The organism is Marinicellulosiphila megalodicopiae (assembly GCF_045862395.1).
GTDB classification, from domain to species: domain Bacteria; phylum Pseudomonadota; class Gammaproteobacteria; order Pseudomonadales; family Natronospirillaceae; genus Marinicellulosiphila; species Marinicellulosiphila megalodicopiae.
Window position 1 is genome coordinate 4,037,000 of record NZ_AP023087.1, and the last position, 115,343, is coordinate 4,152,342.

87 protein-coding genes and 1 pseudogene (2 of these 88 running past the window's edge) are annotated in these 115,343 nt (G+C 35.7%); 31 read left to right on the top strand and 57 right to left on the bottom strand.

Going from position 1 to position 115,343, the window contains the following annotated elements:
* Positions 1-971, bottom strand: the 5' end (the start) of a protein-coding gene (locus TYM08_RS17410) for a DUF748 domain-containing protein (RefSeq protein WP_422380420.1). It extends 1,552 nt beyond the left edge of the window; only the first 971 of its 2,523 coding nucleotides appear in the window; its start codon is at positions 969-971; its stop codon lies beyond the left edge, outside the window.
* A gap of 144 nt (positions 972-1,115) precedes the next feature.
* Between TYM08_RS17410 and TYM08_RS17415 the strand changes: the two genes are divergently transcribed.
* Entirely contained in the window at positions 1,116-1,469 is a 354-nt protein-coding gene (locus tag TYM08_RS17415; protein ID WP_422380421.1) for a DoxX family protein, read from the top strand.
* 45 nt (positions 1,470-1,514) lie between these two features.
* On the opposite strand, the gene TYM08_RS17420 is transcribed toward TYM08_RS17415, so the two are convergent.
* Positions 1,515-1,982: a VOC family protein gene (locus TYM08_RS17420; protein ID WP_422380422.1), complete on the bottom strand. Its 468-nt coding sequence runs from the start codon at positions 1,980-1,982 to the stop codon at positions 1,515-1,517.
* Positions 1,983-2,172: 190 nt separating this feature from the next.
* Here TYM08_RS17420 and TYM08_RS17425 point away from each other — a divergent pair, with 190 nt between their 5' ends.
* Positions 2,173-2,937, top strand: a complete 765-nt coding sequence (locus TYM08_RS17425; RefSeq protein ID WP_422380423.1) for a tryptophan-rich sensory protein — start codon at positions 2,173-2,175, stop codon at positions 2,935-2,937.
* Between the two features lie 148 nt (positions 2,938-3,085).
* Here the strand turns inward: TYM08_RS17425 and TYM08_RS17430 are convergent, their stop codons facing one another.
* Entirely contained in the window at positions 3,086-4,543 is a 1,458-nt protein-coding gene (locus TYM08_RS17430; protein WP_422380424.1) for a hypothetical protein, read from the bottom strand.
* A 239-nt stretch (positions 4,544-4,782) separates the two neighbouring features.
* Between TYM08_RS17430 and TYM08_RS17435 the strand changes: the two genes are divergently transcribed.
* Together TYM08_RS17435 and TYM08_RS17440 are read left to right on the top strand one after the other, a co-directional pair.
* Positions 4,783-5,385 (top strand): alpha/beta family hydrolase, encoded by a 603-nt coding sequence (locus tag TYM08_RS17435; RefSeq protein ID WP_422380425.1) that lies wholly within the window; start codon positions 4,783-4,785, stop codon positions 5,383-5,385.
* Positions 5,385-8,177 (top strand): class I adenylate cyclase, encoded by a 2,793-nt coding sequence (locus tag TYM08_RS17440; RefSeq protein WP_422380426.1) that lies wholly within the window; start codon positions 5,385-5,387, stop codon positions 8,175-8,177. Before TYM08_RS17435 ends, TYM08_RS17440 begins: the two co-directional genes overlap by 1 nt.
* A 39-nt stretch (positions 8,178-8,216) precedes the next feature.
* Here TYM08_RS17440 and TYM08_RS17445 read toward each other — a convergent pair whose 3' ends face one another.
* Positions 8,217-8,771, bottom strand: a complete 555-nt coding sequence (locus TYM08_RS17445) for a hypothetical protein (RefSeq protein ID WP_422380427.1) — start codon at positions 8,769-8,771, stop codon at positions 8,217-8,219.
* A 14-nt stretch (positions 8,772-8,785) separates the two neighbouring features.
* Positions 8,786-10,174, bottom strand: coding sequence for a S41 family peptidase (locus TYM08_RS17450; protein ID WP_422380428.1), 1,389 nt, complete (start codon positions 10,172-10,174; stop codon positions 8,786-8,788).
* A 140-nt stretch (positions 10,175-10,314) separates the two neighbouring features.
* Between TYM08_RS17450 and modA the strand changes: the two genes are divergently transcribed.
* From modA to TYM08_RS17465, 3 genes are read left to right on the top strand one after another with little or no spacing between them, the layout of a single operon-like run.
* The gene (modA, locus tag TYM08_RS17455) at positions 10,315-11,046 is read left to right on the top strand and encodes a molybdate ABC transporter substrate-binding protein (RefSeq protein WP_422380429.1); all 732 of its coding nucleotides are present in this window, start codon (positions 10,315-10,317) and stop codon (positions 11,044-11,046) included.
* Positions 11,043-11,729 carry a molybdate ABC transporter permease subunit gene (gene modB, locus TYM08_RS17460; protein ID WP_422380430.1) on the top strand — a complete coding sequence of 229 codons (687 nt, stop codon included), beginning with the start codon at positions 11,043-11,045 and terminating at the stop codon, positions 11,727-11,729. The genes modA and modB overlap by 4 nt, the downstream gene beginning before the upstream one ends.
* Positions 11,729-12,799 carry an ATP-binding cassette domain-containing protein gene (locus TYM08_RS17465; RefSeq protein WP_422380431.1) on the top strand — a complete coding sequence of 357 codons (1,071 nt, stop codon included), beginning with the start codon at positions 11,729-11,731 and terminating at the stop codon, positions 12,797-12,799. Before modB ends, TYM08_RS17465 begins: the two co-directional genes overlap by 1 nt.
* Positions 12,800-12,818: 19 nt before the next feature.
* On the opposite strand, the gene TYM08_RS17470 is transcribed toward TYM08_RS17465, so the two are convergent.
* Entirely contained in the window at positions 12,819-13,730 is a 912-nt protein-coding gene (locus TYM08_RS17470; RefSeq protein WP_422380432.1) for a hypothetical protein, read from the bottom strand.
* Between the two features lie 539 nt (positions 13,731-14,269).
* Here TYM08_RS17470 and TYM08_RS17475 point away from each other — a divergent pair.
* Positions 14,270-15,073, top strand: coding sequence for a Crp/Fnr family transcriptional regulator (locus TYM08_RS17475; RefSeq protein ID WP_422380433.1), 804 nt, complete (start codon positions 14,270-14,272; stop codon positions 15,071-15,073).
* Between the two features lie 479 nt (positions 15,074-15,552).
* On the opposite strand, the gene radA is transcribed toward TYM08_RS17475, so the two are convergent.
* A complete protein-coding gene (gene radA / locus TYM08_RS17480) occupies positions 15,553-16,935 on the bottom strand; it encodes a DNA repair protein RadA (RefSeq protein WP_422380434.1) in 1,383 nt (460 codons plus the stop codon).
* Between the two features lie 78 nt (positions 16,936-17,013).
* A complete protein-coding gene (gene hemE / locus TYM08_RS17485) occupies positions 17,014-18,078 on the bottom strand; it encodes a uroporphyrinogen decarboxylase (RefSeq protein ID WP_422380435.1) in 1,065 nt (354 codons plus the stop codon).
* Between the two features lie 173 nt (positions 18,079-18,251).
* Between hemE and rmuC the strand changes: the two genes are divergently transcribed.
* The gene (rmuC, locus tag TYM08_RS17490) at positions 18,252-19,799 is read left to right on the top strand and encodes a DNA recombination protein RmuC (protein WP_422380436.1); all 1,548 of its coding nucleotides are present in this window, start codon (positions 18,252-18,254) and stop codon (positions 19,797-19,799) included.
* Here the strand turns inward: rmuC and TYM08_RS17495 are convergent.
* Positions 19,786-20,265, bottom strand: coding sequence for a TetR/AcrR family transcriptional regulator (locus tag TYM08_RS17495; protein WP_422380437.1), 480 nt, complete (start codon positions 20,263-20,265; stop codon positions 19,786-19,788). The genes rmuC and TYM08_RS17495 overlap by 14 nt on opposite strands.
* Before the next feature lie 278 nt (positions 20,266-20,543).
* On the opposite strand from TYM08_RS17495, the gene TYM08_RS17500 reads away from it, so the two are divergent.
* The gene (locus TYM08_RS17500) at positions 20,544-20,918 is read left to right on the top strand and encodes a response regulator (RefSeq protein WP_422380438.1); all 375 of its coding nucleotides are present in this window, start codon (positions 20,544-20,546) and stop codon (positions 20,916-20,918) included.
* A 55-nt stretch (positions 20,919-20,973) separates the two neighbouring features.
* Here TYM08_RS17500 and TYM08_RS17505 read toward each other — a convergent pair whose 3' ends face one another.
* The 9 genes from TYM08_RS17505 to TYM08_RS17545 all read right to left on the bottom strand — a co-directional run bounded on the left by TYM08_RS17505 (position 20,974) and on the right by TYM08_RS17545 (position 32,659).
* Complete coding sequence (locus TYM08_RS17505; protein ID WP_422380439.1) at positions 20,974-21,405, bottom strand: hypothetical protein; 432 nt, start codon at positions 21,403-21,405, stop codon at positions 20,974-20,976.
* A 141-nt stretch (positions 21,406-21,546) separates the two neighbouring features.
* Entirely contained in the window at positions 21,547-24,192 is a 2,646-nt protein-coding gene (locus TYM08_RS17510; protein WP_422380440.1) for a molybdopterin-dependent oxidoreductase, read from the bottom strand.
* A gap of 6 nt (positions 24,193-24,198) precedes the next feature.
* The gene (locus tag TYM08_RS17515) at positions 24,199-25,431 is read right to left on the bottom strand and encodes an NAD(P)/FAD-dependent oxidoreductase (protein ID WP_422380441.1); all 1,233 of its coding nucleotides are present in this window, start codon (positions 25,429-25,431) and stop codon (positions 24,199-24,201) included.
* 173 nt (positions 25,432-25,604) lie between these two features.
* A complete protein-coding gene (gene recN, locus TYM08_RS17520) occupies positions 25,605-27,284 on the bottom strand; it encodes a DNA repair protein RecN (protein WP_422380442.1) in 1,680 nt (559 codons plus the stop codon).
* A gap of 185 nt (positions 27,285-27,469) precedes the next feature.
* Positions 27,470-27,874: a hypothetical protein gene (locus tag TYM08_RS17525; RefSeq protein WP_422380443.1), complete on the bottom strand. Its 405-nt coding sequence runs from the start codon at positions 27,872-27,874 to the stop codon at positions 27,470-27,472.
* Between the two features lie 36 nt (positions 27,875-27,910).
* Positions 27,911-28,309 (bottom strand): MAPEG family protein, encoded by a 399-nt coding sequence (locus tag TYM08_RS17530; RefSeq protein WP_422380444.1) that lies wholly within the window; start codon positions 28,307-28,309, stop codon positions 27,911-27,913.
* A gap of 26 nt (positions 28,310-28,335) precedes the next feature.
* Positions 28,336-29,667 carry an O-antigen ligase family protein gene (locus TYM08_RS17535; RefSeq protein WP_422380445.1) on the bottom strand — a complete coding sequence of 444 codons (1,332 nt, stop codon included), beginning with the start codon at positions 29,665-29,667 and terminating at the stop codon, positions 28,336-28,338.
* Positions 29,668-29,728: 61 nt separating this feature from the next.
* Positions 29,729-30,421 carry a hypothetical protein gene (locus TYM08_RS17540; protein ID WP_422380446.1) on the bottom strand — a complete coding sequence of 231 codons (693 nt, stop codon included), beginning with the start codon at positions 30,419-30,421 and terminating at the stop codon, positions 29,729-29,731.
* 219 nt (positions 30,422-30,640) lie between these two features.
* Complete coding sequence (locus tag TYM08_RS17545) at positions 30,641-32,659, bottom strand: EAL domain-containing protein (protein WP_422380447.1); 2,019 nt, start codon at positions 32,657-32,659, stop codon at positions 30,641-30,643.
* A gap of 282 nt (positions 32,660-32,941) precedes the next feature.
* Here TYM08_RS17545 and TYM08_RS17550 point away from each other — a divergent pair, with 282 nt between their 5' ends.
* Complete coding sequence (locus tag TYM08_RS17550; RefSeq protein ID WP_422380448.1) at positions 32,942-34,447, top strand: glycosyl hydrolase; 1,506 nt, start codon at positions 32,942-32,944, stop codon at positions 34,445-34,447.
* Positions 34,448-34,681: 234 nt separating this feature from the next.
* Complete coding sequence (locus TYM08_RS17555; RefSeq protein WP_422380449.1) at positions 34,682-35,143, top strand: DUF2306 domain-containing protein; 462 nt, start codon at positions 34,682-34,684, stop codon at positions 35,141-35,143.
* Between the two features lie 52 nt (positions 35,144-35,195).
* On the opposite strand, the gene TYM08_RS17560 is transcribed toward TYM08_RS17555, so the two are convergent.
* The 9 genes and pseudogenes from TYM08_RS17560 to TYM08_RS17600 form a co-directional block, all read right to left on the bottom strand.
* On the bottom strand, positions 35,196-35,366 hold the full coding sequence (locus TYM08_RS17560; RefSeq protein ID WP_422380450.1) for a pesticin C-terminus-like muramidase: 171 nt from the start codon (positions 35,364-35,366) through the stop codon (positions 35,196-35,198).
* Positions 35,333-35,728, bottom strand: a pseudogene (locus tag TYM08_RS17565) (pesticin C-terminus-like muramidase). Before TYM08_RS17565 ends, TYM08_RS17560 begins: the two are co-directional and overlap by 34 nt.
* A 177-nt stretch (positions 35,729-35,905) precedes the next feature.
* A complete protein-coding gene (locus tag TYM08_RS17570) occupies positions 35,906-36,637 on the bottom strand; it encodes a hypothetical protein (RefSeq protein ID WP_422380451.1) in 732 nt (243 codons plus the stop codon).
* Positions 36,630-37,358 (bottom strand): tyrosine-protein phosphatase, encoded by a 729-nt coding sequence (locus TYM08_RS17575; protein WP_422380452.1) that lies wholly within the window; start codon positions 37,356-37,358, stop codon positions 36,630-36,632. The genes TYM08_RS17570 and TYM08_RS17575 overlap by 8 nt, the downstream gene beginning before the upstream one ends.
* A gap of 2 nt (positions 37,359-37,360) precedes the next feature.
* Positions 37,361-39,538 carry a GumC family protein gene (locus TYM08_RS17580; RefSeq protein ID WP_422380453.1) on the bottom strand — a complete coding sequence of 726 codons (2,178 nt, stop codon included), beginning with the start codon at positions 39,536-39,538 and terminating at the stop codon, positions 37,361-37,363.
* A gap of 3 nt (positions 39,539-39,541) precedes the next feature.
* On the bottom strand, positions 39,542-40,081 hold the full coding sequence (locus TYM08_RS17585) for a polysaccharide biosynthesis/export family protein (RefSeq protein WP_422380454.1): 540 nt from the start codon (positions 40,079-40,081) through the stop codon (positions 39,542-39,544).
* A complete protein-coding gene (locus TYM08_RS17590) occupies positions 40,081-41,250 on the bottom strand; it encodes an outer membrane beta-barrel protein (protein ID WP_422380455.1) in 1,170 nt (389 codons plus the stop codon). The genes TYM08_RS17585 and TYM08_RS17590 overlap by 1 nt, the downstream gene beginning before the upstream one ends.
* Positions 41,251-41,274: 24 nt before the next feature.
* On the bottom strand, positions 41,275-42,696 hold the full coding sequence (locus TYM08_RS17595) for an undecaprenyl-phosphate glucose phosphotransferase (protein ID WP_422380456.1): 1,422 nt from the start codon (positions 42,694-42,696) through the stop codon (positions 41,275-41,277).
* Between the two features lie 919 nt (positions 42,697-43,615).
* Positions 43,616-44,239 (bottom strand): HupE/UreJ family protein, encoded by a 624-nt coding sequence (locus tag TYM08_RS17600; protein WP_422380457.1) that lies wholly within the window; start codon positions 44,237-44,239, stop codon positions 43,616-43,618.
* 298 nt (positions 44,240-44,537) lie between these two features.
* On the opposite strand from TYM08_RS17600, the gene TYM08_RS17605 reads away from it, so the two are divergent.
* Positions 44,538-47,504, top strand: coding sequence for an RICIN domain-containing protein (locus tag TYM08_RS17605; protein WP_422380458.1), 2,967 nt, complete (start codon positions 44,538-44,540; stop codon positions 47,502-47,504).
* 229 nt (positions 47,505-47,733) lie between these two features.
* On the opposite strand, the gene TYM08_RS17610 is transcribed toward TYM08_RS17605, so the two are convergent.
* Together TYM08_RS17610 and TYM08_RS17615 are read right to left on the bottom strand one after the other, a co-directional pair.
* Positions 47,734-48,612: a DNA ligase gene (locus tag TYM08_RS17610; RefSeq protein WP_422380459.1), complete on the bottom strand. Its 879-nt coding sequence runs from the start codon at positions 48,610-48,612 to the stop codon at positions 47,734-47,736.
* Between the two features lie 423 nt (positions 48,613-49,035).
* A complete protein-coding gene (locus TYM08_RS17615) occupies positions 49,036-49,422 on the bottom strand; it encodes a hypothetical protein (protein WP_422380460.1) in 387 nt (128 codons plus the stop codon).
* Between the two features lie 231 nt (positions 49,423-49,653).
* Here TYM08_RS17615 and TYM08_RS17620 point away from each other — a divergent pair, with 231 nt between their 5' ends.
* Entirely contained in the window at positions 49,654-49,935 is a 282-nt protein-coding gene (locus tag TYM08_RS17620) for a DUF2282 domain-containing protein (protein ID WP_422380461.1), read from the top strand.
* 88 nt (positions 49,936-50,023) lie between these two features.
* Positions 50,024-51,004 (top strand): IS1595 family transposase, encoded by a 981-nt coding sequence (locus TYM08_RS17625; RefSeq protein WP_422380462.1) that lies wholly within the window; start codon positions 50,024-50,026, stop codon positions 51,002-51,004.
* Positions 51,005-51,338: 334 nt separating this feature from the next.
* On the opposite strand, the gene TYM08_RS17630 is transcribed toward TYM08_RS17625, so the two are convergent.
* From TYM08_RS17630 to TYM08_RS17670, 9 genes are all read right to left on the bottom strand, one after another.
* Positions 51,339-52,040 (bottom strand): 4'-phosphopantetheinyl transferase family protein, encoded by a 702-nt coding sequence (locus tag TYM08_RS17630; RefSeq protein ID WP_422380463.1) that lies wholly within the window; start codon positions 52,038-52,040, stop codon positions 51,339-51,341.
* A gap of 24 nt (positions 52,041-52,064) precedes the next feature.
* Positions 52,065-52,724 carry an adenylyl-sulfate kinase gene (gene cysC, locus TYM08_RS17635; RefSeq protein WP_422380464.1) on the bottom strand — a complete coding sequence of 220 codons (660 nt, stop codon included), beginning with the start codon at positions 52,722-52,724 and terminating at the stop codon, positions 52,065-52,067.
* On the bottom strand, positions 52,717-56,763 hold the full coding sequence (locus TYM08_RS17640; protein ID WP_422380465.1) for an amino acid adenylation domain-containing protein: 4,047 nt from the start codon (positions 56,761-56,763) through the stop codon (positions 52,717-52,719). Before TYM08_RS17640 ends, cysC begins: the two co-directional genes overlap by 8 nt.
* Positions 56,763-67,919, bottom strand: coding sequence for an amino acid adenylation domain-containing protein (locus TYM08_RS17645; protein WP_422380466.1), 11,157 nt, complete (start codon positions 67,917-67,919; stop codon positions 56,763-56,765). The genes TYM08_RS17640 and TYM08_RS17645 overlap by 1 nt, the downstream gene beginning before the upstream one ends.
* A 34-nt stretch (positions 67,920-67,953) precedes the next feature.
* A complete protein-coding gene (locus tag TYM08_RS17650; RefSeq protein WP_422380467.1) occupies positions 67,954-69,564 on the bottom strand; it encodes an MBL fold metallo-hydrolase in 1,611 nt (536 codons plus the stop codon).
* A gap of 27 nt (positions 69,565-69,591) precedes the next feature.
* Complete coding sequence (locus tag TYM08_RS17655; protein WP_422380468.1) at positions 69,592-70,551, bottom strand: sulfotransferase domain-containing protein; 960 nt, start codon at positions 70,549-70,551, stop codon at positions 69,592-69,594.
* Between the two features lie 24 nt (positions 70,552-70,575).
* The gene (locus TYM08_RS17660) at positions 70,576-72,276 is read right to left on the bottom strand and encodes a cyclic peptide export ABC transporter (protein WP_422380469.1); all 1,701 of its coding nucleotides are present in this window, start codon (positions 72,274-72,276) and stop codon (positions 70,576-70,578) included.
* 54 nt (positions 72,277-72,330) lie between these two features.
* Complete coding sequence (locus tag TYM08_RS17665; RefSeq protein WP_422380470.1) at positions 72,331-74,664, bottom strand: penicillin acylase family protein; 2,334 nt, start codon at positions 74,662-74,664, stop codon at positions 72,331-72,333.
* Between the two features lie 620 nt (positions 74,665-75,284).
* Entirely contained in the window at positions 75,285-75,623 is a 339-nt protein-coding gene (locus TYM08_RS17670; protein ID WP_422380471.1) for a hypothetical protein, read from the bottom strand.
* Between the two features lie 462 nt (positions 75,624-76,085).
* On the opposite strand from TYM08_RS17670, the gene TYM08_RS17675 reads away from it, so the two are divergent.
* Together TYM08_RS17675 and TYM08_RS17680 are read left to right on the top strand one after the other, a co-directional pair.
* Positions 76,086-76,673, top strand: a complete 588-nt coding sequence (locus TYM08_RS17675; protein WP_422380472.1) for a HupE/UreJ family protein — start codon at positions 76,086-76,088, stop codon at positions 76,671-76,673.
* Positions 76,670-77,275: a HupE/UreJ family protein gene (locus TYM08_RS17680; RefSeq protein ID WP_422380473.1), complete on the top strand. Its 606-nt coding sequence runs from the start codon at positions 76,670-76,672 to the stop codon at positions 77,273-77,275. The genes TYM08_RS17675 and TYM08_RS17680 overlap by 4 nt, the downstream gene beginning before the upstream one ends.
* 150 nt (positions 77,276-77,425) lie before the next feature.
* On the opposite strand, the gene TYM08_RS17685 is transcribed toward TYM08_RS17680, so the two are convergent.
* Together TYM08_RS17685 and TYM08_RS17690 are read right to left on the bottom strand one after the other, a co-directional pair.
* Positions 77,426-78,259, bottom strand: coding sequence for a pirin family protein (locus TYM08_RS17685; protein WP_422380474.1), 834 nt, complete (start codon positions 78,257-78,259; stop codon positions 77,426-77,428).
* A gap of 349 nt (positions 78,260-78,608) precedes the next feature.
* Positions 78,609-79,247 carry an NAD(P)H-dependent oxidoreductase gene (locus TYM08_RS17690; RefSeq protein ID WP_422380475.1) on the bottom strand — a complete coding sequence of 213 codons (639 nt, stop codon included), beginning with the start codon at positions 79,245-79,247 and terminating at the stop codon, positions 78,609-78,611.
* Positions 79,248-79,768: 521 nt separating this feature from the next.
* Here TYM08_RS17690 and TYM08_RS17695 point away from each other — a divergent pair.
* Entirely contained in the window at positions 79,769-80,194 is a 426-nt protein-coding gene (locus TYM08_RS17695; RefSeq protein ID WP_422380476.1) for a hypothetical protein, read from the top strand.
* Positions 80,195-80,720: 526 nt separating this feature from the next.
* Positions 80,721-82,067: an IS4 family transposase gene (locus TYM08_RS17700; protein ID WP_422382845.1), complete on the top strand. Its 1,347-nt coding sequence runs from the start codon at positions 80,721-80,723 to the stop codon at positions 82,065-82,067.
* A 180-nt stretch (positions 82,068-82,247) separates the two neighbouring features.
* Here the strand turns inward: TYM08_RS17700 and TYM08_RS17705 are convergent, their stop codons facing one another.
* The 5 genes from TYM08_RS17705 to TYM08_RS17725 form a co-directional block, all read right to left on the bottom strand.
* Positions 82,248-82,766, bottom strand: a complete 519-nt coding sequence (locus tag TYM08_RS17705) for a tetratricopeptide repeat protein (protein WP_422380477.1) — start codon at positions 82,764-82,766, stop codon at positions 82,248-82,250.
* Between the two features lie 553 nt (positions 82,767-83,319).
* Entirely contained in the window at positions 83,320-84,240 is a 921-nt protein-coding gene (locus TYM08_RS17710) for a transposase (protein ID WP_422380478.1), read from the bottom strand.
* Positions 84,241-84,765: 525 nt separating this feature from the next.
* Entirely contained in the window at positions 84,766-86,892 is a 2,127-nt protein-coding gene (locus TYM08_RS17715) for a LemA family protein (protein ID WP_422380479.1), read from the bottom strand.
* Positions 86,893-86,941: 49 nt separating this feature from the next.
* Positions 86,942-87,091: a LemA family protein gene (locus tag TYM08_RS17720; RefSeq protein WP_422380480.1), complete on the bottom strand. Its 150-nt coding sequence runs from the start codon at positions 87,089-87,091 to the stop codon at positions 86,942-86,944.
* The gene (locus TYM08_RS17725; protein ID WP_422380481.1) at positions 87,088-87,225 is read right to left on the bottom strand and encodes a hypothetical protein; all 138 of its coding nucleotides are present in this window, start codon (positions 87,223-87,225) and stop codon (positions 87,088-87,090) included. Before TYM08_RS17725 ends, TYM08_RS17720 begins: the two co-directional genes overlap by 4 nt.
* 117 nt (positions 87,226-87,342) lie before the next feature.
* On the opposite strand from TYM08_RS17725, the gene TYM08_RS17730 reads away from it, so the two are divergent.
* From TYM08_RS17730 to TYM08_RS17740, 3 genes are all read left to right on the top strand, one after another.
* Positions 87,343-87,624, top strand: coding sequence for a DUF1697 domain-containing protein (locus TYM08_RS17730; RefSeq protein ID WP_422380482.1), 282 nt, complete (start codon positions 87,343-87,345; stop codon positions 87,622-87,624).
* 381 nt (positions 87,625-88,005) lie between these two features.
* Complete coding sequence (locus TYM08_RS17735; RefSeq protein ID WP_422380483.1) at positions 88,006-89,853, top strand: beta-ketoacyl synthase; 1,848 nt, start codon at positions 88,006-88,008, stop codon at positions 89,851-89,853.
* Positions 89,854-89,880: 27 nt separating this feature from the next.
* On the top strand, positions 89,881-91,011 hold the full coding sequence (locus TYM08_RS17740) for a cation diffusion facilitator family transporter (protein ID WP_422380484.1): 1,131 nt from the start codon (positions 89,881-89,883) through the stop codon (positions 91,009-91,011).
* A 6-nt stretch (positions 91,012-91,017) separates the two neighbouring features.
* Here TYM08_RS17740 and TYM08_RS17745 read toward each other — a convergent pair whose 3' ends face one another.
* Positions 91,018-91,722: a glycerophosphodiester phosphodiesterase gene (locus tag TYM08_RS17745; RefSeq protein ID WP_422380485.1), complete on the bottom strand. Its 705-nt coding sequence runs from the start codon at positions 91,720-91,722 to the stop codon at positions 91,018-91,020.
* 378 nt (positions 91,723-92,100) lie between these two features.
* Here TYM08_RS17745 and TYM08_RS17750 point away from each other — a divergent pair, with 378 nt between their 5' ends.
* Positions 92,101-92,823, top strand: a complete 723-nt coding sequence (locus TYM08_RS17750; RefSeq protein WP_422380486.1) for a hypothetical protein — start codon at positions 92,101-92,103, stop codon at positions 92,821-92,823.
* 258 nt (positions 92,824-93,081) lie between these two features.
* Here TYM08_RS17750 and TYM08_RS17755 read toward each other — a convergent pair whose 3' ends face one another.
* Complete coding sequence (locus TYM08_RS17755) at positions 93,082-94,329, bottom strand: DedA family protein (RefSeq protein WP_422380487.1); 1,248 nt, start codon at positions 94,327-94,329, stop codon at positions 93,082-93,084.
* Between the two features lie 223 nt (positions 94,330-94,552).
* On the opposite strand from TYM08_RS17755, the gene TYM08_RS17760 reads away from it, so the two are divergent.
* The 6 genes from TYM08_RS17760 to TYM08_RS17785 all read left to right on the top strand — a co-directional run bounded on the left by TYM08_RS17760 (position 94,553) and on the right by TYM08_RS17785 (position 100,016).
* Positions 94,553-95,806, top strand: coding sequence for a glutamate-5-semialdehyde dehydrogenase (locus TYM08_RS17760; RefSeq protein WP_422380488.1), 1,254 nt, complete (start codon positions 94,553-94,555; stop codon positions 95,804-95,806).
* A gap of 5 nt (positions 95,807-95,811) precedes the next feature.
* The gene (gene nadD / locus TYM08_RS17765) at positions 95,812-96,456 is read left to right on the top strand and encodes a nicotinate (nicotinamide) nucleotide adenylyltransferase (protein WP_422380489.1); all 645 of its coding nucleotides are present in this window, start codon (positions 95,812-95,814) and stop codon (positions 96,454-96,456) included.
* Between the two features lie 20 nt (positions 96,457-96,476).
* Positions 96,477-96,845 (top strand): ribosome silencing factor, encoded by a 369-nt coding sequence (rsfS, locus tag TYM08_RS17770; RefSeq protein ID WP_422380490.1) that lies wholly within the window; start codon positions 96,477-96,479, stop codon positions 96,843-96,845.
* Between the two features lie 8 nt (positions 96,846-96,853).
* On the top strand, positions 96,854-97,321 hold the full coding sequence (gene rlmH, locus TYM08_RS17775) for a 23S rRNA (pseudouridine(1915)-N(3))-methyltransferase RlmH (protein ID WP_422380491.1): 468 nt from the start codon (positions 96,854-96,856) through the stop codon (positions 97,319-97,321).
* Positions 97,322-97,493: 172 nt separating this feature from the next.
* The gene (locus TYM08_RS17780) at positions 97,494-99,065 is read left to right on the top strand and encodes a thrombospondin type 3 repeat-containing protein (protein WP_422380492.1); all 1,572 of its coding nucleotides are present in this window, start codon (positions 97,494-97,496) and stop codon (positions 99,063-99,065) included.
* Positions 99,066-99,173: 108 nt separating this feature from the next.
* On the top strand, positions 99,174-100,016 hold the full coding sequence (locus tag TYM08_RS17785) for a histone deacetylase (RefSeq protein ID WP_422380493.1): 843 nt from the start codon (positions 99,174-99,176) through the stop codon (positions 100,014-100,016).
* Positions 100,017-100,026: 10 nt separating this feature from the next.
* Here TYM08_RS17785 and TYM08_RS17790 read toward each other — a convergent pair whose 3' ends face one another.
* Positions 100,027-100,626 carry a hypothetical protein gene (locus TYM08_RS17790; protein WP_422380494.1) on the bottom strand — a complete coding sequence of 200 codons (600 nt, stop codon included), beginning with the start codon at positions 100,624-100,626 and terminating at the stop codon, positions 100,027-100,029.
* A gap of 101 nt (positions 100,627-100,727) precedes the next feature.
* The gene (locus tag TYM08_RS17795; RefSeq protein ID WP_422380495.1) at positions 100,728-101,438 is read right to left on the bottom strand and encodes a DUF3581 family protein; all 711 of its coding nucleotides are present in this window, start codon (positions 101,436-101,438) and stop codon (positions 100,728-100,730) included.
* Positions 101,439-101,609: 171 nt separating this feature from the next.
* Between TYM08_RS17795 and TYM08_RS17800 the strand changes: the two genes are divergently transcribed.
* On the top strand, positions 101,610-101,837 hold the full coding sequence (locus tag TYM08_RS17800) for a hypothetical protein (protein WP_422380496.1): 228 nt from the start codon (positions 101,610-101,612) through the stop codon (positions 101,835-101,837).
* Positions 101,838-101,865: 28 nt separating this feature from the next.
* On the opposite strand, the gene TYM08_RS17805 is transcribed toward TYM08_RS17800, so the two are convergent.
* Positions 101,866-102,141 (bottom strand): hypothetical protein, encoded by a 276-nt coding sequence (locus TYM08_RS17805; protein WP_422380497.1) that lies wholly within the window; start codon positions 102,139-102,141, stop codon positions 101,866-101,868.
* Between the two features lie 728 nt (positions 102,142-102,869).
* Here TYM08_RS17805 and TYM08_RS17810 point away from each other — a divergent pair.
* Positions 102,870-103,319 carry a YHS domain-containing (seleno)protein gene (locus tag TYM08_RS17810; protein ID WP_422380498.1) on the top strand — a complete coding sequence of 150 codons (450 nt, stop codon included), beginning with the start codon at positions 102,870-102,872 and terminating at the stop codon, positions 103,317-103,319.
* A 26-nt stretch (positions 103,320-103,345) separates the two neighbouring features.
* On the opposite strand, the gene TYM08_RS17815 is transcribed toward TYM08_RS17810, so the two are convergent.
* The 7 genes from TYM08_RS17815 to rpoB form a co-directional block, all read right to left on the bottom strand.
* Positions 103,346-103,744: a DUF3465 domain-containing protein gene (locus TYM08_RS17815; RefSeq protein WP_422380499.1), complete on the bottom strand. Its 399-nt coding sequence runs from the start codon at positions 103,742-103,744 to the stop codon at positions 103,346-103,348.
* A 636-nt stretch (positions 103,745-104,380) separates the two neighbouring features.
* Complete coding sequence (gene tuf, locus TYM08_RS17820) at positions 104,381-105,604, bottom strand: elongation factor Tu (protein WP_422380500.1); 1,224 nt, start codon at positions 105,602-105,604, stop codon at positions 104,381-104,383.
* Positions 105,605-105,628: 24 nt separating this feature from the next.
* The gene (fusA, locus tag TYM08_RS17825; RefSeq protein ID WP_422380501.1) at positions 105,629-107,719 is read right to left on the bottom strand and encodes an elongation factor G; all 2,091 of its coding nucleotides are present in this window, start codon (positions 107,717-107,719) and stop codon (positions 105,629-105,631) included.
* 12 nt (positions 107,720-107,731) lie between these two features.
* On the bottom strand, positions 107,732-108,202 hold the full coding sequence (gene rpsG / locus TYM08_RS17830; protein WP_422380502.1) for a 30S ribosomal protein S7: 471 nt from the start codon (positions 108,200-108,202) through the stop codon (positions 107,732-107,734).
* Between the two features lie 94 nt (positions 108,203-108,296).
* Positions 108,297-108,671, bottom strand: a complete 375-nt coding sequence (gene rpsL, locus TYM08_RS17835) for a 30S ribosomal protein S12 (protein WP_422380503.1) — start codon at positions 108,669-108,671, stop codon at positions 108,297-108,299.
* Between the two features lie 110 nt (positions 108,672-108,781).
* Positions 108,782-112,987 (bottom strand): DNA-directed RNA polymerase subunit beta', encoded by a 4,206-nt coding sequence (rpoC, locus tag TYM08_RS17840; RefSeq protein WP_422380504.1) that lies wholly within the window; start codon positions 112,985-112,987, stop codon positions 108,782-108,784.
* A gap of 80 nt (positions 112,988-113,067) precedes the next feature.
* A protein-coding gene (rpoB, locus tag TYM08_RS17845; RefSeq protein WP_422380505.1) for a DNA-directed RNA polymerase subunit beta crosses the window boundary here: on the bottom strand, positions 113,068-115,343 show its 3' portion. Its footprint extends 1,807 nt past the window's final position; 2,276 of the gene's 4,083 nt are visible here — the last part of the coding sequence; its start codon lies off the right edge, out of view — the gene reads right to left on this strand; its stop codon occupies positions 113,068-113,070.

The following is a 115,343-nucleotide window of genomic DNA, read 5'->3' on the forward strand; positions in this document are numbered from 1 at the left end:
ACATTTAAAGTCGATAAAGCCATTTGAACTTGAGCATTCGCCATTACATCAGAGGTTTCAATATTAAATTGTGCTGTTAATTGTGGCACTGTTAACTCAAATGACTTTAAGCTTGCCTCATACAAAACTTCTTGCATGTCTAAATCATTAACGCCTAATTGCAATGAACCCGAGTTAATATTTAATAAGTCACCATCAAGGGTCAGGTTTAATTTTAAATCTGCATTTACTTTTGCATCTAACTTATTGATCTCATCTGGTAATAGATAATTATAAAAGGCAGTATCAAATTCTTTTAACTTAACAACTAGATCCGCTTTTGCAGTTTGTGTTTCAACCGTTACATCTGTATTCATTTCAATTAAAGCACCATCGAATACAGCGTCTAATTCAATGGATGACACCAATACTTGGTTGCGATATTCACTTTGTTTCAGCGCTAATGTATTAATTAAAATGGTATGTGCATGACCTTCGTTTATTAAATCAATATTAATATTTTCTAATAAAATCTCAGGAGCCAAATAACTTAAAGTATCCACAAAACCAGGCTCTGCATTTTCATCATCTGATTCTTCTAATACTTCGCTATCAGTAAAACTATTAATATCTACCCCAGCAACAACTATATTGTCGCCTTGCATCAATACATTTAATTTCATGCCACTTAAATATACGCGTTTGATATGCACTTCTTTTTTGAACAATGCCCAAAAACTATAATATAACTGCAATTGATCTAACTCATATTCAACCTCATCGTCTTGCAATAATGAAAGGGTCTTTATTTTTAGACTTGAATTAAATAAATTCACCCGCACCGTACTGTTTGAGTCCAGCACTACATTGTGTTCAGCCAAAGTATCTGCCGCAAATGTGCGCACCAACCAAGGGGATAACAACCAAACAAGTGCATAACTGAGGATAAAAAATAAAACGATGGATATTAGAGAATTTCTAGCTAATTTCATTAAAGTACTTTCCAAGGTAAGTGAATATCATCGCAAATGAATGCGTAAAAAACGCATTATAACTTTTTCTTTTCGAACAGACAGCCAAGACCGATTAAATGAGCTAAAATACAGTGCAATTTCATTTTTCATAGGGGATACAATATGAATATCGTACTTTGGGTACTACAAGCAATACTGGCTTTTCTTTGTTTATCAGGAGGGGCTTATAAAGTTTTTCAATTTCAAGAATTGCAAAAATCTGTGATATCCATGCAAAAATTACCCAGTACTTTTTGGGTATCCATTGGATTATTTGAGTGCGTGGCAGCTATATTTCTAATTATTCCGATGCTAATTGGCTTTTTACCAATTTTAACTCCAGTTTCAGCACTAGCAATGCTCATTGAATCCATTATTATTACTGTCATTTATATAAAACACCGCGATTTCCCACCTATTTCATTCACCATTTTTATGCTGGTATTAGCGGCGATTATTGCGTTTTTTCGTTTTTAATTGAATTAAAAAGGCAAGTGAATCTTCCCATTGCCTTTTCTTAAATTATTTTGCATTAAATGCTTTTTCTAACGCGGCTATATCAATTTTTTTCATTGTCATCATTTTATTCATCACACGCGCTGAAGCCTCTTTGTTATTGGACCCCAACAAAACAGGTAAGACACTGGGGACAATTTGCCAAGACACCCCAAAACGATCTTTCAACCAAGCACACTGACCTTCGCTTCCACCATCCTTAATTAAATTTGCCCATAATGAATCTGTTTGTTCTTGATTTTGTGTTGTGACACAAATCGATGCAGCTTCAGAATGCTTAAATTGTGCCCCACCATTTAAAGCCTGAAACGAAACCCCATCTAAAGTAAAACTCACCATTACAGCAGGCATACCTTCAACTGGACGCAGTACATTTAAAATTTTGGAATTAGGCAATAACGAGGTATAAAATTCTGCGGCCTGCTCTGCTTGGCCATCAAACCACAAACACATTGCCACACTTGTATTAGTCATGTTTATTCTCCAATGTTAATTCTAATATGCCTTTTCAGGCGATTTAAATAATCAGTTTACTCAATGAGTTATCACCCATCCACTTAGTTTTTAGAACACATAATAGCCAAATGTGTAATTAAACATATCCAAATGAAATTATTTACCGTACAACAGGTTATAACAATTTAAATTTAAAGAGAAAGTAAAAATGAGAAGCATCAACATAAAAGTGATTTGGTTAAGCGCTTTAGTATTTATGATTACGCTAAACACACTTGCCATCGTTTTACCAATTAACGGTATGTCCACACAAATGCTGTCTGATTTGTACCCATCGCCTTTTACACCAGCAGGTTTTACTTTTTCAATTTGGAGTGTCATTTATTCAAGTTTAATTATATTGGCTGTCTATCAATTATTACCTAAAAATTCTAATAATGAATTATTAAAAAAATTAGACCCTATTTTAATTGCCAACTTTGTTTTGAACGGATTGTGGATATTATTATGGCACTATGGAATGTTGTGGTTATCGTTATTGGTCATGGGACTTCTTTTATCCACACTTATAATGGTATACAAACTAAAACGTAATTGCGACACACAATCAAATCCAATTATTCATTTTTCAATAAGCATTTATTTGGGCTGGATCAGTATTGCAACCATTGCAAATATTAGTATTTTGCAAACACATTATGGGATGGATGCCGCTTTGCTTTCAGCAGATATGTGGACACTGATTAAAATTTCCATAGCAACAATATTAGCCATAATATTTTTAATAAAATTTAATGATTTAGTTTACAGCGCGGTAGTGATTTGGGCAGCGTTTGGTATTAGCCAAAACCACGACAGCGATACTGTGATCTATGCTTTATCGATTATGGCAATGGGAGTTGTTTCCGTTTTTTGGTTGATGGGTTTGCTGCGCTTTGCTTTAGAATCATTCAGCAAAATGAGAAATGGTTGAAAGTATTTGATTGAAAACACACAATATAGCAGCACTCAAACATTTATTTATAATTGCCCGATTTGACTAAATAATAAAAACGTCATATTCAACTCATAAAAAAAGCCAACTGATAAAATTCAAGTTGGCTTTTTTGTTTGGTTAGTTATTAGTCAATAGCAATAACTTCACCCGCCATGAAGGTTTCACTCACAGTGGTTGTGGGACCACCTGACGTACAAGGGTGATAGGTTACATCATACTCATCATTAATTGGCCAAGTTTGCTCACACTCTTCTGTCACAATAATTTGTCCATCTAACGTAACACTTCCAGCTTGAACGGTTAATTCATCATTTACTGAAGTTAACTGCGTACCTGAAGTCATATCTAAGTTAAAATCGACATTAGCCGTTGACTCAACATAAGTAACAGTTGTTCCGTCATCAGTTTCATCCGATAAAAAAACATCTGTAAATTCAAGCATTGCATCAAAAGCCGTGGTTAATGAAATGGTTTCATCTGATTCAGTATACTGAGCACTAAAATTTGCTACCATTGCAGAAAGCAATACATCGCCATCTAATGAGAAACTCAACCCAGCTAAGTTCGAATTTGTGATTGTGGCTGTTTCGTTAATTCCGTCGATTAATAAATCAAAATTGGCTCCACCAAAATTAATACTCACATCTTCGCCAGAATCACCTGTAAATTGGCCAATAATAGCATTCATACTAGAAGTAATTTGGATGGTTTCCAACACAGCATCTAATGCAAACGTGCTTAAATTTGAAGTCGCATCGACTGATATAACATTGGTGCTATCACCAATTTGAATCATTTGTGGAATCCAGCTCATCACCGTTGCTTGATCGGCACTTGCAGCAACAGAAATCGCAAACTGACCATCAAAAGTAGCCGGCACCTCAGAAAAATTATCCGTTCCCAATTCAGTGTCAATTGCTAAACCTGCTGCTTTTAATTCACCTAAATCCACTAACATTGCAAGATAATCAGGGGCATATGAAAACTCAAAAGGCTCGTAACCGCTGTAAGTTACGGTAATAATACCTGCAACATTGTTGATCACTTGAATTTGCAACACCACATTATCCAATACAGTTAAACAATCTGTATCACCTGTGTCACATAAATTGTCAGTATTCACACCAACTGAAATTGTGTTGGTTGATAAATCCGCTGTTGCGTTAGCCACATCAAATAAGCCATTGATCGTATCTTCCATCGAATCATTTGCAGCCTTTGCCGACACTGCACTGTTGAGCGCTCTTGACATAATACTGTTTGATTCATTGTTCATTGAACTAGTATCGTCGTCAAACTCCTCGTCAGAGCCAAAAAATGAACCCATAATGGACATGGAACTCATAATTGAAACCGCACTGTCTAAATTAGTTGTGACATTTGCAGCTGGAGCGGCAATGCCACTGCTTAAATTATTCATGCCTTGATTCAAATCTGTCATCGCTTTAATTTCTTGATTAATTGGCGCAATGTTTGAATCGATTTCCACTTTTAGTGATTGGGTATCTTCTTCACAAGACACCGTTAATAAACTTGCTGCTGTTATAGCAACACACAAAGCTGGCAATTTAAATTGACCCATGTTTTTCCCCTTAATTGAATTTCCAAAATAATTTTAAATCCGTACATCTTGATCAGATTTGCACGAACAAGGTAACGATTAAATTGTAATTACACAACACCAAATAATCTGTTAACACACACTCTAATTTCTATTTTAAGATACAAAATGAGCATTTAAGGGCGCTGTACACCAAAGTATTTTAGTTTCATAAATGTTAGTATTTTGTATTTTTGAAACCTATAAGTCATTTTTAAAATATGAGCACCCCATCTTTACTAACCCTTACCCATGGCGCTGGCGCTTCCATTGAGTCATTATTTTTACAATCATTAATTCAAAGCCTAAAATTAAACGCATTTGACGTGAACGCTTTTAATTTTGACTACATGGAAACAATTCTCAAGACTAAAAAACGACGCCCTCCTGAAAAAATGGACAAACTCAAACTTCAGTTTGCCAATAACATTAAACAGGGCACAACTTGTATTGCTGGCAAATCTATGGGAGGCAGAGTGGCAACCATGCTTGCGGCAGATCGGGAATTTGATTATTTGAACATTAAACATGTATTTGTATGGGGGTATCCTTTTTTTGCTCCCAAAAAAGATACTCCAAGAATCCAGCATTTCGACAATATTCAGGCACAGGTTCATATATTTCAAGGCACCAGAGACTGTTTTGGCAAGCCCGAACAAATCGATCCCCTAAAATTACCTTCAAATATTCACATACACTGGATAGATGGGGCGGATCACGATTTTAAAATACTCAAATGCCTAAACAGATCCACACAACAAACCATAGATCACATTACCAAAAAAATGCGCGATATTTTGGAAGAGGCAACTATACTCAATTAATGAGTTCAAAAAACAATATAATCTGCCTTGAGCAAGACATACATACGATTAAGCAACGTTTTTTTCGCGTCAATCAAGGACGCTATCAGCGTTGTCTTGATCAATTATCATTTAAACAACAGTTTATTCTTGAAACTATTTCGCTGCTATTTCATATTAATCACTCATTTTTACCCGGATTTGTGGACGAATCGACCCCCTGTGGATTTCATGGATTCAAACCCACAATTAAACAAGTCGATAGTTTAAAATCCTTTAATCGTAATTTTAACTATTCTCCTAAGTTTGTACACGATGCTGACCTTTGCAGTTTATTTGTTATGGGCAGTTGTGGCAGCATTGCTCAAAATTCCCAAAGTGACTTAGATTTTTGGCTCATTCATAAACAAGATATACCCGCACAACACATTTATAATCTGGAGCAAAAAGCGGAAAAAATAGAGTCCTGGGCAGAAAAGTTTAATTTAGAAGTGCATTTTTTTATTATGAGTGCAGAAGATTTTAAAGCAAAAAAAGTAGGAAAACTCAGCTCTGAACATTCAGGAAGTGCGCAGCATTTATTATTATTAGATGAATTTTACCGCAGTTGTATTTTGATTTGCGGCAGCTACCCTGTTTGGTGGCTAGTACCTTGCGATAAAGAATTAGAATATGAACAATACGTAAAATCGTTAAATGACAAAGGCAGCTTGGGATACCGAGAAACAATTGATCTTGGATCAACGATGCCTCTTGCAATAGAAGAGTTATATGGCGCTAGTGTTTGGCAACTTTGTAAAGCCATTGACTCTCCTTATAAATCAATATTAAAGTCCATACTTTTAGAATATTACGTCCAAGAAAACCATGAATTGATTTTATTAAGTCAAGAATTCAAACAACGCATTCATCAAAACACCATAAATTTAAATCAACTTGACGCGTATTTATTACTTTATGAAATGGTCGAAAACTATTATAAAAGAACAAACCAAACTCAACGGTTATCCATTTTTCGAAAATCTATCTATCTAAAATTAAATTTAAAACTTTCAATTTCTAACTCGAAAGTAAAAAACTGGCGCCGATCGGTTATTTCTGAACTTATTGAAAATTGGCAATGGACTGCGGATGACATAAAAACGTTAGATAATCGAGCCCAGTGGTCCATTCAAAACATTCTAAATGAAAAAAAATCCGTTTTAAATGAGCTTTCATATTGTCATAGATTATTAAGTAAAAAATGTCATAAACAAAATATTAAATTAAGCGATACTGACTTAAATATATTAAGTCGGAAATTATACTCAGTATTTGACAAAAAAAATGAGAAGATTGACCTAATCAATCCCGGTATTTGTAAAGATGTGACTCATTGCAACACTTATATATATGAAGTAAAAACAAAAAAAACCCAACAAAGCATTTGGTCTGTGTACGAACACCCAATTGATATTAACAGTGAAAAATTGCCCACTCCAATTAAACGCAGCTTTTCATTAGTAGATATTTGGCTTTGGCTGTACATGAACGGATTGTTTATTGATAACAAGCATATTGGTTTTTCAAGCAGTTCTCATCAAATAGACAAACAAAAACAATCCCAACTTTATTTAATATTCAACAATCACATTCAGCCATTTAACAAAAGAAGCAAGCATGAAGAATTTGAAAGTAAATCTTCCATTAAAAATATTACTATTTTAATTAATGCTCTGAATGAACCGCTAGCAGAATTATCACAAAAAGGGCTACTCAAACTTTCACATTTGAATGACAGCTTTAATTTTAGCGCCCAACACGACAATCTAATTGAAACGATCGATATTATTATTCAAAATTCCTGGAATGAAACCTACACCTTTCACTTTGAATCCCAAGAAGCGCTTGCTCAATGTATCAAACACTATTTAAATATCATTACAGACAACCACAATTGGGTACAACCTTCGATTCATGTTGGTTGCAACACACAAAATCAATATATTCAAGAAAGGTTTGAGTCTTTATTTTTACAAATAAGACACTCTTTTTTTCAACAAAACAACAGCCAGTTTATACTAAATATTCGATCATTTTTAACAATCATATCAAAACAAGATGGGAAATATTTTGTTGAGAACTGCAAACATGAAGTGATGTTATTTGATTTTTTAAATAACAATAAAATAAAATCTACTCAGATTTACTTTGAAAAAAAATGCAGTGAAAAACTTTTAACTCCCAAGCTGAATAAACTTCATCAAACAGATTCTATAACAGTTTTTATTGAGCATATATCCAGCCAAATATTGGTTTATATTATTGATGAGTCCGATCATATTTTAAGGTATAAATCTAACCATACTAACTTTACAACATTAATAAAATCATTAGACCAATTCATTTATAATACAAAAAATAATGCCACCCATACATTTACAGAATTTTATAAAATTGAATACAATTTAAAAGAAACACTGATTCACCCTGTACAAGTACCTGACAATGTACTTATGCCACAACCCTTTGATGTTAATATTTTTTTAGACAAAGATGCACATCAAAATTTAATTTACAGCATCAACATTAATGACAAACAATTCCATAGTTTTGATTATGACGAATCTGTATTTTCAAAAGCAGCCGAGTATTTAATTACACTGCGTACAGAAAAAGCCAGTTATTGGATTTATATCAATTCATTAGCGCTAAGTAACACACTTAATAATGCTAATGATTCAACGGTCTATTATTTAAAACATAAATTGAGTATTGAGCAAAGACTAAATCAAGCTATTGAAATTAAAAAATCCTTAAACAGTTTGGAGTAATACAGGTTATTTCTATTCGCTTTATACTTCATATCTCTATTAAAATTTTGATAACGAATCTGAATAAGCAATGGCTAATTCTTCATGTCCTTTTTTATTATTATCAAATATTGTAATGATCTCCATCCAACCTTTTTTATCTAATACCCATAGAGATTCTCTGACTCTTCCTTTTTCATCAGACACACTCCAAAAAAATCCTTTTTCATATTGAGCAGGCTCTGAGACTACAAATTCGAATGTTTGATTTGCTTGATCAAAACTACTTAACGCCATTTTTTGCAGTGCATCTAAAGTAAGATTAGGGCTAGATTGTTGGAATCGTACAGCAAATTTAACACCTGAAACTGATGCGCTATATAACCATAAATCACGCTCTTTAACATTTTCAATATTTGGTTTTTTGATAAAATCTATTTGATATTCTGAATCCCCAATGGATTGTATATAACTGTCTGTTTTTGTCTTTGGCCACTGTGCATACACAAACAAACAAAACGCGACACAAACAAAGTAAAATGTAGGTTGTTTCAATAACGAACACTTTTTAACGGATTCATTAAGCTCTGGTTGCTCTGGCACATCATTTGTCATATTTTTTACTTAAATTATTTTATTAGAATTGAGTTTGAATTTTCATAATCCAAATACGTTGATGATTGAAAGTGTTTGTTAGATTTTTTTAAATTTCTAGATTCTAAAGCCACCGCTTCCATTTGCGTACGGCAACTTCCACCATTTAATATATGCAACGCTTCATCTATTTGAGGGTCATTCACATTTCCCCAATTATACATCAACGTATCTGCTACCACGCAGTCTGGATTAAAACCATTTATATAATTTCCTTCATTGTTTGCATTGGTCATTTGCATAGTAACTGGAAACAGAATACTTCCACAGATAGGAATTTGAGGCATAGCGAAGGGCTTACCACAACTTGCATGATCGCCGATTACCGTTACATTTGCATAAGGAAGCATCATATTAATCACCAATTCAGATGCAGAGCAGCTACCACTATCAATTAGAACAACTACTTCAGACGCGCCAATATCATATGTGTTATCCCAAAAACTAAAAGTACGATTATTAATACTTTGAAGTGAATTAAACTCATAATTTAGCATTGGCAGTTGGGAATGGGAGTTTCTTGCGTTTAATGAACTATTTACAATTGCAGTGGCTAAAGACACCAACCCACCTGAATTTGAACGTAAATCTAAAATTAAATTATCAACATTTTGATCACTAAAATACTCAAATGAATCATACAACTCTTCTGCGCTATATTTGGCAAATGAACGATATGCAAAATATCCTGTCGTTTGACCTGCGTTATCTATGACACTTGAAGTTTCAATCACATTGGTTGTGTAGCTGCCTCGCTCAATAGTTGCTTCATATACACTTGAATCCTCGCTGGAGCGCCAAACAAAATGTAAAGACTGCTTTTCATTATCATATCCAAATAAATACATATGGTAAGCATTCACTACATCTTTATCATCATCATTGTTTTTTAGGAACGTAAATATTTCATTTTTGCTGATTCCATCAATTGACAATATGGCATCGCCTCGTCGTAAGCCTGCTTCATATGCAGGAGAATTTTTTTCCACTACATAAAAAGTTAAACGGTCATCCTCAACATTTCCAGTATCGGATTCTATATAGATTGGTCTAAAACCAAATTTACCTGTGCTTATTCCTTGCCCAAATGACTGATCAAATGCAACCGCGTCTTCGACCCAAAAACTAAAGTCTTCTTTTCCATTTACCTTTAGTGCTTCGACCAAATCTGCAGATGGCAGAACTTGATAATCAGCTGGCACTTGAACGTCTTCATTAAATAGATAATCTGACTCAAAAATTGAAACAATCGCTTCATTTTTATCTTCTAAAGTACAAGATTGTTCTGCAATTTCAGGTTCATCACAAGCAGTGATCAACAAGGCATACACAACAATAAAAACCGATGAATATTTACGATACATAATTTAAACCCTTTAAAACTCGATACAGTATATGTCCTTTTCGATTAGATACTGTGAGAAAGTTGGGTAATTTACATTGTTGTGCAAAAAGAAACAATCTGATTTAAACTAGCTCACTTCTGATTTGGAGCAAAAACCCTGTGCGCTCATTCATATTTTTCACTATATTGTTATTTTGCTGCCAAACGAAACTTCGAGCTGAAAGCTTTGATGTTACTGTTGCTGTGGCTGCAAATTTTGCTGAGCCACTTAAAATTTTGATTAATGACTTTGAACGCGTGCATCCAAAAATCAAAGTAAATATGGTAATTGGCTCCTCTGGTAAATTATTTGCCCAAATCCAGCAAAATGCACCATTTGACCTATTTTTATCTGCCGACCAATCTAAGCCGTTAGCATTAATTGCAAGCGGTCATGCAATAAAAGATTCTCTTCATACTTATGCACAGGGTACGTTAGTGCTTTGGTCATATTCTGAAACACCACTAAATAATGAGTCATTAAAGACCTTTAAAGGTAAGTTAGCGATCGCAAACCCCAAAATTGCACCCTATGGCGAAGCTTCTATGGAAGTGATTCATCACTATGAAAACCCCAATATACAAATCATACAGGCCAATAATGTTCTTGGCGTTTTACAATATGTAAAAAGCCAATCCGTTGAAATGGGGTTGGTTGCACTATCATCTCTTTCTCAATTTCCCCTTACATCTTTAAATATTTGGCATGTAGACTCTGCTTTGTATTCACCGATATTACAAGACATGGTGATATTGAACGACAACCCACACACCCGTATTTTTTGGATCTTTTTACAATCTGAACAAGCAAAAATAGTGAAACATCAATTTGGTTATAAGGACTCGCAATGACAGAAGCTCAATGGATCGCAATTGCATTAACTTTCAAATTATCTGCCACTGTGACATTTTTACTTTTAATTATTAGCACGCCACTGGCATATTGGCTGGCACGTACACACAATCCACTAAAGCCATTCATTAATGCGATTTTTGCCTTACCACTTGTACTGCCTCCAACAGTCATCGGATTTTATTTACTAATCGCCTTTGGCCCAAATGGATTCATAGGACAAATCACTGAACAATTTGGTCTAGGAACTTGGTTATTTAGCTTCACAGGTTTGGTGATCGCATCATGTATTTACTCTTTACCATTTGTATTACAACCCATACAAAACTCCATTGCTGCTCTTGGCAATAATCCATTTGAATTAGCAAGTGTCATGCATTTATCTACTTTGAAAACATTCATTAAAATTGTTGTTCCTCAAGCAAAATTAGGGTTTTTAACCGCTGCTATTCTGGGGTTTGCACATACTGTAGGTGAATTTGGATTAGTATTAATTATTGGAGGGAATATACCTGGGCAAACTCAATTAGTTTCGCTTTTAATTTTTGAACATATCGAAGCATTAGAATATGAACAAGCCCACTTTCTTTCATTGTTTATGCTAATATTTTCATTCATTATTTTATTCGCCTTATATTTATTTAATCAACAAAAAAATATGGTGTGGGGAGGTGTAAAATAATGAAAAAAACTATAAATAATACATTAAAAAATACTATAAAAATTCAAACTAGCCTTGCATCGTTTAATCTTGATATTGAATTTAAAGTAAAACTTGGTATCACCTGTATTATTGGAAATTCAGGGGCGGGTAAAACCACCCTTTTACGTGCAATCGCAGGATTAGACCATAAGAAAAACGACAAGAACAACATCGTTGCTATTAAACAGGTTTGGCAAAACCACAACACATATATTGCTACACATAAAAGGCATATTGCCTTTGCTTTTCAAAGTGATAATTTATTTACACATTTAACCGTCAGTCAAAATATTAATTTAATTCCCTACAAGCAACAAAACCTATTTAAAAAATTAGAAACACTTTTAAAAATCACTGAATTAATGAATAAGTTTCCAGATGCGCTTTCAGGTGGCGAAAAACAAAGAGTCGCATTATTTAAAGCATTAATAATAAAAAGCGACATTATCCTACTAGATGAGCCGTTAAGTGCAGTGGATGCTCATCATAAAAAAGTCATATTAACTGCATTAAATAAACTAAAAACAGAATTAAACATACCAATTCTGTATATTTCTCATAATTATGAGGAAATTACTCATATTGCAGATCAGATTATATGCATTGAAAACGGCAAAAAAATATTTGATAGTCCTTTTTCATCACACATCATTAATCAGTATTTTCAAAGTTCCGAACCTAATAATATTGCGTCAATTTTTGATATGAACGTTGATACAAAAGAGGACAACGATGGACTCATCACACTACGTAATAACTATTTTTCAATTCGCACGACGAAAACTAATCAACTAACAAATGAGGTAAGAGTAAAAATTTTTGCAAAAGACGTCAGTATTTGCACAAAATTACCAACACACACAAGCATCATAAATATTTTAGAAGCACAGATTATTGAATGTACACATTTAGAGAACTCAACATTGATTAATGTTGAAATTAATGGACAACCCATTTATAGCTTAATAAGTTACCATTCGTTTAAGCAGCTGCAATTAACTCATGAAAAAAAAATATGGATTCAAATTAAAGCAATTAGCCTTAATTAAAACCCATATCATCGATAAATTAAATCAACGCTTCCTCTTCCAGTTTCGATGTTGGCACTCTTTCAGGTGCATCTTTTATTAATGTCGCCGCACTTAAAATTGGATACCACTCATAAATAAAATTGAGTTGATTCTTCCAAGCAATAAAATATGCATTTGCAATTTTTTCGATTTTGTTTTCAAGTCTTAGCAATTCATCTTTATGAACTGACTCAAGCGCACTGGCACCTTCGTTTTGATGAAAGTTACGTACTAAAATCTCACCTAAAAGATCATCCCCACTTAACTTACTAATGTTTCGTTCATGATTTACTAATAAAAATTTGACCGCTTTTTGGTACGGTTGCGTAGACAACAATTTCTTAATCGCTGTATATGCTTTGAACTCTTCAGTAACAAGTTCACCAAATTTATGTCGAAATCCCTTTGGATTTTCATTTAAAAATTGGTCTACAAAATCATGGTACGATTGTTCTTCAAACTGTTCCGTTCTATCTAACAAGTTAAAAGCACTATTGAATACGAATTTTTTTTGCTGAAATAACACGCCGCATCGCTCAACGATTGTATTGGTGTGTTTTTCGTATTCATCATAATTTTTTTTACCCAGTTTGTTTGAAAACCCCCTAAACATTAACTCTAGTCGTTTATGAGTCACCTCTATGCGTGTCACAATATCTGGATCAAATAACACGGGTTTTTGCCCGTCTTTTAACTGTGTATTTCCACGTAAAGATGTCACATCTAACAGTGGCCACGCTTTTTGCAAATTAACTTCTTTTTCTTCAAATCCATCTATATTTACAGGTTTGATAAAAGCCGCATCACCTGAGTAGTGATTATACAAAGTACGCAAAGGACTAAAGCAGTAATTTGCTCCATCCATCTGGGTAGATTGTGACTTAAACTTCTTAAATAAATTACCAAACATAACAAATCCCTCGTGAATCGTAATTTGTGACACTCTAATTTCTCAATTAACCCCACGTTAAAGACAAATACTGCTAGAGGAAAAACCTTTTCTACATTATTAAGATATATCAAATTAAAAATATAGGTTCATCTAAAGCTCAACAGTGTGCTTTTTTTCACAACTTAAATGATTAAAATATAACAGACTTCTCGTTTTTCACAGTTTTGTACTACTTTTAAAGGGATTTTTCATAATGTACGATTTTATAAACTATGGTTTTTTATAAAGTGCGGTTATTTATAAAGCTCGGTTATTTATAAAGTGCGGTTATTCAGAAAATACGATTTTCAGTTCGTTTAATGTGAGGCGTTTAACTGTTGCCCTGCGTATATTTTGATTTACTAGTTGAATAATCAGTTTTACAAGCACAACTAACTAAATTAAAGGAATGCAATTCATTTCTTGCGGGTTTAAATTGCTCATTGCTACAATGCATAAGCAATGGATTTATTGGTTTTGATTTTCTTGATCGATTGAATAATTTTTGAGGTGATATTATGTACTTTATTGGAGAGCGTGTTGACGCTTTAGAAAATTTGCAGGAGCGAATTTCACAACTGAGCAACAAATTAGTTACAGGTATCAATCAACCTGCCCGAACAATAAACTTAATTGCAACCGAGTCCATCGATACGCAATTTTTCACCCCAGATGAAATCTGCATTATTCGTCAAGGCATAGTGAAATCCAAACACGAACAAACTGCAATTTTTTATTATGAAAGTGGCGATATTATCGGCCTAAATGAAGCTCACGGTTTACATGAAATGAGTTATTCAAGTGAAGATCCCGTAATTTTAGATGTATATCAAGCAAACGACTTTTTAAGACATGTACTAGCCGATACTCAAACTCAAGCCATTTGGACAAGTTATTTGGTCACATTTAATGCCGCTATCACGTTATTTTTATCTCAATGGGTGAAAGCAAAACAACCGGTAAATGCCGGTTACTTAACTTTTAATAAAGGTGATGAGATCATTACTGAAGGAGATTTAGCCACCGAGGTTTACACGATCATAAAAGGCTCAGCTGAAGTGTATGTAAAAGATACTAAAGTGGGCGCGGTACTGCAGGATGAAATTTTCGGAGCCATGGCAGTATTTACAGGCGAAAGACGCACCGCATCTGTTATTGCTTGTGAAGATGACACGTCTGTCTTAGTTGTGCCAAAGGAAGATTTTATTCATTTAGTACAAGCGCATCCTAAAACAACAATTACGTTAATTGAAAACATGGCCCGACAAATAAAATCACTCAATGAACAGGTTATCGAAAAAACAGATCAGGTAATGATCTAGTTCTCGTCAATTACACATCACAATTCTAAAAAAATGTGACGCAAATCACCTTTAATTACACTAATGGACAATGTCCTACACGATTAACGGTGATTCCCTACTTTTTCCCCCATCCAATTATGAAACAATGCTCCTCGTCGACATGATGTCGATTGCTAGAAACACGGACAGGATAGACGTTTCATATTGCTAGATTTTGCAAAGCGACCAATTAGGAATCAAAAGAATTTTTTTGAAACGCCATGGAAGGCGATGACCAAACAATAACATGGAATCCCAGGATGGGCTAGGTTGATACGGAACCGATGGGGGAATAGTAGTGAGAGGGGATTTGATGCGGAGTCTTCATAAATGGCCAGGGCTGGCCATTACTCTTTTACTCTATTTTTTTATCTTATTTTTAAATCATCTAAATACAGTTTTTAAAAATGCACATCATAATCAAAACACCATCATACACAGATTCAAACACCCAACTATCAATAAGTTTCATCCCAAACTGCATCTAAAGCTTGCTGTAATTTATCCACTGCTATCACTTTGATCCCACTGATTGTTTTTTTAGGCGCATTGGCTTTGGGAACAATTGCTCGAGTAAATCCATGTTTAGCAGCCTCACGAATTCTTTGCTCGCCACTTACAACAGGACGCACCTCCCCACTTAACCCCAACTCCCCCAATACAATCAATTGAGATGAAACCGGCTTATTTCGCAAACTAGAAAGCACAGCGACTAATGAAGCTAAGTCGGCACTGGTTTCATTTATTTTCACACCTCCAACTACATTCAAATATACATCCTGATCACCTGTAAACACGCCACAGTGCCGATTTAAAATGGCAAGCAGCATAGACAAACGCTGATGATCCCAACCCACCACTACACGCTTAGGATTTGGCGAATGCGCATCATCAACCAACGCCTGCAGTTCGATCAACATCGGCCTTGTGCCTTCCCAGATTGTAGTCACAACTGAGCCTGGTGTTTCATCACTTTGCTTATTTAAAAAAATTGAAGAAGGGTTTTTTACTTCTTTTAAACCGGAATCGAGCATGGCAAACACCCCCAATTCATTCACCGCCCCAAAACGATTTTTGATCCCCCTTAAGGTTCTAAAACGTGAATCTGCGGTGCCTTCAAGCATAATCGAGCAATCAATCATGTGCTCTAACACTTTAGGACCTGCAAGTGATCCATCTTTTGTCACATGCCCAACTAAAAATAAAACCGTACCCGTTTGTTTTGCAAAACGAGTGAGGTACGCTGCAGATTCTCTTACTTGCGAAACAGATCCAGGTGCACTTTCAATTTCAGGTGAATGCACAACTTGAATGGAATCCACAACCAAAATAGCAGGTTTCAAGGAAGTAGCTAAATTACAAATTTCTTGCACATTGGTTTCAGAAGCAATTTTTAATTTATCAACAGGTAACCCTAAGCGATTTGCACGCATGGCAACCTGTTGTAAAGATTCTTCTCCGGTTACATATAACGCGCTATGAGTTTGAGCTAGTCGACACAATGTTTGTAAAAGTAACGTTGATTTACCTGCACCAGGTTCACCACCAATTAAAACAGCCGATCCAGGCACTACACCGCCACCAAGCACACGATCAAATTCAGAACTACCACTTGAAAAACGCGGTTGATCTGCCAAGTTTACTTCACCAAGGGTTTGTACATCAGCAACTTGACCTGAAAATCCATTAAAATTTGCATGGCGAGAGGCTGTTCCAGCTGATTCTTTAAATTCCTTAAGGGAATCCCAAGCTTTGCAACTTGAACACTGACCTTGCCATTTTGAATAATCACTACCGCATTCGGTGCAGACAAATTGAGTTTTTACTTTTGCTTTAGCCATATTATTTTATTTTTCATCAGGTATAAAAAAGCCCTTCATTTAAAATATTTAAATGAAGGGCATATCAATCGCTACTTATTATTTATGGTAAGCAGGACTTAATTCAACCACTGCATCAACAAATGCTTTTGCATGATCTGGGTTTGCAAACTGATGAATACCGTGACCCAAGTTAAATACATGGCCCGATCCATTACCATAACTTTTTAAGATTTTAGCCACTTCATCACGAATTCTAGCAGGAGATGCATACAATACAGATGGGTCCATATTCCCTTGCAGCGCTACTTTATCGCCAATTCGTGCACGTGCATTTGCAATATCCGTCGTCCAATCCAACCCTAAAGCATCAGCACCGGACTCAGCCATCACCTCTAACCATTGACCTGCGCCTTTAGTAAACATAATACAAGGCACTTTTCTTCCTCGAGCTTCTTTTTTAAGACCTTTTACAATCTTATTCATGTAAGCCAAGCTAAATTCTTTATAACAATCATGGCTTAACGCACCGCCCCAAGTATCAAAGATTTGTACGGCTTGTGCACCTGCATCAATTTGCGCATTTAAATAATCAATTACACTGTCGGCTAATACATCTAATAATTGATGCATGACATCTGGCGTTGCATACATCATTTCTTTTACATGACGAAAGTCTTTAGATGATCCACCTTCAACCATGTAGGTAGCAAGCGTCCAAGGACTTCCTGAAAAACCGATTAAAGGCACCTTACCGTTCAATTCGTTTGAAATCGTGCTTACTGCATTTGTAACATAACCTAAATCAGAAGCCACATTGACTTTTTGCAATCCCGCTACGTCTTTTTCTGTACGGATTACTTTTTCAAATTTTGGACCTTCGCCGGTTTCAAAATATAAACCTAAACCCATCGCATCAGGAATCGTCAAAATATCAGAGAATAAAATCGCCGCATCTAAATCAAATCGACGAAGTGGTTGCATAGTCACTTCACAGGCAAAATCTGCGTTTTTGCAAAGACTCATAAAATCACCTGCATCTGCGCGTGAAGCACGATATTCAGGTAAGTAACGTCCAGCTTGGCGCATCATCCAAATTGGCGTACGGTCAACAGGTTGTTTTAATAAAGCACGTAAAAAGCGATCGTTTTGTAATTCAGCCAAAATCATTCCCCAAAATTTAAGATTTGGGCATTATACATAAGGATTCTTGGAAAGACACAAACTTGCACACAACTATTGCACGAACCTATAAATTCAACTCAAACATTGATGTAGACACCCATTCAGCCATGCTAGAATGCACTCTCTTTATCAACACCATTCAAAGGCTGTCCATGTCTCTTTTTGAACAATATGCGTCATCAATTTTACCTGTTTGTGCTTTGTTACTTATTTTAGGCTGGGCAATCTGCATTTACCTTTTTATTGCCAACCGCTCCAAACAAACACACATTAGCACCTTAGAAAATCACATCATTGAGCTAAATCAATCCATTTCAACTCATGCAAGCCAAGCCAGCTTTGACCAACAATTATTGCAAAGAAATCTTTCAGATATCAATCAACTAAATACCAAGATACAAAGCCTTCAACAAGAAACGGATTCTCTAAGGCATGCTCAGTCTCAGTTAAAAATACAATTAAGTGCATTACATACAAAAAATATTAATTTAGAAAACACCAATCAATCCGCATTAAAAAGAGAGCAATTATTGTCTGATCGACTTCTTGCCTTACAAGAAAAATATCAAACAACCCACACTCAATTTACAGAATTACAAACCATCCTTACTGAAAAAGAAAATAATTTTGCCGAACAGAAACAACAATTCCTAGAAACTAAATCTCAATTAACATTAGAGTTTGAACAAATCGCCCATAAAATTTTTACGCAAAAAAATCAAGATTTCAATCAAAGCTCCCAACAATCTTTGAACCATTTATTACAACCTTTTAAAGAGCAAATTGATGGATTTCAAAAACGCATTAACGAAGTACATGATCAAACCATAAAAGGGCATACCGCACTCGATTTAGAAATCAAAAAGATTTTAGACATTGGATTACAAATGAGTGCTGAGGCAGATACTTTATCAAAAGCATTAAAAGGTGATAAAAAACTATCAGGTAATTGGGGAGAATTTCAATTAGAAAAAACATTACAAATGGCTGGATTAATGAAGGACGAACATTATCAATCTCAAGCTCACTATAAAACTTCAACTGGCAAGAATCAGTATCCAGATTTTGTTATTCATTTACCTGATAACAAACAGATGATTTTAGATAGCAAAGTGTCTTTAGTCGCTTATGATCAAGCGATCAGTGCCGACACTCGTGAATTGATCAATCTAAGCATGCAATCTCATATAAAAGCGATAAAAAATCACATAGACGATTTATCAAAAAAGGACTATGACAAACTCCCAGAAATAAATAGTCCAAGTTTTGTATTGATGTTTATGCCGATTGAACCTGCTTATATTGAAGCCATGAAATTTGACTCGAGTTTATTTAGTTATGGTTATCAAAAAAATGTAATTTTAGTATCCCACACAACATTAATGCCCATTTTAAGAACCGTAGCAAATTTATGGATGATGCAAAAAGGCAATCAAGAAGCAAAAATGATAAGTGAACGCGCTGCAGACATTTACAATAATGTATGTTTAATTTCAGAAAGACTCAATAAAGTCGGCCAAAATATAGGAACACTGAGTCATAATTTTAATGACACAATCAAAGCGGTTTCTGGAAAACAAGGATTGATTGGAAAGGTTGAAAAGTTCACTCAACTTTCAAGTAAAGCGAATAAATCAATGTCCGAAATCAAACCAATTAATTTAGACATTGATAAAGTTGAGTTAGCTATTGATGAGTAATCAGCAAAGAGCTTTGTTTAATTATGGATTGTTTTTTTGTTTCATCCAAGTTTTGGTGCAGAATATAGATTATTACACCATGAGCAATGGCAATGATTGCCTCAGCTTGATTCACATCTTTATGCAATCGACTTAATATCAAGTCATAATCTGGACTTAAACTGAAGTTAATGGCGTGCTCTTTTTCCATTACAAACGTTGTAAATTCAAGTGGACGATTTAACCAAAACTGAATATACAAATTATAAGCTTCAATTTCAGAATAACTTCTAGAGATATGTTGTTGGGCATTTTCCAACACTCTGTCCCATAAAGCCTGTAAAATTTCAGTTTTATTTTTAAAATAGTAATAAATAGAAGGTGGCGCACACCCTATTTGACTCGCTATTTTTCGCAATGACACCTTGGGCTCATTTGCTAAAATTAATTTTTCGCAAGCATTTAAAATTGCGTCTTTGGAAATCATCGGGTTACTTCACTATTAATATTCAGGAAGGAATAATTTAACAGTGGTCAGCCAGTTACAATATTGTAATTCGGTGTACATTTGTAACAGATAGTAATTGTTAATTTTATTAAGTAGTTTTGTTTTTTTTCTTTTCAGTATGTTAACTTATGCTATCCTTAATAGTAGCATTTGATTTCATCAAGGATAGTAACCGAAGTAAGATGTAACTTATGTAAATTCGCAAGACAACCAAACTCGTTATCTTGTAAAAAATAATAAGAATTTAAGGTTTTGAAATGACAGACATTTTAATAATTGATGACTCACCTACTCAAGCTGCAAGCCAAAAACGAATCTTACAAAGCTATGGATTTAATGTCACTTCAGAAAGTGATGCCACTTCAGGAATATTAGCAGCAAGATCCAGCATGCCCGATTTGATTTTAATGGATATTGTCATGCCAGGAATGAACGGTTTCCAAGCTACGCGCAAATTATCAAAAGACCCATACACTAAAAGCATCCCTGTGATTTTAGTCAGTACAAAAAATCAAAAAATAGATCGTGTTTGGGGTGCCAGACAAGGCGCCAAAGCATATATTGCAAAGCCTGTGGATCCAACAGAATTGATCAATGCAATTAACGAGTGTTTAAATCAAACAACAATTTAATTTTTTAACTCCTTCCTAGACATTCAATTTTCAATGGGACGAGTGAATGCTTAAATTAAGCAGTAAGCTCGCTTTGATGCATTGCCTCTAAATTTGCAAATAATGCCTGCATAGGTGCAAGCAAAGGTTTAAAACTTAAATTTCCGGGTGTTGAATAAAATTGTGAGGTAATTTCAGATAAGCTGAATGACTTATGATTAGGTTGCGACTGAGTTGCAAGCGTTAAAGCATCGGTTGCTTTAATGGGGATTAGTCCTTGAGAAAATAATTCGCTTTTTAAAAAATTCACCTGATTAAAAGTAATATTTCCAACATCAAAATGATTAGCTATCGATTGAAGCAATAAGTGCTGACTTGAGATACTTACACTATCGGTAAGCTTGGTTTCTTTTTCCTTAATTCCTGTTTTTTGTACAGATTCAGCATCAGAAACTCGTTGCCCTGATGTTTGAAAATTTGAATATTGATCAATTGCAGAAAGAAGCATAAGCTGCCATCCAAATAAAATAGTTGAACATGTTATTTGTATTACAAAAAACATGCCTACTATTTTTTATATATAAATCAACAACTTACAATTCTTCATACAAAAGTTTTATAGCTTTATGCAATAGTTTGCCGTATTACATTACGTATTTTGGATGATTTTATCCAGTTCAGGAATGCATGATCCGCAATTGGTTCCACATTTTAAAACACGCCCTAACGCTTCAGATGTTGTGCATCCTTCTTTTATTGCCTGTTTAATTTGATTCTCACCAATCTGAAAACAAGAACAAATAATTGCACCTACATCTACTGCTCCAGATTGATCCTGCCCAGTTAAAACTTGATATCGCTGTACACCTGTAAATGATTCACCTATTTGCTTAGCTGGCCAATTTTTGTCAACCAACCCTGTTTGATCGGGACTGATAAACAATAGCAATTCTAATTTTTCACCTTTGAATCCCGCCAATCGAATATGATCAGTTTGTGCGTCTTTAACTGACACCCAATCTTTAATATGCGCAAATAAATTCTTAACTCGTCGAATGGCAAATTCAGATTCACATAAATCCGCCAGGGTATACATAACCGATTGATGTATTAAATTCTTACACCAATAATCAAATGAGATCTCTACTTCAGAATTACAAAATAACAAACCATGCCATTTCGCCTTAAAAGGACTTACTGTCACCGCTGTTGATTTAAACTGAGGCTGTCCACTTAATTGATCAACAATCGCTGGAACTAAAGAATCGACTCTTGCTGCTGAGGCAAATGCATCACTCCAATGAATCGGAGCAAAAATCATAGACATTTGTTGCTCTTCATCAATTGCAGCCTTTGCCAAAAAGCGGGCGCTGTTGTTATCTAATTGAATAATTTGTTGATCTTGTATATTTAATCTTTGAGCATCACTTGGGTGTATTTGTACAAATGGCTCTGGAGTATGACTATGCAATCGGTTAACACTGCCTGTGCGTGTCATGGTATGCCATTGATCTCTTATGCGCCCTGTATTTAATATCAATTGATCTTTCTTTAAATGATGAATTGGCGATGCAGGTTTAATGGCAATCATTTTTGCCTTGCCGTTATCTGTAAAAAACTTCCCATCACAGAACATTCTTTTTTGCCCATTAGGCAGCTGTTTGGTTACAGGCCACTGAATAGGTTTGAAATTTAAATACTCTTCTTTGCTGATAGTTTCTAAATTAGAAATATCAAACGCGTTATTTTTAGAGCTATTTATTCCTGATAATTTTGCATGCTCTACAAAAATTTCATGGCTATCTTTATAATCAAACGCCTCCCCAAAACCCATTTTTTTCGCAAAGTCACACATAATTTCCCAGTCATGTTTTGCCTGCCCTGGAGGCTCAATAAATCCTTTTTGTAATGAAATTCTTCTTTCAGAGTTGGTAACTGTCCCTTGTTTTTCAGACCATGTTGATGCAGGTAATAATACATCTGCCAGTTTTGCAGTATCTGTATTACTCATACAATCACTGACAACTACTAACTCACACTTTTGCAAAGCTTGTTTAACAAAATCAGCATTAGGCATACTGACAACAGGATTGGTTGCCATAATCCATATTGCTTTAATTTTTCCATCGTTCACTGCATTAAACATATCAATGGCTTTTAAGCCTTGTTTGGATGCCATATTTTGAGCTTGCCAAAAATCACTTACATACTGCACATCACTTTGATTTGCAAAATCCATATGAGCGGCAAGTTGATTGGCTAACCCACCCACTTCTCGACCACCCATTGCATTTGGCTGTCCAGTAATTGAAAAAGGTGTTGCACCAGGCTTTCCAATTTTACCTGTGGCTAAATGGCAATTGATAATGGCATTGCCTTTGTCAGTACCAGTAGCAGATTGATTAATCCCTTGAGAAAAAATAGTCACGACTTTTGGATTTTGAGCAAACCACTCAAATGCCGTCTGAATATCTTTTGCATTCACCTTACAAGCTAATGCAACATCTTCAATATTGGCAGTTTCAACCATAGCAGCACTGATTGCATCATCAAATCCATCGCAATGATTTTGAATAAACACCTCATCTATGTAGTCGTTTTGATAAAGATAGGCAAGTAATCCATTAAAGAAATAAGCATCCGATCCTGATGCAATCGGTAAATGTAAATCTGCCACTTCACAAGTTGCAGTACGACGAGGGTCGATCACAACAATTTTTGTCCCTTTTTGTTTTTGTGCTTTTACTATTCTTTGAAAAATAATTGGATGTGCATAGGCAGCATTTGATCCAACAAAAACAATGACCTCAGCCTCTTCAAAATCTTCGTAGCAACCAGGTACCACATCATTACCAAAAGCACGTTTATGCGCCACTACAGCAGATGACATACACAAACGCGAATTCGTATCAATATTGGCAGAACCCAAAAAGCCTTTCATTAATTTATTGGCAACATAGTAATCTTCAGTTAACAATTGTCCAGAAACATAAAACGCAACCGCATCACTGCCATGTTTATTAATGATTTTTTTAAATTTATCTGATGTAAAAGTAAGTGCTTGATCCCAAGATACTTCTTCACCATGAATTTTAGGTGTCACTAATCGGTTATCATTTACTAAAGTTTCATGTAACGAAGAACCCTTTACACATAATCGCCCTAAGTTTGCCGGATGATCCGCATTACCTTTAACAGTTATTTGATTGTCTTTTTTATTTACACTCACACCACAACCTACACCACAATATGGGCAGGTTGTATTAGCGATAAAATCAGTTGCTATAATACTCATATAAAACTACTTATCTTCTAAATTTAAAGCTTGTTCGCCAAATATTAAATTAGGTAAAAGCTTAGAAATATCTTGTTGTTGCTGCATTAAATCAAAATAAAATGGCCCACTTGATACATCGCCAAATAACACAATACCAATAATTTTATTATCTTGAATGATTAATTTACGATACACCGATTCTTGATCGTCCTGTACGCAAACAGCATAGTTATCTTTTGTTTCAACCTGCCCTGCAGAATATAACTGCACACCAGATACTTTCAATTTAGTGGCAATATCTTGTTGGATAAATGCATTTTTTTCATTTTTAAATAAGCGATACGCCAAGGTTTTTGCTTGGCGCCACAATGGATCGACCAACCCAAATGTTTGGCCATCATGCTCAATGCATTCACCAATTGCACTGATGCAGGGATCACTGGTTTGCATGTAATCGTCTACTTGAATGGCCCGATTACCTTTCAAACCAGCTTGAATGCCAATCTCGCTATTTGGGGTAATTCCCGTTGCAATAATCGCTAAATCAAAAGCTTCAACTTCTTTTGATTTAAATTTAACTGACTGCAACACTTCATCACCTAAAAATGAATCAACCTCATCTTGCAAACGAAACGTGATATTCATTTTTTGCATTATGGATTTAAGCATGTCGCCACTAATTTTATCCAACTGTCGATTAAGCAACCATCCGCTTCTGTGTAATAGCGTTACCTTCACTCCTTGCTGCGCTAAACCATAAGCCGCCTCTAACCCCAACAGTCCACCACCTACAACCAATGCATTTTGACTACATTCACATTGATTCAGTATTTTGTGAGTGTCTTCGATTGTTCTAAAAAAGATAATATTTTTAAGGTGGAGGTTTTGTGCAGGTATTTGACTGGCTCGTGAACCCGTTGCAATCACTAATTGATCATACTCAACGCGCTGATCATTAAACAAAGTAATCACTTTGGACACTGGATTGATGTGTTTAGCGCTCTGACCTAGTATTAGTGAAATTCCATTATTTTGATACCATGCTTCATCTTTTTGAATAATTGAGTCCACAGAGGCAGTTTTGGCCAAAATACTTGAAAGCATGATTCGATTATAACTGCCATATCCTTCGGCACTGATGACGCTGATTCGATATTGATTCGTATGTAATTTCATCATTTCATCTAAAAAACGGCCTGTCACCATGCCATTTCCGATAATAACTAAATGAGGTAATGTGTTGATTTTTGGGGTCATTGGACTGATTTAAATGTCTAAACAAAATAATTAAGCAAATATCAAGCCATTCGTTAAAATCGTACTTTTCCCTTTTAGAATCAACAACCTACATTAAACATTTCAATAAAAACCAATATCTTTTTGATAGATTCGCACCAAAACAAAGCAATAAATTAATACCTTGCTTTGTTTTATTGTAAACTGGCCGAACTTGATTTTAATATTTCATTAGCATGGGCAAGGGTTCGATCTGTAATATCAATACCTCCAATCATTCGCGCAATTTCATGAGTACGTTGCTTTTTATCCAAAGAGCGGATACTCGATATAGTTTGATTAGCCACTTCGGCCTTTTCAACCAACCAATGTTGACTGGCCTGACTTGCCACTTGCGACAAATGCGTTACACATAGTAATTGAGCATGCTTTCCTAACGCACTTAATTGCTTCCCAACCATTTGCGCCGTCGCCCCACTAATACCAATATCAATCTCATCAAAAATCATAGTCGGCACACAACTACGTTGTGCGCATATCACAGCAATCGCTAAACTAATACGTGACAACTCACCACCTGAAGCGCTTTTTTGCAATGCTTTAAAATCTTGCCCTGCATTAATCGCTACTTCAAATTCAATTTGCTCAGTACCAAATTCATTATATTGTTCAGCTGATAGTTTAATTGTTTTACAACGAAATTGTGCACCTGACATATTTAACCAAGATAACTGCTCGCAAATCGCTTCGTTAAATTTAGGAATTGCGACCATTCGAGATTTATTTAATTTTTTGCAAAGCTTCAAATATTGCTCATGCAACTTTAAAACCTTTGGTTTAAGCTGTGTTATTTGCACATCACTGCTATCTAATTGCGCTAATTGCTCGCACAACAAACTATAATGAGATTCAAGCGCATCCGCACTCACACCATGTTTTCGCGCTAAATCATAAATTGTTGATAGTTGCTGCTCTGTCTCTAATAACACCTGTGGGTCGGTTTCTAAATTTTGCGAAAAATGCTCAATATTATTTAAAGATTCATCAATTTGAATTTGCGCACTTTGTAATAACTCAAGAGTGTCTTGTAATTCGGGATACATTTTTAACAAGGGAAGAATTTGACGTTCACATTGAGCAATACCTGCCGCTGGATTAAACGACTCATCATTTAATATGTTTTGCGCAGACTCTAGATGCAGCATTGTGTTTTGAATTTGGCTTTGAGATTTTTGTATCGTTTCTAGTTTTTCGATATGTTCAGGCGATAATTCTAATTCACACATTTCGTCAATTTGATAATTCAAAAGTTGGCGCATAGCATGGTATTCATCGCTATTTTGCAGTAATTCATTGAGCTCATTATTGGCTTTTTTCCACTTATAAAAGGTGTCTTTTACAGAAGCTGCCAAGGAATCATTACCCGCATAATCATCAAGAAGACGCCTATGATTACTTGCCTTTAATAAGCTTTGGTGTTGATGCTGACTATGTATATCAATCAACATAGAACCAATTTCTTTTAGCTGCACCAAAGTAACAGGTTGCCCATTTACAAACGCTTTACTGCGCCCATCCTTTGCAATGGTTCTGCGTAATATGCAATCGAATTGTTCATCTAAATCATGTTCAACCAACCAATTATGAGCGATGGTTTGATTTCTGATATCAAAACTAGCAGACACATCTGCACGCGCCTCGCCATTTCGAACAATACCTTGCTCGGCACGCCCCCCTAAGGTCAAATTTAAAGCATTTAATAAAATCGACTTACCCGCTCCGGTCTCTCCAGTTATAGCAGTCATACCGGACTGAATATCTAGAAAAATCTCCTTAGCCAATACAAAATTACGAATAGATAGTTGAGTTAACATAATCAATCCCACTGGTTAAACAAACAATACAATGCATTTAAGCTGTGTATTTATACAGTATAGTTAAAATTCAAGCAATGGGATTTTTATTTTAAATATGCAGCTCACTTATGAGCATTTGCTACAGGCATAAAAAAACCCAAAAACACGTTGTTTTTGGGTTAATGTTTAATAAATACGCTTTATTAGAAACTTTTACCAACAGTAAAATCTAAACCAAATCCGGTGATGATCCCTTCAGTTTCAAAACCAACACCTTCTGTACTGCCATCATCACAAGCATAAGCATCTTCTAAATAAACGGTTTGACGCAAACCACCACCTAATTTAACGCTCATACCGCTATCCCAACGCCAAGCATAACCACCAAATGCAACGGCATCAAAATTAGACAATGAACAATCGACCGAGCTCACATCGGTTGAAATAGTACCGTAAGTCATTTCAACAGCTGTATAAAAACTGTTTACATCACGGCCATCCATAAAGTATTCGCCACGCGCACCCAAACCAAATAAAGATATCGAGTCAGTACCTAGGGTATATTTCGCCATATTTATTACTGGCCCAACTGTAATATTGTCAGACACACCATCCATCACATCAAGGTCAACATTTACCTACGCCTAAATTAAATAAAAGACATTAACAACGAACATACAACACAAAGCTAAAAGCCCAATTCCAAAGCACATAGATCGCATCAATTTAATATTGAACAAATAACAAACAACATATAAAAATCTTGATATTGAATAAACCAGCGCACTGAAACCCAGCCAATTTGAGTTCACTTGCATCAAAATCCCTACAAACGCTAAAATCAAAAACAACGAAAGTGTTTCATTTAAATTACTTAATGCTCGATGACTTCTAAATAAAAATGACTCATGATTAGGTTCAATTGGAAATCCTGGTTGTTGTTTTTTGATAATTGAAGTTGCATCAAAAATAAAGACATTCAAAAGAAAAATAAATGCAATGACAATTAATGCAACAAACGTTAAAAAATACTCTTGATACATAGTCAAACCTTTTTAAAATATTAAATTTAATTTTTAGATGGAATATAACGCACAATAAAACTCAAACTAATAATCGTTAAAAACAATAATGCATTAGCAGGCGCTTGCAAATTAAAATCAACCGTAATATGTATCAGCATATAGATGATACCCATTGCGCACCCAAATGCGACACCTTGGTATAATTTTGTTTTACGCTGTCGCATAGTTTGAAAGTTTAAGAACAACGCATACAAACAATATAAACCCAACATTATTGTTATGGGCACACCAAACTCAACTGCAAATTGTACATAATCATTATGTGCATGATCATAAAACAAGGAATACTCTTCGGGCTGATAGGACGGAAATACACCATAAAAGCTCCCACCGCCTGTACCTGTCCAAAAATTCTCTTGGATAATTGGCAAACTATCTCGCACTACTTCATCACGAGTTTCAGATGCAAAACTGGTTTCAACAATTCGATCCTTTACTTTTTCTAAACCAAATAACATTCCCACCACAATAATATCAATAATGAATATACTCAATACTATCCACTTTAATGTGATTGGCGGTTTACGATAATAAAAAATAGCAAAAATCGAAACCATAAAAAACGCAACAAAAAATGCTGAGTTCCCCATTCGTGATCGGCTTAAGATCAAACCGATTATCATAATGATAATACCCAAACGCAATATGAATTTTTTACTTAATAACATCTCAAGCAAATCACGTAATAGCGCCTTACCACTTAGTAATTGTTTTTCTGTTTTTAATTCACTTAGCATTAACCCGATTGCCAAACACAAAACCAAACCCAAATAATTAGCAAAATGATTTTGATAAACAAACGACCCTCTTGCTCGATCACCTTCATTAAATCCAAATACAATCGACTCTTGAATACCCAATAAATTAATTGCTGATCCATAAGTAGTTTGAATACAGCCTGCAACCACAACAAATCCTAAAAATAATCTTAGTGTTTTTTGATTATATATATATTGGCAAATCAAAATAATAAAAAAAATAAACCCTAGAGTTTTTAAAAATAATTGTTGGGTTTGATATACATCAGCACTACACACAAATTGAAATACACAAACGGATTGAAGCATCAAAAATCCAGCTAACAAAACAGGGGCGCTAATAACATAAAACGTAAAACGATTTTGAATAATGGTTTGTTTTTTAATGAAACATAAAACTAAATGCAAAAACATCAGACTAAAAATTATTAATTCTAATAAAGACCAAGCCCAAATTCGATTACTACCAAGTGGTATGGGAGACCAAACCATAACCAAACCCAACAACCAGACCATCCAAGTTGAATGCTGCGAACCTGCTATTTGTATACTATTCATAAATGCGTTTTCTTAGGTAAAAAAAAAGAGCCTGCGGCTCTTTTTTTAATAAATTTAAAATTTAATTAGGTGATGCTGTATTTGCACCAGTATTGCTGTTGCTACCAAAATTACTATTTGAAGGTCTTGGTCTTACAGGTGTCGGCGCATTAGTTACAGGTGGTTGAACATTTTGAACCACTACCGGTGCTGGTGCTGGTGCTGGTGCTGGTTGTACTGGTTGCTCAACTGGAATCTCAGGTACTGTTTGATTACCGCCTGCGCCTGCGAATTCTTGTGTAATTGCATTTACTGCATCTGTATCTAAATTATTAGTCAACGCTAGGGCCGTTAATTCATCGTTATCAACAACTCCAGTTTGTGCAGCAGCAGTTAAAATTGCTAATGAAGCGCCTTCACTATCATCATTTGCTATGGCTTCATTGATTATTTCGTTTGAAAATGATGGCGCGCCTTTAATTGCTGCTTTTGCAATAACGGAAGACTCTACGCCTTTTTCTTTTGCAGACTTCATTATACTTTTAATTTGTTCAATATCTGTACCAGCTTCACTTACTGCTTGCTCAATAATTAAATCAGCAGATTCTGGGTTGTCCAGCAATGCTTGATCAACAACAGATTGCAACGTTTCACCATTTGCTAATGCTTGTAAAACTTGTGTACTAAACTCTTCAGCTGATATTGCAGCAATCGCGCTATTTGCACTAAATGCCAAAGCGATTGTTAGTCCCGTAATTTTTAATGTTTTAAACATGGTTATTTCCTCAATGTTTATATTTTGTCAGGTTTCAATGGCGCAAAGTATATACTATGTAAATGTGATGTAGTAGCGATTTTGTGCTTTTTTTAATCAGGTTTATAAGAATATTTTGCAATAGAAAACTAAAAAAATACGACTTAATTTAATGCAACCAAATTGCAATAAAACCTAACACCGATCAATTATTCATATTCTGCAAAACAATCAACTCATTCATTTAAATTGAGATAACCCCTGCAAAGCAAATCCCTGAAAACCATCTAAATTAAAACCACGGCATAATTGTTGACTTTCTTTAGATTCAATGTGAGACGCTATCACTTTTATACCTATGCCATGGCAAATATCAGTCGTACTTTGGATATAAAACTGCGTATCGCTTTGTGCTATATCATCAATAAACGCGCCATCTAATTTCACATAATCGATATTAAGATTTTTAATATATTTAAATGATACAAAACTTGAACCAAACCGCTCAATTACTACAGAAAAATTTAAACGCTTAAGTTCACTGATCAAAATTTTGGCATGCTCTGTAGAAGCCAGCACAGCTGACTCGTTAATTTCAAAAACCAACAAAGGCAATTCATCTTTAAAATGTGACAACAACTCAATTAACCAATCTATAAACTGTAAATCTTGCAAAACAAAATTACTGATATTAATACCATAACGCACCATTTTATTTGGATTAAGCAATAGTTGACTAATAATAAACGTCACCACGGTTCGCTCCAAAGCATTGGCCAAACCAAGGCGTTCTGCCGCTGCAAACACTTCATGCACAGGTACTTGCTCAGCGCCATCAATAAACCGCACAAAGGTTTCCTCATAAAGTGTCTTTTGCTCTCGATCAAAAATAGGCTGTGTGCTGATTTTTAGTAACGCTTTTAATTTCAACGTGTATTGCACAAACATACGCGCATCTATATGAGAAAATCCATCGTCTTTATTATTTAGCCCGAGCACTTCATCTTTTTGTATATATTGATGCAGCAGTTTTTGCCACTGCAAACGAGAACGTGAACTGCTCACCATTTGTTGATGAATTTTAGCAGGGTCGGTCGGTATAAATAATTTTTGCGTCAATCCATTATCTAAATGAGACAAAACAGTCGAGAAAACCTCACCTCTTTTCACATCAACATACACAAAATGCGCAAAACCATTTGGGTAACGACTGCTTTGCTCTACGTTAAAATGTTCTAAAAGTTGCTTTTGAATATTAATGGGCTGACATATTGGATCCAACACCGATACACACAATTCTGAACCAGACAACCTAAACACTACAACTTCTAAAATATTTTTCATTGCAGATTGCACATGCCTTATAGCTTGTTTCACATATTCATCGCCGCCGCCATATCCTTCGGTTTCATTCACTTCTTTTAATGAAGGCAGCGTAATTAAAAACAATAAAAAACGCGAATCATGTTGCTCTCGTAATGCCTGCTGATTTGTAAAATGCTGACTGGCTGAACGACGATTTGGCAAACCAGTTAAGTTATCAATATACGCTTCACGAATCAGGGATTCATTACTAGCCGTGTGCTCCGAAAAACTGCGTCTTATATTATTAGCCATAAAATTAATCGCATGCACCACAGCTGCCAAGTCTCGGCTATAGGGCTTAACTTCATTTAAAACAAACTGTTTTTTTGAAATTCGATTTGCCTGGGTTTCTATCGAGCGTAACGTGCTAGTTATGGCCCTTATAAACAAAAAAGACACCACTAAAACAAACACAAATTGAAGCGCACTGGCCCAAAGTGATTGTTTAAAATGCTGCCACAATGCCCTATATGCTTTACCTGGGTGCGATTGAATGTTTAAAACACCAAATGGCAACCACCCTGAATTAACCTCACTTTGCATAATTGGAGGTGACAATTTTATTACATGTAAAAACCAAAACGGCACACCTTCTAACTCAAATGGATTACTATTTTTAAGGAGCACCTCTCCATCGGACCGTACTAACTCAAGGCTATAATAATACCCACTATCAAACACAGCATTAGACATGGTTTGTGCCACAACCAAACCAGGCTCATCTAAATAAGGTGTGATCGCTAACCCCAAATTATTTGCTGCATCCTGAGCATGTGACGCTAATTGATCATCCAAATAAGATTTCATACTGGTTATGTTATTGGCTAAAGAAGCACAAAAAGAATACAGCACCACCACAAAGGCAAGTAAGTACAGTTGCGAACCGAGTTTCATTTAAGATCCTTTCAAGCCTTCAAATCAGACTTACAAATTAATACAGATATATACAAATTGTAGTCAAAGAACGGATTCTCGCTATTAAACGAAGCAATGACATTAAACCAAAACGCTTACCCAGCCCTAAAAACCAAAAGCGCATGCCATATAAAACATACCCTTAAAGTTATATTGGCGTATATCATTTGTATACAATGTATTTCATGTCTCATTTAATTTTCTTAATTCAATTTAAAATACACTCTAATCCAACCCCTAATCCAACTCTCTCGGTGTTCTATGAAAAAATTCCATCTAACAGTGTTTTCTGTTTTGCAAATGCTACTTGCAAGCTGCATTGTCGACCCAAACGCAAATACAAACACTCAAACTGAAACAACAACACAGTCAATGACTCAAACTGAAACAGCAACACAGTCAATGACTCAAACTGAAACAATGACTGATTCAAATACAGATACAAAAACCGACACTCAAGTAACCATGGACATCATTCCAAATGCCACATCTGAAGGTCGTCCATATTGCCGTAACGCAGAAAGTGACCCTGACGGCGATGGTTGGGGCTGGGAAAACAGCGCATCATGCATTATGTACCAAGGTAACTCTGATCCTGGTGTGGGGAATTTTGATTATTGCGTAGTGGGCGAAGTACAAACCACTTTATGTGCTGCAGATAATGGAAGCTGGGGATTAGAAAATAACAACATATGTTTATCTCAATCCATGTGTCCTGGGATGGGTAATGATATTCAAACTCCTATTAGAGTTGATCTAGTGAACCCCAATGCAAATAATAAAACACAACAAGTGTATGACTATTTACGATCTCAATGGGGCAACCATATGTTATCGGGCATCATGGATTTAACTTGGGATGACAGCGTTGATATGGAGCAACGAGTCATAAACGATACAGGTAAGTCCCCTGCGATTATGGGTTATGATTTCATGAATTATGGTATCGACAATCAATTCTTAGGTGGTTTACAACAAACCGAAGAAGCCATTGCTTTTTGGAATAAAGGGGGGCTCATTTCACTTACTTGGCACTGGCGTGATCCAAATGTTTCAGGTCAAACCATTGGAGAATTTTACACTCAAACTGATTCGAAACCTGAAGGCACTGCATTTGAAATACCCATTTCAAATAATCAATTAGATGTAAACAGCAGTGATTTTGCCAATATCATCAATGATATTGATTTGATCGCAGGTGAACTGCAAAAACTTGAAACGGCCAACGTACCGGTTTTATGGCGCCCATTGCACGAAGCTTCAGGTGGATGGTTTTGGTGGGGTACAGCTAACAGAACAGATGACGTGCCACCTGCTTATGCCCAGATATTAATGTGGCGATATTTATATGACCGTTTAACTAATCATCATGGTTTAAATAACTTAATATGGCAATGGAATGGGCAGTCAGCAGCTTGGTACCCAGGAGATGAATACGTCGATATCACAAGTTACGACGTATACGCTACAGCACAAGATTACAGCTCCCAAATTAGTATCTACAACGAAACGAAAATGTCATCACAAGAAGTAAAAATGGTCGCCATGAGCGAAAACTCCAATATTCCTGACCCAGATAATATGCAAGCAGACAATGCTTGGTGGTTATACTTTTTAGTTTGGAATGACGGTTATTTAAGTGAAGGTGAAGGTATATCTCATGAAAATAATTTCTGGACAGGTGAACATTACAACACCAACGCCCACAAGCAACACATATACAACCATGATTTAGTCATCACACTGGATGAATTGCCTAACTTTTAAACTTCGTTATAAAATGCGTCTCTGAATGATATGGATCATTCAGAGACTGCTTAATCTAAACGCGTTTTATCCAATCACCACACCTCAACACCTCTCCCCCCCCCCCTCAACACCCAGCTATGATTATTTTCAAAAGCCATCCTACAATATACTAACCAAATAAAGAGCCGATTAACTCTTATTTAAATTGGATACAGGTATAATTCGCAAAATTTAATCCTAAAAGGATGTTATATGCTAACTATCGTTCATATTAGTTTTGGATTCAGTGCGTTGATTCTAGGTTTGTTCGTATTATTTATGAAAAAAGGGTCTGTGGTACATCGCTCATTAGGTTTAATGTACTTCGTCTCAATTATTATTTTAAATATAACGTCGTTTTCCATCACAACTAACACGGGCAGTTTGGGGGTTTTTCATCTGCTGGCAATATTAAATTTGGTCACTACCATTACCGCATTTTTTGCCATTTTATATGGATCATTTCGTTTACATTATTATTTAATGGTCTGGTCTTATGTTGGGTTATTATCCGCCACAATTAACCAAATTTTTGCAAGTGTGCCCGCAGCTGCTGCATTATTGGAATCCTTTCCACTGATTAACCTCGGTGTGATTATGTCCATGTTTTTAGCCACGTTTATAATATTACCTATGCTCGAAGACAAGATGGTAAATAAATACAAACCCGACTAAATACAAACCCAACTAAGTACAAACCTAACTAGGTACAAACCCGACTAACACTTTACAATGCGTCTTTTAAATATTTCGCTTCTATTTTTCTTCGACCAGAATATGCATCACCAAAATTTTCTAAATTCTTAATTGCAGAGGTCCAATCTAAAGCAGTGACCTGTTTCCAAAAGTTGGGGGTTTTTGCACTTAATGTTCCGTACTGAAACGCAACTGACGCCACAACTGTGCGACATGCAACAGGCAGGTCACTAAAAGGAGTATCACAATCTTATTCCATTGTTTTTCCAATCGAGACACACTGGTTTTATGGGCGTATTCATTAATAATATTTGCTTGATCATTACTGACTATTAATGGATTTTTAGCTAAAAAATTTGCTGCATCGTGTTTTGTTTTACCGCAATAAATACACAGTTTTTTGGCCAGTAGTGTATCAAACGCTTACTCTATTTCTTTTTGATCGCGTTGCCCAATATCAAATCCAGATGCAATCGACACACCGGACTTACTTGTATCTGGATTTGGCACATAGCCTTTTAACTCAAAACCTTCAAGCTGTTTAATAAAATTAAAATCAATCATTTTGCCTCCTTCATTCTTCTAAATTTTGCAATGACTCTAATTGTTGATCCATCACCGCTTGGCGCTCATCAATTAAGTCACGTAAAAATGTATTTTGAGATTTTAATTGTTCAATATACTGCGCAACCAATAGCACGCGGAAGAAAAAGAAACATCAAATTTAAAAAAGTATAATCGTTAAAAATTAATGAAGCTGCATATATCCTGATTGACTCGTTTTTTTCCAAGAGCATTTAATTTAGAGGGATTATTTTCAAAATAGGAACATAATATTGATAGTTTATTATAAATCAGAGACGAACTTTTTAAAGACTGATAAACCGATTGGTCATTTGAATTAATCAATATTAATGTTGAACTAAGTGTCATTTGTTTATCGCTAAATGAAATATCGTTCCAAAAAGAAAATCCAATTAAAATCACATTTTCATGCACAGATTTTGCAAACGAACCATTACTTAAACCTTGTTTTAAAGCATCAAACGCAGCTTGAGTATCCTGCTTAATAAATGCCAAGCTATATGCATAATCACCATATGCATTTGGCCATTTAGGCCTCATATCAATCGCTTGTTGATACAATAAAATTAATTGATCTGCTTCAGGAGTATAGACCTGATAATACCAGCCTAATTCTTGAATTTTAGCGAAATTCAATAAATAATGCGCATTGTTAGAATCCATTAAATAGGCACGTTGCGCTGCATCAAACGCATCATCAAATCCAGATTGACTAAAACTGTCCTGATCTTTTATCCACTTTGCTATGTAATATTGAGACTTAAAATAAAAAGCATTGGCCATTCCAAATTGATATACCTTAGGAATCAAATATAAGAAAATCAACATAAAAAAAACAATGACAATCTGATTCAACCAAGACTTTGTTTTATTATTCTTTTCAGACATGAAACAAACTCTCAGTAATTAATTTTGGCGTATTAATCGTCAAATCATTCGCAACATTAATGCCCGCTATTTGTGTGACTCTTGCAAATGCTTCATCAAGTTTTGGTGCGCGCTTTAGCATGTTATGACAATCAGAAGCCATAATATTAAACACACCTTCTTTTAACCAACGCTCGCTAATAACCTGCGCATTCTCGCCCATATCACCTAAAAATGCTGCACCGGTGACTTGAAACAAACAGCCTAGTTTTTTAAATTCTTGAATTTTTTCAGGGTGTTTACGCAACGTTTTATTTCTTTCAGGGTGCGCTATCATTGATTTAATATTTTGTTTGGCAAGCCATGAAATTAATTTTTCGGTACCAGCTGGAATATGATCATTAGGTAACTCTAATAACAACACATCAGAACCATCATATTGCCCTAAAAAAGGCAGCGCTTTTTGTTGCGCTAAAATCATAATTTCAGGACAGATATGCACTTCTGCTGCAGATTTTAAAATAATAGGAAGGTTTTGATCTAGAATATGACGCTGCACAATTTCAAAAGCAGCATTTATGCTTTTTATTGAATTTTCAAATCGACCGAATCGAATATGCGGAGTGGCAACCATATGGGTCACACCCTGCTCTATACTTAACGTTAATAAATTATGTGTGTCTTCTAATGTTGATGCACCATCATCAATGCCAGGTAAAATATGACAGTGCAAATCAAACATAATTAACTCTTTTTATCTTTGTATTCAGAATACTGATAATAGCCATAATCTTCAGATGCATTTTTAGTATTAAATTGATTCAACACCACACCTAATAATTTCCCATGAGACTGAGTAATTTGTGCACTTGTGCGTTTAATGGCATTGGTGTTTGTGGCATCGGCTTTTACAACTAAAATCGTAGCGTCACACATTGGCGCTAGTACCAATGCGTCACTTACTGCATGAATCGGTGGCGTATCCAAAATAATTTTATCATAAGTTGTTTTTAACGTTTCTAATAACGTTTTAAACTTTTCAGATGATAATAACTCAAGTGGATTCAAAGGTATTGATCCAGCTGGTAACACATCCACATTACCTTTTAAATTTGTACAAATACAATCTTCCAACGCATCGCTGCCGGCTAAATAATTAGACAGCCCATTTTGATATGCAGGTAAATCAAAACGTTTTGCAATTTTTGGTTTACGTAAATCACAATCAACAATCAATACTTTTTCCATAGATGCAAACGAATACGCTAAGTTCATCGACGTCGAACTTTTACCTTCACTTGGCACCGAAGAGGTGACTTCTAATATTTTAATTGGCTTATCAATGGCTAATAATGAAATAGAGGTGCGAATCGATCGAATCGCTTCAGCATAGAGTTTTTCAGCTTCGTTGAAAAATAAATTAGCCAACTGAGTGTCTGTTAATTTTTTAGGAATTTTAGGAATAAATCCTAACATACGTAATGCTAAGTTGTTTTCAACATCATCACGAGACTTAATTGTATCGTTTAATGCATCAAGTAATAACGCTAACATCACACAAAAACCAAGCGATCCGACAAACGCCATTAACACCAATAATTTTTTATTCGGTTTAACAGGATAATTAGAGCGAATCGCATAATCGGTAAATCGTGCTACTTGAGAATCAAAATCAAAGGTGATATCCATTTCTTTTTGGCGCGATAAGAAATTACCATATAACTGACGATTGGTTTCCACTTCACGTTCAATTTGACGATATTGCGAAGTTAAATTATTAATCTTAGAAAAATTCGCTTTGGCTTTATCAAACTCTTCTTGTAAAACGGTTAAATTAATTTTGGCTGCTTGCGCTTCTTTTTCAATCCCTTCAATTTGTTTAACAATTTGTGAAGTGAAATTTAATCGCACAGACTCTAACTGTGCTTTTGCAATAATATATGTAGGGTGTTTGGGGCCATAAATTTGGCTTAATTCACTAAATTCTTTCTCAGCAATCAACACTTCTTTTTTAGCATTTTGGAACGCAGGATGATTAGAAATAGCAGGTAAACTTTCTAACAAATCAAAATTATCCGATCCATATTGCTCTACAATTTTTAATAAACTATCGGCTTTAATTTTAATGGCACTTGATAATGCAATTTCATCTTTAAGTTTTTGTAATTCTTTAGACTCAAGTGTTGCTATGCCTTCAATATCAATAAGGTCGTGTTTTTTTCTAAAGGCATCTAATTTTTTTTCAGATTCCGTTAAGGTTTGCTCTAACTCAATTAACTGCCCACCGACCCAGGTGCTCGCTTTGGAAGTAATGCCTAATTTTGCCTCTAACTGCGATTTTATATAAGCATTACCCACTGCATTGGCAACATCTCGAGCAAGTTCAGGGTCTTGTGAATTAAAACTAACTTTTACTAACTGAGTTTTACGAACTGGGCTAATAGAAATATTTGCAGCAAAATTAGACACTTGAATTTGATGTTGAGCTTCAATTGATTCAGACGTTTGCTCGATCGTTTCTTGAGGCAAAAATGGGATCAGATTTTTAACTTTTTGTTTTAATGACACTTTGTCAGATTGCTCCAACGTATCTGCAATATTTAATTCGTTAAATACACGCTCAGCAATATTACGTGATTTTAAAATTTCAAACTGTGTTAATAAATATTCAGAATTATTTGAGTTTAATCCATACACTTCATCAATCTGTATTGCTTTGGTTTGTTGAGACTCAATTAATAATGTCGCCGTTGAACGATACTCTGGCGTCATATTCATTGCGGCATACGCTGCAATAATTGTCACTAAAAATGAGACAATTAAAATGCGCCATTTCACTTTATAAACAGTTAGAAATGTTTTTTTTAAATCGATCACTTGTTCTTGCGATTGAGAATCTTTGTTGTGTTCAGAAGACAGCATAGGTTAGAAAAATCTCTGATTAATAATGATCGTGTCGCCAGCACGTATAGGTGTATCAAACGACCCAGCTTGAATAGCCGTCACTTTTGACTCACGGGTGATGAATATTTTTTCTTTGGAACCGCGCTCAGTTAAACCACCTGCCAACGCAATCGCCTGACTTAATGTCATACCCGGTTGATAAGCGTAACCACCAGCTCGATTTACTTGACCATGAATATAAAATGGACGGTACTCAACTACACCAACAAACACATTAGGCTCGACTATATAATCACCTTTTAGGCCGTTATAAATTAACGCTTCAGTTTGTTCTACAGTTAACCCCTGCACAATTAAAGATCCTAAAAATGGATAATTAATGGTCCCGCTATCATTAAGTTGCGTCTCTAAAGTTAAATCATCTTGACCAAAAATCTTAATAATAATTTTATCGCCCTGGCCTAATTTATAACCCAAGTTGGCAGTTTCATTGTCCTGAGAAAAACAAAGCCCAGCAAAAATGCTGAGCCCTGTTAAAATAATTAATCGTAATGCCTGCATTACAACATAACATCCAAACCGATATTCACTAATGTGTCATCAGAATCAAGTACGTTAAGTTCAGAATCTACATGGGTCAATTCAAGTCCAAATGTTAAATCCAATTTTGGCTGCGTGGTTGCAAAACTATAAACTCCGCCCAAATTCAAAACCGTCGTATTATCAACACGATCAATGCCTTCATAATTTTCTAAAGTATGATTTAAAGCAGCACTTGAGCTTAAAACTGAGCTCCACTGGTGGGACCAATTTGCACCAAATGTTGATTCAGTAATAAAGTCTTCAACACCACTTGCATCATTTACAACAAAACCTGTGGTAAAAGCAAACGTTGAATAACTTCTTGGCGCCCAATCTACATTAGCATTCCAAGAAAACCCACTGAAGTCTTCTTTTGCAGAATTAGCAAAATCTTTTTGCGCCAAACCAATACGCACTTCACCAGACAAAAGCTCTGACGCAACAAACTGCACACCTACTTTTGCAGTAGAAGTTAAGCTATCTTGATCGCCAGTTGGATTCGTTTTTTTATAATCCGAATTTTCAAAGGTTAATTCAGCAATATAAGTGGTTTGAGCATCTTGATCGTAATAATACTCAACACCTAAACCCGCCGTGGTTAACTCTAAAAATTCTGCTTCATCTTCAAAGTTTGTGTAAGTTTTATCAGCAACATTAAATAAAGCACGAACACGACTGATGTTATTACTTAGATTGTATTGGTAAAAACCACCCACCGCAGGGGTAATAAAACGTGTTAAGTCACCATCCACTTCAGCAGACAACGTCGCTTCGTGACCAAATTCAATATCAATGGTCGTTTGTAAAAAGCTATTCGCTGAAAACTCAATATTCGCTTCGCCGCCTAAATTAAAATCCACAAAATTATCGTTTTCATCTTCAGAGTACACACCAATTTCTAAATCCGTTGTACCTAAATATTGATTCGCACCATCTAAAAGTTCAGCAGTTAAAGACGGTGTTAATGAAGTGTATAACTCTTCATCACGAGTTGCTGCGTCATTTTTTGCAGTAATATTTAACAGTGGCGTTAAATCAATGCCCGATTCTGTATTGATACTACCAGGCGTTTGTGCCGCAAAGGTAGCAGTTGAAAGTGCTGAACAAAGCCCTAAAACAATGAACGATTTCTTATTGGTGTGTTTCATTTTATTTACCTTCTAAGCGTTTAATTAATATGCGTTTTTATTCACAAACCCTTTAAATAGAGTCAAGAATACAATTTTGATATCTAATACAAGGGACCAATGACGGATATATTCCAAATCATACTTCACTCGCATTTCCATTTTTTCTAATGTGTCAGTTTCGCCGCGCCAACCATTGACCTGAGCAAGCCCAGTAATTCCTGGTCTTACTTTATGACGTAACATATAAAAGTTTACAATTTTTCGATATTCTTCATTGTGCGATACCGCATGAGGCCTTGGGCCCACTACCGACATATCACCTAACAAGACATTAAAAAATTGAGGTAATTCATCAAGGGAGGTTTTACGTAAAAAAGCGCCTACTTTTGTAATACGCGCATCACCTTTAGTGGCTTGTTTCATTTCGGCGCCGTTATCCATGACAGTCATAGATCTAAATTTATACACGCCAATTTGTTTGCCATCTAACCCATAACGATTTTGCTTAAATAGCACAGGCCCTTTTGAGCTTAATTTTACCGCAATTGCGATCATCATTAATATAGGAGAAATAAATAAAATCACACATGCTGAAAATAATAAATCAAATGTACGCTTATAATATTCCTTAATGCCTTTAGTCGGGGACTCAAACACACTGACCGTATCTACATCGCCCACACTACCAATACGCGCGTGCATCAAATTATTTAATAAGAAGTCAGGCACAATTAATACATCACAGGTAGTATCGCCTAACTTAGCAATAATTTGCGCGATGCGTTCTTCCGCCTTAAGTGGCAAACAAATATACAGTTTTGCAATTTTACCTTTACGCGCAAGAGCAATCGCGTCTTCAAAATTACCCAATATTTTGTCCGCTTCGTTTTCTAAAGCATTAGGATTAGTGGCTCCCAAATAACGATCATGGGTGCGCGCATCAAAAAACCCCAAACAATTAAAACCCAATTCATTATTGATTTGCATTTGACGGTATAAATCACGTCCGCTGTTGGTTAATCCGATAATAGCCACGTCTTGCAAACTTAAACCGCGTAATCGGCGCCATACTTTGATTTGACGAGCAGCAATGCGCCAAGAAGCCAGAAATCCCCAAGACAAAGTAAACCAAGACAAAATAATTGCGCGAGAAAAAATCTGACCTTCTTTTAAAATAAACAACAACGTCGCGATCACCAAAAATGTCAAAAATATTGTAAAAGTTAACAGCCAAAGCATTTTTGAAAAACGGCCAATGCGCCAAGAGCGATAGAGCTGAAGGGATTCAGCAAGATAGGTATAAACAAAAAGAGTACTAATCATTAACAAAGCATAATCTTTAGTTAATACCTGATCAGTAACAAATAAAATAGAAAAGAAACAAGCAACCAGAATTAAAGCATCAATAAGGCGATATAAAACAGCGGCGCCACCATCAAAGCTGAATGTAGATTTAAGAAACATTTTGAAATCCTATTGCAAGTAAATGACAGAAAATTGATAAACACGTTCTAGTTCACGTCAAAAACCAGACTTATGCCGCAGATTCTATCATTTGAAGTCGGTAATGCAATACAAAACATAACATTGGCACGATTTTAATGTTCATTTTTGTAAACAACAGTGAACACAGATATTCCGTGGCCTATGCGTCATTTTTTTCTCAAAAAAACGAACAGTGTTAGAGTGTTAAAAAGCGGTTTTTGATCAAAAATAATACAACAACAAAAACGTCAATAAAATGCGTTACAAATCAATAACATACAACAAAAAGAAAAAATTATGTCACGCAACAACAAAAGAATTAAACATATCCTGATCATTTTAATTAAAGGAAAAGTTAAGTGAGCGCTTATTTTGTTAACAAGTAAGGATTTAATGCGAGGATCTTATTTGCAAAAAAATAGGAAGGACAGGAAGTGGATATTAAAGCAGTGTCCGAAACAAATTGCCGATCGTGACATGGGTTATCACTTTTTAAAGCACCACTTTTTAAATCATCACTTTTTAAAGCAAAGCAGGAGTATATTGCTAAGGACACGCAAGCTTTGCTATGACAACACTTAATCTTTAATTCAATTATACAAACAAAACATTTTGTGTTTCCCAGTAACTATCACAGCAAGCAGCTGACTTCGAAAATTGACAACTCTGCACATATTTTAGAACTTTATTTTATTTTATTTTATTTTATTTTTTTGATTCACAATTCAGTATGTCTTGATAGCTGTTGTTGGTACCTTTTTGAGTTGAGTTTAATTAAACACAAACTTACAAAATATTTATTTAAAATCATCATGCTAGATCCTCGATTAGAAAACGGCCTCGGATCGTAATTTAAAAGCTGATTTCGCAACTATCTAAGTTAAGTTTCACTTTATTTTTATAAAAAATAAATCACTAACAAACCGCTAGTAATAGTTAGTGCTGAGATAATCACATTCATTTTTTTGTTAATAAATCGATTTAAACCAATAAAAGTAACAATACCTAAAATATGGATAAGGATCGAGCAGGTGGCAAACCCTAATATGAAAAATTGAGGCTTAAGAAAATATGGCATTTCTTCGCCATGGGCAAATCCATGAGCAATGCCAAATATGCCAACACTTAAATAAACGACACTTAAATAAACAGGATGCGTTTTAAGCTTGGAATTATTCATTAATATAAATACTCCCAAAGCAATAATGGAAATTCTAATGATCCACTCTGTTGGCATTTCAAACAAAAGTATTAATCCAAAATATCCTCCAATGATCATCGACATTACAAAAACAGCAGGAATTAAAATAATGGATTTTTTTGCAATTAACGCACTTAAATATCCCACAGCAAACATAGCAATTAAATGATCGACGCCAAATATGGGATGTAAAAACCCACTTATGAAACCTGTTTTGGTTGTATCAGCTGAGTGGGCAAACAACAATGAAGGGAATAAAAATAAACACACACCCACAGAAATTTTAAAAAAGTTTGTAAAGTAATAGGGATTTAAAATCATAATTTGTCTACTTAGAAAAAAATTAATAGAAATATTAGCGGATTTTTAAGTATAAAAAATACTCGCCGCGTAAATAAAGATCGCTATTTTTGGGATAAGTGTCACCCAGCTCTCAAAAAAGGATGTTCAAACAAAATAACACTTTACTGATTTTTTGTATTAAAACATAATATTTATATAACAAATAAGATACAAATCATAATTTGCTTTATTTGCATTAATACACTGTGCGTGAATTTTTATTCATCATTTAAAGCGGTATGGCTTCTTTTAATTATCAAACTTTAGAGAAATGACAATGAAAATTCAGGCCCTTCTTGCTACGCCGATTATGTTTGCAGCGGTAGCAACCAGTTGTATTCAATCCTCGCCTACTACTGTGGACAACACATCTACTCAATCTAATATTGATGTGGTTAGTACATCAACCCAAACTGACACAGTGCAAACCACTCAGACGCAGTCGGACACACAAAGCGAGACTGCTACGGTAACAAATACCCAGTCAAATACCGATACTCAAACCACTCCAAATGATACTGCAACACAAACCACTGAGGACAATACAAACTCAGAGACTACAAACTCACAAACTGCGACAGCTACCGTTACTCAAACAGAAACTACTAATACTGATGTAGGCACTGTTACTGAGTCTCAAACACAGACACAGACACAGACAGATGTTGTGGTTGATGATTTTGTTGCAGTTAGTGTATTAGATGAAAGTAATTTATATGCGTGTTTTTATGATCATTTAATTGAGGATGCGAGTGTCCATGGACGTGATGCGTTAAATAGCCCCAATGAAATGGGAGCAAGCTTTACATGGCAGGTTGAGTTAGAGGATGTGGATTCTATTAAAGTAGAAGTTGTGTACGCCAATGGCTCTACTGAAGCCAGACCAGGTTTAATTAACTTTGCAGGGCTTTCTGCGTCGCTTAATTTTGATCCAGTTACTGGTAGCTCGACTGATTTATGGGCAAACTGGACAGCACAAACCGTTGAATTTAACCAATCAATGGATTCAGGGGTGTATGCATTTACTATCACTGGACTAGGTGATCTTGGACTGCCTAATATTGATCAAATTATTTTATCCACAAATAATGGGCATGCCGTTATTAGCCAAACGGGTTTGGTGTGTGAATACGCTTATTGTCTGGATGAACCTGCCGCTGGAAATGATTACAGCCTAATTAATGCTCAAACGGGTTTAAGTTGGGACGTTGCAAGTGTCTCCACAGCAGTAGGTGCCAACATTGTTTCTTATGATTTTGTTGATGGTGCCAATCAAAAATTTAATGTGGAAGTAGACGGTCAAATTTATCAATTTAAAGCAACGCACAGTAACTTACCTGTTGGCGTGCGTGATGACAGTAAAATCAACGCTGCACAGTTAGAGCAGTCTGATGACAGTTATGGATTTTATATTCAACGTGATCATGCAAATCAGCCTTATCGACTAATCGCTGCGCACAGTGGTAAAACAGTTGGAATTGCTTCAACAGATTCTGTTGCTGCGGTTTTACAACAAACAGAAGCGCAAACTCAAACTCAACGTTGGTTTTTTAATCCAGTGGGTGGGGGTTGCAATGTGGGTGTGAATTCCCTTGAATTAGCAGACGTGCAAATTAATTCAGCCGTGCCTGCATTAGTGCCTGTTGTGTATACTTATGTCGATCCTGCGAATCATTCCTGCGCCGATTTACCACAAAGTGGTATGTACTATCACATTGAAAACGCATCGACTCAAAAGTCATTTGACATTCCTGCGGCAGGTTCAACGATTGGTACTGGCATTCAATTATGGGGTTATGGCAGTGGTGATCATCAAACGTTCTTATTTGAAGAAGTGGGCGATAACGAATGGGTGATTTCACCTAAACATGCTCAACTCAATTTAGGTATAACAGGTACATCAAGTGATCAATATGCTTATGCAGAGTTAAACAATACAATGACTCGCTGGGTTGTAAAACAAAATGATACGGGCGGCCCATCAAAATTAGTGGCGAAGCATTCTGGTTTTGTTTTAACTTCAGATGGTGGCGATAATGGCGCACCTATTTATCAAGCCTTAGATGTAGATTCAAATGCACAGCGTTGGTTTTTTAACCCAGCATTTACTAACTGTAATACTGTAGGTACCAATAAACCGGCTCAATACGATTTACCCAATGATCCAAATGCTGCCACTTCAGAAAAAATGGGCATGGCATTTATTTCAGGAAATGATGGATTAAGTACAACAACCGGTGGCGCAGGTGGGCAAACTGTGACGGTTACAAGCTGTAGTGATTTAGTGAATTATGCAAAAAGCTCAAGCGCCTATGTGATTCAAATTCCTGCAAATACTTCCATAGATTGTCGCACATCTGCGCGTGCTTTAAATGCATGTCGAGTACAGTGCCCATCGTATAACCAGCCTGAAAAAAGCTATTTACGAGTTCCTGTTGGAGATCAAGTTTGTACGGAGTTGGGCTCATCAAATAACAACCTAGAACAAACTAGTCAAAACGAAACCCGCATAAATGTGGCGTCTAATAAAACCATTATTGGATTGGGAAATTCTAAAATTTACGGCGCATCATTTAACGTATCAAACCAAAAAAATGTAATCTTTAAAAACTTTGCAATAGAAGATATCAATCCTCATTTGGTTGAAGCTGGCGACGGCATAACAGCAAATGATTCGTCCCATGTTTGGATTGACCATGTTAGTTTTAAATTGATCAGCGATGGACATGTGGATATGAATGGTTCGCGAAATATTACATTAAGCTGGAATGAGTTTGATGGCTACAACACCTTTATTTGTGGTGATCAGCATCACTATACAAATTTAGTGCAAAACACCCATGCAACGTTCCATAATAATTTTTATAACCAAACATCAGGGCGTAATCCAAAAATAACAGGCAGCGAGGCTCGTGCGCATTTGTTTAATAATTACTGGTACAACATTACTTATTTTGCAGCAGGCGTATCAAAAGGTGCACAGGCCAAAATGGAAAATAATTACTTTGACAATACTCGTCACCCACATTGGTTAGAAGATACAGGCCAAGGCAGTGCAATGGATGCAGGTAATCCTTCAACCAACGTATATACTGGTATTTCAGCTAACGCAGCCAGTCAAGACGGCGCAAGTGCCGTGCATACAGGTGATAACGTACTAAGCGGAATTGACCTTGGTTTTTATATGTTGCAACCTGCGGCAAATTTAAACAGCACCATTATTTCTGGAGCGGGTGCACAATAAAAAAGTTAAGTAAATTTTAATTGCTTAGGATATTTAAAAATAAAGGGCTGATTAGCCCTTTTTTTTGCAAGTAAAAGTGGGGCTGCTTTGGTTTTGGGCCCTGTCGTCATCGGCAATTGCTCCTGCATTGCTCTACTTAACGACATCCCTGTCGTCACCTTACTTTGGAGATCCAGCGGCTTAAATTCGTGCCACTATTAATAACAACCTCAACGGATTATGACTAACATCAATTCACCCCTACATCACGCACCCGTAAAAATCGTGCAAACCTCGGCAAGCCATTTTTTGTCAACCCATTATATTGATAAGTAATCACTTCACCCAGTTCAGGTGGATTCGCACGTTGACTCATATTAAACCCAGTGCCTATTTTAAATTCACGACCATTACTGTCTTTCACAATTAGCGCGCCCATTAATCCTACAAACTTACCTTTGCCTTTTGTCAACCCAACCACCGTTGCCTCAGCATCCATTAACGGTTTACGCTTAATTAAATCACTACTTCTAGCATTTTGATATTCACTTTGGCCATTTATTAACATGATGCCTTCGGCTTGTTTGGCAATTTTTAATTCGTAATATTCATTAAGCTGTTCAGCGGACGTAATCAATTGATGTCCTGCACTTTTAAATTGTTTGTGATTTACTAATTTAACGACATGTTCAAAATACTGTTTACGCGCAATAAAATCACCTTCTATTTTAGGTGCATCAAATACAATAAACAAAACCTGTTGCCAACGTTTATCCTCTGGGTTTTGGCTACGCACCAAACCTGACAGTTCATCAAATTGATTACGCCCCAGCCACAACTCACCTTCTAATGTACAAGATTCAGAACAAGCACTAAATGATTCTTTGAGCCAGTTAGGCATTTGAATAATTGAACCGCTTCGGGTTTTGAGTTGTTTGCCATCAAATATCGCGCGCACGCCATCGTACTTTTCACTCATATAATATTCAGTTTGTGCCCAGTCTTGATTGAGGACAAAATCAACAGACACATCTTGCCAACTTTTAGCCAGCATAATGGCATCCGCACGTGAAAAAGTAGATAGTGAAATTAATGTAATAAATATAATAGCAATGATAAATTCATTCATGTTTGTTTCCTTAAACATATTGAAAATTTAAACATAGATGCTGTTTTTAGATTTGTAAAATAAATTAACCAAATAGTTAAAATTAAAATATAGCATTGACTATCACAACCAATTTTAATCAAAAAAAATCATATAACAAAAAGTTAAAACCAACCTAGACATCCAAATTTAACAATCAAAGACTTACACAGTTTAAACCAACACACCTGGATCTCCAGCGATCCAGTTTCTGAAGAGGACGGGATTAAAATCATTCATAGAAAATAGCACTCATACTTTAATTAACACAATAAATCTGGTTACTTAGGATCAAAAAAACGAACATCATTCCAAGCCCAACCACCAGGAGCTTCGTTCCACCCCATGTAACTATGACTACGTAATTCATAGGTTTTTTCACAGGCTTTTCTACCACTTAAATTTTCATATAAAATATAAAATATAAAATATAAAATATAAAATATAAAAATCATCTTGATTAAATTCATTATTATTCCAAGCTTTTTGTAACGTTTCATTATGATGCGTCCCTTCTGACAAACTTTTAAAAAGGGTAATTTTTAAATCCTCTAACGTATTCGTCATATCTATCAACCCTTCATCCAAAGGGCTGCCTATTGGCGCTATGTGATAAATATAATAACCAAATCTAGGCATTTTCTCGAATGCACGTTGCTTTGCGTCTTCTTGTCCTTGTTTTATTTTGGCTATTTTTTCTTCAAGGGTTAATCGCTTAGGTGCTGGATATTTATAATAAAAAATAATCAATAAAATAGTAAATAGGATTAAAATAATTGTATAAATAGACATAATCAAACTCATCAACATTAAGCCAACCATTATTACAGAATAATCAGATGGTTTCTTTGAAAATTAAGCTAATTTTTAACTGAAAAGTCTTAACTGAGACACGAATTTTAATCAAAAATAAGGACAAATCTATTTTATATCGTCGAAGACATTCGATAATCAGCGTGTTTTGATACCAATTCAATCCATGTTAAGTTACGCCCTCAATTCCATTTAATGAGGAAATACACAATGACTAAAAACCGAAAACTAGCGATTTCATCGGCTATTGTACTTGGCATGACATTAACAAATTCAACAATAAGTTCAGCCAAACCTAAGTTAATATTGGAGCAATGTTACGGCGTAGCCAAAGCTGGTCATAACGATTGCGGAGCGGGTCCAAGCACGAGTTGCGCTGGAACTTCCACAATAGACAATCATAAGGACTCATGGCTTTTAGTACCTAGAGGTACTTGTTTGAAATTGACAGGCGGCAGTTTGACTTCATCAATAAAAAAGACACCTAATTAAAAAGGCTATGTTTTAAATTGTTGTGGCAGGATGCAAAATCATAATGCTGATCTAAGCTGAGATTTATACACCCACAATGACATAGCCTATGAATCCACAGCATTTTCAAAACATACTTAAGCAGGTAAGCAAGCTCGATCCTGTTCAAAAACAAACTCTATCCACCGCTTTAGCTGCACAAGAAAATCCCATTCTTGCGCGGCTGTCCAAAGAAGTAATTACCCACTCAAAATGCATTCATTGTCAAAGTAACCGCTTGCGAAAATACGGTTTTAGTAATGGCAGGCAGCGATTTTTTTGCAACGAATGTCGCAAAAGTTTTGTGTGTACTCGAGGCAGCGCTTATTTTTATCAGCACAAACCTGAGCTTTGGCAAAAATATTTAGAGCACATGCTTGACCAAGATAGCATTCGGCGTTGCGCAAAAGATTTAAATATTTGTGTGACTACCTCTTTTAATTGGCGTCACCGTTTTATGAATGCTACTCAAAACACCTATGAATCAAGGCTTGAAGGTATTATTGAAGCAGATGAAACGTATTTTCGAGAATCTAAAAAAGGCGAGCGAAACTTAAATCGACCTGCAAGACAACGAGGATCTAAAGCATCCACCCCTGGCATTAATCAGCACGATTGGGTGGCAGTGTTAACCGCTAAAGATCGAAATCATCATGAATTTGATCAAATATTAACCCATGTAAATGGCGCTGAAATCAATCAATGTTTAGGCTGCAAAATTGCCGACGAATCTGTTTTATGTACCGATGGGCAGCCGGCTTATAATCAAATTTGCAAAGAACATCATTTGCATCATGTGGTGATAGCCAACAATCAAACGCAGCAAAGTTTGTATCATATTCAAAATATCAATAATTATCACAGTCAGTTAAAGCGTTGGTATTTGAAGATGCATGGAGTGGCCAGTAAGTATTTAGCGAAGTATTTGGGTTGGTTTAGAATGCTGGACTGGCACAAATATCAGACCTTTTCTAGCGACATTAAGAGCGAAAGCGAAAAACTGTTTGAATTCAAACTGTTACAGGTGCAGCAACATAAATTTGAAACATAGCCATTTAAAAACCCATGAAGCCGGAGTAAATTAAATCACCCACTCCAGTTTTTGGATTATCAACTCATAGATTGCCATTTATCTTCACTGGGTATGAATTAATAGATTTATGCATGTATAAATGTATTTAAGTGCTAAAACAAAGTGGTGTATTTTTGCCATAGTGCAACAACCGAGGGAATAAACAAAAAAGTGAGTGGTGGGTCTCCTTTACTTCCAGCTTCATTAAAAATCTAAAACGAGGGCAAGCACTCGCCCACATTAAAAAATTTATGAAGATACTTTTTATAGGAAACATTATCTGTATTTTTGTGAGAAGAGGAATTTAATAAACTCACAAACAAACAATACTATAAACACCATCTTCCATTTCATTAAAAAAACCAGCATGAACTGAATCTTTTACTAATATATCATTTAAGTTATTTTTTAATACTAAGCAAAAAGATTGGTTATCTAAGTTTAATTCACTTATTTCAACAGCATCAAAGTCAAAATAATGCAAAGTGCTTGGGTAAGCCGCTTTAAAGAAACTTTCTTTAATTGAATATATTAGGGTAAATATTTTTTGTGTTTGTAGTTTTGGGTGCTGTTTTAAAATAAAAAAATCATTAGCGAAAATTATTTGATTTTGTATATTTGCAATAATTTGTGGATCAATGAGTGGTTCAAGATCAACCCCTATTCCAATAAAATCAGATTGCATATTGGCAATACACATTGCTGTGTTATGAGTATGGGTTATAGAGCCAAGTATTAAATCTGGCCATATGGGAGCCCTTAGGGCGTCGGTTTTAATATCAAAATTATACACCCCTAAAACCTCTAGGGTTAATTTAGCTGCATATCGTCCTGCTAGATATTCTGCTTGGCGTTTTTTAACCGATTGTTGAATATGAGTGGGTAGCAATATTTTTAAAACATCAAATAATAATATTGAGTAGTTTTCAATATCATATTTAACTTTATAATGAACCAAATTTTTATGAGAATGATGTTTAATTAATTCAACATTTGTTATAAAAGCATTCGTCATTAAATTACCTTCAACCTTCAACTATCAGCCATCAACAAAAGTGGTTTGCATTGCCGCTAACTTTTCATTTTTTGATAATTTGTCTTTATTCACTAACAACCCTTTTTCATTCAATACGTTTATTATGATTTCTAAACAGGCTTCTGGGCTTTGTTTATCTGTATTTAAATAAATATCTGGGTTCTTAGGTGGCTCATAAATTGAATCAATGCCTGTAAAATTTGTAATTTGGCCTTGTCTTGCTTTTACATATAAACCTTTAGGATCTCGTTGTTCGCATACTGACAATGACGCATCAACGTGAATTTCAATAAAATGATCATTTAAAAACAATTCACGCACTAATTGTCTTTCGCTATGAAACGGTGAAATAAAAGCCGATATCACCATCAAACCCGAATCACTTAATAATTTGGCAACCTCCCCTGCTCTTCTAATATTTTCAATTCTATCCGATTCTGAAAACCCTAGATCTTTATTTAATCCGTGTCTTAAATTATCGCCATCTAATAACGAACAATGATAATCACAATGATACAAATATTGCTCTAGCAAATTAGCAATGGTGGATTTTCCAGAACCGCTAAGTCCTGTAAACCAAATGACACAGGGAATTTGCTGTTTTTGAGTGGCTCGGTCTTGTTTTGTGATATTCATTGGGTGCCATGTAATATTATCAGACATGCTCACTTCCTTTTGTTAGATGGCTAATAATTAATTCTATTTTATTGATCCAACCTTTCATCAATAATTCAATGGTTTGTGCATTATACATATTATTTCTGTATTTTAAATTAAACACAAATTGACCATTCTCGATGGTAATGGCGATATAAATAGGATTAGGCAATTCTGATAACTCTGGATCCAACGCTCGCCCAGTACTTTCTTGAGTGGGTGTCATCAAGTGATAAGGCAAATGCATGTTAGTTGGTTGTGGATTTGACATTAATGCACTTGGTATATAGTTAATTTTAAATTCGGCGCTGGCTAAATTTTGAAATTGATCTCTAATAATTGGATTATCATTTAAATACTTTACGGCATTAAAACCCACTCCCGCATGGGGAATATTATGCAGTTGTTTAGCCATTGATAACACTTGGTCAACGATATTATCATTTTGATTAATATCTAACAGTACAGGCATATTTTCAGCAAAATGTCCGATGGTTCTAGAAGCATCGGTTCCTGGCACGATATTACCTCGACCACTAACCACTAATTCAAAATAAGCAGTATTGGACTGAGTTAATTCACTGATTATTTGAGAAAACCCAGAAAATATAATCACATCTTCACCTAATTCAACTTCAGTTAAGTGATTGAGTAAATATTCGCTTAATGGTTTAGCCAGCTTAATTTCATAGTTTAATTCAGTGCCATATAAGGTTTTATCCCCTGAGGTATTTTTTTTATATCCGTCAGTGTCATCCATTAAAGTGTTAATGTTATGCCAAGAGCGAGACAACCAATAATCACTTTCGGCTTTAACATTAAGCGGGTTATTTGCATATTGATGCAGCGCATAACCCCATTCATTCACCGAACTGGTTTTAGCAGGCGCGTCATATTTCATACCTGCTACCAAAGATAGATAACGAAAGGTTAATTCACTGACAAATAACGGGACACTGTACCCATCCATAAGCGCATGGTGAATAATAATTAACAGCCTTGAAGGTGTGCTTTCACCAAAATCAAATAACACAAACTTAAACAGTTTTTTTGATAAATTAAGCTTAAAATGATAACTGTCCGATAGCTGTTCAACCTGCTGAATTCGTTTGGTTTCATCATCAAAATAAGATAAATCTACGCGACTTAATAAGTTTGAATGATCAATTGCGCCTTTTTTTTCAGTCACGCGATCGTTTTCATCAACAAAAAATTGATGCGTTAACCCAACATGTTCGTTAAGTATTTGTTGTAACGCTTGCTTTAAATATTCAAAATTTGGCTCTATCACCTTTAAAATACCAGACATATTCCAATGATGTTTAAACGGCCCTTTAAATAACATCTGTCTGTTAGGTAAACTAAACACAGTATCATTTAAATTAAGTTGTTCATTATTAACAGGTTTGTGAACTCTATGTTTAGATAAACAATCAAGCTGCTTAATGGTTGGATTTTGCAAAATGTCCTGTACGACAAAATCAAAACCCAACGTACGCAACTGAGAAATTAAGCCAATTAACAAAATGGAATTGCCACCTAATTTATAAAAATCATCATTGACGCTAATTTTTTCAACATTTAATAGCACTTGCCAAATCTGACACAGTTGTTGTTCAAATTCGCTAGACGGCGCAACATAGTCATTGTTCATGTCCTGCTCTATAACAGGTTCAATCAAGTCTTTACGGCTAACTTTTCCATTTGGGCTCAAGGGTAACGAGTCTAAAAACACGTAAGTATAAGGCACCATATATTCAGGTAACGTGCGTTTAATATACTCATTAATTAACTGAGTAAGCTCGCCTTGAGATTGATTATTTAATTGATTAGCAACAGCTACGGCATAACAAATTAGATTTTGCTTCGATTTAGAAAGCATAACTGCTGCTTGTTTAATTGCATCGTGATTAATAATCAATGATTCAATTTCACCTAATTCTATTCGAAAACCACGTAATTTAATTTGCTGGTCCATTCTGCCAATGTATTCAATATTTTCTAATTGATTGGTTTGTGGGTTTGCAATCCATTTTGTAATATCGCCTGTTTTATAAAGTCTTGCTGGTAAACCAATATTTTGTTGAGCTTTATTTAAACTAACATGCACAAATGCATCACTTGTTAATTCAGAATTATTTAAATACCCTCTGGCTAGCCCATCTCCTGCAATATATAACTCACCACTTACACCATTTGGGACAGGCATTAAATGTTTGTCTAATATAAACAATTTTGTATTATCAATAGGACGCCCAATTGGAATCACTTTGTGCTCTATTGCTCTTGTGTATTCCCAATAACTGACATCAATGGACGCTTCAGTTGGCCCATAAAGATTAATTAAACGAGTAAATGGATTAGCATCCATAAACGCATCAGCAGTTGATTTCGATAATGCCTCACCACTGCAAAAAACATATTTTAGCGAAGCGATGTCTTGCCAGTTTATTAACGACAACGTGCTTGTCAGCATCGATGGTACAAAATGCAACACACTTATATTTTTTGAATGAATGATATTTTCTAAATAGTTTGGATCTTTATGTCCATTAGGGATTGCCATAACAAGTTTGGCGCCAATCATCAGTGGCCATAAAAACTCCCAAACAGATACATCAAAATTAAACGGTGTTTTTTGTAAAATACTATCTTGGTCTGTAATTGGATATTGAGATTGCATCCAACTGATTCGATTCATTAAACCTAAGTGAGTCGATTCAACCCCTTTAGGCTGTCCTGTACTTCCTGATGTATAAATCACATAAGCTAAGTTTTGTTGTGATAAACCAATAGCTTGTGTTGAAATATTGTTTTTTGAGTATTTTTTTAATATTGCTGGATCATCTAAACAATAACGATCTATATTTTCTAAACTTAATAATTGAGTGCCTAACTCACAAAGAGTGACAATACTATTTAGCTTTGAGTTTTCAGCCATGTATTGAATGCGCTCTATCGGTAAGTCAGGATCTAACGGTAAATACGCACATCCCGCTTTTTGAATGGCTAAAATAGCAACCACCATCTCAATGGATCGAGTCGCATAAATACCAATAATGTCCTCAAGTGACGCACCGTGATCTATTAACAAATGCGCTAATTGATTTGAGCGAATATTCAGTTGTTCATAACTAATTGATTCAGTTTCAAATTCAACGGCAATACTATGAGGTTGAGTTAAAACATTTTTCTCAAATAACTCATGGACACATAAACTGTGCTCTCTTTTATACTCTGTTTGATTCCATTGAATTAAGTCGCTTTTTTCTGCATCGGTTAAAATACAATGCTCAACAAGCTTTGTAGTGGGTTCCGTTATTAATGAAAATAAAAGTGACTCAAATCGATTAACTATACTGCTAATAGTTTCGCTATTGAAACATTCACTTGCATACAGCCAATTAAGTTTAATTTCATTATTTGTATAATCAATATTAAGATGTAAATCGGTATAGGGATACAATTTTTCCAAAGCATCATATTGGTTTAGCGTTTTATTATTAATAGAAAGCATGATGCTAAACGGATCAGTTGTGACTAATTTAAAGCGTTTGGTCACTGCCTTTAAAATACTGGTAAAAGGCAACAAATCATGGAATGACGCTTCTTTAATTTGATTAAGCTGACTATCAAATAAATCAAAAACATGATGATCAACATTAATATCGCTGTTAAACAGCTGTATATATTCAACCCCCTTTGCTTTTGCTGGCATGGCAAAAACACTTGAGTTTTGTTGTTCGCCTATTTCGTTTTGGTGTCGGTTTAACAACAATGAAAAACACGACTGTAGAATTAAGTCTAACTCTATTTTATTTTCAACAGAAAATTGCATTAATAGGTTTGATATAGCCTGATCCATAACCTGACTGTATTTAACTTTTAAATGCAAAGCGCTTAAATCTTGATTCACTTTTTTATAAAAAAGATTAGATTGTGAACTTGACGATAACTTTTTTTCCCAATACTCAAAAGACTGGGAATGTTTATCCATTAGCTCATCAATATTCTGTGCATCTGAAATATTATTTAATTCACTCATTATATGTTCTCTTCTTGAATAACATTAAATGTTTGAGTATCCACATCATTAATTACCAATGCTTGTAGGTAATCAGTTAATGATTTTAATAATGAATTCATTTGGGCAGGACTGTAATAATTCTCGCTGTACTTCCAACGAATATGTAATTGAGAGTCACTAATATGACAGAAACATCCAAATATTTCGTCTCGTTCATTTTCAGGGCTAACCCAAGGAATAATAGCATCATCAATATATTTTAATTCACTTAACAACCTTGATGCTTGTGAATCATAAGTAGGCACAACCCCAGCATAATTTAACAATACATTTGGTCTGGGTAGATTTTTAATTTGTTCAGTAATGCTTTGATCATGATGAAAATATCGCAATAATTCATAACTGAACCCTTTATGGGATGTGTTTTGAATTTGATTGTGCACAAACCTCAATCCGTCTTTTAAATTGTTTGGTTGTGAATCAGTTACGTTTTTTGCCTCTAAAACAAATACTCTATTAGTTGATAACCACCCAATAGTTGAAGACAGGTCAATACTTGAGCTGTCTGATTGCCTACCTGAATCCAATACTTTTAATGCAAGATACTTCGAATCTGCAAAGGTAGTTAATACATTGCTTAAAGCTGACATTAAAATATCAACCATTGGTATCTTTAAGTGTTGAGAAAGTTGCAATAATTTTTCGGTTGATTCAACACTTAATACCTTATCTAGATTTTGCATTGAGGCTTCATCGTTTGCTTTTTGTTTAGTTAAAGCAAAACGCGCCACTTGATCCCAAGGTAAATTTGACCAGTATTCAATTTCTTGTTGAGCATCCAACTGATTTGTAAAATCAATAAAGTAATTTACATTATCGTACATGGTTGCGGTTTTTTGAGGGGTTGTATAAGCCTGCCCCATCACTAATGATTGATAGCATTTTTGCCAATCTTCAAAAAATATATTAATCGAATAACCATCAACAATTAAATGATGCAGCATTATTTTTACGATAAATCCTTGATCGTCTCCGCAGTTAAAAATAAATATCTTTAACAATGGCGCAACGCCTAAATTTAAATCAGAGCGACTTTTTTCAAAATGCTTGTGAATTAAGTTTTGCTGGTTTGTTTGCGTTTCTGCCGAATAGTCTATTTGCTCTATGGCAATATTTAAATCCTTAGGATTAACTAAAAATTGATGCCACTTATTTTGTTTAAATTCAAATTTTGCCCTAAGCGCATCGTGATGATTAGCCATAATTAACAACGATTTTTCTAACAATTCAATATTAAGTGCAGATTTAAACTCAGTAACCACACCAATATTTGCAATATTTGGATTCACTTTAATATATTCAAAAAACAAGTGTTGCGCGGCACTTAATGGCACCTCACCGATTAAACGATCTTCAATGATATGATCTCTATTGGCATTTGTTTTATGATCAATAGCACTGGCAAGCTCTGCAAAATTTGAATATTCAAACAACATTTGTGGCGGGCAATTCAACCCCATTTCAGTGGCGTTACGTACAAAAACCAACGTACTTAATGAATCACCGCCTAATGCAAAAAAGTTATCTAAAAGACTGACTTTTTTAATATTTAATAATTTCTCACAAATAGCGCATAACGTTTTTTGTGTGTCTGATTCTGGCACAACATAATTAAGCGGTTGTTGGTTTTTAATCACAGTACTCAAAAATGCTCTATCTACTTTTTTATTAGGCAACAATGCAATCTCATCAACAATCATAAATCCAGATGGAATCATATAATTTGGCAAGGCATTTGAAAGATATGAATTTAAAACACTGTTGACTGTCTGTTTATTTATTGTTTTTTTATTTAAAGTTGATCCTGTAATTACAACACATGCAAATAAAGACTTGTCGCCATTGTTTAGGATTGAGTCAATCACTACGGCTTCACTGATTGATTCATGTGTTAATAAAACACTTTCAATTTCACCAAGCTCTACCCGATAGCCTCGAATTTTAATTTGATTATCGATACGGCCTAAATATTCAATCGTGCCATCTTGTAATGCGCTATATCTAACTAAATCACCGGTTGCATACAGTTTTGATGAATAATCTTTTGTAAATGGATGAGTTATAAATTTTTCATGGGTTAATGAATCTTGGCCTAAATAACCTCGTGTGACACCGTCACCTGCAATATACAACTGCCCCGCCACACCCATTGGTGTGTGTCTTAGATGTTTATCTAAGATATACATCTGTGTATTTGCGATGGGTTTGCCTATTAATACGGAGGTTTCAATTTTCTGGACACTTGACCATACAGCAGTTTCAGTGGGGCCAAACATATTCCATAGTTCAACACATGACTGCGATAATAGATTATTTTTTAACTCCACACTTAACGCTTCACCGCCGCATAACACTTTTATTGGCAAACTAGGTGTCCAATCATTTTGCATCAACATCTTCCATGTGGATGGGGTTGCTTGCATGATATTGACTTGATATTTATTGATGAGGGTTTCTAGTCGTACTGGATCTTTTACGTCTTGCTGTGATGCAATAATAACTTGAGCACCTGTTAATAATGGTAAAAACAACTCAAGAGTATGAATATCAAATGACACTGAAGTCACCGCAAGTAATGTATCTTTACAGGTTAAACCTGGTTTATGTTGCATTGAATGTAAAAAATTATTTAAATTTTGATGCTCAACCATTACTCCTTTTGGTAAGCCTGTGGAACCTGATGTATAAATCACATAGGCTAAATCTTTAGCCGTTAATCCATTTTTATGACCCAACAAATTAGTGATAGGCATTTGTGAAATACTAAGGCGTTGTTTTTCATTATCTAAGTTCACGACATGATTCACAGCAATATCCTGTAAAACCGATTGATTTGAAATCAAATAACGTAAAGCTGAGTCATTAACCATATGCTCAAGTCTTGCTTTTGGATATTCAGGATCAAGCGGCACATATGCCCCGCCTGCTTTGTGAATAGCAAGTAAGCTTACTAATAAATCTAATGATCGTTCAACACAACAACCCACAAGTGTGCCAACGCTGACACCCATTGTTTTTAAATAATGCGCCAGTTGGTTTGATTTTTCGTTTAACTGTTTGTAGCTTAATTGATTATTATTAAAACAAACGGCAATGGAATCAGGAAATTGTGCAGCCTGTTGTTCAAATATTTCATGAAAACACTGATCTTTTGGATAGTTAAAATCAGTATGGTTCCACTTTTCTAATGTGTTTTGATCATTGCTTGATGTCAGTGATAATTCGCTAAGCAATTTAATATCAACATTCCAAAAACTATCTAAAATTGTATTTAAATCTTTTAATAACTTAAGCACGATTTTTTCGTTATAGCAGTCACGCTTATATGCCAATTCAAAATGCAACTGATCGCCAGGGGTCACCATTAACGTTAAACCATAATTGGTCTCTTCTGAGTTTTGAATGTCTTCAATTTCAAAACCACAACCTAACGATGCATTATTTGCTAACTCATTAATTGGGTAATTTTCAAATATTACCAGTGAATCAAACAGCGCAGTATTATTACCAAGGGGGCTTTTTTCTTGAATTTTAGATAATGGAATATACCCATGCTCAGATCTTGCAATACTGTTTTTATGTAGATTTTGTAAAAACTCACCAATATTATCGCTCTGGTTAAAATCAACCACCACTGGCAACGTATTAATAAATAAACCCACCATTTGTTCGACACCAATTAAATCAGCAGGTCTCCCTGATATGGTCTCACCAAATATGACTGTATTTTCGCCACTGTATCTGTGTAACAAATACGACCATGCACCTTGCACAATAGTACTTAATGTCACTTGATGAAATTGCGTAATGTTTAATAAATTTTTAGTTTGGGTGGTATCTAATGTTAACGGTTGTTTACCGTATTGATTTTTAAAGCTCTTTTTATTTGCAATAACCGCTTTTGATTCAGTTGAACCAATAGAGCAATTTAACTCAGTGATCGATGACACCATTGCTAACTCATTAACCCAAAACTCTTGCGATAAATTACTGTCTTGATTTTGAATCCATGCAATGTAATTTTCATAAGGTTTCACCTCATAAAGATCTGAGCATTCATTGTTATTAATGGATTGATACAAACTTAACACTTCTTTAAATACAATTGGCATCGACCAACCATCAGACAATGCATGATGATTTGTCCAGATTAATTTATATTGATCCGCTGCGAATTTAGAAATAGTAATGCGCATTAGTGGCGTAGTTGTAATATCAAAACCTAATGCTTTGTCTTCATCTAAAAATTGATTAAATCGAACCGGTTGTTCTGTTTGATTTAAATCTGAAAAATCGTTTTGGTTAAACGGCAAAATCACATTTTTTAATACTAATTGCAATGCGTTATCATTAACAAATACAGTTCTAAAACAAGCATGTCGCTTAAGTACTTGCATCCATGCAGTTTGCATAGCGCTGATATTTAGCTGTCCTTTTAACCCAATACTTAACTGAGTGACATACGCGGATCGATCCAAACTACTGTGAAACAATAAACCTTGCTGCATACCTGTTGCTGGATATAAATTCTCAATATTTGGGTATTGTGAATGCAGTTGATCTAATAAGGGTTGATCAATCAATGCCAGTGGAAAATCACTTGGTGTAAACCCTAACGGCTCGTTATTTTGACAATGACGAATAATTTGCACAATAGATGATTTGAAACTGTCAATTAATTTCAACATCGTTTGTTTAGAATATGCTGCACGGTTATACGTTAACGAAAACTTAAGACTGCCAGCACTGACATAACCATTAAAGGCTAATGGATGATTTCTTTGTCTGTTTTCACTTTGCTCTGCACCTGTGCTTTCAGTTGCTAATGTAAATGTTTCACTTTTGGATAATACCTGATCAAACTGTCCTAAATAATTAAACAGAATTTCAGATTGTGTTGCGTTATTTGTACTAATCGATTCAGCATAAGTATTTAAGGCGCTAAATCCAATGCCATTATTGGGTATGGTTCTAATATTTTGTTTAATTGATTTAATGATGTTGCCAATATTATTAACATCATCAGCTGGGTCTAGTTTCATTAAAAATGGATAAACCGTTGTAAACCAACCCACTGTTTCACCTAAATTTAGTTCCTGGTTTAAGTCTTCTCGACCATGGCCTTCTAAGTCAATTCTAAAAACTGAATCACCACTGGTTTGATTCAGCGCGAGATATAAAGCCGATAACAAAAGATCACTGATATTGGTTTGATAACTTTTCGATGTATTGTTCAGTAATAATTGCGTATCCACTTCATTTAGCTGTATATCAATTTCATTATATTCTGCAACTGAATCTATTATTTTGTTCGATGGTTTTAAACTAGAAACTGTGGCTTGTATAATATTTTCCCAGTATTTTTTCTCATTTTGTAGAAAATCGCTATTCGCTACCTCTTGTAAATATTCAGCCCATTGTTGGTATGACGAAGTTTTGGGTAACAACGCAACGTCTTGATTATGGGTTAGCTGTTCAAAGATCGTCGAAAAATCTTGTAATAAAATACGCCAAGACACACCATCAACCACCAGATGATGCATAGTTAGTAACAATCTTCTGTTTTCACCGTCAAATAATACCGCACGAAATAAGTCCGCAGAGTGTATATTTAAACTGGATTTTTCTTGTATGGATAGCGTTTCAATTTTGCTTAGCCATTCTTGTTTTTCTAGTCCTGATAAATCGTATTGTTTTACAACCCGTTGTGTCATTTGTGTTGTAAGTTCATTATAGGTTGCGTTTAAGCCACCTCTGTTTTCAGAAAACGACAATCTAAGGGTGTCATGTCTTTTATATATTTCAATGATTGTTTGATTCAATATTTGTATTGAAAAATCATCAGGAATTTCTAATAACAACGACTGGTTGTAATAATGTTTATCAGTTTGCTCGTCATTAATAAATTCATATTGTATAGGCAATAAAATTTGCTCACCCTCAGTGGGTATTTGAGGCGCCTCTACTTTTGATTCTGTATTAACAACAGTGGCTAATTTTTTAATAGTTTGGCATTCAAATATTTGGCGAACAGTAATAAACAAACCCGCTTTTGTTGCTCTGGCGACTAATTGAATTGAAAGAATGGAATCTCCACCAATAGAGAAAAAATTATCATCAATGCCTATTTTTTCTATTTGAAGCAAACCCTGCCAAATATCACAAAGTGTTTTTTCTATATCTGTTTGTGGCGCTTTGTATTCATTTGTTGTGGAATTATTAAACTCGGGCTCAGGTAATTTATTTCTGTCCAGTTTACCATTGGCCGTTGTGGGAAAATTCTCAAGCATCATAATCGCACTAGGGTTCATATAATCTGACAGCTGATTACTTAAATACTGTTTAAGTGCTGCCTGTATATTATTGTCACTTGAATTTGAAGCTTTAACATAAGCAACTAATTGCTTAGGTTCACCCACAGCGACAACAACCGCTTCACTTATTCCAGAAAAATTCAAAATGGTGGATTCGATCTCACTTAACTCAACCCTATAACCTCTTATTTTAATTTGATTATCGATACGTCCTACAAACTCAATCACCTTTTTACCGTTATTAGACACCCATTTAACAAGGTCCCCGGTTTTATACATGTTTGATTGATTATTAGAAAATGGATTATTTACAAATTTTTCAAGTGTTAATTCTTTTTGATCCAGATACCCTTTGGCAACCGCAGGTCCGCCAACATACAACTCACCGATCACTCCTGTTGGACATAACTTTTTATGCTCGTCCAGTACATATAATTCACAATGAGGCGCTGCAATACCAATGGGCACCTTACCCATATCAGATGGTTTGCATTCGTAATAAGTACTCCATACGGTCGCCTCAGTTGGACCGTACTCATTAATTAACCGTGCTTGATGCCAGCCATCATTTTTGAAATGATTGTTAACTAATTCTGTTGAGCATTCTTCACCTGCGACCAAAACCATTTGTAAAGATTTTGGTGCTTCAATGTTAGCTTGAATTAAATTTAAATAAACACTGGGTAAAGTTAAAAAATGACTGATATTTTGTTTAATTAAAATGGCTTGAAACTCATTAGGATCTATCCCATTTTTAGTTTCAATTAATGTTAATTGTCCGCCGGTTGCTAACGTCCAAAAAATACCAACAACAGAGCTATCAAACGAAAACGATGACAACAACGCAAAACTTGTTGGATTATTAGCATAAGCAGATGTTCTTGCATGAGTTGAATATGATAAATTTTGATGAGATACCGCCACACCTTTTGGTTTACCCGTTGAGCCTGATGTATAGATAATATAAGCCAAGTCGGATTCGTTTAAGTCTACTTCAGAAGTATTTAAATTCTCAGTTGAATACCCGCCTAAAAAAGCATCCCAAAAATCTTCATCTAAAGGTAAGACTTTAAGCTCTTCAATTGAAAGCTCAGACATTAACTCTGCTTCAGTTAATATTATTTCAATTTTTGAATCATCTAAAATATGATCGATTCGATTCTCTGGGTAGCTTGGGTCAATCGGTACATACGCAGCCCCTGATTTTAAAATACCCACTATGCCAATAATCATTTCAACTGAGCGCTCAATACAAATACCTACTAAAGTATTAGGTACAACCTCTTGTTCAAGTAAGTATCGAGCCACTTGATTGGCCTTTTCATTTAGCTCTTGGTAACTTATTTTTTCATTATTAAAACAAACGGCAATATCATTTGGATGTTTAACTGCTTGTTTTTCAATATCGTGATGTATAAATTTTGTGGGACGTTGAACATTTACTTTTGGCTGTCCATCTAATAATGCTTGTGCGTGAGTTTGATCTGATAATAATTCATATTCACAAATATTTAATTCTGGATTGATTATTAATTGATTTAATAATGCTTCAAAGTTATTAGATAATTCGACAATACTGTTTTGTTTAAACAACGAAGTGGCGTATTCCCAATCTAAGGTTAAGCCTAAATATTCTCCATCTTTTGTGTTTTCATGCACATCTAAACTAATATCATGCAATGCGACACTATGAGACTGCTGTACGTTTTTAAAGGTTAAATCATTAAGATTGATTGAGCCTTTATCATTATTTTGCAATGCTAATTTAATTTGAAATAACGGTGAAATACTTAAATTTCTGTTTGTTTGTAATTGCTCAACTAATTTATCAAAAGGCAGTTGTTGATACTCATAAGCACATAATAGATTTTTTTTCGTATTTTTTAATAATGCATCAAACGTTAAAGTTTTAGATACATCTGTGCGTACAACTATGGAATTTACAAAAAAACCAATTAAACCGGTTAGCTCAGATTGATCTCTGTTACCAACTGGTGTGCCGATCACTATATCGGTTTCATTTGAATAACGTGAAAGCAACAATGAAAATGCAGCATTTATGAGCATGTACAGGGTGACATTTTTTTGCTTGGCTAATAAATTTAACCTGTGTTGAGTCTGTGCACTTATTTCATGGTAATGATGCTTGCCCGTGAAATCTTGATTTTTAGGTCTTGGAAAATCTAAAGGAAAATTATGCACTTCGGGTATATTTTCTAAATTTTGTTTCCAATAATCCATATGATTGGTTAACACATCACCTTTCATCCAATTTCTTTGCCATGCCGCATAATCTGAATATTGAATAGTTAACTCAGGTAAGGCATCTGTTTTATTTTGGATATAAGCTTGATAAATAGTATTAAGTTCATTAATTAACACATGCTGCGACCAACCGTCTACTGCAATATGATGCATAGCTAACACTAAGGTATAAGCATTAGCTTGTGTTTTAATTAGATTCACTCGCAGCATAAAATCGCAAGCCAGATCAAACACTTGATTGGTTTGGTTTAAAATCAAATCTTCAATATTGTTAGTCGCTGTATTTGAATCTAATAATGAATAATCGTGAAACTGTATTTTAAAATGTTCATTGTCTAATAATTGTACTTTAGGCTCGATCGAGGTACTTGAATCAAATACAGTGCGTAAAACATGATGCCTTTGCACTATGGATTTAAATGTATAATTTAATGCATCAACATTAAGATCCCCTTTGATCTCATATATCCGACAAATATTATATTGATTACTGCTGCCTGCTATTTTGTCGGTTAACCATAATCGTTGTTGAGCAAATGAAAGTTGATTTTGTGGCTGTGCACTTTTTTGCGTCGATATATTTAATGTTTCGTTAATAGGTGCTGCTGACTCAATTTTTAAAGCAAGGTCTTTTAAATTTTCACTTTCGAATAAATCCGTTAATGTTAGATCGCAACCTAGCGCTTTACGGATACTTGCAACTAAATTTGATGCAAGTAATGAGTGTCCACCTAAACTTAAAAAATTATCATTAAGCCCAACTTGCTTTACATCCAACTCATCTTGCCAAAGTTGACATAATTGCTTTTCGATGTTGGTGATTGGCGCTTCATACTCAATTTTTGGTGCTGTATTTTTTAGTTTGGAATATAAATAATCGATTTTATCTTCGATATATTCTTGCTGTATTAATGATCGTTGAATCTTACCACTTGAGGTACGCTTAAGTGTGCCCGCTTTTATAAACACAACGTCATGAGGCATTATGTCAAAGGACTCAAACAAAGCTAACACTATCGATTGACTTGATTTGTCAAAATCTATTTTTTTCAAAACATGACGATGCACTTCTTGAATAATGGTAGTTTCACCATTTAGTTCAAATGCAGCACAACCTTCAAGGGCGAATCCTTCACTTGATTTACTTGCAATTAATTCAAAATCTTGAGGATAGTAATTTTTACCCGCAACAATCATGACGTCCTTTATTCGACCAGATATATATAATTGATCATCAAAGAAAAAACCTAAATCTCCTGTACGCATATATTTATGCGTATCCCCAATTAATGTTAAACCAAACGTCTCATCGGTTTTATTTTGATCATTCCAATATCCTTTTGTAACGCTAGGTCCTGCAAACCAAATTTCACCAATTTGGCCGTCGTTAAGTTTTTGTTTGGTTTGAGGATTAACAATTTTAATACTATGTTGTTTGGCTGCTTGACCACAGGCGACTAAATTAGAACTGTTGATTTTGTTATTTGAAAGTATGGCTGTCTTATTTTGTAATGATTCTTTTTCAAAAGCATTAACAATGATATTTTCACAAGCATTACCACCTGAAATAAATAACGTGGCCTCAGCCATGCCATAACAAGGATAAAGCGCGGATGATTTAAACCCGACTTTTGCAAATATATTTGAAAATTCATTTAACGTGACATCATTAATGGGTTCCGCCCCATTAAACGCCATTTTCCATGAAGATAAATCAATATTCGTTAATTGTTTTTCAGTTATTTTATTTACACAATGGTTATAGGCAAAGTTAGGTCCACCACATGCAGTCGCTTTATATTGAGTGATGGCTTCAAACCAGACAATTGGTAATTTCATAAAATGAGCCGATGACATCAACACAGAATGAGCACCTGTATACACAGGTAATAACAAAGTATTTATTATCCCCATGTCATGAAATAAAGGCAACCAATTACAAAACACATCGTCTTGGCTGCACTGACTCGCAGTTTGTATAGCATGAATATTTGCAATGATATTTTGATGGCTAACCATCACGCCTTTTGGGTTTCCAGTAGAGCCTGATGTGTATTGTAAAAAAGCAGTGTCCTGTTCATTTATTATTATTTCATCATTTGATAATAATTCACTGTTGTTATTTACACTTAATTCAGAAAATCCTTTGATCAAAATATTATCTAAAATGCCACTGATTTTTTCTTTTTGATGATCAGTTGTAATTGCAATTAACGCCGTGCAGTCTTGTATGACAGCATCGACTCTGCCTGAGTGTTTTTTACTAACGGGTGGAAATAAAGGAACCGCAATCACCCCTGCGTATAAACATCCTAAAAAAGTTTGTACGTATTCCAGACCCTGGGGTAATAAAATAACAACACGATCATTGCTGTCCCGTTGTTTTTTTAAGTTACTTGCAATGTTCAATGCACTTAAATGTAGGTCTTTAAAGGTGATATGACTGTGAGTGCCATTTTCTTCTATAAAGGTGAAGGCCGTTTTATTTGCTGCGGTAACTGCGTGGCCTGATATCACTTGCTTGATGTTGTTCATTCAACCTTCCCTATTCATTGACATTTAAATTTTTCTAATTTGTTTTTGGATCAAGTGTTAACACTCGTTTACCTTTAAGTGCATGAGCAGGTATGCCCATTTTTTCACAAGCATTTAGCAATTTATTTGATTCCACTATTTGCATGGAATTTTCATCGTACACAATGCCCATAAAATATTTGTAACAAACCTCTAAACCTAGGGCATAGATAAATACTTGACTGGCATTAAACGCTGAAACCATAGGCAACGCTTGTTCAAAATCTGATCCATTTAATCGACGAGATTGTTTAATATTTTTTGGCACTTTTTTAGTGTGAAGCGCACCGTAAATCCAAGTATAAGGCGCACCGACACATTCCATTCCGATGGCAAGTACATCTATATCAGGATAAATTGCCGCGAGATGTTCATACAATCTTGGATCAGGATTAGAAGAGTCAGCACCAAAAAAGCATTTACGACCAAACGCTTCAATATACCAAGCGGTTTTTGATCGAATATTAAGATCCCCATGCTCCCCTAAAAATGGCATGCTTACAATTTGCCCATTAGCGAATGGAATTTCTTCTAAGTCGTCGACTTCACTGACATTAAAACCCAGCTGTCTTAGTAATAAAGAAATAGACGGGTCAACAATGCTTCCACCGTTATTTCTTGGCACTAATACTTTTTTAACTTTGTATCGAAGCTGTAATAAAGTTTCGATACACACGTGATCCATATGTGTGTGTGTCAACAATATGTAATCTATTTGTGCAGGCAAATCACTAAAGCCAATCATTTCTTCAGGATCATTGTCATTTTTACAAGCAATCACAGGGTCAATCATTATCGAGACATCGGGTGTTTCAATTAAAAAACCAGCATGTCCTGTATAACTTAACCTTAATCCAGATGTAACAGGGATATATTTGGTTTCAGGTTTTTCTGTAGTAAATAAATCTTTATACGTTAAACCCCCGGACATATTTAAATGCGTAAAACATTGTTCGATGGTTTGAGTTGAAATCGGTATTTCACGAGATTTGAATATTGTGTCTACAATTTGTGAGGTGAAATTTTCATTTATATGCAAATGATTATCATCAGGCAGTCTAGGCGTACTTAATACAAATGGCCTTTCCCCTACTTTTGATAACACCCCAAACGCTAAACTTTGAAGATTGGGTTTATAAAATTTACTTTTATATAACAACGATTCTATAAAACGATATCCCGCTCGGTGTTCCATATCCATAAATATTTCAACGTAACCTTTTAACATCTCAGGTACTTTTGCGTATAAATATTCAATGGACTCACCACTGGTATGACTAAAAACAAGTTCGTCCATGTCTTTAATGGCGTCGGACAGTTGAATTAAATCATCACAGGTTGAGGCTTGTTCGTTTACCAACGCTTTAATATCGTCAACTTGTTCTTCTTTGCAGTTTAAAAATTCGCCACCTGCAAGTACCGCTTCTTTTGAAGCCATGATATGTAATTTATAGTTATTAATAAAAGACAACATGACACGTCTGTGTGTATTGACCACATGCCTTGCAGCAGAGGCAGGCGGCATTAAATACGGCCATGCATACCAATGATTAAATAATGGTTCAAAATACACATCTTCTTTCAAATACATCATTTGGTTAGACATCAATTAAATTCCTGTAGGTATTCTCTTTTATTTCCATTGGTATTGCTTACCAATTAAATCGAATAATTGTTTATTGTATGGGCGATAAAATTCAGAAAGTAAGGCGTTAGTTTCAGCTTGCGCAGGACTTACTTTTAATGGATTTTCATTGGCTATTTTTTGATATTCTTGAATATCAAAATCAGGCAAATCTAAGAAGGTTTGAATTTCTTTTAATACGGGTTTTCTATTTTTAAAATAATCGGCGATATCCAGTACCAACACATTATCTTTGCCAAATTTATCCATCCATAATTTAACCGCTTGATAATAAATTCCGGTTTGCATAACAGGAAACCCACAGACAGTTTGCATCGGCACGCTTGGAAACAATGAAATTGATTGTTTAATGTAATCGTCAAAATTATTAAAGCTAGGGTTATTAATGTAATCTTTACCCGTTAAAAACGCTTCCCACTTCCACTGAGAAAACGCTCTATCAATTGGATCTCGCAGTGTAATTACAATTTTTGAATTTGGATTTAGATCGTATAATTTATTAATCAGCTGTATATCATGTAATGCTGGTTCCAAATATCCGCAACTGACTTTTGAATCTAATTTAGCCTCAAGTGCTTGTTTTTGTTTTATAGTTGGAAAATACGACTGCCATTGTTTAGCATTTAAAGAATCGATCTCCTTTGCTAACGGCGACATGATATTTGGGTGCATCAATAAATGACTCACTAAGTCACTTGACCCACTTTTAATTGGGCCTGTCATAACATAGTTAGGCACGATTCTTTTTTTGGAGATAAGTTTTCTAAGCATTACCCTCCATTTTGGTACCCCACCAAAATAATACGATAAAAATTGATACTCAAAAAACAATGAGGCAATCTTGGGAATATTTAGAAAAATATTTTTATCAGAATGGGCAATATTTCGAAACTCTGTGATTATTTCAAAAGATCTGAATATTTTTTTTGTTTTCATTTTAGTTGTCATACATTCATCTTTTAGTTGACTAATTTAGCTATGAGTTTCTTGAGAGATCACTTTACCGTTTTCCATTCGAATGATTTTGTCTGCCAAATGAAAGTATCGATCGTCATGACTGATCACAATTAATAATTTATTTTTTTCCTTTAAACTTGGCAATATTTGATGGTAGAACACCTCTTTAAATTCTGGATCTTGATCAGCGGCCCATTCATCAAACACATAAATATCGCGCTCTTCTAAATATGCAACTAGCAAGGCTAAGCGTTTTTTCTGGCCAGCTGAAAGTGACGTACTTGAAAATTGGCCATTTTTAATTTTCACTTTACCCTCTAAACCTAACTCTTTAATTTTATCGCCAGCTTTTGCATCTAACTCTTGTTCATTCATACCAAACAAACGAGTAAATAAGTAAAAATCGGCGTAAATGGCTGAGACGTTTTGACGTGCCATTTCTCTGTTTTCATCGGTTATTTTGACATTATTAAACAGAAGATTTCCTTCATTGGGTAAATAATGCAAAGACAGTATTTTTCCTAAAGTGGTTTTACCTGATCCATTTCCGCCGACTAAAAAAGTAATTTCACCGCGTTTTATGGATAGATCAAATGGACCCACATTAAAGCTTGTGTCTTCGTCTTCTTGTTGAGGGTATGAAAAAGAAACATTCTCTAAATTTATTTCATCACAAGCAACAGGTTCAGTACTTTGTGAAGCTGGCTCAACAGGCATCTCATTTATTAACTGGCTTAATTTTTTAGCAGCAATAGAGGCTTGCATAACAGGGCCTACTGAGCGAATCAACGTTGATATTGGACCCATGATATAAAACATCACCATGACCACGCCAACTAAGGCGGTGGGTGTCAAAGAATAATAAGTCCCCATAACAAAGGTCACCGCACCAATAGAGAAAAAACTCACCATATTTCCGTAAGTCATACCAAATATAAGTGTCGTCATTCCTCGTTTTTGCGTTTCTCTGAATTCTTCTTCGTGTGCATCTAAATCCATATTGTAATAAGATTTACGACGTTCGATATTTAATTTTAATTCTTTTGCACCATAAATAAGACCACGGGTTCCCTCTTGTAATCCGTCAAGGGTTTCACGCGATTGAGTTAAATCTTCTTGCGCAAAATAAAGGGGTATACGATAAGTAATGGCACCAAAAATAATCACACCCAATATAAACAGTAATACATTTACATTTAAATAAACAAGAAAACTTAATAGACCAATTAATGTGGTAGTGGCAACAATCAAGTCAGGAAAAATAGATGCGCCCTCTACAATTTTAGGTACATCATTATCTAAACTTGTGATTAAACGTGAAGGGCCAATGCGATCTAAATCTTGAATAGGCAATTGTGATACACGTTTATACATGTCTTTGCGTAAATCTATTGAAGCATCAATGGCTACTCTTGCAAGAATAGCTTCTGATGTTGCTCTGCAAATTAAAATAAAGATACAGACTAAAAAGAATGCAAGGGCGAATTTTGGTGTAAAGATTTCAAATTTTCCAAATAATAAATACGGCCATACAAATTCAGATGTCATTAACACTGACAGTGCCGGTTTTAATGAAGTTAAAATTAGCGGCATGATCACCGCAAAACCAAAACCTGCGATACACCCAAGCAATAATCCAAAAAATACTTTATTGGGTGCGTTTTTACTGAGTAAACCAAATAGACCTAATGGTTTTACTGTTTTTTTATTGTTCATATTAAACACTCTTTCTTTAATTTTTATATTAAATTTATTGTAAAGGTATTAAATTTACTGCTGAGGTATTAGTTTCAATTCTTTGCCAATCACATCAGCAGCATCGTTATTAAATGTCATTGGATGCAGCTCTAAATCTTGATGCGGTTGAATATTATTGTCGTAATACTCACTTAAAATATTGCCACTTTGACCCGTATTATTTATAAACCCGCTATTATTCCAGTTACCCAAATCAATCACTTGGCGATAACTTGCACCCGCTATTTGACGATAAGCATTACTTTGTGACCAAGTCCATTTAGTATTGTTAATGGTATAAGCACCACCGGATGTTGATACTTCACGATCAAAAACAAGATCCAAAATTGGGAATCCCACAAAAGCTTGATGAGGATAATGTGCACTGTGAATACCGCCCCATGTTTTGTCTTTTCCGACATAACGACTAAGTTCTACAACTGCCTCTGTTAACGACTCTAGTACTTGTTTTTCACAATTTTCAATTGGCTTTGTTCTTATGTGATCACACCAATCGCTTAGTTGGCTGTCTTCGTCTTGTATTAGATTTTGTTTGATAAATACTGGTCTAAAATCACCAATGACTTTAAATAACTCCGCAAGTCTCCAATCGGTTAATAAGTTGCCACGTAATTCATCACTGACAATCAAGTGATTGAAATGACGTAACCAAATTTGATATATCGCGGCCGCTTCACTGTCTTGCGTCAACACCCCATCCCATTGTTTCATTAAATTAACAGCATAAACTTGGCGTTCTGATTTAGGCTCTAACGCTTGCAAAAATGGAAGAATTTCTCTTACTTGCAGGCTGGTGACATCACCTTGCATTAGTTGAAAATCTTTGACAGTCAGTTTTGTTTTGTTTGCTATAAATTGTGTTAACAACTCTTCAATACGATCAGCTCGATAAGGCGGCGCCCAATCGTTTGATATTAAATAAGGATACTCATCAGAATGCGCTTTATTATTTGCAGCAACGATATAACCCGATTTTGGATTCAAAACCTGTGGCATTTCGTCTAATGGAATAAACCCATTCCAATCGTATTCTCCTGTCCAGCCGATTACTGGTAAACGACCATCGCCTTTATTTCTAATGGGTACTTTTCCCGCTGCAATATAAGCAATATTGCCCTCTACATCTGAATAAACAAAATTAAGTGCAGGTGCCACAAACCCTGTTAATGCTTGTTTAAATTCAGTCCAGTTAGATGCGTAATTTAATTTCATGAAACTATTAAAACTGGTATCGTTTTTAGTCAATGCTGTCCATTTTAATGAGATAGGCATTTCAGCTGTGCCTACTCCATCGCTTAATAAAGGACCATTTTTAGTTGTGCGAACCTGCCACTTTAATGGTGGTATGGCATCACGAAGCATTTCAGGAAAATCTTGTTTGACTTTAATGTATTCATCGATGACTTCCATATCGACCCACTGACCATTAAATTCATATTGATTTTCGTTTAATGGATTGAGTTTTTCTATATATAAATCCTGTACGTCAGCAGTCAGTGAAGCGCCACCCCAGGCAATATTATTGTTATGACCTAACCACACAAAAGGTAAGCCGGGATACGTTGCCCCAGTAACATGTAAACGCTCACCTGATAATTCGGCTAAATACCAAATTGATGGAATTTCAGTACCTAAGTGAGGATCTGCCGCCAATAGTGGCTGTCCACTTTGTGTATGCTCTCCAGATATTGTCCAAGCATTACTGCCCAAACCTTCAAACCCCATTCTGTAGCTGTCTTGTAAATTTTTATGTATGGATAATAATTCGATTTCAGAATTAACACTTAATGATTCAGTAGCAGGCTCTTGCGTGGTAATAGTGGCCGAATCTTTAGGATAATTAGGAAATAACTCATAGGCTTTTTCTTTGCCAATTTCTTTAATTAATAAATCTAGAACCAATTCTTGTTGGTAGTTAAACCCAAGATTAAGTGCCATCATTTTCATTAATACAATTGAGTCTTCTGGCGCCCATTGTTGAGGTTCTATACCAAATATTTTAAATTCAACGGGTAAAACCTGAGCACTATTAATCCACTCATTTACTCCATTTACATAGGCATTTAAACTTGCAGCGGCTTGTGTATCTAAATGCGACACTGCACTTTTAGCTGAACGATACAAACCAAGCGTTCGCATATATCGGTCGATCAATAAACTATTAACCCCCAATATTTCACTCATTCGGCCTTGACCTAATCTTCTTTGGAATTCCATTTGCCACATTCTGTCTTGAGCATGCAAATAACCTAACGCTTGAAAAGCATCAAGGTCATTATTTGCAAAAATATGGGGAATGGCATTTTCATCTCGGATGACCCGCACATCTTTTAATAGGCCTTTCATATGAATTTCGCCTTCTACTTCAGGAAGACTTTTTAACATATGCGTATAAAAAAATATGCAAAGTGCAAATAGGGGAAGGATAATCCATACAAGGAAACGTGAAAGAATTGGACTGGTTTTGAACATTATTAATTTACCTTAAAATAGTCTTACAGAATAAGGCAATATATTTTCAGTAAAAGTTGAAACCTGTCAATTTGCCAAATGTTGTAGTTTTTATTTGATGGATTGTTACAGAAGGAAAGAATAAAAATTGATATCACTCTAAAGGTAATACTTACTTCATCATCCCTAAAGCACCTCCAAATGCAAGTACTTGAAATAAGTAAAGGCCACGAACTTACCTAAACTCATCTTATAAATATCCTAATCATTATCGTTAAGTCTAATCAAATACTCTGACTGCAATTAACCATTTAAATGCACAGATTCAAAAATATATTTCTTTTTTGTGATGCATAGCATAATTTAATTTTTCTAGAGAATTAATATTTAATAGTTTTTACATAAACTATTATCTTAAAACAAGATTACAATAAAATGACAACACTATTCTAGTTTGAAACAAACAATAAAGTGTCACCTTTTGAGCCAAATACAAACTCAACTAAACCGATGAGCTAATGAGAAAAAAACAAATAGTCAACTGAAAAATACAGCAACACTAAAAATATTCCATTTAATAATAATGTATTATATAAGGATGTTTTCAATCTGCTTATGGACTTCTCATCTATTTCTTCTAGCGCAATCTGTAATTTATAGGATTTAAATTTACGTAAAGCTGATCGTATACCCACAAATAACAGTACCAGACTTAATACAGCTCCAGATCCGCCAATAACAAGTGCCATTTTTGCTTCAGCTGCACTAGCCTCGGCCTCTCCAGCATGAGCAAACACTTTTGTAGCCCATAGATAAGTTCCAGTTAGTATTCCAATTCTTTTAAAAATATTCATCACATTCCCTAAAAAGCAGCCAAACATATTTTGTTAACGCTACAATTTCTACACTGAAGAATACCAATAACTATTCACATTATTGAAAACGTATTCAATTTCCTAAAAAATAAATTAAAACACTAAAAATTATTTTATGCAAGTCATGAAATTATTGCAAAACACATACTCAAATTAATTTTTTAATTGTTGACTTTTAACTCATTTTTTAATTTACTGGCGCGGATTAATCTAAGTAAAAATCCTTGCACTTATCTAGATAACTAGAAATAGGACTATCCAATATCTAGTATCTAGTATTTTGCTCGCCGTAACGCAAGACTAAGAATTTATTGTTTTTACTTTTTAGCATTAAAGGTGTTCATTAAGAATACGCATATCAAAATCTAACAAATATTTTTTCTTTACAGAAACAATATTTAATTAAAAATTTTAAACCGAAGAATTAAGGGAAACTAATTTATGAAATTTTTTCAAAAAACAGCAGTATTATTATTATCATTAACGCTTGCAGCCCTAGCCAATGCTCATGGCGAATCAGGTGTGGCGGGTGGTTTTATTTTAGGATTCAAACATCCTATTGTAGGCTGGGATCATGTAGTGGCAATGGTAGCCGTTGGTTTATGGGGAGCGTTCTTAGGCAAACCAGCAATTTGGATTTTACCTGTAATTTTTCCAGTTGTTATGGCCTTTGGTGGCGCTATGGGTATTATCGGAATTCCAATTCCCGCTATTGAAACAGGTATTGCAGTTTCTGCTATTGTACTTGGCTGTATGGTAGCTATTGCAGCTCGCCCTCCTATTTGGATTGCAGGAATCATTGTTGGTGTGTTTGCAATATTTCATGGACACGCACACGGAACAGAACTTCCAACAGCATCGAGCCCTTTAGCTTATAGTATAGGATTTGTTCTTGCGACTGGACTACTACATTTAGGTGGTATTGCATTTGGTTATTTAACAAGATGGCCAGCTGGAAAAATTATTATCCGAACAGGCGGTGGCGCCATTGCACTTTCTGGCATTGGTTTTTTAACGGGCATGTTATGATTTTAAAATCTGTCAGAAAAAAATCTATTATTCTATTTGCAACGCTTTGCCCTAGCTTAGCGTTTGCAGACGGATACATCGAAAGCATGAACAGTTTTTTTAAAGGTTTTTTAAATCCAGTTCTTGTGCCTTCGCTAATCATATTAGTGATTGCCAGCGCAGTATATTTAGGGCAACAAGACCAAAAAGACAACTTTAAAATTCTATTAAGCTACCTCATAGCTACAGTTATAGGTGCAATACTTTCAGCTACTATAATACCAGGCAGTTATGAAATTCTTATTTTATTTATTGCGTCTATTTTAGGATTATTATCGGCTCTAAATTTAAGCCTAAAAAGAATTGGCTATTTAATCATAGCAATTGTAACTGGTGCCTTACTTGGCATAGAGTCAACACCCGTTGACATTCTTGCAAAAGATAAATTTTCTTTTCTGTTAGCGAGTACTTTAAGTTTGTATTTACTGTTTTTATCCATCATTACATTGTCGAGTTTGGCAACAAAATATGAATGGCAAAAAATCAGCTTGCGAGTAATAGGCTCGTGGATTATTGCAATCTCACTTTTAGTTATTACACTTTCTTTTGCAAAACCGATCTGATAATTTAATTAAATACAATTATGCTAACTATTTGGCCCGCACTATATTGACCTATATATTGGCTTATATATTTTCCGATCTTATTTGCTAGCAATTGCACTGAATACATGGTTTTTTAATTAAATAAACACATCGAAGTAATTATTGTGTTTATTTAATTATTGGTTGTTCTTGAACTAATATGCCATTTTTATAGTCATTTATTGCTTGATCTATCTCTTTTTGAGTATTCATTACAAATGGACCATAATGCACTACAGGCTCATTAATAGGCTCTCCCACCAACAACAATAATTCAACTTTTTCATCCGCGCAATTAAGTATTAAATCTTGTGGATCTACATTTAATAATACCTGTGAAGGCGAATCATTCAGCTTGCCTTTATAAATTAACAGCATGGTTTTTCTATTTTGGGTATCAACATTTAATTTGCTATAAGGCTCTAATTCAATATCTACTACACTGATATTTGCCGGAAGTGTTTGCAGCGGCCCAACAATAGTTTGTTGATTAATTACTAGACTTCCACCAATAATTTTTACTTTTGCTCCATCAAAATCAATCCAAGGCATTTCATCTTTTTGTACATCTTGATATTCAGGAGTTTTCATTTTATCTTTGGCGGGTAAATTAAGCCAAAGCTGAAACCCACGTACCTGAGAGTCAAAATTCTCAGGCATTTCAGAATGAATGACTCCACTTCCTGCGCTCATCCATTGCACACCTCCAGAAGTAATACTGCCAATATTTCCCATACTGTCTTTGTGCGAAAACACTCCTTGCTTTAAATACGTCAGTGTTTCAAAACCACGATGTGGATGAGATGGAAACCCTTCTTTAATTTCTGATATATCATCAGAGATTATTTGATCCACCATTAAAAATGGATTTAAGAAATGATCATCAAATCCATGAACACGAGTTAATTTAACTCCTGCACCATCAGAAGAGGGATGTGTTTTTTTACTAGATAATATTTTCATAATTTGATCTCATTTGTTAACTATGATTGTATTATGAATATTTAAATGATAAATGAAAGGTAGTTAATTGCAGGATATGTTTGCATAAATGCAATTATGATTATTCGGATAATTTTAGAATGATTCTAATCTCATATTAATATGAGTTATTCTGAACTTTTGACGTTAAAAAATTAATCACGACGCGATCCCTTAAACTATGTGATTGCCGCTTATAATCAGATCATTAAGTTTTAAACATTGCTGCATAAATTTTTTATGGGAAGCTGAAAATAAAAAGTACGTTTATCTCTCATTATTAAATGATGATAAACGCACAATCGCCTAACACTTTAAACTGTACTAATTACTACTTAATTTCAATTACAAAATTTTCAGTTGCACGACGTACTTTTTTCAAACCATTTAACCAGTCACCCTCTTCAGCACGATAACCTACTGGTAATAATACAACTGAACGCAACCCTTTTTCTTCCAGAGCTAAAATCTCATCTACTTTAATAGGATCAAATCCTTCCATTGGTGTACAGTCTACTTTTTGTTGTGCCGCGGCAATTAAAGCACTGCCCAATCCAATGTAAGCCTGTCTAGCTGCATGCTGATAATTCACTTCTTTATCACGAGGTACGTAGTTGGCTAATAACATTTGACGATAATTTTCCCAACCTTCATTTTTAAATCCCCGCTCTTCATTTACTAAATCAAACATTTCATTTATACGTGCTTCTGTGTAATTGTCCCAGGCTGCAAATACAATCAAATGTGAACAATCTACGATTGGGTCTTGACTCCATGCATGTGGGTGGATTTGTTTTTTTATTTCATCATTAGTAATAACTAATACCTGAAAAGGTTGAAGGCCACTTGATGTAGCACTTAATCGAATCGCCTCTAAAATATAATCAATTTTTTCTTGATCTACTTTTTTCGATGAATCCATTTTTTTAGTGGCATAACGCCATTTTAAATCGTCAATTACTGTGCTCATATTTTGTACCTTGATAAATGTTATAAAAAATTGTTTACCCATAATGGTTTCAAATTTCTCAATATCAATGATACCAATCGTCATTTTTTTTCATCCTTGTTAAACTTCCATAAAATAACCGAATACGGCTCATTTATATGCACGCCCTAACACCCATCAGCGCCAATAAAACCACAGCACTCATTAGTTTTCACTTTCATAAACCAATAATTAACTTCTTAAAATTGTCTATTTTATTTCAAAAAAAAAGTGACTAATGGCATAGGCTTTTTAAGCACATCATCTTGTTTTTTACGATTATTTCTTTGTTATTAATGCTTAATTATTATACTAAAATAATCATAATTAAATTAATTTCAGAACATTTTACTGATCAAAAAACACCCATCACTTTGATTTAAAATTTAATTGCAATCAGACTACTTTTTGGAATTTTTACTCTGCAAAAAATTTATTAGATTTAAACAAAGGTCAGTACAAGTTATAATCTTGGTCACTTACTTTACATAGCGATGTTAAAAATGAAAAAATTATTAATTGCAACAACTCTCACTCTTTCATGCAGCACCGTATTTGCAGGTGGCACAGGAAGCACAGATATTGCGTTAGCTTCATACGGCGGTATAGGTGCGGTTGTGTCTATAGGTGTCCCATTAGATATTACATTCTTATCCGATAACGGCCTTCATACTTATGGAGAAATAGAAGCGGCCATTGGAATACATGAAAGTGTGAATGCAGGCTTAGAATTAGCAGGCGGGATCTTAGTTAATGTGGCTGACGGGTTGAGTATTTATGGAAGCCTAGGTCCTGCTATTGGAATTGATGCAGGTTTTGGTTTAGGTGTTGAAATTGGGTTTAATATTGATATTAATGACACCACCATTTTTATTGAAGGTGGCAGCCATCCTGGTTCAAATTATGTGGCTGTTGGTATGAGTCTGTAGGATTAAAGTTTTCAAATATTAAGCCGCTCCTTGTTTAGTGATAGTTACAAAATCGCTAAACAAGGGGCATTTTTTCATTCAGAATAACGGACTATTCTTCAATATTTTTTTGTCAATTATAAAATAGTTTTTTATACATACCCTTTAATTTCAACTAAACAACAATCCACATAAATTCATCAACCCCCCTCAAAATTTCGAAAGTAAATTCCATACCATAGAACAAAAACTACCAAGACATACTAAATTAAAAACTCACGCTATTAACAAATCATATTCTTAATGTTAATCGAGAATTTTCAATGAATTGATGGATAAAATATTTGATATTTTGAAACCAGCACAGTTTTTCTGATCGATTTCAAGAGGGTCAGAGTTGAATGGCACTTAGTTAAGCCCTAGAGTCTGATTAAATAAGGCCTGTAGGCATGATAATCCATTAAAAAAACAATAAGACAGCCAGTAATTTTGTTATAATTAAATCACCACAAAATAACGAAACAAAAAAACTGACTGTACGACTATTATCGCTGATCAAACCCAAAATCTAAACCCTTATTTAACTAAAACACCTTCAGTATCTGATTTTTTATCTATTTTAAATGCGCCTGAAATCATGGGTATATTTGAACAATATTCAATCAATAAAAGAGACTCTAAGTTCAATAATGAGACCACTTTGGCCATGTTTTTGAAGCAAGTCATGAGTGAGGATCGCTCATGTGCAAAAGCCGTCAACGATTTTATTATTCAAAATAACGATGACAAACTCAGTGCAAATACCGATGGATATTGCCAAGCCAGAATAAAACTTCCTACTATGTTAATTCAAAATTTAGTGCGAAATATCGGGAAGAAAGTATTGGATTTAGTACCTAAATCATGGACACATAATGATCGTAGAATTTTTATTGTTGACGGCTCAACAAGTACCATGCCCGATACTGAGGCATCACAAAAAAAATACCCTCAGCAAGCCGCGCAAAAACCGGGTTTAGGATTTCCAATATGTCGAACTTTAACCGTAAATTGTTTAAGTACTGGCACGATTAAAGATTTTGCAATTGGGAAGTTTAAAGGTAAAGGTGCAGATGAAGGGACCTTATTAAGGTCGGTATTAGACACTTTTGAGGAAGGTGATTTAGTGCTAGGGGATGCATTATTTGGGACTTATTTCCTATTATTAGAGATGCAAAAGAAAAAAGTTGATGTGTTATTTGAACAGCATGGAAGTAGAAAGTGTACAACGGATTTTAGGAAAGGAAAAAGTTTAGGCACGCGAGATCACTTAATTGATATTCTAAAACCAAAGAGAAAACCAGAATGGATGGATCAAGAATTTTACGATCAAAGTCCTGATTTTATCACCATCCGAGAAGTGAAAATCAATCATAAAATATTAATCACCAGCATCCTAAATCCGCAAAAAGAAAGCAGAAAATCACTAGGTAAATTATATAAAGATCGGTGGCATGTTGAGTTGGATTTCAGAAACTTAAAAACCACATTGGGCATGAATATTTTGAGTTGTAAAACGCCAGAAATGTGTGAGAAGGAAATGTGGATGCATGTGCTTGCGCATAATATTATTCGATTATTCGCAGCACAGTCTGCCATTATTTTTAAAATAAAACCTAGAACCATAAGTTTTAAACATTGCCTGCAAGTTTGGTTAACTTATAGCCAGATTGATCGGAGGCCAGATGATGCGATGTTTGCCTTAATATCGAAACGGCGAGTTGGTAATCGGCCTGGAAGAGTTGAGCCAAGAGCGGTAAAACGAAGGCCAAAACCGTATAAGTTATTGACCGTTAAGCGAGAAATTGCAAGAGCAGATATTAGAAAAAATGGGCACCCTAAGAAACAGAAATAGTACTTTATTAAAAGGTTTTATCTCTTAGCTAAGTGCCATTCAACTCTGACCCTCTTGATTTTAATAGCAGGTAAAGAAAAGCCCGCTTTTGCGGGCTTTGTAGTGATGTTTTTAGAGTGTTATGGATTGCTTATTGAGCGTTTATGTCAAATGTATGACCAGACCCCGAGCGTCGGTTTTTTATACGCAACACATTTTATATTTTTTCCCACTTCCACAATGACACGAATCATTTCTACCTATTTTTATTTTCTTGATACTGTTATTAGACTCACTATTCATTAGTGAATATAAGAATTCTATATTAGTTTTAGCTCCCTTAGTATTTACATGATTCTCGCCTAAAGTTGAATTTAAAATATTTAGTGCTTTATTTAAATAGTCCAACGCTTTAACATAATTCTTTATATCTGTGTAATATACACCCATTGTATTATATGAATACGCAAGATCTATAGGATTCGCGCCACCCTCTAATTCTCTTATATTTATTGCCTTTTCAATCAGAGGAAATGCATTATCATACTGCTTAATTAATCGATATAACTCACCCAAATTATTATATACACTAGCGGTAATTACATGATCATCACCCAAGGTATTTTCATAACCTTTCATTGACTTAATATATAAAGGTAATGCTTTTTTATTTTTATTAATCGACACATACATAAACGCCAAGTCATTATCAAACACCACAACTTAAACACCACAACTTAGACAAACACCACAACTTAGACACACAAGATAATCAAATTCTAACCAAGTAAAAACCTAATACTGCATATCAATATAATATTTTTTCAAATTTATGGATTTTACCCTAGAAAACCAAAGTAATAATTAGAATCACCACAACTTAGACACCACAACTTAGACACACAAGATAATCAAATTCTAACCAAGTAAAAACCTAATACTGCATATCAATATAATATTTTTTCAAATTTATGGATTTTACCCTAGAAAACCAAAGTAATAATTAGAATAACTAGAAAAAGGCGATTTTTAAATCAAGAAAACTACCAAAAAAACTACCAAGACACACTGACTTAAAAATTCCTGACTTAAAAATTCACGCTATTAGCAAATCACATCCTCAATATTAATCCTGAGTTTTCAATAAATTCAACTTATTTATGGATAAGATATTTGATATTCTGAAACCAACGTAAGTTTGCTGTTTTTAAGACGTGCGGATTTTCTAATTCGACGAATTAGTCTTTTGATATTAAAACGGAGATATTATTATCTATTTATTTGGCTTACCAAAATAATACAAACAATTTGATACATTTAATGCGCGTTCGCGGCCAAAGTTTTTCACGGTATCTATTATAGATAAAGACTCACCCACAATACCTTTAAAGCTTGATTCAAAGCTCGATGTGATATGCATCCATTTCACGGGATCTATATTTAACCTTGTCATCAACTCAGGAATATCGGAATCAATTTTACCTAATTTTCCTTTTCGTGATTGTCGACCTGTCCATTCCACCAATTCAATATAAGTGGTTAATCGGCAAGGAATCCCTTTTGGCATATCTTTTCTAGCCCAGCCTGCAAAATTCATTAAACTATCAACCTGTTCTTTTTGATTATTAGGTTTATCGCTTTTTAAAGATTGTTCGATGCGTTTTTTAATACTGGTATGCGCCGATTTCTCCGGTGTTTTTGCCATTTTAGCTCTCACCGGATTTAAATCCACATAAGCCATGCAGGCCAATAATGCTTTTTCATCAAGTAATGCTTGAGACTTAAAACGCCCCTCCCAAAATTTACCTGTGCAATTGTCTTCTTGATTAGCAATGCGCGCTAACGGCTCATTAATACATTTCATAAACCAACCCAAATCCATTAAACGGCTACGATATTCATCGGCACGCTCTTGTACTAAATTCATTTCAATTTCTGATAAAAGCTCACCTTTGACGTATTTTTGAGTTAACACTGTGCCTTTGTAAACCTTATGCCAGCGTTCGATTACCTGAAGATCGCTCAGGTTTTTAGAAGCATCAAGATCTACAAACACAACTAAATGGAAATGATTTGACATAATCGCATAGGATGCTATTTTTATATTAAAGATCGTTGGCAATTCTTCTAAACGATTTTCAATCCATTCTTGCCTGTGTGAATAATCCTTTTTAGTGACGGAATCTTTACCCAAGATAAAGCATCGCCTGCAACAACGACTTACCAAATGATAGTATGGTGTAGCCTCAATAGATACGAGTTTCTTTCTGGCGATTGGCATAAAAAACCTCCTGTAGACAATCATTTCTTTAATTATTTTTAATTAATTAAATAATAGTTTATGGAGGTAAAATCGCTATTTTATTTTTGTGACGTTTTGTTGCTTAGGTTGTGTGTCTATGTAGTTGTATTTTTGTGACGTTTTGTTGCTTAGGTTGTGTGTCTATGTAGTTGTATTTTTAAAGAATAGTTTAAGACGGTGATTTCGCTCTCCTAGTTTTGTGACGTTTTGTTGCTTATTCAGTGTGTCTTGATAGGTTTTTTTTGTGAAATCGCTATTTTATTTTTGTGACGTTTTGTTGCTTAGGTTGTGTGTCTATGTAGTTGTCTATGTAGTTAGTCGCTAGTTTTGTGACGTTTTGTTGCTTATTCAGTGTGTCTTGATAGGTTTGGTGATGAAATCATGCAATTTGTTGCAGTAAATATATGTAATTCTTCTTTATATATTTGTTTTTTTAGAAAATCCGAATACCTTCGCCAATACAACATCAGGGAAAGATTGAATACGTGTATTATAGTGATTTATCGAATCGTTATACCCTTCACAAATGAGACTAATTTCATTTTCCACATCAGATTGTCTATATATAAAGTCACGAATTAATTCATCACTTTTTAATTCTGGATATTCTTCTGAAATTACATCAAATATTTTATTAAACTCCAAATATTGTTTGAGTATTTTTTTTACTCGATTAGGAGTTGCGTTACCTTCCTTTAAAACCTTGTTAAAGTTTGAGCGTAATATTGATAAAGTCTGTAGTAATTCATGCTCGTGTTTCACGTACCCTTTTACGATATTTTGAATATTGCCTAATAAATCGTAGCGTTTTTTCAAAGAGACTTGAATATTAGTAAAATTTCTATTAACTCTATTACGTAAAAATAATATATCGTTATAGTGTAAAATACCGACAATACCCGATAGAGAGAAAAGTATAAACATCGCACTCAATAGGTAATTACCAGGATCAAATGAACCTGTTATTGCCATACATATTAAACCGAATAATATAGATAGTGAAAATACTCCGCCCATCATACTCATGGCAATCAATCCTTTTTTTAAAACTATACTTTTATCACTATAATTACTGATAATGAGTGGCTGATCTATTTCAGATTTCATCATCAATTGGCCACTTGAATAACCAACACTTAAATACCCAAATAAATAAATAGATTGATTAAATGATATGCACGTTTCTGTGTATCGACGACCTCCTTTTACTTTCACAATGGAATATTCGATTGATACATCTGCTTTTGACGGGTTTATGATTATTTCGCATCCAGATTCATCCGTACACTTAAATAATTTTTTCTCCTTTTTGTGCTCAAAAGTTACCCAAGGACTTTCATTGTCACCTTCATCTTGACGGCCTTCGACCTTATAATCATACCAACAACATTTTCTTGAAGTTAAAGGAGATATCAGTCCTTGATTTTGATATTCAATCACCGTCCCTTTAATTTCACTTAAACCGACCATTGCACCTTTCACTTTACTGGTTGGTATATTTTCCATCGATCTTTTAGCAATCGTAAGTTTTAGCCCAACCTTAAGAAAGGCAATCAGTAATAGAGTTATAATACCTAACACAGCAATCATATAATCATGTTTTAGATAAATATTACCTATATTATTAGGAAGTATGTCAAAGCTTGCATCAGGTAATTTAGTAAAACTAAGAAAAGTAACAATATTATTTGGAAATTTATTTAGTTGATAATCGGCGTTGCTATACAATTGTTGGTAATATTCTTCGATAAATACTTGTCCACTTTTTGTTCCATCTAATATTTTAAAGTTTATATTTTGCTGATGCACATTATCAGTTATTTGAGATATATCTCGTTTAATTAAAGCGCCACCTATAACCGTCAGTAACACTATTTGTACAAGTGCTAATATAGCCATAAATTCGATTATCTTATGCTTTTTTAAAATTAGAAATAAAATGATTACCGCAATTGTTATAAGGGTTATTGCCAGCCATATATTTATAAGACCTTTTTCACCCCTTAAAGATAACTCCTGATTATTTTTTTTTATAAAATAAGGCGTATCTATACTGGGAGAAAGAATAAAAGTATTTGAATTCTCATTTGGTTTATTTCCATACAGATAAAATTCATCAGCACTCTCTATCCACCTTAGAGTGTGTCGATTTTCATCTTCAAATATTACTTTTTCATGAACATAATCGATATTACTCGAATCTTGATATTTTAATCTGACGCGTACTTTTCCACTTGTATCTGCTAGATTAAAATCAACCATATCAAATTTATGAATAATTGTTTTCCATTGTATTTTGTCATCGATTAAGTTTTTATAACTTTTTTCTATTTTATAGTCATACATCAACACCTGTTTATCAAAAATTGGCGTTATGAGTGTACTCTCAAGTGATTCAGCGATTCCATAGACTAAATAATCACCCTTTACCATAATGCCGATAGGTGCAATCTTTAAATTATAAAAATCGCGCATCTCTTTCATTTGAGACATGCCTATATTTAATAATATGGTGCCACCAATCAATAAAAAAAGTGTAGCCACTATGTAAGCTATTTTTCGAAAATCTATGTGTCTCATAAAATAATATTCACTATACATATCGCTTTTTAGTAAAACCAAATCGTTTTGCTAATATTCTGTCTGGAAAGGTCTGTTTGCGTTCGTTGTATTTATTCACTGAGTCGTTATGCTCTTCTCGTATTAAGCTAATTTCGTTTTCCATGTCTTTTTGAGGATTCATGAAGTCTCGAATAAATAATCACCTTGAGTTGCCACACCAATAGGCACAACCTGTAAACGTGATAAATAACGCGTATTTTTTACAGAATTCATTCCGCCAGTTAATAAAATGCCACTAATCACTAAAAATAACAACGCAAGTGCCGGGATAAACTCTTTTTCGTAAATCTGTGTGTTTCATAAAATTATAATTGTTAAAAAAATTAAGTATGACATATAGTTAATTCATCGAATAGCTAAGAGATCTCCATCATGAATACAACCATCGCTCTTTTACGTGGCATCAACGTAGGTGGTAAAAACAAACTGCCCATGAAAGATTTAAAAACGTTATTAACTCAACATGGTTTACACAATATTCAAACGTATATTCAGTCTGGAAATGTGGTATTTGACTGTGAACATTATCAATTAGATATGGGGAAAATCATTGAAGCAGAATTTGGCTTTTGTCCCGATGTAATGATTTTATCTAAAGCGCAATTATTAACCAGCATTCAAAACTGTCCGTTTACTGCTGATGGCTTACCCTGACACACACAATAAGCTTGAAAAGCTTGTGTTAACTGGCTTTAAAATTATATAAATCAAAGAACACTAACCACAACACCGAAAATAAAACCTAGGCCACTCCCAAAAAGATTGGCTTTTTTTTATCCAACGCAAACTAAGTGAAGCGCACCACAATTGCGGTAATAAAAACAACATGACAGTGCGGTACGCATAAATACGCTCTAATACCTCAAAACTCAAAAGCTCGCTTATTTACCCTCCCCCTAAATCCCCCACTATCAAAACCTCAGGCCTTTTTTGTAGCCTTGGCAACATCCCCCCTATTTTTGGCCATATCATCCAAGACTTGTACAAAAAGGTCATATAAACTGCGCGCTTTATTTTGTTCTAGGTTGTTTTATTGTGTCTACTTTACCGGTTATTGTCAGTTTAGGTGGGATCAGCAGTGCTGGTCGTTCTTCGTTTCATCATGCGTTTAAGCGTATTGTTAGTTCTGCTTTGGATATTGCAGACAAACAGGACACTTATTTAGATTTGGCTCAGTTGATGGGCTTGGATGCAACGCAAGGTTTGACGGATGAATTAGTTGCTTCAATTGAGCAAGGCACGCTGGTTCGTAAAATCGGTAAGGATTTATTTGATGTGGATCATATTTATTCGCAGAAAAAAGCACAGTTGACGCCTTATCAAGAGGGCATGACGTTTACCTGTAAAACCAATCAATTGCCTAAGTTTATTCCAGATCATTGGCAGGTAACTGAGTTAAATGCAAAAGAATCTGAAGTGTTAGTGACGGGTAAATTAGAAGTTATGATTCCGGACACTTATAAATCTAAGGTATCTTCAGGTGGTCAATTACCATCTGGTTATAATCCAGGTGCTGGTTATAAGTCTTTGAATCATCCTCGTGGTTTGCAAATGACCGTGCAAGCTGCCAGTGATGCGATTTTGTCGTTAGGTATTGATTGGAAAGATATTTTAGAACACATCAATCCTGATCAGATTTCAACTTATGCCGGCAGTGCGTTGGCTCAAGTTGATGACTCAAGTTTAAAAGGTCAGCTACAAGCGCAATTAATGGGCGGTCGTGTCAGCTCTAAACAAATGGCATTATCTTTAGCAGAAATGCCTGCTGATTTTATTAATAGTTATATTATTAATTCTGTTGGTAGTACTGGTACAAACATGGGCGCATGTGCGTCGTTTTTGTATAACTTGCGCCAAGGTATGATGGACATTCAGTCTGGCCAAGCGAAAGTGGCAATTGTGGGCAATGCAGAAGCTGCGTTAGTACCTGAATTAATGGAAGGGTTTCGTGCCATGAGTGCGCTTGCTGAAGATGATCAAATTGCAAAATTAGATGACAGTGACACTTGCAACAATCGTCGTGCCTGTCGTCCTTTTTCTACCAATGCTGGCTTTACTATGGCGGAGTCGGCGCAGTTTGTTGTGTTGATGGATGACGAGCTAGCAATCAAATTAGGCGCGAATATTTTAGGTTCGGTTGCGGATGTATTTGTTAACGCTGACGCCAATAAAAAATCGATTTCAGCACCGGGCATTGGTAATTATGTGACTGTCGCAAAAGCTTGTGCGCTTGCTAAACAAATTGTTGGCGACGCGTCTAAAACATTTGTACAAGCACATGGCACAGGTACGCCGCAAAACCGAGTAACTGAATCGCATATTTTAAATGAAGTGGCCAAAACTTTTGAAATTGAAAGCTGGCCAGTTTGTGCGATTAAATCTTATGTTGGACACTCATTAGGTGCGGCGGCGGGCGATCAAATTATGGCAACATTAGGTGCTTGGCAGTATGGTATTTTACCTGGCATTGAATCCATTGATCATATTGCCGGAGATGTGCATCAATCAAACTTAGATATTTTGATGGAACACAAACAGGTTAATGTGGATGAGTATCCAGCTTGTGTGGTTAACTCGAAAGGTTTTGGCGGTAATAACGCTACGGCTTTATTGTTGTCACCTAACCAAACATTAACAATGCTTGCTAAAAAATATGGCGATGTTGCTATTGGTCAATACAGCGACAAAAACCTAAACGTGCTTGCTAAATCAAAACAATATGACACAGATAAAATTGCAGGCATTGCAGCACCCATTTATGAATTTGGCCAGTCTGTCATGTCTGAAACTGATGTATTGATCACTCAAGAGGGTATTAGTTTGTCTGAATTTACAAATCAAATTCGATTTAATACTCATAATCCGTATAGTGATTATTCTTGAATCATTTGTTACTAAAGAGTGGGTAAGATGGAAACTGAACTGAGACAAAAAAAAATCACCGTGGCGACCATTATTGGTACTGTCATTGATTTTGTTTTATCCATTTTAAAAGTGGGCGTGGGGTTTCTTGTTCAATCTCCAGCATTGATTGCTGATGGGTTTCATTCCACCAGTGATTTAATAACTGATGTATTAATTTTGTGGGTGGCACGCATCTCTGGAAAAGCGCCCGATGATGATCATCCTTATGGACATCAACGCTTTGAAACAATTGCCACCGCTATTTTAGGTGTCGTTTTATTAACTGTTGCAGGTTTAATTTTTATTGAAAACATTGCAGGCATTATTAATCCTAAAGCATTACATGAAGCATCAGCTCTTGCTTTAATTGTTGTGGTTATTTCTTTAGTGGGTAAAGAATGGTTATTTCATTACACTATGAAAATAGCCGTAGAAACTAATTCAACCATGCTTAAAGCAAATGCATGGCACTCGCGTTCCGACTCTTTGTCCTCTTTGGTTGTGTTACTTGGTATTTTACTTAATTTTATGGGTGTGCCATTTGCTGAACCCATTACTGCCATAATTGTTGCGTTGATTATTGCTAAGATGGCCATTAATTTATTTTGGCAAGCACTGCAAGAACTTGCAGATAAAGCGGTGGATTTATCATTACAATCTGATTTTAAAACAACCATCTTAGCTGTAAACGGCGTGATAGATGTCCACCAATTACGCACCCGCCACATGGCAAATCACATTGTATTAGATGCTCATATTCAGGTACCACCAAAAGTCTCAGTTAGCGAAGGTCATCAGATCTCTGACTGGGTATGTTTTGAATTAAAAAACAAACATAAAGAATTACATGACATCACGATTCATGTTGATTATGAAAAAGACGTAACGTTTACAAAATTAGCGCCGCTTCGAAATAAGGTGGAAGATATTATTATTCGTCAGAATATTAAAAACATTCATCACTTTCATTTACATTACTCCCCTAAACAAACGATTGAAATTCATTTTTATTTATTAGAAGAAGATCACGAAGTGATTAGGCAATGCCAAGCATTAGTTAAAGATTTTGATTTTATTTCTGATGTGCAATTTTATAAATATATCGATGCGAGTAATTTGGTTTCTGATTCAAATTAGAATTTTTCATTCCATTGATAATAGATGTGGCACATCGCTAAATACGTAATCGACTCCCGCTTGCATTAATTGCTGGTAACGTTTGTTGTCATTGACTGTAAACGCCCCCACAAAAAAACCATGTGCTTTAAAGTTTTTTATATCTTCAATATTCAAAATAGCATCTTTTAAATGGCAGGCTTGTGCCGATATTTTTTGGATAAATGCCAATACCTGTTCATCAAAATGATCTGACAACACGGCAATTTTGCTATGGGTGCAATACGCTCTGATGGCTTCTAGTAACTCAAAATCAAAACTTGAAAAGAGTAACTTGTTGATGGGTAATTCTTTTATAAGCGGCTGAACTATATTTTGAACATAAGCATCACAGCTTTGCCCAAAACGTTTTAACTCTATGTTTACAACTAAATCTAAGCGTTTAATGATGTCTATTAATTCTGATAATGTTAAAACCGATTGATTGTCTTTATGTGGCATTTTTAATGTAATTGCATCAAGTTCTTGCAGGGTTAGGGTTTTCAATTGACGATCTATTTGAGCTAGGCGTTTAAAATCCGCGTCGTGAAATATAACTGCTGTATTATCAGCCAATAATTGAACGTCTACTTCAACAGCTTTAAGACCATATTGGGCGCATAATTGTATGGCTTGTTCGCTGTTTTCAATCGCTAGGCTTGATACGCCTCGATGGGCAAAAATGGATTGCATAAACTTTACCGGTGGTAGAATGTATCAATTATAGAAATCGAGACATCAAAAATGAAATATTTATCCATTAGATTTGTTTAGTTGTGCGTTTGACCACATATATAATTTTGAGTTTCAAATTATAATTGGACGGTTCTAATAGGAACATCTGAATAACGAAGTTAATTTTCAGCCTCGTTGAAAACTTAGTTAGGCAGAGATCCCTTATGCAGTTTTTGGAATAAAGCATAGTTTAGTTTTGCCCTAGAAACATAAATTTTTGACCCTTTAATGAATTGTTTTTTGTTAATGCTCGCCACACAAAGTCGCGAAACACTCTGCCTTAAGGCCGTTGAGTTAAAAAACAGTATCAAATCAAATGACCAACCGGAGATACCGATGAAACATATACTTACCAGCGCTTGTTTTTTACTTTGCGCCACCGCATTTGTGGCTTGTGAACCTGAAATTGATCCCACCCCTGATAATCGATCCGATTATGAACGTTTACGTGATAATGTTGCTATTGATGTTATTACGGCATTAGATTGTAGCGGCTGCCATGATGATGATTCTACGTTAGGAAAAGTATCTCGCTTAACTTTTGATAGCACCTCAGGAGCTGATGTTGCAAAAGGCATTAAAGCGTATATTTTATTAAACAACCCTCTTCATGTGACAATTCTTAAGCAAAAACCATTGGGTGAATTAGGCCATGCTGGCGGTAATATCTTATCCGCTGAGCAATTTTCAGAACAAAAATCAGACTGGAATGAATTAGTAAACTATATTGCAGCTGAGAACCCTCCTGCATCTGTTGGTACTGATGCCGAGGTTACCGATTATGTTCTTGCTAATATAATTAATAGTTCGACTCAAGAACCATGTATGGAATGTCACGGAGTATCTCCTTTAAATCAAAATGGATTTTCAATGGCCTCTACAGAGCTTGTGGATATTGAAGCGAGTATTTCTGCTTATATTCAAGCTGATGACTCTCATAAAATGAATTTACTGGGCAAACCAAGCGGCATATTAGTGCATGGTGGTTCAAACATAATCGACAACGATTCTGAAAAAGCAGATTACTGGAATGCATTTATAGAAAGATTAAGCATGTAAGTTTCATTTTTGATTTTTTATGGGCCCGATTATGGGCCTTTTTTGTGGCTGAGCATTTAATATTTTGCGAAGAATGCTTTGTTTAAAATTTGTGTTGTTGAATATGCAATAGCTTGAATTCAAAAAGTTTTTCTTAATCTAATAAATATTCATCAGTAAAAACTTGATATTTATTTAGGCCGATACCTACTGGTCACAGCCTTCATTTTTAAAAACCACGCTTTAATGCATATGATAACTATTATGAGTAACCAGAAATTATAAGTAACCAGAAATCAATCCAATTGCCAACCAAACCAACATGATTAAATGCGCTGTTTTAGGAAGATTTTTGACCTCCTTTGTCATTTCGACTTTTAATTTCACAAATCGGTGTAAATGATTGACCCAAAGTGAAACCAATAAAATCATCATCATATAGAAAAACGTCATCTTGCTATCCATTACCGCAATAACGCCCAATAAAAACAATGTTATACAACCAATCCCCATCATTGAACGCCTAAATGCTGAGTTGTTATATTTTGTGCTACAGGTTATCAAAACAAGCAACCAAATATTTAATGCAAAAATCTGCAAACTATAAATAGGTTCTACATAAGTATTTATCCACAACCCGAGCATCGTTGTAACTAATATCACCACCCCAACGTAGGCTCGCAAAATACATAACCAGATTGAACTTGTAATCAACAATAACCAAAGTGCATTAGTTTGCATGATTAAGTCTGTTTGGCTAAAGGGTAGTTGAGTAAACCAATTGGTAATTTGGATATTTGATTGCTGGCTATTTTGAGAATTAAGCGCCCAAAGAATACTTAGTGTGACAAGTGTAAAAATAATAGGCCGATAATTAGGCGTTTTAGATTCTTGTTTAAACCATTTTTCCATTTTATTAACAATCGCAAATGCTAATAGGTAAATCAGCCAAATACATAACACACTTAAAATTAAATACAGAACATTGATATTTAAAATATAAGCGTTAATTTCAGCTTTGGTAAGCCATTGCTCAGTTTGGCCTGCCACGTAACCTGGTAATGTATAAAACGGCGCCCAAGCTAACACGGCAAAAAAAGCTAACGGTAAAAATAATCTTGGATGAATTCGCAAACTGCCAGAAATAAATGGCACGATACAACGTAACGGCCCAAAAAAGCGTGCGATTACAATAAAAAACAAACCCTGGTTTTCGTATCGGTGTTGCACTTTTGTAAACCACTTTTGACGCTTGGCAAATAATCGACTGGTTTGAATTGAGCTTGAAAAATATCGTCCTAAACAATAACCAAAACAGTCACCTGCATAGGCTCCTGTCATCGCACTGACTATTACCCAAACAAACGGAACACCTACCATTGCAGCGGATGTGGTTAGGGTAACCATGATGAGAAAACTGGGCACAAACATCCCTATTCCCACGATGGTTTCGGCTAATGCACTGAGCATAATTGCCAAACATAATAGTACAGGGTATTGCCCTAAAAAATATAAGATCGATTCCATATTTAAAAAATGGCTTTAATTATTTAAAAGAACCTCAGTGTAACGCTATTTTTTGTTAAAGAAAGCACCTTATCTTGGCAAAAGAGCGTATAATGCACAGTTTTTTAATTTTTAAGTATTAATCACTTAACATTGCTGCTTTTGTATAACTCTATTAATAGAAATTTGTACAAAAATCAGCGTTAGAAATTATGTAAATTAATCATTAATAACAAGGGGTCACATGGATATTCACGCATACATGCAAGAGGTTGGGCAAAACGCTCGTCACGCTTCTCGTCAAATGGCAACGGTAACTGCTGCGCAAAAAAATGCAGCTTTATTGGCCATAGCAGAACGCATAAATGCACAACGCGAAGATTTAAAAGCGAAAAACCAAGAAGATTTGGTACGCGGACGTGCAAACGGCCTATCTGATGCAATGATTGATCGTCTTGAATTTACTGACGCCAACCTTGATCAAATGATTGAGGGTTTAAAACAAGTTGCAGCCCTTGCTGATCCTATTGGAGAAATCACTGATATGAGTTTTCGCCCAAGTGGTATTCAACTTGGTAAAATGCGCGTGCCATTAGGTGTAATTGGTATTATTTATGAGTCGCGTCCAAACGTGACAATTGAAGCGGCTAGCCTATGTATTAAATCAGGTAATGCAACGATTTTACGCGGCGGAAGCGAAGCTATTGCTTCAAACCAAGCGCTTGCGCAGTGTATTAAAGAAGCTTTACAACAAACTCATTTAAATGAAAATGCTGTTCAAGTAATTGAAACCACAGACCGTGCTTGCGTTGGGGAATTAATCACCATGGACAAATACGTTGATGTAATTGTGCCTCGTGGCGGCAAAAGTTTGATTGAGCGTATATCTAAAGATGCACGCGTGCCTGTCATTAAGCATTTAGATGGTATTTGTCATGTGTATATTGATGATGAAGCGGATCCTAAAAAAGCGATTGATATTGCCATCAACTCTAAAACCCACCGTTATGGAGTATGTAACGCAATGGAAACATTGCTAATTAATGACGGCGTTGCCGATATTATGTTGCCAGTTTTAGCAGCAAAATTCGCTGAAAAAGGCGTTGAATTACGCGGCTGTGAAAAAACAGCACTGTATATTGATTGTGTTGCTGCCACTGAAGCGGATTGGAACGAAGAATACTTAGCGCCTATTTTATCAATTAAAGTTGTCGACTCAATGGAAGATGCGATTGTGCATATTAACCACTACGGTTCGCACCATACCGATAACATTGTGACTGAAAATTACACCAAAGCACGTCAGTTTTTAGCGGCGGTGGATTCAAGCAGCGTAATGATTAACGCATCAACCCGATTTGCTGATGGTTTTGAATACGGTTTAGGCGCTGAAATTGGTATATCGACTGACAAAATCCACGCACGTGGCCCTGTTGGTTTAGAAGGATTAACCTCGCAAAAATACGTAGTATTTGGCGACGGTCATATCCGCACATAAATAGTATGCAAGTTGTATTTGGTGGCAGTTTTGATCCGTTTCATCTTGGGCATTTTCAAATGCTTCAGCAATGCGCGGATCAGTTATCACCAGAAACGATTCGGATTTTGCCTTGTTATCAACAAGCGCTCAAATCCCATCAAGCATTAGACAGCAAACACAGACTGTCTATGCTTGAATTAATAGCAAAACAGCTAAATGACGACAGCGAAGTAAATACGATAGTGGACGATTTTGAAATCAAACAAAATGGCACTAACTACAGTATTGATACCTTGAAACATTTACAAAATAGCATTAAGCAACCCATTGTTTTTATGATGGGTGAAGATTCCATTTTAAATATTAAAAAATGGAAACACTGGCAAGATATTTTAAATTACTGCCACATTGCCGTTGTAAAACGAAATGGCGATCAAAAAAATAATGATTTAAAAGAAAGTTTACCAAGTGACTGGCAAAAAAATTGGCTAGACACTCTAGACTTCAAACACAAAATTCACAACACCCAGTTTGGTTATATCGGCCAAATTGAAATGGACTGTGTTGATATCAACAGCAGTCACATAAGAGAAAATATAGAAGACAGCCAAGTTTTATTACCCGCCGTCATCTTTAATTATTTAAACGAAAACAAATTATACAAATAGGCGATCTCGCCGGAGAAAACATGGCTTTTGCACAAATTGAACAACTAAAAACAACCATCATTAAGTCTCTAGAAGACATTAAGGCGCAAGATATCGTCACAATTGATGTCAGTGAAAAAACAAACATTGCGGATTACATGATCATTGCATCAGGTACTTCCACCCGACACTTACGCGCATTAGTTGATAATGCTGCGGTAGATGTAAAAAAAGCAGGCTTTGATGTTCAATCAAAAGAAGGTTCTGCTGCATCTGATTGGGTATTGATTGATTTTGGCGATGTTATTTTACATGCTTTTATGCCTGATTCTCGTAAATATTACGACTTAGAACGCTTGTGGATGGGCGCTCGCCCTTCATCTGATGATGAAATGTACAACGAAGAGTAATTGATACAATGTTAATTACCGTGATTGCCGTAGGCACTAAAATGCCCGATTGGGTTCAAACGGGTATTTTAGAATACAGTAAACGCCTGCCTAAAGATTTCCAGTTAAAATTTGTGGAGATTCCAGTTGGGCATCGCGGTAAAAACACATCCATTCAAACCGCCATCGACAAAGAAGGCAAAGCGATGATGGACGCCATTAACGACAAAGATTTTGTTGTGGCGCTAGAAATAAACGCTAAAAATTGGTCGACAGAAACTCTGGCGACCAATATCAGAACATGGCGTGATGATGGTTTTAACATCACACTATTAATTGGTGGGCCAGACGGACTTGCTAAGCCTTGTATTGAACGTGCAAACCGTTCGTGGTCAATATCCAACTTAACCCTCCCCCATCCGCTTGTGCGTGTCCTATTGGCCGAACAAGTGTATCGAGCATGGTCAGTCTTGAACAATCATCCTTATCATAAATAACAGAATTTAAGTTAACCTCCTTTTACATTCTGCACGTTCAACAGATTTTAATCTCACAGGGTGTTAAATCCATCACAGGATGAAATCACCATCCAAAAACTACCCACTTTGAGCCATACCTCTTTGTTTTCATTTTGTTAATGTTATGTAAAACACATTCAATGGCACAAATATGCATCCACTTTTGTATTTATTATCTTTATTAATCTTAGTTGCTTGTCAGCAATCAGAGTCTATTAATCAAACCACTGACACATCAATTATCACTATTCAGGATTTAGACAATGATGGCATTGCTGATGCAATTGATCCTGATATTGATGGTGACAACATAGCCAATGTAGCGGATTTCTATCCAACCAATGTTGAGCGCTGGAATGATGTTGATATGAGCGATCCTAATTATTCTAAACATTGTGATTGCATCACTTTATTCATTGATAGCGATAATGATGGTTACTTAGATGAGGATGATCTATTTCCAAACAATCCAAATGAATGGAGTGATTTAGATGGCGATGGCATCGGTGATAATTCCGATTTAGATATTGATGGCGATTTGATCCCCAATGACAAAGATTTATACCCATACAACAAATTAGAAGCGTTTGATTTTGACAATGATTCCATTCCAAACGGGCAAGATGACGATGATGATAATGATTTACATCTGGATATTTACGATCGTTTTCCCGCTAACCCTAATGAATATTTAGATAGCGACAACGATGGGGTGGGGAATAATTCAGATAGAGACGTGGACGGTGACGGTCTTGAAAACGGATCGCACTTAGAAAATGCGCAAATCGCAATCGACATGGGATTAGATGGCGACGATGATAACGACACCTATCTTAACCATTTAGACCAAATGCCGTTTGATCCAAACGAACACATCGATACCGATCAAGATGGCGTGGGTAATAATGAAGATTTGGATGACGATAACGACGGTTATTTAGATTTTGAAGATCTTTTTCCAGCCAATGTAGCTGAATGGGCCGATCACGATAATGACACTTTAGGTGATAACGAAGATCTAGATGACGATAACGATGGCGTGAATGATATTACAGATTCGGATCCTTTTGACCCAGATGTGCCCAGTATTCGATCAAATGATTGCGCCACACCCGACATCAAATTATCCAACATTAATACAGTAGTGGATTTCATTAACGCGATGCCTAAGCCCCTATCGTTATCTTGTTTTGTTCAGGCGCTGCCAAGACCTCTAAAAATAAATGCAACAGAGAGCCCGGTAAGTGCTCAACCTGCGCTAAATTCAAGAAGCCCTAGAGTATTTATTAACTTTAGTTATAGGCTTTATTTATCCATTGTCATGGATTTAGATTCGCAAAATCCCCAGCCAATTTTAGAGTTAAGTGAACTGACAAGTGATCAACGATCCATTAAAGGGGAATTATATTTTCCCATTGAACAAAATATTGATTATGGCACTGCATTTAATCATATAAGAAATGAGACTCAAACAGGCACACTTTGTGGCTTATGTCATAGCAATGAAACCCTTTATGATACACGCGAGCAAATAGAAGTTTATGAATCTCTGGCGCTTAAAGCATTTCCAACGTTAAACGTTCAAATACACGACATGAGAAATGAGCGGAATTTATGTGATGATTCTTTAGAGCCTTACCGCTGTGACATGTATCGGGCATTGTTTGATCATGGCACGATTGTGAAACATGAGTTTCCAAGTGCTATGTCTATTTTAAATTAATTTGGTTAATATGGGTTTGCTGTCTTTTTTGAAATTTAAACATTCATGCTTCCCATAGTGACTCATCCACAATACAGTTTTGACTTTCCTGGCAAACATCGTTTTCCCATGGAAAAATTCAAACTGCTCAATCAATATCTCACAGAAAAAAATATAGTGACACCCAGCAATACATTTCGCCCTGGTAAAGCGCGTTTGGATTTTTTACAACTGGCTCACTGCCCTGACTATTTACATCGATTCATCAATAACCTTCAATCCAAACAAGAAGTCAGACGCATGGGTTTACCTTGGAGTGAAGGATTGCTTAACCGAACGCTCATCTCACCAAATGGTACTTTTTTAACTGCGTTATTAGCATTAGATCATGGCATTGCCTGTCATTTAGCAGGAGGCACACATCATGCAAATTATGATTTCGCCTCAGGCTTTTGCATTTTAAATGACTTAGCGTTATCTGCTAGAGCCATCATTTTACAAGGTAAAGTTAATAAAGTTTTAATTGTCGATTGCGATGTGCATCAAGGCGATGGCACTGCCAGTATTTTACAAAATGACGACGACATTTTTACGTTTTCGATGCATTGTGAAAAGAATTTTCCCGTTAGAAAAGCGCACAGTAATTTAGATATTGGATTAGACGTAGGATTAAAAGATCAAGCTTATTTGGACACACTTGAACATCATTTATTATCAGTCATTCGATCATTTAAACCGGATTTTATTTTTTACGATGCTGGTGTGGATATTTATGAACACGACCCACTTGGATTATTAAATATCAGTTTAAAGGGAATTGAAGATCGTGACCGATTAGTATTAGATATATGTAAACAGTTTAACATTCCGGTTGCGACAGTAATTGGCGGGGGATATGACGATGATCGAATGGCACTAGCAAAACGACACGCATTAGTAGTAGAAGCGGCGCAGGATATTTATAAAATTTAAAGTTCAACAATTAGTATTCTTCAAAAACCTCATAAAATAAATTAAGTACTTCTATTCTTTGTTTAATCAATGATCGTTCATATTCTGAATAATCACTTTCAAGAAATAATTGAGCATACCATGCCATTTGTGCATCAAAATATTCAATCCATTGATTTTGAGTTTCTACTAATTTCAAACGCTGTGGCGATTCTAAAATCCCATTAAATTGCGTCAATAAATTTTGCATTTGAAAATTTAATTCCTCAACAGTAAAATCTAAAGTCACCTCATAATCACCATTTATTTGCAACTGCTCAATATCCAGTTCACTTAATTGCATAGGCACGTCAAACACTTCAATATCAATGTAATTAGCTAGATTTATCCATAAATCATCGACGTAGATATAAGTATAAGCTAAATCTATGCCTTGATTATTAACTACAATTTCCCAAAAATGTTCATAATTTGTGAATGTATTTTGAAGGGATTTTATTTCCACTAATTCTGGAATCATCGCATCGCAAGGAGCGCAATAATCCAAAATCAATGATTGATTATTTAATATATTATATGCAAGTTCTGCTTCAGATTGAGTAATGTAAGCAGCTTGATCTGAATGTGCCATTGTTGATACAAATAACAATAGACACAAGCTTGTCAGTTTTATACATCTGTTTATTATCATTTTTGTTTACATCCTTTGTTTGATTTTTTGTTATTTAATGATTACGCAATTTCTAAATATTGTGTTTTACGTTGATTATATTCTTCAACTAATCCTTCAATTGCACATTCATCATATTCGCGCAAACCACTGAGTACCATTTGTTTTTCGCCAGTACCAACTACTTTATTGTCGCTAATAAATTCAAAATTTAAACTGACATTTCCGCGTTTGCCTTGGACATCAAATGTTGCATCACTCATACGAAGACTCACGTTTTCAACATTCAAGCTGTGAAAACGAATATGCATGGATTGATACATAACCATTGGGCGTGCAGGGTTGATCATGACGTTATGCTTTTGCATTAATGGGACTAATATATGAGGAAATGCTTCACCAGAGAAAGTGACATACGCTTTTGTTAACTGCTTTATTAACTCTAAATTCTCGCTCTTTTCGCCTTTTGCATTGACTGACATACAAGCTTTTTCTTTTTGGTCGATAACTTGAATGTTATTGCCGTCTTGAACCAAACTGACAACGGACTGATCACTGACCATTCCACTAAAACTAAAAGACATATCTTTGAAAAGGCCTACTTGACTCAAAGTCAGAGCGAATAATAAATCACCGGGAACCACGAATTTTTTAGCATCGCTGTCATGCAGTGGATTAAAGTCATTAGCCATAGATTTGGCAAACGAACAACCTTGTTCACGGCTAATTTGATATTGGCCGTTTTCTTCATTAAAAAATTTATCTAAAAACATAACATTTACTGTGACTTTAAAAAGGCAGATGATATCTTTTTTTATGTTAAATTTCGAACAAATCTTTATTTTTTTCTATATTTCAAGGAGTTTCGTAACGTTTTGTTAGATTGATCTATTATTTGTGACTCAGTTGCTACGCTTTACACATATGCTTACATGAGAAACGAAATGAAACAATTCAGTTCATTACTGATTTTAGGTTGTGTAAAGTGGCTGATTGTGGGTGCATTCATTGCAATTTGCCACGAATACAGCTGGTTTCGCTACGAATTTAGCTTCATACTTTCTGTATTGCTTTTATTAACTGGCCTGATTTATAAGCGCAAAACAGTATTTGCGCTTTTTGGATTGTTAAGAGTGCGTTGTAGGCTTAATTCAAATGACCAATCTTTATAAACAGACATCATTTAAATAATATTTATCGTCACTCCAAATGTGATGTATGTAATTCAACTTCTAATTGCTGCATAGTATCTTCCATTTTCATAATCCTAGTTAACAAATCATTGTTTTGAATCAAAGTTGCACTCAAAACAGTTTCAGACAAATTATTCCATCGCAAAATCGCCCCTTCTAAAGTTCGATTTTTTGGCCCTGTTGCCTGACATGTTGTGCATTGAATATAATAATTAAACAAAGTATGACTTGGTTTAATTAAGTGGCTGCTGCAATACGGACAATTTTTAAATGACGATCCCATAAGCTCTCCCCTTGCGAACTTGTGTGTCACATTGTAAACATAGGTTATAAATTGTAATTTGCAAGTCAAAAAAAATATTTCCCTGCATAAAGTGTCGACTTATTCTCCTTTTTATTTCAAATAAATGTATTTTTATACTTATATTTCAGTATATTTCAAATCGAAATTTTTTAACTGTCCCCAAAAAATCTCAGCTTGATAACAAATTGGCTGCCTATTTTTCGATTTAAACAAGTATTATTTTATTTGTTTATTTTTTAAATATTAATTTAACTTCTTTACGAATTCATTAATTGGACCGGTTTGGTTGATATTAAAGGCGTATTCATTCTTAGAATTTACAATCCAAATTGTTGATGTAAAATAAATTGAACGCAATCTTTACCAGATTAACTATTGATTCAAATAATTTCGTGATAATCACAACCTACTGCTTTTAGTCAATTGGTATATACACGACTTTTCGATTTTCAACATTATGATTAATTTCGTTATATTCTAAACATTTAGTAAGCGGATTTTGAGAACCGACAGAAAATACACTAAATACTAATTCACCAATTATAGGTCTCTAAGATGAGTTTTTTTAATAATAGATGTTATGGTATTTTGTCTTTACTTTCCCTGAAGTTCAAAAGTGAGAATTATTTTTGCAAGCGATTATAATTTTCGTAATATTTTATGATTTGAGTTATCTATATTTATTAACAGCGTAAAAGCGAGTACTTATGCATATTTTAAAACTACTAATTATCATTTTATATTTGAATATTTTTCAAACTGTTTATGCGCATCCGCTAATAGGTGAACCACAAAATCAACAATGGATTGCAATTTATGGCTATGATTCAGTTGCCTATCATACTGACAACAAAGCAGTTAAAGGCAGTGAAACTTTTAGTTATGAGTACTTGGATTCAACTTGGCTCTTTGCAAGCAAAGTGAATTTAGAGCTGTTTAGCCAATCCCCAGAACGATACGCACCTCAATTTAATGGGCATTGTGCTAACGGTTTAAGTGATGCTCACAAAGTGAATGGCGACCCAGAAATTTTTAAAATCATTGATGATAAATTGTATTTTTTCTACTCTAAATGGGGGCGCACTCAGTGGGCTTTCAATCAAAAAGAACAGATTGAGCTGGCTAACCATTATTGGGAATTGTTTAAGAACGACTAAATAATGCAGAGCTTTTAAATCTCATTTTATTGGTAAATGATATCATCATGCTTTAGCCAACCATCAATATGATTTCCATTAGGATCGATATGAGTCCAGTGTATTACTCCACCTTTGTCATTCCATTCATACTCACCATAAAATTCTATAGTATCGCCGACTTCTAGTGCATGTATTTTCTGAGCTATATCTATATTATGCGCAATTAAAAGTGTTTGCTTACTCTGAAGTTCAAGTATAAATTTTTGATGCTGGCTTCCTGTCGTATCATCTGGAAGTGACACTTTTACCCTTCCCTTGCCTTCGATTTGAAAATCTGACTTTTTTCCTTCAAAAGCATTCATCAATATTTGATCACTTTCACTTATTTGCTCTGCACAACTTAAAGCGAGCAAACAATAAATTATTATAAATATATGTTTCATATTTTAAATTCCACCTTTAAAAGTAAATCAAAAAAAAGCCCCCTTAAAAAGGTCTTAACATACAAAACACAGGGATGTGCGCTTTGCGAACTAAAAATCAAGAAGGGTTTCCCTTCGCTAGATTTTCAGCGGAGCGTTTAATTCAAGTCACGGACGACTTGGAATTAAACTTAAATACAGCCAAAAAAAGACCGCTAAAAAGCGGTCTTAACATACAAAGCACAGGAATGTGCGCTTTGCGAACTGAAAATCAAGAAGGGTTTCCCTTCCCAGATTTTCAGCAGAGCGTTTTATTCAAGTCACGGATGACTTGGAATTAAACTTAAATACAGCCAAAAAAAGACCGCTAAAAAGCGGTCTTAACATACAAAGCATAAGGATGTGCGCTTTGCGAACTGAAAATCAAGAAGGGTTACCCTTCGCCAGATTTTCAGCAGAGCGTTTAATTCAAGTCACGGACGACTTGGAATTAAACTTAAATACAGCCAAAAAAAGACCGCTAAAAAGCGGTCTTAAAATACAAAGCACAGGAATGTGCGCTTTGCGAACTGAAAATCAAGAAGGGTTTCCCTTCGCCAGATTTTCAGCAGAGCGTTTAATTCAAGTCACGGACGACTTGGAATTAAACTTAAAAAGTTACGCGATGATTTTAGCAACAACACCAGCACCAACAGTACGGCCACCTTCACGGATAGCGAAACGTAAGTTGTCTTCCATCGCGATAGGTTGAATTAATTCAACATCCATCTTGATGTTATCACCAGGCATTACCATTTCAACGCCTTCAGGTAATGTACAAGCACCTGTTACGTCAGTTGTACGGAAGTAGAACTGTGGACGGTAACCTTTGAAGAAAGGAGTATGACGACCACCTTCGTCTTTCGACAAGATGTATACTTCTGCTTCGAAAGTTGTATGTGGGGTAACAGTACCAGGATGAACTAGACACTGACCACGTTCGATATCTTCACGTTTAGTACCACGTAATAAAACACCAACGTTCTCGCCTGCACGACCTTCGTCAAGCAATTTACGGAACATTTCAACACCAGTACAAGTAGACTTAGTAGTTTCTTTGATACCAACGATATCAACTTCTTCACCCACTTTAACGATACCACGTTCAACACGACCAGTTACAACCGTACCACGACCAGAGATTGAGAAAACATCTTCAATTGGTAATAGGAAAGGTTGGTCAATTGCACGAACGGGTTCTGGAATGTAAGAATCCAAAGTTTCAACTAATGTTTTAACAGCAGTTGTACCCATTTCGTTATCGTCACGGCCTTCAAGAGCCATTAAAGCAGAACCAGCGATGATTGGTGTGTCGTCACCAGGGAATTCGTACATGTCTAATAATTCACGTAATTCCATTTCAACTAATTCTAACATTTCATTGTATTCTTCAGAACCTGCTCCACCGCAATCTTCTGCAAGTAAATCCGCTTTGTTTAAGAATACTACGATGTATGGAACACCAACTTGACGTGATAAAAGGATGTGTTCACGAGTCTGTGGCATAGGGCCATCAGTTGCGCCACATACTAAGATAGCGCCATCCATTTGAGCAGCACCAGTGATCATGTTTTTAACGTAATCGGCGTGACCTGGGCAATCTACGTGTGCGTAGTGACGAATAGGTGAATCGTATTCAACGTGAGAAGTTGAAATAGTGATACCACGCTCACGTTCTTCAGGTGCGTTATCGATACCGTCGAATGCAACGGCAGCGCCGCCCCATACTTCAGAACATACACGAGTTAATGCAGCAGTTAATGTAGTTTTACCGTGATCGACGTGACCAATAGTACCAACGTTAACGTGCGGTTTGTTTCTTTCAAAATTAGCTTTAGCCATCTTTATAGTCTCTTTATTTAAAAATTAAGCTCGTTTAATAATTGCGTCAGCGATGTTACTTGGTGCTTCAGCGTAATGTTTAAATTCCATGGTAAAGGTTGCACGACCCTGGGTAGCACTTCTTAAATCAGTTGCATAACCAAACATTTCTGCAAGGGGTACTTCTGCGTTAATAATTTTGCCACCTGGACTGTCATCCATACCTTGAACCAGACCACGACGGCGATTTAAATCGCCCATGACATCGCCCATGTAATCTTCTGGTGTTACCACTTCTACTTTCATCATTGGTTCCATCAAACATGCATCCCCTTCTTGGGACAGTTTTTTGGTAGATTGAGAAGCAGCTATTTTAAAGGCCATTTCGTTGGAATCCACTTCATGGAAAGAGCCATCGAACAAGGTAGCCTTAAGGCCTAAAAGCGGGTATCCAGCCAACACACCATTTTGCATTTGATCTGAAATACCTTTCTCAACAGCGGGAATATATTCCTTAGGAATAACCCCTCCTGTTATTTCGTTTACAAATTCTAATCCTTCTTCATTTGAAGGTTCAAATCTGATTACAACATGTCCGTACTGTCCTCGACCACCAGACTGACGGATAAACTTATGATTAATTTCAACTGTTGATCTAATCTTTTCACGGTAAGAAACCTGAGGCTTACCAATATTTGCATCTACTGAAAATTCACGTTTCATACGATCAACAAGTACATCAAGGTGTAACTCACCCATACCGGCAATAATGGTTTGCCCCGTTTCACTATCAGTATGCACTCTAAAGGAAGGATCTTCTTGAGCTAATTTACCTAAAGCAATGCCCATTTTCTCTTGGTCAGCTTGGGTTCTTGGCTCTACAGCTACTGAAATTACTGGTTCTGGAAAATCCATTCTTTCTAAGGTTATGATGTCTTTAGGTGAACAGAAAGTATCACCAGTGGTGACGCTTTTCATTCCGATTAAAGCAGCAATATCTCCTGCATGCACTTCATTTATTTCTTCACGGTCATTTGAATGCATTTGCACCATTCGACCCACACGCTCACGCTTTGCTTTAACAGAATTATAAACAGAATCACCTGTTTTTAATGTACCTGAGTACACACGTATAAACGTTAATGTTCCAACAAATGGGTCAGTGGCAATTTTAAATGCTAATGCAGCAAATGGCGCATCATCATCAGCAGGACGAGTATCAGTTGTTTCGTCGTCTTCCAATATACCTTCAATTGCTTTTACATCGGTAGGAGCCGGCATATATTCAATCACTGCATCTAATACAGCTTGAACGCCTTTGTTTTTAAATGCCGAACCTGCCATAACCAACACAAGCTCATTTGCTAATGTTCGTTCACGCAGGCCCGCCTTAATTTCATCTTCGGATAATTCACCTGTATCAAGGTATTTTTCCATAAAATCGTCATTAGCTTCTGCCGCAGCTTCTACTAATTTTTCGCGCCATTCCTCACAATCGGGAATCATAGCTTCTGGGATGTCTTGATACTCAAAGCTCATGCCTTGATCTTCTTCATTCCAGATGATGGCTTTCATCTTTATTAAATCGACCACACCTTCAAAATGATCTTCTGCACCAATTGGAAGTTGCATAGGAACGGCATTCGCACCCAACCTTGTTTCCAGTTGATCAATAACCATAAAGAAATCAGCACCTGTCCTGTCCATTTTATTAATGAACACCATTCTAGGCACTTCGTAGCGATCCGCTTGTCGCCAAACAGTTTCAGTTTGAGGTTGCACACCAGATGAGGCACATAATACAACGACAGTACCATCAAGTACGCGCAATGAGCGCTCTACTTCAATTGTAAAGTCAACGTGACCGGGTGTATCAATGATGTTTATTCGATGATTATCAAATTGATTGCTCATACCTGACCAGAAACAAGTGGTGGCAGCAGACGTGATAGTGATACCACGCTCCTGCTCTTGCTCCATCCAGTCCATGGTGGCAGCGCCATCATGGACTTCGCCGATCTTATGGGAACGACCGGTATAGAAAAGTACTCGCTCTGTCGTCGTCGTTTTACCTGCATCAACATGCGCGCAGATACCAATATTACGGTATTTGCTAATCGGTGTTTTACGAGCCACGAGGTAATCCCCTTAAAAGCGGAAGTGAGAGAAAGCTTTGTTAGCTTCAGCCATGCGATGAACGTCTTCACGTTTTTTCACAGCTGCGCCTTTACCTTCGGTAGCATCGATGATTTCACCAGCTAAACGTAAAGCCATAGTTTTTTCACCACGGTTACGTGCGTAGTCTTTCAACCAACGCATAGCAAGTGCAACACGACGTGCTGGACGAACTTCAACAGGTACTTGGTATGTAGCACCACCTACACGTCGAGATTTAACTTCAACTAGAGGTGCAATCGCTTCTAGAGCAGCTTCGAACTGTTCTACAGGATCTTTTTGTGTTTTCTTTTCTACAGATTCTAATGCACCGTATACGATTTTTTCAGCAATAGATTTTTTACCGCTAATCATCACGTGGTTCATGAATTTAGCTAACTGTAAGTTACCAAATTTTGGATCTGGTAATATGTCACGCTTTGCGGCGACGCGTCTTCTTGGCATTTTGATAAGCCCTTATATAGAGGTCTTCAGGAAAGTATACGAGTATTGATTAACTCGACCTTACTCTTATCCATCAACAATTGATTGATTAAATTTATTTCTTAGGACGTTTAGCACCGTACTTAGAACGTGCTTGTCTACGATCGGCAACGCCAGAAGTATCCAATGCACCACGTACTGTATGGTAACGTACACCCGGTAAATCTTTTACACGACCACCACGGATCAAGATAACACTATGCTCTTGAAGGTTGTGACCTTCACCACCAATGTAAGAAGTTACTTCATATCCGTTAGTTAAACGAACACGACATACTTTACGTAATGCCGAGTTTGGCTTCTTAGGGGTAGTGGTATAAACGCGTGTACAAACACCACGACGTTGTGGACATGCCTGCAATGCAGGTACATCACTTTTCGCAACTTTACGTTTGCGAGGTTGGCGAACCAACTGATTAATAGTAGCCATTAAGCCTACTCCACTTTCTCTTCACTTAATAAAACCCCAGAATTTTAGTTCTGGGGATTGGGGGAGGCGGATTTTAAAGACCGCCCATTATCTAGTCAAGTTTAAATACGTTATTTATTTAAAGCTTGACTTAATGCTGCTTCAACATCGCTTGCACTTACTGATGAAGTTGTAGGTTCAACATCTTCCATCATACGCAATTCTTTCTTACGTTTTCTCTCTGCATGATACGCTAAACCTGTACCTGCTGGGATCAAACGACCTACTACGACGTTTTCTTTTAAGCCACGTAAGTAATCACGTTTACCTGTTACTGCACCTTCTGTTAATACTCGAGTCGTTTCTTGGAACGACGCGGCAGAAATAAATGATTCAGTAGCAAGTGATGCTTTGGTAATACCTAACAATACGCGCTGGAATTTAGCTTTGATTTGGTTATCATTTAAAGCTTCATTCGCTTCAAGTAAGGTATTGTACTCTACTTGGTCGCCTTTAATTAGGTTTGTATCTCCTGCATCGTTAACATGCACTTTACGTAGCATTTGACGAACAATCACTTCGATATGTTTGTCATTGATGATTACGCCCTGAAGACGGTAAACATCTTGAACTTCTTTAACAACATAACGCGCTAGTGCTGTTACACCTAAAATGCGAAGAACGTCATGAGGGTTAGTAGGGCCATCAGAAATAACCTCACCTTTTTCAACTTTCTCACCTTCAAACACGTTCAGGTGACGCCATTTAGGAATTAACTCTTCGTAAACATCGCCCCCATCATTTGGCGTGATAACAATACGCTTTTTACCTTTGGTTTCTTTACCAAAGTTAATAACACCTGAAATCTCAGCTAAAATCGAAGATTCTTTTGGCTTACGCGCTTCAAATAAATCAGCAACACGTGGTAAACCACCGGTGATATCTTTGTTACCTGAAGATTCTTGAGGGATACGAGCAAGTACATCACCAACATTGATTGCTGCGCCATTTTGCACGCTTACAATCGCACCATCCGGCAAGAAGTACTGAGCAATTTGATTCGTACCTTCAATAATTACATCTTCACCACTAGCATCTAACAATTTGATCATTGGGCGGATATCTTTACCCGTGCCACTACGATCTTTTGCATCAATGACTTCAACGCTTGAAACACCTGTTAATTCATCAATTTTGCTGTTTACAGTAATGCCGTCTTCCATTCCAACGAACACAACTTGACCTGCATTTTCTGCAATAATTGGATGGGTATGTGGATCCCATTTAGCAATTAAGGCACCTGATTCAACCGCTTGACCATCTTTAGCTGTTAATACTGCACCGTATGGTAATTTATATTTTTCACGCTCACGACCCTGCTCATCTGCGATAGCAAGTAATGATGAACGAGATACAGTCACAAGATCGCCATTGGCACGCGTAACTGTTTTCGCGTTATGTAAACGCACTGTACCGGCCTGTTGAACTTGTACACTATCTGCAGCTGATGTACGCGATGCTGCACCACCAATATGGAACGTACGCATTGTTAACTGTGTACCCGGCTCACCAATGGATTGTGCTGCCACAATACCGACTGCTTCACCGATGTTGATACGATGCCCACGACCTAAGTCACGACCATAACAACATGCACAAATACCGTAACGGATTTCACAGTTAATCGCTGAACGCACTCGGATTTGATCCACTGCTAATATATCTAGACGAGCAACTAAATCCTCGTCAATCAACGTGCCTTTAGGGATAACCACTTCGCCATCGTTATTTAATACATCAGTTGCAACTGTACGACCTAGAACCTGCATACCCAATGGCACAACCACATCACCACCTTCGATGATTGGCTCCATCAATAGGCCGTTCTCAGTACCACAATCAAAATCTGTTACCACTAAATCTTGAGATACATCCACTAAACGTCGTGTTAAGTAACCCGAGTTCGCTGTTTTAAGTGCCGTATCGGCCAAACCTTTACGAGCCCCGTGAGTAGAGGTGAAGTACTCACCAACCGATAGACCTTCACGGAAGTTCGCCTTAATTGGCGTTTCGATGATGGATCCATCTGGCTTAGCCATCAAACCACGCATACCTGCTAACTGACGAATCTGAGCTGGGCTACCACGTGCGCCTGAATCGGCATAGATGTAAACAGAGTTAAATGACTCTTGATCCACTTCATTTCCGTCACGATCGATTACTTTTTCAGTACCTAGCTCATCCATCATCGCTTTAGCGATTTGTTCATTAGCTTTTGACCAGATATCAACTACTTTGTTGTATTTCTCGCCACGTGTTACCAAACCTGTAGCGAACTGATTTTCAATCTCAGTTACTTCAGCTTCAGCAGCCGCTAATAATTCAACTTTTGCTTTTGGAATTTCAAAATCGTTTACACCGATTGAAGATCCAGAATAGGTTGCAAAACGGTAACCCATATACATAATTTGGTCGGCGAAAACTACCGTTTCTTTCAAGCCAACTTGGCGGTAACAAGCGTTTAATAAGTTAGAAATCGCTTTCTTTTTCATTACCTGGTTAGCCATTTCAAATGGCAAACCTTTTGGCACGATAGAGAATAATATTGCACGTCCAACGGTCGTATCAACGATTTCAACGTTATCTACATTTTCACCCTGCTCATCTTTATATGACTCTTCAATACGTACTTTAACACGAGCTTGAAGACCTACTTGACCTGCACCGAATGCGCGCTCAACTTCTTTGATATTCGCGAAAACAATGCCTTCACCTTTATCGTTGATACGTGAACGAGTCATGTAGTACAAACCTAATACAACATCCTGTGAAGGAACGATGATAGGCTCGCCGTTTGCTGGCGATAGGATGTTGTTCGTAGACATCATTAACGCACGAGCTTCTAATTGAGCTTCGATAGTTAACGGTACGTGAACAGCCATTTGGTCACCATCGAAATCGGCGTTGTATGCCGCACAAACCAATGGGTGTAACTGAATCGCTTTACCTTCAATCAAAATAGGTTCAAACGCTTGAATACCTAGTCGGTGAAGTGTTGGTGCACGGTTTAACATGATCGGATGTTCACGGATCACTTCTGCCAAGATATCCCAAACAACTGGATCTTCGCGCTCAACCATTTTCTTAGCAGCTTTAATGGTAGTTGCTAAGCCACGTAATTCTAATTTAGAGAAAATGAACGGCTTAAATAATTCAAGACCCATTTTCTTAGGTAAACCACATTGATGTAGACGCAAGCTTGGTCCAACAACAATTACAGAACGGCCAGAGTAATCAACACGCTTACCTAGTAAGTTTTGACGGAAACGACCTTGCTTACCTTTGATCATGTCAGCAAGTGATTTCAATGGACGACGGTTTGAACCCGTAATCGCACGACCACGACGGCCGTTATCTAGTAACGCATCAACTGATTCTTGCAACATACGTTTTTCGTTACGTACGATGATGTCTGGCGCACTTAACTCTAATAAACGTTTTAGACGGTTATTACGGTTAATGACACGACGATATAAATCGTTTAAATCAGAAGTAGCAAAACGACCACCATCTAGCGGAACTAGAGGACGTAAATCAGGTGGTAAAATTGGCAATACAGTCATTACCATCCATTTCGGGTTATTACCTGAGTGGAAGAATGCTTCTAATAATTTAAGACGCTTAGATAATTTCTTGATCTTAGTTTCAGAGTTAGTTGCAGGAATTTCTTCACGCAATGTACCAATCTCTTCTTCTAAGTCGATATCACCTAATAAAATTTGGATGGCTTCAGCACCCATACGAGCATCAAAGTCATCGCCGAATTCTTCGATTGCTTCGTAGTATTCTTCATCATTTAAAAGTTGAGTTTTTTCCAAAGTAGTCATACCTGGATCAACAACAACAAATGATTCGTAATAAAGAATGCGTTCGATATCACGTAGAGTCATATCTAACATCAAACCAATACGAGATGGTAAAGATTTTAGGAACCAAATATGTGCAACAGGTGCTGCTAATTCAATGTGCCCCATGCGATCACGACGCACTTTAGATTGCGTTACTTCAACGCCACATTTTTCACAGATAACACCACGATGCTTAAGACGCTTATACTTTCCGCATAAACATTCAAAATCTTTGATTGGACCAAAGATTCGCGCACAGAATAAACCATCACGCTCAGGTTTAAATGTACGGTAGTTAATAGTTTCAGGTTTTTTAACCTCACCGAATGACCATGAACGGATCATTTCAGGCGACGCAAGGCCGATTCGAATAGAGTCGAATTCAGCTTGTTGACTTTGCGTTTTTAATAGATTTAGTAAATCTTTCATGTTTTACCTAGCTCCAAACGGAGTGAATAGTTCGCAATGATTGATTGCTCAATCATTGCGCCCGATTTAGTTGAGACGAATTATTCTTCGCTCTCAAGCTCCATATCAATACCTAATGAGCGAATCTCTTTAACAAGTACGTTAAACGATTCAGGCATTCCAGGTTCCATACGATGATCACCATCCACAATGTTTTTATACATTTTGGTACGACCGGCAACGTCATCGGATTTCACTGTTAACATTTCTTGTAATGTATATGCAGCACCGTAAGCTTCAAGCGCCCATACTTCCATCTCACCGAAACGCTGACCACCAAATTGAGCTTTACCGCCCAATGGCTGTTGTGTAACAAGTGAATATGAACCAGTAGAACGTGCATGCATTTTATCATCAACCAAATGGTTAAGTTTTAATACGTACATGTAGCCTACTGTGGTTTTACGAGCAAACGGTTCGCCTGTTAATCCGTTATACAACTGGATTTGACCTGAACGAGGAATGTCTGCAAGCTCTAATAAATCTTTAATCTCAGATTCTTTAGCACCATCAAATACAGGGGTCGCAATCGGCACACCGTTACGCAAGTTACCTGCTAATTCAAGAATCTCAGGATCTGAGAAACTATCTAGATCTTCTTTATGAGTTGAAGTACCCACACCGTTATAGATCTTATCTAAGAACCCACGAACCTCTGCAACTTCACGCTGTTCTTTTAGCATCACATCTATTTTTTCGCCCAGGCCTTTAGCTGCCATACCCAAATGCATTTCTAAAACCTGACCAACGTTCATACGCGATGGAACACCTAGAGGATTCAATACGATATCCACTGGCACACCATTTTCATCGTATGGCATATCTTCAACAGGTTTAATTACAGAAATAACACCTTTGTTACCGTGACGACCGGCCATTTTATCACCTGGCTGAATCGTACGCTTGATTGCTAGATAAACTTTTACAATTTTTAAAACACCAGGAGCTAAATCATCACCCGTGCTTAATTTTGCTTTTTTATCTTCAAAACGCGCTTCTTGATCTTTACGACGCTCATCTAATTGAGCCTCTGCTTTTTCAAGATTAACTGCAACTTCATCATCTTTTAAACGAAGCTTGAACCATTCTGAATGATCCAATTCATCAAGGTATTCAGACGTTAACACATCACCTTTTGAAAGGTTCGGTGCAACCGTTACTACTTGACCAACTAATGTTGCTTTTAAACGCTCGAATGTAGCACTTTCAACAATTGCCATTTCAGATTTCAAATCTTTACGGAAACTTGTTAATTGTTGTTGTTCAATATCAATGGCACGCTGATCTTTTTCTACGCCATCACGAGTAAATACTTGAACATCAATAATTGTACCTTTCACGCCACCTTTAACACGTAAAGAAGTATCTTTAACATCCGATGCTTTTTCACCAAAGATCGCACGAAGTAATTTTTCTTCAGGCGTTAACTGTGTTTCAGATTTAGGCGTTACTTTACCAACTAAGATATCACCAGGGCCAACCTCAGCACCGATATAAACAACACCTGACTCATCCAACTTGCTTAATGCAGCTTCGCCAACGTTTGGAATATCAGCAGTTACATCTTCAGAGCCTAACTTAGTATCACGAGCAATACAGGTTAATTCTTGAATGTGAATCGTAGTAAAACGCTCTTCTTGTACAACACGCTCAGAAACTAAAATAGAATCTTCGTAGTTGTAACCATTCCAAGGCATAAACGCGATACGCATGTTTTGGCCAAGTGCAAGTTCACCCATATCAACAGAAGGACCATCAGCCATGATATCACCACGCTGAACAGTATCACCTTCTTTAACAAGAGGACGCTGGTTGATACATGTATTTTGGTTAGAACGCGTGTATTTAGTTAAGTTATAAATATCCACACCTGCATCACCTGAATCGGTTTCTGCATCGTGAACTTTAATAACAATACGAGACGCATCAACAATCTCAACCACACCACCACGATCAGCAATCACACATACACCGGAGTCGCGCGCTACAGCACGCTCAATGCCTGTTCCAACTAATGGCTTTTGCGCTCTAATAGTTGGCACCGCTTGACGTTGCATGTTTGAACCCATCAACGCTCGGTTAGCATCATCGTGCTCTAAGAACGGAATCAGCGATGCAGCAACCGATACAACTTGACGCGGCGATACATCCATAAAGTTCACTTGATCGGCTTGTGCCATCGTGAATTCATTGCCCGCACGAACTTGAACTAGTTTTTCTTTAAAACGATTATCGCTAGTCATTGGCGCATTGGCCTGGGCGATAACATGTTGTGCTTCATCAATTGCAGACATGTACTGGATTTTATCGGTTACCA

What these genes read in the sequence shown, in the direction of transcription:
- TYM08_RS17415 (WP_422380421.1), top strand. Translation starts at nt 1,116, where the DNA reads ATGAATATCGTACTTTGGGTACTACAAGCAATACTGGCTTTTCTTTGT.
- TYM08_RS17420 (WP_422380422.1), bottom strand. Translation starts at nt 1,982, where the DNA reads ATGACTAATACAAGTGTGGCAATGTGTTTGTGGTTTGATGGCCAAGCA.
- TYM08_RS17425 (WP_422380423.1), top strand. Translation starts at nt 2,173, where the DNA reads ATGAGAAGCATCAACATAAAAGTGATTTGGTTAAGCGCTTTAGTATTT.
- TYM08_RS17430 (WP_422380424.1), bottom strand. Translation starts at nt 4,543, where the DNA reads ATGGGTCAATTTAAATTGCCAGCTTTGTGTGTTGCTATAACAGCAGCA.
- TYM08_RS17435 (WP_422380425.1), top strand. Translation starts at nt 4,783, where the DNA reads ATGAGCACCCCATCTTTACTAACCCTTACCCATGGCGCTGGCGCTTCC.
- TYM08_RS17440 (WP_422380426.1), top strand. Translation starts at nt 5,385, where the DNA reads ATGAGTTCAAAAAACAATATAATCTGCCTTGAGCAAGACATACATACG.
- TYM08_RS17445 (WP_422380427.1), bottom strand. Translation starts at nt 8,771, where the DNA reads ATGACAAATGATGTGCCAGAGCAACCAGAGCTTAATGAATCCGTTAAA.
- TYM08_RS17450 (WP_422380428.1), bottom strand. Translation starts at nt 10,174, where the DNA reads ATGTATCGTAAATATTCATCGGTTTTTATTGTTGTGTATGCCTTGTTG.
- modB (WP_422380430.1), top strand. Translation starts at nt 11,043, where the DNA reads ATGACAGAAGCTCAATGGATCGCAATTGCATTAACTTTCAAATTATCT.
- TYM08_RS17465 (WP_422380431.1), top strand. Translation starts at nt 11,729, where the DNA reads ATGAAAAAAACTATAAATAATACATTAAAAAATACTATAAAAATTCAA.
- TYM08_RS17470 (WP_422380432.1), bottom strand. Translation starts at nt 13,730, where the DNA reads ATGTTTGGTAATTTATTTAAGAAGTTTAAGTCACAATCTACCCAGATG.
- TYM08_RS17475 (WP_422380433.1), top strand. Translation starts at nt 14,270, where the DNA reads ATGTACTTTATTGGAGAGCGTGTTGACGCTTTAGAAAATTTGCAGGAG.
- radA (WP_422380434.1), bottom strand. Translation starts at nt 16,935, where the DNA reads ATGGCTAAAGCAAAAGTAAAAACTCAATTTGTCTGCACCGAATGCGGT.
- rmuC (WP_422380436.1), top strand. Translation starts at nt 18,252, where the DNA reads ATGTCTCTTTTTGAACAATATGCGTCATCAATTTTACCTGTTTGTGCT.
- TYM08_RS17495 (WP_422380437.1), bottom strand. Translation starts at nt 20,265, where the DNA reads ATGATTTCCAAAGACGCAATTTTAAATGCTTGCGAAAAATTAATTTTA.
- TYM08_RS17500 (WP_422380438.1), top strand. Translation starts at nt 20,544, where the DNA reads ATGACAGACATTTTAATAATTGATGACTCACCTACTCAAGCTGCAAGC.
- TYM08_RS17505 (WP_422380439.1), bottom strand. Translation starts at nt 21,405, where the DNA reads ATGCTTCTTTCTGCAATTGATCAATATTCAAATTTTCAAACATCAGGG.
- TYM08_RS17510 (WP_422380440.1), bottom strand. Translation starts at nt 24,192, where the DNA reads ATGAGTATTATAGCAACTGATTTTATCGCTAATACAACCTGCCCATAT.
- TYM08_RS17515 (WP_422380441.1), bottom strand. Translation starts at nt 25,431, where the DNA reads ATGACCCCAAAAATCAACACATTACCTCATTTAGTTATTATCGGAAAT.
- recN (WP_422380442.1), bottom strand. Translation starts at nt 27,284, where the DNA reads ATGTTAACTCAACTATCTATTCGTAATTTTGTATTGGCTAAGGAGATT.
- TYM08_RS17530 (WP_422380444.1), bottom strand. Translation starts at nt 28,309, where the DNA reads ATGTATCAAGAGTATTTTTTAACGTTTGTTGCATTAATTGTCATTGCA.
- TYM08_RS17535 (WP_422380445.1), bottom strand. Translation starts at nt 29,667, where the DNA reads ATGAATAGTATACAAATAGCAGGTTCGCAGCATTCAACTTGGATGGTC.
- TYM08_RS17540 (WP_422380446.1), bottom strand. Translation starts at nt 30,421, where the DNA reads ATGTTTAAAACATTAAAAATTACGGGACTAACAATCGCTTTGGCATTT.
- TYM08_RS17545 (WP_422380447.1), bottom strand. Translation starts at nt 32,659, where the DNA reads ATGAAACTCGGTTCGCAACTGTACTTACTTGCCTTTGTGGTGGTGCTG.
- TYM08_RS17550 (WP_422380448.1), top strand. Translation starts at nt 32,942, where the DNA reads ATGAAAAAATTCCATCTAACAGTGTTTTCTGTTTTGCAAATGCTACTT.
- TYM08_RS17555 (WP_422380449.1), top strand. Translation starts at nt 34,682, where the DNA reads ATGCTAACTATCGTTCATATTAGTTTTGGATTCAGTGCGTTGATTCTA.
- TYM08_RS17570 (WP_422380451.1), bottom strand. Translation starts at nt 36,637, where the DNA reads ATGTCTGAAAAGAATAATAAAACAAAGTCTTGGTTGAATCAGATTGTC.
- TYM08_RS17575 (WP_422380452.1), bottom strand. Translation starts at nt 37,358, where the DNA reads ATGTTTGATTTGCACTGTCATATTTTACCTGGCATTGATGATGGTGCA.
- TYM08_RS17580 (WP_422380453.1), bottom strand. Translation starts at nt 39,538, where the DNA reads ATGCTGTCTTCTGAACACAACAAAGATTCTCAATCGCAAGAACAAGTG.
- TYM08_RS17585 (WP_422380454.1), bottom strand. Translation starts at nt 40,081, where the DNA reads ATGCAGGCATTACGATTAATTATTTTAACAGGGCTCAGCATTTTTGCT.
- TYM08_RS17590 (WP_422380455.1), bottom strand. Translation starts at nt 41,250, where the DNA reads ATGAAACACACCAATAAGAAATCGTTCATTGTTTTAGGGCTTTGTTCA.
- TYM08_RS17595 (WP_422380456.1), bottom strand. Translation starts at nt 42,696, where the DNA reads ATGTTTCTTAAATCTACATTCAGCTTTGATGGTGGCGCCGCTGTTTTA.
- TYM08_RS17600 (WP_422380457.1), bottom strand. Translation starts at nt 44,239, where the DNA reads ATGATTTTAAATCCCTATTACTTTACAAACTTTTTTAAAATTTCTGTG.
- TYM08_RS17605 (WP_422380458.1), top strand. Translation starts at nt 44,538, where the DNA reads ATGAAAATTCAGGCCCTTCTTGCTACGCCGATTATGTTTGCAGCGGTA.
- TYM08_RS17610 (WP_422380459.1), bottom strand. Translation starts at nt 48,612, where the DNA reads ATGAATGAATTTATCATTGCTATTATATTTATTACATTAATTTCACTA.
- TYM08_RS17615 (WP_422380460.1), bottom strand. Translation starts at nt 49,422, where the DNA reads ATGTCTATTTATACAATTATTTTAATCCTATTTACTATTTTATTGATT.
- TYM08_RS17620 (WP_422380461.1), top strand. Translation starts at nt 49,654, where the DNA reads ATGACTAAAAACCGAAAACTAGCGATTTCATCGGCTATTGTACTTGGC.
- TYM08_RS17625 (WP_422380462.1), top strand. Translation starts at nt 50,024, where the DNA reads ATGAATCCACAGCATTTTCAAAACATACTTAAGCAGGTAAGCAAGCTC.
- TYM08_RS17630 (WP_422380463.1), bottom strand. Translation starts at nt 52,040, where the DNA reads ATGACGAATGCTTTTATAACAAATGTTGAATTAATTAAACATCATTCT.
- cysC (WP_422380464.1), bottom strand. Translation starts at nt 52,724, where the DNA reads ATGTCTGATAATATTACATGGCACCCAATGAATATCACAAAACAAGAC.
- TYM08_RS17640 (WP_422380465.1), bottom strand. Translation starts at nt 56,763, where the DNA reads ATGAGTGAATTAAATAATATTTCAGATGCACAGAATATTGATGAGCTA.
- TYM08_RS17645 (WP_422380466.1), bottom strand. Translation starts at nt 67,919, where the DNA reads ATGAACAACATCAAGCAAGTGATATCAGGCCACGCAGTTACCGCAGCA.
- TYM08_RS17650 (WP_422380467.1), bottom strand. Translation starts at nt 69,564, where the DNA reads ATGTCTAACCAAATGATGTATTTGAAAGAAGATGTGTATTTTGAACCA.
- TYM08_RS17655 (WP_422380468.1), bottom strand. Translation starts at nt 70,551, where the DNA reads ATGACAACTAAAATGAAAACAAAAAAAATATTCAGATCTTTTGAAATA.
- TYM08_RS17660 (WP_422380469.1), bottom strand. Translation starts at nt 72,276, where the DNA reads ATGAACAATAAAAAAACAGTAAAACCATTAGGTCTATTTGGTTTACTC.
- TYM08_RS17665 (WP_422380470.1), bottom strand. Translation starts at nt 74,664, where the DNA reads ATGAAAGGCCTATTAAAAGATGTGCGGGTCATCCGAGATGAAAATGCC.
- TYM08_RS17670 (WP_422380471.1), bottom strand. Translation starts at nt 75,623, where the DNA reads ATGAATATTTTTAAAAGAATTGGAATACTAACTGGAACTTATCTATGG.
- TYM08_RS17675 (WP_422380472.1), top strand. Translation starts at nt 76,086, where the DNA reads ATGAAATTTTTTCAAAAAACAGCAGTATTATTATTATCATTAACGCTT.
- TYM08_RS17680 (WP_422380473.1), top strand. Translation starts at nt 76,670, where the DNA reads ATGATTTTAAAATCTGTCAGAAAAAAATCTATTATTCTATTTGCAACG.
- TYM08_RS17685 (WP_422380474.1), bottom strand. Translation starts at nt 78,259, where the DNA reads ATGAAAATATTATCTAGTAAAAAAACACATCCCTCTTCTGATGGTGCA.
- TYM08_RS17690 (WP_422380475.1), bottom strand. Translation starts at nt 79,247, where the DNA reads ATGAGCACAGTAATTGACGATTTAAAATGGCGTTATGCCACTAAAAAA.
- TYM08_RS17695 (WP_422380476.1), top strand. Translation starts at nt 79,769, where the DNA reads ATGAAAAAATTATTAATTGCAACAACTCTCACTCTTTCATGCAGCACC.
- TYM08_RS17720 (WP_422380480.1), bottom strand. Translation starts at nt 87,091, where the DNA reads ATGAATCCTCAAAAAGACATGGAAAACGAAATTAGCTTAATACGAGAA.
- TYM08_RS17730 (WP_422380482.1), top strand. Translation starts at nt 87,343, where the DNA reads ATGAATACAACCATCGCTCTTTTACGTGGCATCAACGTAGGTGGTAAA.
- TYM08_RS17740 (WP_422380484.1), top strand. Translation starts at nt 89,881, where the DNA reads ATGGAAACTGAACTGAGACAAAAAAAAATCACCGTGGCGACCATTATT.
- TYM08_RS17745 (WP_422380485.1), bottom strand. Translation starts at nt 91,722, where the DNA reads ATGCAATCCATTTTTGCCCATCGAGGCGTATCAAGCCTAGCGATTGAA.
- TYM08_RS17750 (WP_422380486.1), top strand. Translation starts at nt 92,101, where the DNA reads ATGAAACATATACTTACCAGCGCTTGTTTTTTACTTTGCGCCACCGCA.
- TYM08_RS17755 (WP_422380487.1), bottom strand. Translation starts at nt 94,329, where the DNA reads ATGGAATCGATCTTATATTTTTTAGGGCAATACCCTGTACTATTATGT.
- TYM08_RS17760 (WP_422380488.1), top strand. Translation starts at nt 94,553, where the DNA reads ATGGATATTCACGCATACATGCAAGAGGTTGGGCAAAACGCTCGTCAC.
- nadD (WP_422380489.1), top strand. Translation starts at nt 95,812, where the DNA reads ATGCAAGTTGTATTTGGTGGCAGTTTTGATCCGTTTCATCTTGGGCAT.
- rsfS (WP_422380490.1), top strand. Translation starts at nt 96,477, where the DNA reads ATGGCTTTTGCACAAATTGAACAACTAAAAACAACCATCATTAAGTCT.
- rlmH (WP_422380491.1), top strand. Translation starts at nt 96,854, where the DNA reads ATGTTAATTACCGTGATTGCCGTAGGCACTAAAATGCCCGATTGGGTT.
- TYM08_RS17780 (WP_422380492.1), top strand. Translation starts at nt 97,494, where the DNA reads ATGCATCCACTTTTGTATTTATTATCTTTATTAATCTTAGTTGCTTGT.
- TYM08_RS17785 (WP_422380493.1), top strand. Translation starts at nt 99,174, where the DNA reads ATGGAAAAATTCAAACTGCTCAATCAATATCTCACAGAAAAAAATATA.
- TYM08_RS17790 (WP_422380494.1), bottom strand. Translation starts at nt 100,626, where the DNA reads ATGGCACATTCAGATCAAGCTGCTTACATTACTCAATCTGAAGCAGAA.
- TYM08_RS17795 (WP_422380495.1), bottom strand. Translation starts at nt 101,438, where the DNA reads ATGTTTTTAGATAAATTTTTTAATGAAGAAAACGGCCAATATCAAATT.
- TYM08_RS17800 (WP_422380496.1), top strand. Translation starts at nt 101,610, where the DNA reads ATGAAACAATTCAGTTCATTACTGATTTTAGGTTGTGTAAAGTGGCTG.
- TYM08_RS17805 (WP_422380497.1), bottom strand. Translation starts at nt 102,141, where the DNA reads ATGGGATCGTCATTTAAAAATTGTCCGTATTGCAGCAGCCACTTAATT.
- TYM08_RS17810 (WP_422380498.1), top strand. Translation starts at nt 102,870, where the DNA reads ATGCATATTTTAAAACTACTAATTATCATTTTATATTTGAATATTTTT.
- TYM08_RS17815 (WP_422380499.1), bottom strand. Translation starts at nt 103,744, where the DNA reads ATGAAACATATATTTATAATAATTTATTGTTTGCTCGCTTTAAGTTGT.
- tuf (WP_422380500.1), bottom strand. Translation starts at nt 105,604, where the DNA reads ATGGCTAAAGCTAATTTTGAAAGAAACAAACCGCACGTTAACGTTGGT.
- rpsG (WP_422380502.1), bottom strand. Translation starts at nt 108,202, where the DNA reads ATGCCAAGAAGACGCGTCGCCGCAAAGCGTGACATATTACCAGATCCA.
- rpsL (WP_422380503.1), bottom strand. Translation starts at nt 108,671, where the DNA reads ATGGCTACTATTAATCAGTTGGTTCGCCAACCTCGCAAACGTAAAGTT.
- rpoC (WP_422380504.1), bottom strand. Translation starts at nt 112,987, where the DNA reads ATGAAAGATTTACTAAATCTATTAAAAACGCAAAGTCAACAAGCTGAA.